Source organism: Ditibartonella apihabitans (assembly GCF_002007485.1).
Taxonomy (GTDB): domain Bacteria; phylum Pseudomonadota; class Alphaproteobacteria; order Rhizobiales; family Rhizobiaceae; genus Bartonella; species Bartonella apihabitans.
In genome coordinates this window covers 1,614,800-1,730,142 of record NZ_CP015820.1, presented here as the reverse complement: position 1 = coordinate 1,730,142, position 115,343 = coordinate 1,614,800, and the positions used below count along the sequence as shown (strand labels likewise).

The 115,343-nt window shown below is 45.0% G+C and carries 95 protein-coding genes, 1 tRNA gene, 2 other RNA genes and 3 pseudogenes (2 of these 101 running past the window's edge); 65 read left to right on the top strand and 36 right to left on the bottom strand.

Annotated elements, in window-relative coordinates; translation table 11 throughout:
• A protein-coding gene (locus BBC0178_RS07820) for a YrbL family protein (RefSeq protein WP_078039739.1) crosses the window boundary here: on the bottom strand, positions 1 to 391 show its 5' portion. It extends 242 nt beyond the left edge of the window; 391 of the gene's 633 nt are visible here — the first part of the coding sequence; the start codon lies at positions 389 to 391; its stop codon lies off the left edge, out of view.
• Positions 392 to 1,043: 652 nt separating this feature from the next.
• On the opposite strand from BBC0178_RS07820, the gene BBC0178_RS07815 reads away from it, so the two are divergent.
• Together BBC0178_RS07815 and BBC0178_RS07810 are read left to right on the top strand one after the other, a co-directional pair.
• Positions 1,044 to 2,486 (top strand): NAD-dependent succinate-semialdehyde dehydrogenase, encoded by a 1,443-nt coding sequence (locus BBC0178_RS07815; protein ID WP_078039738.1) that lies wholly within the window; start codon positions 1,044 to 1,046, stop codon positions 2,484 to 2,486.
• 112 nt (positions 2,487 to 2,598) lie between these two features.
• Entirely contained in the window at positions 2,599 to 3,753 is a 1,155-nt protein-coding gene (locus BBC0178_RS07810; protein WP_210187162.1) for an iron-containing alcohol dehydrogenase, read from the top strand.
• 914 nt (positions 3,754 to 4,667) lie between these two features.
• Here the strand turns inward: BBC0178_RS07810 and niaP are convergent.
• The 3 genes from niaP to BBC0178_RS07790 form a co-directional block, all read right to left on the bottom strand.
• The gene (gene niaP / locus BBC0178_RS07805) at positions 4,668 to 5,990 is read right to left on the bottom strand and encodes a niacin transporter NiaP (protein WP_078039736.1); all 1,323 of its coding nucleotides are present in this window, start codon (positions 5,988 to 5,990) and stop codon (positions 4,668 to 4,670) included.
• Positions 5,991 to 6,968: 978 nt separating this feature from the next.
• The gene (locus BBC0178_RS07800; RefSeq protein ID WP_225868299.1) at positions 6,969 to 7,736 is read right to left on the bottom strand and encodes a TonB family protein; all 768 of its coding nucleotides are present in this window, start codon (positions 7,734 to 7,736) and stop codon (positions 6,969 to 6,971) included.
• An 890-nt stretch (positions 7,737 to 8,626) separates the two neighbouring features.
• Entirely contained in the window at positions 8,627 to 9,607 is a 981-nt protein-coding gene (locus BBC0178_RS07790; protein ID WP_078039734.1) for a VOC family protein, read from the bottom strand.
• Between the two features lie 811 nt (positions 9,608 to 10,418).
• Between BBC0178_RS07790 and BBC0178_RS07785 the strand changes: the two genes are divergently transcribed.
• From BBC0178_RS07785 to BBC0178_RS07755, 7 genes are all read left to right on the top strand, one after another.
• Positions 10,419 to 12,047 carry a TIGR04028 family ABC transporter substrate-binding protein gene (locus BBC0178_RS07785; protein WP_078039733.1) on the top strand — a complete coding sequence of 543 codons (1,629 nt, stop codon included), beginning with the start codon at positions 10,419 to 10,421 and terminating at the stop codon, positions 12,045 to 12,047.
• 247 nt (positions 12,048 to 12,294) lie between these two features.
• Complete coding sequence (locus tag BBC0178_RS07780; RefSeq protein WP_078039732.1) at positions 12,295 to 13,239, top strand: ABC transporter permease; 945 nt, start codon at positions 12,295 to 12,297, stop codon at positions 13,237 to 13,239.
• Positions 13,236 to 14,093 (top strand): ABC transporter permease, encoded by an 858-nt coding sequence (locus BBC0178_RS07775; protein WP_078039731.1) that lies wholly within the window; start codon positions 13,236 to 13,238, stop codon positions 14,091 to 14,093. Before BBC0178_RS07780 ends, BBC0178_RS07775 begins: the two co-directional genes overlap by 4 nt.
• Positions 14,094 to 14,095: 2 nt before the next feature.
• Positions 14,096 to 15,712 (top strand): dipeptide ABC transporter ATP-binding protein, encoded by a 1,617-nt coding sequence (locus BBC0178_RS07770; RefSeq protein ID WP_078039730.1) that lies wholly within the window; start codon positions 14,096 to 14,098, stop codon positions 15,710 to 15,712.
• Between the two features lie 939 nt (positions 15,713 to 16,651).
• Positions 16,652 to 17,227, top strand: a complete 576-nt coding sequence (gene sodC, locus BBC0178_RS07765; protein WP_149867451.1) for a superoxide dismutase family protein — start codon at positions 16,652 to 16,654, stop codon at positions 17,225 to 17,227.
• 244 nt (positions 17,228 to 17,471) lie between these two features.
• Positions 17,472 to 17,672, top strand: a complete 201-nt coding sequence (locus BBC0178_RS07760) for a hypothetical protein (protein ID WP_078039729.1) — start codon at positions 17,472 to 17,474, stop codon at positions 17,670 to 17,672.
• A 276-nt stretch (positions 17,673 to 17,948) separates the two neighbouring features.
• The gene (locus BBC0178_RS07755) at positions 17,949 to 18,983 is read left to right on the top strand and encodes a S24 family peptidase (RefSeq protein WP_225868298.1); all 1,035 of its coding nucleotides are present in this window, start codon (positions 17,949 to 17,951) and stop codon (positions 18,981 to 18,983) included.
• Positions 18,984 to 19,997: 1,014 nt separating this feature from the next.
• Here the strand turns inward: BBC0178_RS07755 and BBC0178_RS07745 are convergent.
• Complete coding sequence (locus tag BBC0178_RS07745; RefSeq protein WP_472255907.1) at positions 19,998 to 20,597, bottom strand: DUF924 family protein; 600 nt, start codon at positions 20,595 to 20,597, stop codon at positions 19,998 to 20,000.
• 931 nt (positions 20,598 to 21,528) lie between these two features.
• Between BBC0178_RS07745 and BBC0178_RS07740 the strand changes: the two genes are divergently transcribed.
• The 3 genes from BBC0178_RS07740 (at position 21,529) to BBC0178_RS12180 (ending at position 22,915) form a co-directional block, all read left to right on the top strand.
• The gene (locus BBC0178_RS07740) at positions 21,529 to 21,831 is read left to right on the top strand and encodes a hypothetical protein (protein WP_078039727.1); all 303 of its coding nucleotides are present in this window, start codon (positions 21,529 to 21,531) and stop codon (positions 21,829 to 21,831) included.
• Positions 21,832 to 21,953: 122 nt separating this feature from the next.
• On the top strand, positions 21,954 to 22,808 hold the full coding sequence (locus tag BBC0178_RS07735) for a 2-dehydropantoate 2-reductase N-terminal domain-containing protein (RefSeq protein ID WP_250638109.1): 855 nt from the start codon (positions 21,954 to 21,956) through the stop codon (positions 22,806 to 22,808).
• The gene (locus BBC0178_RS12180; protein WP_250638108.1) at positions 22,745 to 22,915 is read left to right on the top strand and encodes a ketopantoate reductase C-terminal domain-containing protein; all 171 of its coding nucleotides are present in this window, start codon (positions 22,745 to 22,747) and stop codon (positions 22,913 to 22,915) included. The genes BBC0178_RS07735 and BBC0178_RS12180 overlap by 64 nt, the downstream gene beginning before the upstream one ends.
• 414 nt (positions 22,916 to 23,329) lie before the next feature.
• Here BBC0178_RS12180 and BBC0178_RS12175 read toward each other — a convergent pair whose 3' ends face one another.
• The 3 genes from BBC0178_RS12175 to BBC0178_RS07725 all read right to left on the bottom strand — a co-directional run bounded on the left by BBC0178_RS12175 (position 23,330) and on the right by BBC0178_RS07725 (position 24,550).
• Complete coding sequence (locus BBC0178_RS12175) at positions 23,330 to 23,494, bottom strand: DUF2218 domain-containing protein (RefSeq protein ID WP_250638107.1); 165 nt, start codon at positions 23,492 to 23,494, stop codon at positions 23,330 to 23,332.
• Entirely contained in the window at positions 23,491 to 23,631 is a 141-nt protein-coding gene (locus BBC0178_RS12170) for a DUF2218 domain-containing protein (RefSeq protein WP_250638106.1), read from the bottom strand. Before BBC0178_RS12170 ends, BBC0178_RS12175 begins: the two co-directional genes overlap by 4 nt.
• Positions 23,632 to 23,926: 295 nt before the next feature.
• Complete coding sequence (locus BBC0178_RS07725) at positions 23,927 to 24,550, bottom strand: YceI family protein (RefSeq protein ID WP_078039726.1); 624 nt, start codon at positions 24,548 to 24,550, stop codon at positions 23,927 to 23,929.
• Between the two features lie 775 nt (positions 24,551 to 25,325).
• On the opposite strand from BBC0178_RS07725, the gene BBC0178_RS07720 reads away from it, so the two are divergent.
• On the top strand, positions 25,326 to 26,384 hold the full coding sequence (locus BBC0178_RS07720) for a DUF475 domain-containing protein (RefSeq protein WP_078039725.1): 1,059 nt from the start codon (positions 25,326 to 25,328) through the stop codon (positions 26,382 to 26,384).
• Between the two features lie 53 nt (positions 26,385 to 26,437).
• Here the strand turns inward: BBC0178_RS07720 and BBC0178_RS07715 are convergent, their stop codons facing one another.
• Entirely contained in the window at positions 26,438 to 26,674 is a 237-nt protein-coding gene (locus BBC0178_RS07715; RefSeq protein ID WP_149867450.1) for a hypothetical protein, read from the bottom strand.
• A 64-nt stretch (positions 26,675 to 26,738) separates the two neighbouring features.
• Here BBC0178_RS07715 and BBC0178_RS07710 point away from each other — a divergent pair, with 64 nt between their 5' ends.
• The gene (locus tag BBC0178_RS07710) at positions 26,739 to 27,023 is read left to right on the top strand and encodes a hypothetical protein (RefSeq protein ID WP_078039723.1); all 285 of its coding nucleotides are present in this window, start codon (positions 26,739 to 26,741) and stop codon (positions 27,021 to 27,023) included.
• A gap of 585 nt (positions 27,024 to 27,608) precedes the next feature.
• Here the strand turns inward: BBC0178_RS07710 and BBC0178_RS07705 are convergent.
• Complete coding sequence (locus BBC0178_RS07705; protein ID WP_149867449.1) at positions 27,609 to 28,088, bottom strand: hypothetical protein; 480 nt, start codon at positions 28,086 to 28,088, stop codon at positions 27,609 to 27,611.
• Positions 28,089 to 29,061: 973 nt separating this feature from the next.
• Between BBC0178_RS07705 and BBC0178_RS07700 the strand changes: the two genes are divergently transcribed.
• Positions 29,062 to 29,793, top strand: a complete 732-nt coding sequence (locus BBC0178_RS07700; RefSeq protein WP_077972032.1) for a glycosyltransferase family 2 protein — start codon at positions 29,062 to 29,064, stop codon at positions 29,791 to 29,793.
• Positions 29,790 to 30,119: a lipid-A-disaccharide synthase N-terminal domain-containing protein gene (locus BBC0178_RS07695; protein ID WP_078039721.1), complete on the top strand. Its 330-nt coding sequence runs from the start codon at positions 29,790 to 29,792 to the stop codon at positions 30,117 to 30,119. Before BBC0178_RS07700 ends, BBC0178_RS07695 begins: the two co-directional genes overlap by 4 nt.
• A 209-nt stretch (positions 30,120 to 30,328) precedes the next feature.
• Here the strand turns inward: BBC0178_RS07695 and BBC0178_RS07690 are convergent, their stop codons facing one another.
• Both BBC0178_RS07690 and BBC0178_RS07685 read right to left on the bottom strand, forming a co-directional pair.
• Positions 30,329 to 31,801 carry an ArnT family glycosyltransferase gene (locus BBC0178_RS07690; RefSeq protein ID WP_188317713.1) on the bottom strand — a complete coding sequence of 491 codons (1,473 nt, stop codon included), beginning with the start codon at positions 31,799 to 31,801 and terminating at the stop codon, positions 30,329 to 30,331.
• 114 nt (positions 31,802 to 31,915) lie between these two features.
• Complete coding sequence (locus tag BBC0178_RS07685) at positions 31,916 to 33,214, bottom strand: UDP-glucose dehydrogenase family protein (RefSeq protein WP_078040412.1); 1,299 nt, start codon at positions 33,212 to 33,214, stop codon at positions 31,916 to 31,918.
• A gap of 90 nt (positions 33,215 to 33,304) precedes the next feature.
• Here BBC0178_RS07685 and pncA point away from each other — a divergent pair, with 90 nt between their 5' ends.
• Together pncA and BBC0178_RS07675 are read left to right on the top strand one after the other, a co-directional pair.
• Positions 33,305 to 33,916, top strand: coding sequence for a bifunctional nicotinamidase/pyrazinamidase (gene pncA / locus BBC0178_RS07680; protein WP_078039719.1), 612 nt, complete (start codon positions 33,305 to 33,307; stop codon positions 33,914 to 33,916).
• A gap of 433 nt (positions 33,917 to 34,349) precedes the next feature.
• Positions 34,350 to 34,982, top strand: coding sequence for a hypothetical protein (locus BBC0178_RS07675; RefSeq protein WP_078039718.1), 633 nt, complete (start codon positions 34,350 to 34,352; stop codon positions 34,980 to 34,982).
• 271 nt (positions 34,983 to 35,253) lie between these two features.
• Here the strand turns inward: BBC0178_RS07675 and BBC0178_RS07670 are convergent, their stop codons facing one another.
• On the bottom strand, positions 35,254 to 35,511 hold the full coding sequence (locus BBC0178_RS07670) for a hypothetical protein (protein WP_149867448.1): 258 nt from the start codon (positions 35,509 to 35,511) through the stop codon (positions 35,254 to 35,256).
• A gap of 199 nt (positions 35,512 to 35,710) precedes the next feature.
• Positions 35,711 to 36,163: a hypothetical protein gene (locus BBC0178_RS07665; RefSeq protein WP_149867447.1), complete on the bottom strand. Its 453-nt coding sequence runs from the start codon at positions 36,161 to 36,163 to the stop codon at positions 35,711 to 35,713.
• 713 nt (positions 36,164 to 36,876) lie between these two features.
• Between BBC0178_RS07665 and ettA the strand changes: the two genes are divergently transcribed.
• From ettA to BBC0178_RS07640, 4 genes are all read left to right on the top strand, one after another.
• Positions 36,877 to 38,526 (top strand): energy-dependent translational throttle protein EttA, encoded by a 1,650-nt coding sequence (gene ettA, locus BBC0178_RS07655; RefSeq protein WP_077972017.1) that lies wholly within the window; start codon positions 36,877 to 36,879, stop codon positions 38,524 to 38,526.
• A gap of 330 nt (positions 38,527 to 38,856) precedes the next feature.
• On the top strand, positions 38,857 to 39,114 hold the full coding sequence (locus BBC0178_RS07650) for a hypothetical protein (protein ID WP_078039714.1): 258 nt from the start codon (positions 38,857 to 38,859) through the stop codon (positions 39,112 to 39,114).
• Positions 39,115 to 39,131: 17 nt separating this feature from the next.
• Positions 39,132 to 39,896 carry a trans-aconitate 2-methyltransferase gene (tam, locus tag BBC0178_RS07645; protein WP_077972013.1) on the top strand — a complete coding sequence of 255 codons (765 nt, stop codon included), beginning with the start codon at positions 39,132 to 39,134 and terminating at the stop codon, positions 39,894 to 39,896.
• Between the two features lie 937 nt (positions 39,897 to 40,833).
• Positions 40,834 to 41,538, top strand: coding sequence for a L,D-transpeptidase (locus tag BBC0178_RS07640; protein ID WP_078039713.1), 705 nt, complete (start codon positions 40,834 to 40,836; stop codon positions 41,536 to 41,538).
• A 286-nt stretch (positions 41,539 to 41,824) separates the two neighbouring features.
• On the opposite strand, the gene BBC0178_RS07635 is transcribed toward BBC0178_RS07640, so the two are convergent.
• Positions 41,825 to 42,136 carry a DUF2293 domain-containing protein gene (locus BBC0178_RS07635; protein ID WP_078040410.1) on the bottom strand — a complete coding sequence of 104 codons (312 nt, stop codon included), beginning with the start codon at positions 42,134 to 42,136 and terminating at the stop codon, positions 41,825 to 41,827.
• Positions 42,137 to 42,699: 563 nt separating this feature from the next.
• Between BBC0178_RS07635 and BBC0178_RS07630 the strand changes: the two genes are divergently transcribed.
• Both BBC0178_RS07630 and metF read left to right on the top strand, forming a co-directional pair.
• The gene (locus BBC0178_RS07630) at positions 42,700 to 43,677 is read left to right on the top strand and encodes an ArsR/SmtB family transcription factor (protein WP_225868297.1); all 978 of its coding nucleotides are present in this window, start codon (positions 42,700 to 42,702) and stop codon (positions 43,675 to 43,677) included.
• 28 nt (positions 43,678 to 43,705) lie between these two features.
• Positions 43,706 to 44,626: a methylenetetrahydrofolate reductase [NAD(P)H] gene (metF, locus tag BBC0178_RS07625; RefSeq protein ID WP_078039712.1), complete on the top strand. Its 921-nt coding sequence runs from the start codon at positions 43,706 to 43,708 to the stop codon at positions 44,624 to 44,626.
• Between the two features lie 79 nt (positions 44,627 to 44,705).
• Here the strand turns inward: metF and BBC0178_RS07620 are convergent, their stop codons facing one another.
• The 3 genes from BBC0178_RS07620 to BBC0178_RS07605 form a co-directional block, all read right to left on the bottom strand.
• On the bottom strand, positions 44,706 to 45,011 hold the full coding sequence (locus tag BBC0178_RS07620; protein ID WP_149867446.1) for a hypothetical protein: 306 nt from the start codon (positions 45,009 to 45,011) through the stop codon (positions 44,706 to 44,708).
• Between the two features lie 915 nt (positions 45,012 to 45,926).
• Positions 45,927 to 47,171 (bottom strand): lytic murein transglycosylase, encoded by a 1,245-nt coding sequence (locus BBC0178_RS07610; protein ID WP_078039709.1) that lies wholly within the window; start codon positions 47,169 to 47,171, stop codon positions 45,927 to 45,929.
• Positions 47,172 to 47,295: 124 nt separating this feature from the next.
• Positions 47,296 to 48,099 (bottom strand): glycoside hydrolase family 25 protein, encoded by an 804-nt coding sequence (locus tag BBC0178_RS07605; RefSeq protein WP_077973578.1) that lies wholly within the window; start codon positions 48,097 to 48,099, stop codon positions 47,296 to 47,298.
• A gap of 116 nt (positions 48,100 to 48,215) precedes the next feature.
• On the opposite strand from BBC0178_RS07605, the gene BBC0178_RS07600 reads away from it, so the two are divergent.
• From BBC0178_RS07600 to BBC0178_RS07480, 25 genes and pseudogenes are all read left to right on the top strand, one after another.
• Positions 48,216 to 48,572, top strand: a complete 357-nt coding sequence (locus BBC0178_RS07600) for a hypothetical protein (RefSeq protein ID WP_078039708.1) — start codon at positions 48,216 to 48,218, stop codon at positions 48,570 to 48,572.
• 115 nt (positions 48,573 to 48,687) lie between these two features.
• A pseudogene (locus tag BBC0178_RS07595) lies at positions 48,688 to 49,401 on the top strand (TerB family tellurite resistance protein).
• Positions 49,402 to 49,403: 2 nt separating this feature from the next.
• Complete coding sequence (locus BBC0178_RS07590; RefSeq protein WP_188317789.1) at positions 49,404 to 50,165, top strand: N-acetylmuramoyl-L-alanine amidase; 762 nt, start codon at positions 49,404 to 49,406, stop codon at positions 50,163 to 50,165.
• Positions 50,166 to 50,823: 658 nt separating this feature from the next.
• Positions 50,824 to 51,218: RNase P RNA component class A (rnpB, locus tag BBC0178_RS07585), an RNA gene on the top strand.
• Between the two features lie 129 nt (positions 51,219 to 51,347).
• Entirely contained in the window at positions 51,348 to 52,661 is a 1,314-nt protein-coding gene (locus BBC0178_RS07580) for an Nramp family divalent metal transporter (RefSeq protein WP_075914211.1), read from the top strand.
• 124 nt (positions 52,662 to 52,785) lie between these two features.
• Positions 52,786 to 53,799 (top strand): 16S rRNA (cytosine(1402)-N(4))-methyltransferase RsmH, encoded by a 1,014-nt coding sequence (gene rsmH / locus BBC0178_RS07575; protein ID WP_078039707.1) that lies wholly within the window; start codon positions 52,786 to 52,788, stop codon positions 53,797 to 53,799.
• A complete protein-coding gene (gene ftsL / locus BBC0178_RS07570; RefSeq protein ID WP_075868720.1) occupies positions 53,796 to 54,203 on the top strand; it encodes a cell division protein FtsL in 408 nt (135 codons plus the stop codon). Before rsmH ends, ftsL begins: the two co-directional genes overlap by 4 nt.
• Positions 54,200 to 55,951: a peptidoglycan D,D-transpeptidase FtsI family protein gene (locus tag BBC0178_RS07565; RefSeq protein WP_078039706.1), complete on the top strand. Its 1,752-nt coding sequence runs from the start codon at positions 54,200 to 54,202 to the stop codon at positions 55,949 to 55,951. Before ftsL ends, BBC0178_RS07565 begins: the two co-directional genes overlap by 4 nt.
• Before the next feature lie 18 nt (positions 55,952 to 55,969).
• Entirely contained in the window at positions 55,970 to 57,421 is a 1,452-nt protein-coding gene (locus BBC0178_RS07560; protein WP_078039705.1) for a UDP-N-acetylmuramoyl-L-alanyl-D-glutamate--2,6-diaminopimelate ligase, read from the top strand.
• On the top strand, positions 57,418 to 58,836 hold the full coding sequence (locus BBC0178_RS07555; protein WP_078039704.1) for a UDP-N-acetylmuramoylalanyl-D-glutamyl-2,6-diaminopimelate--D-alanyl-D-alanine ligase: 1,419 nt from the start codon (positions 57,418 to 57,420) through the stop codon (positions 58,834 to 58,836). The genes BBC0178_RS07560 and BBC0178_RS07555 overlap by 4 nt, the downstream gene beginning before the upstream one ends.
• Before the next feature lie 22 nt (positions 58,837 to 58,858).
• Positions 58,859 to 59,929: a phospho-N-acetylmuramoyl-pentapeptide-transferase gene (gene mraY, locus BBC0178_RS07550; RefSeq protein WP_077971981.1), complete on the top strand. Its 1,071-nt coding sequence runs from the start codon at positions 58,859 to 58,861 to the stop codon at positions 59,927 to 59,929.
• Between the two features lie 5 nt (positions 59,930 to 59,934).
• Positions 59,935 to 61,326, top strand: a complete 1,392-nt coding sequence (gene murD, locus BBC0178_RS07545) for a UDP-N-acetylmuramoyl-L-alanine--D-glutamate ligase (protein WP_078039703.1) — start codon at positions 59,935 to 59,937, stop codon at positions 61,324 to 61,326.
• Positions 61,327 to 61,506: 180 nt separating this feature from the next.
• Positions 61,507 to 62,652 carry an FtsW/RodA/SpoVE family cell cycle protein gene (locus BBC0178_RS07540; protein WP_078039702.1) on the top strand — a complete coding sequence of 382 codons (1,146 nt, stop codon included), beginning with the start codon at positions 61,507 to 61,509 and terminating at the stop codon, positions 62,650 to 62,652.
• Between the two features lies 1 nt (position 62,653).
• Entirely contained in the window at positions 62,654 to 63,778 is a 1,125-nt protein-coding gene (gene murG, locus BBC0178_RS07535) for an undecaprenyldiphospho-muramoylpentapeptide beta-N-acetylglucosaminyltransferase (protein WP_078039701.1), read from the top strand.
• A complete protein-coding gene (gene murC, locus BBC0178_RS07530) occupies positions 63,775 to 65,184 on the top strand; it encodes a UDP-N-acetylmuramate--L-alanine ligase (RefSeq protein WP_077971967.1) in 1,410 nt (469 codons plus the stop codon). Before murG ends, murC begins: the two co-directional genes overlap by 4 nt.
• A gap of 11 nt (positions 65,185 to 65,195) precedes the next feature.
• A complete protein-coding gene (gene murB / locus BBC0178_RS07525) occupies positions 65,196 to 66,158 on the top strand; it encodes a UDP-N-acetylmuramate dehydrogenase (protein ID WP_078039700.1) in 963 nt (320 codons plus the stop codon).
• Positions 66,159 to 66,910: 752 nt separating this feature from the next.
• Entirely contained in the window at positions 66,911 to 67,831 is a 921-nt protein-coding gene (locus BBC0178_RS07520; RefSeq protein ID WP_077971963.1) for a D-alanine--D-alanine ligase, read from the top strand.
• Positions 67,819 to 68,727, top strand: a complete 909-nt coding sequence (locus BBC0178_RS07515) for a cell division protein FtsQ/DivIB (RefSeq protein WP_077971961.1) — start codon at positions 67,819 to 67,821, stop codon at positions 68,725 to 68,727. Before BBC0178_RS07520 ends, BBC0178_RS07515 begins: the two co-directional genes overlap by 13 nt.
• Positions 68,724 to 70,022, top strand: a complete 1,299-nt coding sequence (gene ftsA, locus BBC0178_RS07510) for a cell division protein FtsA (protein WP_077971960.1) — start codon at positions 68,724 to 68,726, stop codon at positions 70,020 to 70,022. Before BBC0178_RS07515 ends, ftsA begins: the two co-directional genes overlap by 4 nt.
• A 69-nt stretch (positions 70,023 to 70,091) precedes the next feature.
• Positions 70,092 to 71,870, top strand: coding sequence for a cell division protein FtsZ (gene ftsZ, locus BBC0178_RS07505; protein WP_077971959.1), 1,779 nt, complete (start codon positions 70,092 to 70,094; stop codon positions 71,868 to 71,870).
• Between the two features lie 914 nt (positions 71,871 to 72,784).
• The gene (gene lpxC / locus BBC0178_RS07500) at positions 72,785 to 73,678 is read left to right on the top strand and encodes a UDP-3-O-acyl-N-acetylglucosamine deacetylase (RefSeq protein ID WP_077971958.1); all 894 of its coding nucleotides are present in this window, start codon (positions 72,785 to 72,787) and stop codon (positions 73,676 to 73,678) included.
• A gap of 221 nt (positions 73,679 to 73,899) precedes the next feature.
• A complete protein-coding gene (locus BBC0178_RS07495; RefSeq protein WP_077971957.1) occupies positions 73,900 to 74,793 on the top strand; it encodes an outer membrane protein assembly factor BamD in 894 nt (297 codons plus the stop codon).
• A 6-nt stretch (positions 74,794 to 74,799) separates the two neighbouring features.
• Entirely contained in the window at positions 74,800 to 76,467 is a 1,668-nt protein-coding gene (recN, locus tag BBC0178_RS07490; protein WP_078039699.1) for a DNA repair protein RecN, read from the top strand.
• 622 nt (positions 76,468 to 77,089) lie between these two features.
• Positions 77,090 to 79,249, top strand: a complete 2,160-nt coding sequence (ligA, locus tag BBC0178_RS07485) for an NAD-dependent DNA ligase LigA (RefSeq protein WP_078040408.1) — start codon at positions 77,090 to 77,092, stop codon at positions 79,247 to 79,249.
• On the top strand, positions 79,242 to 80,171 hold the full coding sequence (locus BBC0178_RS07480) for a DMT family transporter (RefSeq protein WP_078039698.1): 930 nt from the start codon (positions 79,242 to 79,244) through the stop codon (positions 80,169 to 80,171). The genes ligA and BBC0178_RS07480 overlap by 8 nt, the downstream gene beginning before the upstream one ends.
• A 73-nt stretch (positions 80,172 to 80,244) precedes the next feature.
• Here the strand turns inward: BBC0178_RS07480 and BBC0178_RS07475 are convergent, their stop codons facing one another.
• The 3 genes from BBC0178_RS07475 to BBC0178_RS07465 form a co-directional block, all read right to left on the bottom strand.
• Positions 80,245 to 82,071, bottom strand: coding sequence for an aminopeptidase P family protein (locus tag BBC0178_RS07475; protein WP_078039697.1), 1,827 nt, complete (start codon positions 82,069 to 82,071; stop codon positions 80,245 to 80,247).
• A gap of 134 nt (positions 82,072 to 82,205) precedes the next feature.
• A complete protein-coding gene (locus BBC0178_RS07470) occupies positions 82,206 to 83,075 on the bottom strand; it encodes a 50S ribosomal protein L11 methyltransferase (RefSeq protein ID WP_149867445.1) in 870 nt (289 codons plus the stop codon).
• Positions 83,076 to 83,092: 17 nt separating this feature from the next.
• Positions 83,093 to 83,698 carry an SCO family protein gene (locus BBC0178_RS07465; RefSeq protein ID WP_077973576.1) on the bottom strand — a complete coding sequence of 202 codons (606 nt, stop codon included), beginning with the start codon at positions 83,696 to 83,698 and terminating at the stop codon, positions 83,093 to 83,095.
• Between the two features lie 212 nt (positions 83,699 to 83,910).
• On the opposite strand from BBC0178_RS07465, the gene BBC0178_RS07460 reads away from it, so the two are divergent.
• Together BBC0178_RS07460 and BBC0178_RS07455 are read left to right on the top strand one after the other, a co-directional pair.
• Positions 83,911 to 84,552 carry a DapH/DapD/GlmU-related protein gene (locus BBC0178_RS07460; protein WP_077973574.1) on the top strand — a complete coding sequence of 214 codons (642 nt, stop codon included), beginning with the start codon at positions 83,911 to 83,913 and terminating at the stop codon, positions 84,550 to 84,552.
• Positions 84,553 to 84,659: 107 nt separating this feature from the next.
• On the top strand, positions 84,660 to 86,375 hold the full coding sequence (locus BBC0178_RS07455) for a thiamine pyrophosphate-dependent enzyme (protein WP_078039695.1): 1,716 nt from the start codon (positions 84,660 to 84,662) through the stop codon (positions 86,373 to 86,375).
• Between the two features lie 113 nt (positions 86,376 to 86,488).
• Here the strand turns inward: BBC0178_RS07455 and BBC0178_RS07450 are convergent, their stop codons facing one another.
• The 6 genes from BBC0178_RS07450 to ssrA form a co-directional block, all read right to left on the bottom strand.
• Positions 86,489 to 88,969: an ATP-dependent helicase gene (locus tag BBC0178_RS07450; RefSeq protein WP_078040407.1), complete on the bottom strand. Its 2,481-nt coding sequence runs from the start codon at positions 88,967 to 88,969 to the stop codon at positions 86,489 to 86,491.
• 75 nt (positions 88,970 to 89,044) lie between these two features.
• Positions 89,045 to 90,151, bottom strand: a complete 1,107-nt coding sequence (locus tag BBC0178_RS07445; protein WP_078039694.1) for a serine/threonine protein kinase — start codon at positions 90,149 to 90,151, stop codon at positions 89,045 to 89,047.
• Positions 90,152 to 90,449: 298 nt separating this feature from the next.
• Positions 90,450 to 90,710 (bottom strand): ribbon-helix-helix domain-containing protein, encoded by a 261-nt coding sequence (locus tag BBC0178_RS07440; RefSeq protein WP_078039693.1) that lies wholly within the window; start codon positions 90,708 to 90,710, stop codon positions 90,450 to 90,452.
• Positions 90,700 to 90,891 (bottom strand): DUF4169 family protein, encoded by a 192-nt coding sequence (locus tag BBC0178_RS07435; RefSeq protein WP_077971934.1) that lies wholly within the window; start codon positions 90,889 to 90,891, stop codon positions 90,700 to 90,702. Before BBC0178_RS07435 ends, BBC0178_RS07440 begins: the two co-directional genes overlap by 11 nt.
• A gap of 11 nt (positions 90,892 to 90,902) precedes the next feature.
• Positions 90,903 to 91,484 carry an SspB family protein gene (locus BBC0178_RS07430; RefSeq protein WP_077971933.1) on the bottom strand — a complete coding sequence of 194 codons (582 nt, stop codon included), beginning with the start codon at positions 91,482 to 91,484 and terminating at the stop codon, positions 90,903 to 90,905.
• Between the two features lie 275 nt (positions 91,485 to 91,759).
• Positions 91,760 to 92,130, bottom strand: a transfer-messenger RNA (tmRNA) gene (gene ssrA, locus BBC0178_RS07425).
• A gap of 179 nt (positions 92,131 to 92,309) precedes the next feature.
• Between ssrA and BBC0178_RS07420 the strand changes: the two are divergent.
• A pseudogene (locus BBC0178_RS07420) lies at positions 92,310 to 92,536 on the top strand (DUF2853 family protein); the annotation flags it as partial.
• Between the two features lie 386 nt (positions 92,537 to 92,922).
• On the opposite strand, the gene BBC0178_RS07415 reads toward BBC0178_RS07420, so the two are convergent.
• Positions 92,923 to 94,266, bottom strand: coding sequence for a dicarboxylate/amino acid:cation symporter (locus BBC0178_RS07415; protein ID WP_078039692.1), 1,344 nt, complete (start codon positions 94,264 to 94,266; stop codon positions 92,923 to 92,925).
• 686 nt (positions 94,267 to 94,952) lie between these two features.
• Entirely contained in the window at positions 94,953 to 95,348 is a 396-nt protein-coding gene (locus tag BBC0178_RS07410) for a SpoIIAA family protein (protein ID WP_077971930.1), read from the bottom strand.
• An 89-nt stretch (positions 95,349 to 95,437) separates the two neighbouring features.
• Here BBC0178_RS07410 and BBC0178_RS07405 point away from each other — a divergent pair, with 89 nt between their 5' ends.
• The 4 genes from BBC0178_RS07405 (at position 95,438) to ilvC (ending at position 100,103) form a co-directional block, all read left to right on the top strand.
• Positions 95,438 to 96,190, top strand: a complete 753-nt coding sequence (locus BBC0178_RS07405) for a pyridoxine 5'-phosphate synthase (RefSeq protein ID WP_225868296.1) — start codon at positions 95,438 to 95,440, stop codon at positions 96,188 to 96,190.
• 101 nt (positions 96,191 to 96,291) lie between these two features.
• Positions 96,292 to 98,217 carry a potassium transporter Kup gene (locus BBC0178_RS07400; RefSeq protein ID WP_078039691.1) on the top strand — a complete coding sequence of 642 codons (1,926 nt, stop codon included), beginning with the start codon at positions 96,292 to 96,294 and terminating at the stop codon, positions 98,215 to 98,217.
• 195 nt (positions 98,218 to 98,412) lie between these two features.
• Complete coding sequence (locus tag BBC0178_RS07395) at positions 98,413 to 99,072, top strand: TetR/AcrR family transcriptional regulator (protein WP_077971923.1); 660 nt, start codon at positions 98,413 to 98,415, stop codon at positions 99,070 to 99,072.
• A gap of 11 nt (positions 99,073 to 99,083) precedes the next feature.
• Positions 99,084 to 100,103: a ketol-acid reductoisomerase gene (ilvC, locus tag BBC0178_RS07390; RefSeq protein WP_078039690.1), complete on the top strand. Its 1,020-nt coding sequence runs from the start codon at positions 99,084 to 99,086 to the stop codon at positions 100,101 to 100,103.
• Between the two features lie 541 nt (positions 100,104 to 100,644).
• Here the strand turns inward: ilvC and BBC0178_RS12275 are convergent.
• Positions 100,645 to 100,986: a BA14K family protein gene (locus tag BBC0178_RS12275; protein ID WP_078039689.1), complete on the bottom strand. Its 342-nt coding sequence runs from the start codon at positions 100,984 to 100,986 to the stop codon at positions 100,645 to 100,647.
• Positions 100,987 to 101,161: 175 nt separating this feature from the next.
• On the opposite strand from BBC0178_RS12275, the gene BBC0178_RS07380 reads away from it, so the two are divergent.
• Both BBC0178_RS07380 and BBC0178_RS07375 read left to right on the top strand, forming a co-directional pair.
• Complete coding sequence (locus BBC0178_RS07380; protein WP_078039688.1) at positions 101,162 to 101,656, top strand: DUF992 domain-containing protein; 495 nt, start codon at positions 101,162 to 101,164, stop codon at positions 101,654 to 101,656.
• Positions 101,657 to 101,865: 209 nt separating this feature from the next.
• Positions 101,866 to 102,789 carry a PhzF family phenazine biosynthesis protein gene (locus BBC0178_RS07375; protein ID WP_078040405.1) on the top strand — a complete coding sequence of 308 codons (924 nt, stop codon included), beginning with the start codon at positions 101,866 to 101,868 and terminating at the stop codon, positions 102,787 to 102,789.
• 750 nt (positions 102,790 to 103,539) lie between these two features.
• On the opposite strand, the gene BBC0178_RS07370 is transcribed toward BBC0178_RS07375, so the two are convergent.
• Positions 103,540 to 104,184 (bottom strand): hypothetical protein, encoded by a 645-nt coding sequence (locus BBC0178_RS07370; RefSeq protein WP_078039687.1) that lies wholly within the window; start codon positions 104,182 to 104,184, stop codon positions 103,540 to 103,542.
• Positions 104,185 to 104,333: 149 nt separating this feature from the next.
• Positions 104,334 to 104,677 (bottom strand): annotated as a pseudogene (locus BBC0178_RS07365) (integrase core domain-containing protein); the annotation flags it as partial.
• A gap of 171 nt (positions 104,678 to 104,848) precedes the next feature.
• On the opposite strand from BBC0178_RS07365, the gene BBC0178_RS12165 reads away from it, so the two are divergent.
• From BBC0178_RS12165 to BBC0178_RS07350, 4 genes are all read left to right on the top strand, one after another.
• Positions 104,849 to 105,238 carry a transporter substrate-binding domain-containing protein gene (locus tag BBC0178_RS12165; RefSeq protein WP_250638105.1) on the top strand — a complete coding sequence of 130 codons (390 nt, stop codon included), beginning with the start codon at positions 104,849 to 104,851 and terminating at the stop codon, positions 105,236 to 105,238.
• A gap of 23 nt (positions 105,239 to 105,261) precedes the next feature.
• Positions 105,262 to 105,657: a transporter substrate-binding domain-containing protein gene (locus tag BBC0178_RS12160; protein ID WP_250638104.1), complete on the top strand. Its 396-nt coding sequence runs from the start codon at positions 105,262 to 105,264 to the stop codon at positions 105,655 to 105,657.
• 103 nt (positions 105,658 to 105,760) lie between these two features.
• Positions 105,761 to 106,486 carry an amino acid ABC transporter permease gene (locus BBC0178_RS07355; protein WP_078039686.1) on the top strand — a complete coding sequence of 242 codons (726 nt, stop codon included), beginning with the start codon at positions 105,761 to 105,763 and terminating at the stop codon, positions 106,484 to 106,486.
• Positions 106,483 to 107,178: an amino acid ABC transporter permease gene (locus BBC0178_RS07350; protein WP_078039685.1), complete on the top strand. Its 696-nt coding sequence runs from the start codon at positions 106,483 to 106,485 to the stop codon at positions 107,176 to 107,178. The genes BBC0178_RS07355 and BBC0178_RS07350 overlap by 4 nt, the downstream gene beginning before the upstream one ends.
• A gap of 317 nt (positions 107,179 to 107,495) precedes the next feature.
• Here the strand turns inward: BBC0178_RS07350 and BBC0178_RS07345 are convergent.
• Positions 107,496 to 107,571, bottom strand: a tRNA-Lys gene (locus tag BBC0178_RS07345).
• Positions 107,572 to 108,030: 459 nt separating this feature from the next.
• On the opposite strand from BBC0178_RS07345, the gene BBC0178_RS07340 reads away from it, so the two are divergent.
• From BBC0178_RS07340 to BBC0178_RS07330, 3 genes are all read left to right on the top strand, one after another.
• A complete protein-coding gene (locus tag BBC0178_RS07340) occupies positions 108,031 to 109,593 on the top strand; it encodes a TerC family protein (protein ID WP_078039684.1) in 1,563 nt (520 codons plus the stop codon).
• A 99-nt stretch (positions 109,594 to 109,692) separates the two neighbouring features.
• Positions 109,693 to 110,265 (top strand): NADPH-dependent FMN reductase, encoded by a 573-nt coding sequence (locus BBC0178_RS07335; protein WP_077971906.1) that lies wholly within the window; start codon positions 109,693 to 109,695, stop codon positions 110,263 to 110,265.
• Positions 110,266 to 110,290: 25 nt separating this feature from the next.
• The gene (locus tag BBC0178_RS07330) at positions 110,291 to 111,310 is read left to right on the top strand and encodes a dihydroneopterin aldolase (protein ID WP_078039683.1); all 1,020 of its coding nucleotides are present in this window, start codon (positions 110,291 to 110,293) and stop codon (positions 111,308 to 111,310) included.
• Positions 111,311 to 111,341: 31 nt separating this feature from the next.
• On the opposite strand, the gene BBC0178_RS07325 is transcribed toward BBC0178_RS07330, so the two are convergent.
• The 3 genes from BBC0178_RS07325 to secD form a co-directional block, all read right to left on the bottom strand.
• The gene (locus BBC0178_RS07325) at positions 111,342 to 112,319 is read right to left on the bottom strand and encodes a lysylphosphatidylglycerol synthase transmembrane domain-containing protein (protein WP_077971902.1); all 978 of its coding nucleotides are present in this window, start codon (positions 112,317 to 112,319) and stop codon (positions 111,342 to 111,344) included.
• Between the two features lie 10 nt (positions 112,320 to 112,329).
• Positions 112,330 to 114,087, bottom strand: coding sequence for a cation:proton antiporter domain-containing protein (locus BBC0178_RS07320; RefSeq protein ID WP_078039682.1), 1,758 nt, complete (start codon positions 114,085 to 114,087; stop codon positions 112,330 to 112,332).
• 180 nt (positions 114,088 to 114,267) lie between these two features.
• On the bottom strand, positions 114,268 to 115,343 hold the final stretch of the coding sequence (gene secD / locus BBC0178_RS07315) for a protein translocase subunit SecD (protein ID WP_078040404.1). The gene runs 1,474 nt beyond the window's last position; the window shows 1,076 of its 2,550 coding nt (coding positions 1,475–2,550); its start codon lies beyond the right edge, outside the window; it ends in the stop codon at positions 114,268 to 114,270.

Genomic DNA, 115,343 nt, shown 5'->3' with positions numbered 1-115,343 from the left:
ACTCGCCTATATAATTGCTAATCTTGTCACCAATTTCATGAATGGTTTTTGCCGGTGAACCATCTTTGTCTTTTTCGATTTCGCAAACCATTCCCCAACCAAGATCGGTTCGTACGATTCCCGATGTTGTCAAAATATGCGGAGTTCTGAGATTGGTATCGAAGTTCAGCCGCATAGTTTCGAGAAATTCGAAGATGTTATAGACGTTTTCGCGTAACGGTTTGAAACGTTTTTTAAATGCGTTGTATTTTTCATATTTTTCGGCCCATCTGTGTCGAACAATTTTGATAATCAGATCGGGATTTTGCGGATGCTGAAAGATAACCCGGTGGCGACCATTGTCAAACAAGGGCGTGGTATTTTTCAGTTCGACAATGCCGGATATTTTCAATTATGTTCGCCTGTCTGCCAATTTGCCAATGGGGTTCAATGCTGATTAAGTTGGTCAAACTCAACGTTATAATATTTATCATTTTTAATAAATAGAAATACTTGTGCAGTTTCGTATTTATTTCGTTATTCGGCAAGTTTTATGAAAAACCGGAAACGGCGACGAACGACTGAAAAATCAAAGTAAATGCTGGAAAACCTGAAAAAGGGGTAGTTAGCCAAAAACCGGTCAAGGCAAGTTTTATGCTCTCAATAGAAGGTTATCTTTTAATTCGATATTCGTTCCGGTATTAATGTTGAGGAAACTCTGTGTGGTGGAGTTTATTTCAGAAGTGGAGCCGTTGGATTTTGTTTTTTACCGGACATCCGGTAGCAAGAAAATACAAGGAAAAAATCTTTTTTAAGTAGATCGGTTGTGCGGATAATTTGTTCTTCCGTTCCTCTTGAGGGGGCGGAAAAATCCGGTTGTTCCTTGATAGAAGGAGCGGTGACAAGACGAGTAATTTATTAATATGTAAACAATCTATTGAACGGTCCTGTCCTTGCTCTTTATAAAGAATACACCTACGTTAATTACGAAATAGCTTGTTTTCCCGTGGAAGCTTAAGGCCCGAGAAAACCGGAAGCGTGTTGGGTTCAGGAGGAATAGATAAATGAAACTTTCAGATAAAGAGCTGTTGAAAGACAAGTGCCTGATTGACGGCAAATGGCTTTCTGCAAAAAGCAATGAAACAATCGCCGTTACCAACCCGGCAGATGGCGCGGTGGTTGGTCATGTGCCTTCACTTTCCGCTGGCGAAGTTGAAAAAGTCATTGAGGCTTCAAATGCAGCACTCGAAAAATGGCGAATAAAAACAGCTTCCGAGCGGTCGCAAATCCTGCGCAAATGGTTTGACCTCATCATTGCAAACGCCGATGATCTGGCTATGATTATGACAAGCGAGCAAGGTAAACCTTTGAAAGAAGCACGCGGCGAAATTGTTTACGCTGCCTCCTTTGTCGAGTGGTTTGCTGAAGAAGCCAAGAGGACTTACGGAGATACCATTCCTTCGCCTCAGCACAAACAACGTATTACTGTCATCAAACAACCTGTCGGGGTAACGGCAGCGATTACACCGTGGAATTTTCCTGCTGCAATGATCACGCGCAAAGCCGCACCTGCACTTGCAGCAGGCTGTACGATGATTGTAAGGCCAGCCAGTCTAACACCGCTCACTGCTCTTGCCTTGGGCGAGCTTGCCAACCGCGCAGGAATACCGGCTGGTGTTTTACAGGTTATTACGGGTAAGTCGTCGACAATCGGTAAAGTGCTTACTGATAGCCATATTGTACGGAAACTGTCATTCACAGGTTCAACAGAAGTTGGGCGCACACTGATGGCCGAATGTGCACCGACGATCAAGCGTATTTCGCTTGAACTTGGCGGGAACGCACCTTTCATCGTGTTTGATGATGCAGATCTTGATGAAGCCGTTAAAGGTGCGATTGCATCGAAATATCGTAATGCCGGTCAAACCTGCGTTTGCGCCAACCGCCTTCTCGTTCAGGAAGGGGTTTATGATGCCTTTACCAAAAAACTCGAACAGGCAGTCAAGGCTTTGAAAATCGGCGATGGACTGAAACCCGGAACCGATATCGGGCCGATGATCGAAGAAAATGCATTGGAAAAGGTGGAAGAACATATCGCAGATGCGGTGAAGAAAGGCGGAAAGCTTGTTTATGGCGGTAAAAGACTAGGTGGTCTTTTTATTGAACCGGCGATTGTAACGGGTGTCACACAAGATATGCGTTTTGCGCATGAAGAAACATTCGGACCGGTTGCACCATTGTTTAAATTCAAAACAGAAGATGAAGCAATCCGCATGGCAAATGATACGATTTTCGGACTTGCAGCTTATTTTTATACGCGCGATTTCAGTCGTGCTGTCAGAGTGAGTGAAGCGCTTGAATATGGTATGGTCGGCCACAATACCGGTTTGATTTCCAATGAAGTTGCCCCGTTCGGAGGCGTTAAGCAATCCGGCCTCGGGCGCGAAGGTTCCAAATATGGAATAGAAGAATATATGGAAATCAAATATATATGCAGTGCTCTGTAAAAGTTGTTCTGCCCGGCACATAATTCAAGCATATGAAACGGGCTGCATTTGTTCTTATGTGGCTCGTTTAAAAAATGGTTGAATTTGCATTCCGGAAATGGAGGAGGAAAATATGCAGGAATTTTGTTTCGAGGCTGTGCCGTCAATTACTGTGAAGTGGGGTGGTGCAAACAAGCTCGGAGAATTTGTTGAACACTATTACGAAGAACGCAAAGTACTGATTGTCACTGATGGTAGTCTTCATAAGGCGGGTGTTCTTGAACAGCCAAAATTGTCATTGGAACGAGCCGGCTTCAAAGTTGCAGTTTTCGACAAAGTTGTTGCTGACCCGCCAGAAAATATTGTTCTTGAATGTGTGGAAAAAGCCAAAGCGGCCGGTATTAATATCGTCGTCGGCTTTGGCGGCGGCTCCTCCATGGATGTCGCCAAACTTTCTGCAGTGCTGATACGGTCGGAACAAAAATTGCAAGATCTTTATGGTATTGGAAAAGTAAAGGGCAAGCGGCTTCCTCTTATCCAGATACCGACAACAGCCGGAACCGGTTCGGAGTCTACCAATATTACAATTCTCACCACAGGTGAAACCACAAAGATGGGCGTTGTTGCCAATCAGCTCTATGCGGATAAAGTTCTCCTTGATGGTGAATTAACCGTCGGTTTGCCGAATCTGCAAACGGCTGCTACTGGTATCGACGCGATGGTTCATGCCATTGAGGCCTATACCGGAAAATTGAAAAAGAACCCGTTATCGGACGCCTTTGCTCGTGAAGCACTGAAGCTATTATCGGCAAATATTGTGACTGCTTGCAATGACGGGCATAATAAAGAAGCTCGTGAGGCAATGCTGCTGGGAGCTAATTTGGCGGGCCAAGCTTTTGCAAATTCGCCGGTTGGTGCGGTTCACGCTTTGGCTTATCCTTTGGGTGGTCATTATCATTTGCCGCATGGCCTTACCAATGCGCTTATGCTCGGGCCGGTTTTAAGGTTCAATATGAAAGCAGCGGCTCATCTTTATGCCGAACTGGGTGATGTTGTTGGGACGCACACAAAAGGCACCGAGATAGAGCGTTCAAAAGCCTTTGTCGAGTTTATGGAAAAATTGATGAGGGAAACCGGCGCACCACGCCATTTGAAGGAAGTCGGTGTTACAGATAACAGTTTGGCACTGCTTGCGAGCGATGCAATGAAGCAGACAAGGTTGCTTGTCAACAATCCGGTTGAAGTAACAGAAGCGGATGCTCTTGAACTTTATCGACAGGCGTTCTGATGAACGCTTTTTCATGAATTACATTGAAATGATCTCGTAATCCGTCAAAGGCGGATTATGGGATTTTTTTTACCCCTCGGATCGTCGTGGACGTTGAACCGGAAATGGACGTTTCGTTTTGATCTTTTTGAAGCGGGCATTCCAAATTAAACTCAAAATCATGAGAATTTAGCTTCACCAGCATTAAATATCTAAAACGCATTTCAAGTTTAACGATTGAAAAGACCTGTTTGAAACGCCGGTTCTAGTTTCCGGCGCCGGCTTCCCTTAAACAATCATTGCTGTTTTCGTTGTTCTTTATTGTTGCTTGGTGAAAAAAATATAGGACTTAAGGGAAAGGAAAATATAACGACTTTGGACAAGCGAAATATCGAACTTTGGAAAAGGGAAATATGATGGGGCATAGGAAGAGGGAAGGGGATGAAAAATAAGCTTTCAAGGTGATCCGAACAGGAAAGCCCGCGCTTGGAGAGAGCCAATGGCGATAAAGAGAGGCCGGAATAAACGGATGAGGTGGGAATAGACGAATGCATGAGTGCAGAAAAAGTAAATCCACGAATAAAATACAAGCAGAAATAACGTCAAGAAACCGATAAAGAGCTTGTAAATGATGCAGAGAATTTATGGGGAAACACGCACAGAGATGAGGGGCTAAAGAAATATTGAAGCGACATTAATCTTGTCCACGAAAGAAACCGAATTTTCAGGAAAATGAGCGGGCCAAAAAAACGGGACAGATGAAAACGGGCCAGATAAAAACGGATAAGAAAAAACGGGCAAACAAAGCGGAAGGGCGTTGTTCCGTTTATATGATTGCCCGTTTCCCGAACCGAATTGAAAAATGTTCTTAACCAGAAACAGCCGCACTATCTGGTTCGGTAACAGCTTGGCTAAAGGTTCCAGTAACAGCCGGATTACCGGCTGATGGATTCAAGTGTGCGGCCTCGCGTTTCTTCACCCAACACAATGATGACGATTGCAACCGCCAGAAGTACTCCGGTGAACATTATGAATACACTGGAAAACGCTTCTTTATCTACAGCCATCATATGGGTAACGACCATCGGGGCAACAATACCGCCAACCCGGCCGATAGCGGAAGCCCAACCGGAGCCGAAAGCGCGAATATTGGCTGGATATTGTTCGGGCGTATATGAATAAAGAACACCCCATGCGCCGAGATTGAAAAACGACAACAGGCAGCCCCACAAAATGATCATGCCATCCGATGACGCTTGCCCGAAGAAATAAGCGCATATTGCACAAGCAGCGATAAAGCCGGACAAAGTAGCCTTGCGACCGAGTATTTCAATCAACCAGGCTGCGGCCATATAGCCGGGAAGCTGGGCCAAAATAAGGATCAACGTGTATTTTGATGATTTGACAATGCTGAAGCCGTGCTGTTCCAATAGGCTCGGAAGCCAAGTGAAAATACCGTAATAGGAATAGACAATGCCGAACCATATGAGCCAAAGCATGATTGTGCGTCTGGCAAGACCGCTTGACCATAATTGTGTGAAAGAAACGTTGTGCTTTTCGGCAACAGGGGCAACTTCGATTTTTTCCACAACCGGAACACCAGCTTCTTTTTCAAGTTGGCATACGATTTTATGAGCTTCTTCAATGTGCCCGCGATTAATCAGATAGGGAATAGATTCAGGAATTTTACGCCAGATATGAAACACATAGAGTGCCGGTATTCCGCAAATGATGAAGGCTATCTGCCAACCGTAAGCCGGAATGACAAAAAAGGCGATAAGCGCAGCAAGAAGCCAGCCCACTCCCCAGAAACTTTCTAACAAAACGATGAAACGACCGCGTACCCGAGCCGGTACATATTCGCTGACGAGACTGACAGCAACCGGTAATTGTCCGCCGAGACCAAAACCGACAATGAACCGGAACACCAATAACCATTTCAGATCGGGGGCAATACCGCATAAGGCGGTGGCAATACTATAAACGACAAGTGTTGCCGCAAAAACTGTCTTTCTGCCAATTCTGTCGGCAATGCCGCCGGCCAATACGGCTCCGATAGCCATTCCGACAAATCCGATACTGACAACCGAGGCCTTTTCCGCAGCCGCCAGATGCCAACTTTCTGACAAACGCGGCATGATAAAAGCGATAAGACCAGTGTCCATAGCATCGAACATCCAGCCTAAACCGGTTACCAGCAATAATCGATAGTGAAACTTTCCGAGCGGCAGTCGTTGAACGCGCGAAATCAGATCCATTATACCCTCGTCCCAAATTGAAAACTCATGATGAATTTATGACTGGATCAACATTTCTAAATAATTATTAAATAATTTTCAAATATAAAAATATTTAAACACATTAAATACAATATAATCTAAAATTATAATAATTATAAAATTAAAATATATTTACCAGATCTCCATTTTTTAATGTATATATATTTTTGTTACCTGAAAAACAAGCAAATGTAACGCCCCATCAACCCAATGTTGAAACGGGAGACGCTAACCCCGCTGGCACCAGAAAAACGACGTTGTACTATAATTGAAAATAATTAGACCGAAAAGAAAATTCGATAAAAACTCCGGATTATTAAGTCAAAATCAGGTGATTAGTGATGAGACGATTGTTGAAGAAGAGCTGAAAAAGCAAAAAAGCGCGAGGAAAAATATCAGATTTGAAGCAACAGAAAAATGAAGTTAAAAATTGAAAATAGGCAAATAACCAAATCCGGAATTTGCCGTGAGCACGACTTAAGAACAAGACAAAAGCTTGGTGGCAAACTAGCTAAGCCTTTTAAGCCAATCGAAAAATATATGAAATGACCATTGTTGCCGGATATTGATCCGCATCAGAAGCATGTTTGTCTTCGAATTGATATGATCAAGCGACAATTTTTGTGGTGAGGCGCAGTGGCAGCAGGGATATATTGAAACTGATAAAACGGCACTCTTCCGTTTTATGTGCGAAGAGTTGGAAGGGGCCTAAGTGGAGGGGAAGCAACCAGAATGTCCCTAGGGGCATTTGTCTTGTTACCAAAATTACCAAAAATTTGTCAGCCCTGAAAAACAGGCACTGAAAAATTGTGACGGGGGAAAAGGTACCCGTTATAGAGAAACAAATTTTGATAGTGAAAAATGACAGAGCGGCTTTGGAAACGTTCCGTTTTCAATGTGACACTTCCAAAAACATATCAAAAGGCAAGGCGAGAAAGATCAAGGAAAGGTTAAATGCTAACGCACCTCGACCGGTACAGTGAGCGCGCTATTCCAGCCTTCCGGAGGGGTAGGAATAGGGCTTGATTTTTTGACGATTTGCAAGGCCAGATTATCAATTGCAGCATCGCCTGATGACCGTGAGGTTCGCGCGCTGGTTATGTTGCCTTTCTGGTCAAAATTGAAAGTGACATAGGTTGTCGAACGGCTCGATGCTCTTGGCTTTGTCGTACGTGAAGCAATGAGCGCGATGCGACGCTGAACTTTATTCTGCCACGATGAAACAAGCCGTCCGTCACCACCAAACACACGATTGGTCGTAGGAGCCGCATAGGTTGGCCCTTTCTTTGCAACAATTTCGGGACCGGATGCTTTTTGCGTTACATCGGCTTTTTTAACGTCTTTTTTCGGTTCGGCTTTACGCGTTTCTGGCTTCGGTTTTTTTACTTCCTTTTTCGGCTCGGGCTTTTTGACTTCTTCCACCATTTCGGATTTTTGTGGTTCAGGTTCAGGCTTTTCCGCTTCTTCCTTAGGTTCTTCTTTTTCCTCTTCCTTTTCCTGAACCGTTTCTTCTTTGATAACCTCGGAAATGTTTTCCACATCGGGAGCCATAGGTTCTTCGGCAAAGTCGAGCATAATCGCTTCCTGTCCGCCTCTTACAACATTGGGGTCTCCGCGCATGGCCATGGCCCAAGAGATCAACCCCGCATAGATAGCGAGAACGATAATAGTAACTCCTGTCCAAAGCAGAAAGTTATTCGATTCATGTGTATCATAATTCATCATTTAAATGCTGTGCCTGAAACTATACGCTTTACCCGAAAGCTCGAAGTCAAACCGCTTCCAGCCCAAATCTTATGTAACCCGAACAACAAAATCGTTATTCGACAATTTGAATATTGTCATTCTCGAATTGCCAAGTTGCCCGATTTTTCATCATTTTATAACCTCGCCACAGTTCAACAACCTGTTTTCGACATGACCCGCAGTCCGGCTTGATCAACACACTCATGCTCGCCTCTTACTCTTTTGAAACGAACTCAAAAAACGGCTCCGGATAGTTCCAGACATTGATCTTGCTTTGCTTCAAGCAGTTTCATTTTCCGAGTTTGCTTCAGACAGTTGAAGAGAAGTCATGCTCATTCCTGATTTTTCCATTTTCCCATCTGCCGATAGTTCAAAAAACCGGACATTTGGAAAAAATGCAAAAATACATGATATTTTTATCAACTTAAATATTTTGTAACCCTTGTCAAGAGACTTTGTCTTCGATGCTTTGAGTGTTCATAGGAAAAAGCACGGGGAAAAAATACGGGGAAAAAGCACGGGGGAGAAAGCGCGGGGGGAAAAGCGCGACCAGTTTGATTTTTCCTGCATTGATATGAAAAACCGGCAATTTTTCCCAGTAAATTGTGGCGTGGTGGTGCGAGCCTCCCGCTTACACCTTGAAAAACGCTTCGGTAATGCCGGCAAGTGTCAAACATATCGCATTCAGATTTGAGCAAGCACAACCGGTGACCGGAGAACCGGATTTGAAAAAAAGCGATATTCATCCGAGCTTGTTTAAAAGTGATAAAAAATTCGGTATTGAAAACAAATCATCGTCCGGAACGGATTTTTATTGATAAAGCAAGGCGTTCCGAACGCGATATGTGTTTGACGAGCTTGAGAAGTTATTATTTTTCAGTAAATTCAATGATTGCCCCCGAAGCAAATCGGGGAGGAATGACAATCGTTTTTTCGTTTCGATCTGCAAATATAACGCCATTTTTCTTGAGAACAGTCTTTGTCTCATCCAGATTTTTTACAAAAATGCCAAGACCTGCATAAGCATGGTTTGCTATTTTTCCAATTTCGAAACCGGAAGAGAGGCGGCTGTCGGCCTCTTTCGGAATGACACGGATGATTGCCGAATTTGTTCCTGTCGATACAATGATCTCTCCGTCATTTTCAGCTATTTTCCCGTCTTTGAAAAGACGTGCATAGCGTTTTGCAGTTTTTTCCGGCTCGGATGATAGAAGAATAACGGATTGAAGCGCAATGGCGCCATTTTCGTGGGTCATCAATTCAGAGCGCCAAACCATATCGCGGGTTTTCTGTTCACACATAAAAACCTGACCGTTTGGAACTTCATTTTTCTTGAATGCGACAGTTGAAAATGCCGCTACGCCCTGTTTTCCGCCCGCAAGATCAACCGGTCTTGAAAAATTCTGAACCTCTGTGACACCAAACCCCAATTCGGTGAGGTTTTGAGCAGCCTGTAGTGCATTGTCGATGCGTCCGGCAATGGCATAAAGGCCTTCGCCATAATTTTCGAGATCCTGTTTTTTCTGCCGATTGGCTGCGGTTTCTTCAACAATTCCCAAAAGTTCGAAATAATCATTTTGGAACATAACTGTATAATTTGCTGTTCCTTGTGCTTTACTGTGCAGACCACGTGGCGACAAAGTAAAGCCCAATTGGCGAAAACTATCCGCGCTTTTTCCAAGATTATTTACCAGAATAAAAACATGGTCGATCCCTTTTACGGGGTGAACAACCTTACCCCTCGATGCTCTTTCACCAGATAATGCCGCTTCGGCCTGTTTCCCGTTTTTTTCAAACTTGGTCTTTTTTTCAGCGATGCCGGTTTTTTGAGCTTTGGCGGAGTGAGACATTAATTTACCCTGTGTTGTTTTTTTGAAAAACTAGCGTGTTGTGTTTTGAAAAACTAGCATATTGCCGCCTGCGCCGCCGAGCCAAGTTTACACTGAATACTGTTATTTTTGGATAAAATTTCCTCACTCTTAAAGGGTTTTTAAAAAATATTGGCTGATCTTTCGGCGTTATCGGATTGAAACTTCGAAAACAACGTAAGGCTCCGGAGCTTCAAAAAAACGGCAACGCACATGAACTTAAAAAAGAATGCGAGATTATGAGGGGCGACAAATCAAGCGATCAATTTTTTAAAACTTGGATTGCCGGTAATAAAGACCTATCCGTCCGATAAACGTCAAAAAAATATAGAGAAAAATCGGCTTGCCATCGTTAACGGCTTCTATTCGGCAAGTACTGACTGATTTTTAAAAAAGGCAGGAAAATTATTCAGACAGAACAATTGGAAATGGAATTTTTAAATTCTCATAAGCGTGAATTTTTACGAGTATTAATTTCCAATCATTTACTGAAAATAAGAATTATTTTTTAAGTTTTTGAAAAGTTCAAAAGTCGCATCCGTTCAAAAAATCAATTGAAGCTTTATTCTTGCGGGAAGTGAATTTTCGCTATCTGGCTGCGTGAATAAGCGCCTGAAAAGGACAAATTCGGTTTATGTGAAACCGATTTTTCAGGTGAAAGGGTAAGCTGACCGGCTAGAAGAAAACAAACGACAAGAAAACCAGTAATGAGTGATGACGAGCAAAGTCGAAAATTACTGATTGCGGAAGTCGGGAATATAAAAGGCGCAACAAACCGAAGGACTGCACCGAAATGAAAAATTTGATAAAAAAATTGCTTATTGCTTCATCTGTTGTTTCTGTCCTTTCTGTCGGCATGTCGGCGCTTAAAGCAGAAGAACCGGTAAAAGGCGGAACACTGATTTATCTCGACAAGCAGGTCCATACCAATCTTTATTCACCTCTTGCCGGTACCTACACAAATGGCGGAATTTTAAACCAGATCACCGATCGGTTGACCTATCAGAACCCGCAAACGCTTGAAATCGAACCATGGCTTGCCAAATCATGGTCGTTCAATGACGACAAAACGGTTTATGAATTCAAGTTGCGCGAAGGCGTTACCTTTTCTGACGGTACTCCGCTTGATGCTGCAATTGTTGCCAAAAACTTCGATACCTATGGCCTAGGCAATAAAGATTTGCATCAACCGGTTTCGGAAGTGGTCAACAATTATGATCATAGTGAAGTTGTTGATCCTTTGACTGTGCGCTTCTATTTCAAGCGTCCTTCACCGGGATTTCTACAGGCAACTTCAACAATCAATTCCGGAATTGTCTCACCGAAAACATTGGCTCTTTCCTTTGATGCTATGGGAAATGCAACCAAAATTATCGGCACGGGTCCATACTATGTTGAAAGTGAAACACTCGGCAAAGAAATCATTCTGAAAGTTCGCAAGGATTATAACTGGGCACCGGAAAAATCGGCGCATCAGGGGCGCGCTTATCTTGACGAATTGAAATATCTGACTGTTCCGGAAGACAGTGTGCGTATTGGTGCTTTGATCGCCGGACAAGCCAATTTTATCCGGCAGTTGCAGGCCTATGACGAAGAGCGTGTGAAAAAGTCGGGAAACATCGTCTATTCGGTGGGCACACGCGGCATCAACAATTCTATTATGTTCCGCCCCGATAACGAGCTTGTCAGCGATTTGAAGGTAAGACAGGCGCTCCGTTATGCCACCAACAGGCCGGAAATTCTCAAAACGCTTTATTCTTCGAATTATCCTTTAGCGACGTCGATTATGGCGCATAACGCGTTCGGTTACTCGTACCAAAGCGCAAAACTTCAATTCGATCAGGCCAAAGCCGAGGCGCTTCTTGACGAAGCCGGTTTCAAAAAGGGGCCGGACGGCATTCGTGAAAAAGACGGCAAAAAGCTTGTTCTTGGAGCATATGAAGCCGTCCAGCAGCCACAAAGTAAAGCTATGCTGCAATTGATTGCCCAGCAATGGAAGCGCGTCGGCGTTATTTTGAATGTCAAAGCCTATGACGGAACCAATGCTGTGATTGACAATCTCGACCCGCAAAAAACACCGGTTATACCGCATATGGTCGGACGCGCCGACCCCGATGTCTTGAAAAGCCTGTTTTATCCCAAAAATCGTGATGCACTCTTACAAAAAGGTGGTCTGAGCGACAAAGTGGTTAGCTTCGTTGATGATAAGCTGAACAAGCAACTGGAAGATATCTCGGCTGAGACCGATCCGGTCAAACGCAATGCGGAACTCATTGCAGCAACCGATTATATTCTTGATCAGGCTTATGCCATTCCGATTTTTGAAGAACCGCAAGTTTATGGTGGCTCGCCGAAAGTCAAGGGTGTCGGTTTTGAATCTGTTGGTCGTCCGAGCTTCTATAACACCTGGATAGAAAAATAGCGGAATAATGAACAATAGGGCATTTCCGGATAGTTTTTCTAATGGAAAAGCAAAGCACTAGCTGATCATTTTGCCGAAGTCGCAGTTTCAAACAAAACCTTCGGCAAAATGGCAATGTCGGCATCTTTGGTCGGAAATCTATTGTTCAGTCTGTTCTTTTTAAAAATCGGGTGTGTTTTTTCAAAAGACTTTCGCCGAAAATAAAAAGGCGAAAGCACGGGATCAGAAAAACCTGAAGGGTTTGATAATGCTCAAAATCGGTTTTTATCGTCTGTTACAAGCCATTGTTGTGCTCTGGGCGGCATTCACTGCGACTTTTATTTTGTTGCAAATTCTTCCCGGTGACGCAATTCTAATCAAGTTTCTCAATCCGGAATATGGGCTGAATGCCAGCGAAATTGCCAATCTGCGCACGAATTACGGTATTGATGAACCCAAAATTATTCAATATTTCAAAACAATAGGAAATTTTCTAACCGGTGATCTGGGCTTTTCGGTACAAGCGGGTGTTCCAGTTTCCGATCTCATTAAAACAAATCTTCCTGCCACGCTGAAACTAGCCGGCTTGGGATTTTTGGTGGCACTTATTCTGGCTTTTTTGATTGCTTTATTGTTCAGTTTCTCACCGTTCCAAGGCTTAAGAAATTTGTTTTTCGCGCTTCCTGGTCTTTTCCTTGCTATTCCATTGTTCTGGCTTGGCATTGTATTTGTGCAAATATTTTCTTTTTATCTGGGGTGGATCTCTGTCATTGTTCCCGGCCCCATTGAAGCGATGATATTGCCGGTTGTGGCTTTAGCCATTCCGATTTCAGCGCCACTTGCACAAATTCTGATGCGCTCGCTTGATGAAATCGAGTTGAGCCCGTTTATTATGGTATTGAAATCCAAAGGTGCTTCGCATTTCCGTATTCTGGTTTGTCATTGCCTGCGCAATAGTGCACTTCCGGTTTTAACAATAGCAGGATTGCTGTTCGGCGAATTGATAAGCGGAGCGGTGGTGACTGAAACAGTCTTCGGTTTGAATGGCATCGGCAAAATAACCGAACAGGCTGTCCGTTCGCAGGATGTCAGCGTTCTTCAGGCCATTGTTGTGGTCTCGTCGGCCGCTTTCGTATTTATAAATCTCGTCATTGATCTGTTTTTCCCGCTGATCGACCCGAGACTGAGACAAAGAACCGGAGGCGATAGATGAGCAATAACACATTGACTGGCGTGTCGCATTTTCCGGAAAAGCCGAGGAGGCTTAAAATGGCATCGATAAAGCCCGGACTTGTTATCGCTTTCGCTATTCTTATTATCGCGTTTCTGTTTGTCATCATGCCTTCGGTCTTTACCTCCTATAGTCCGATCGAAGAGGTGGGTGACCATCTGAGCGCCCCGAGTTTTGCTCATATTTTCGGGACGGATGAACTGGGACGCGATCTTTATGCGCGCGTTGTTTATGGTTCCGTCCATTCTTTAAGCGGAGCTCTGGCTGCGGTGCTTTTCGGCTTCGTTGTCGGTGGATTTTTAGGCCTTGTTTCGGGAAGTATCGGTGGCCTTGTTGACACGATTATCATGCGTGTTGTCGACGTGCTCTTATCTATACCATCTCTCCTTTTATCGTTGAGCGTCATTACCCTGACAGGTTTCGGGAGTTTACAGGTTGCTGTGGCTGTCGGTGTCACATCTGTGGCAGGATTTGCAAGGCTTATGCGGGCCGAGGTGTCGCGCATTAAAAGCCTTGATTATATCGAGGCGGCTTATGGTTCAGGGGCAACATTTTTTGCTGTTATCCGCCGGCATATTCTGCCCAATGCTTTTTATACTGTTGTCAGTTACGCGGCATTACAGTTTGGTCATGCCATATTACAAATTGCGACATTGGGATTTCTCGGCTACGGGGTCGAGCCGCCCACTCCCGAATGGGGACTTATTATCGCCGAAGGGCGCAATTATATCGCAACCGGTTGGTGGTTGACGACAATTCCCGGGCTTGTCACCATTGCTCTGGTTTTGAGTTTCAACCGCATCAGCCGCTTGTTCAGTGCGAAGGGCAGGTGGTGAAAATGCCGCTTCTTGATGTTCAAAATCTTTCTGTTTCCTATTTTGATAAGGGACGCTGGAACGAAGTCACGCATAATGTCTCTTTCCAGCTCGAAAGTGGCGAGGCCTTGGCTCTTGTTGGCGAGTCCGGTTCCGGAAAAACGACAACCGCGCAAGCAATACTCGGACTTCTGCAACAAAATGCACGTATCGAGAATGGAAAAATTTTGCTGAATGGAGAAGATCTCGGGCGTTTTTCAAAATCTCGCCTCGAGGCTTTGCGCGGTAAAGTCATGAGTCTTATTCCGCAAGACCCGTCTTCTTCTCTTGATCCGCTTATGAAAATCGGTAACCAGATCGGCGAAATTTTTCGCATTCATAAAGCTTGTCCGCCGCGTCAAATTAAACCCCGTGTGATTGAACTGTTACGCGAAGTAGGGCTTGATGAACCGGAATTGCGAGCCGAACAATATCCGCATGAATTGTCGGGCGGAATGCGCCAACGTGTTCTGATTGCCATAGCAATTGCACTAAAACCCCAACTCATTATTGCAGATGAGCCTACTTCGGCACTTGATGTAACAGTGCAGAAGCGCATTCTCGATCTTATTGACGATATCCGATTGAATTCCGGAGCGTCGCTCCTCATGGTCACGCATGATCTTGGTGTTGCATCCGACAGGGCTGACAAGATTATTGTCATGAATAAAGGGCGTGTTGAAGAGGCGGGAGAAAGCCAGATTGTTCTATCATCTCCTCAGCAGGACTATACCAAAAAACTGGTCGCCAATGATCCGTCTTTAACACTTGTTTCGCCACGCCCCAAGAGATCGGGTGACGGAAAAACAATTGTCGAGGTGAAAAACCTTGTCATTGATTATGCAGGAAAGCAATCATTTCGCGCCGTTGAGAACCTTTCCTTCAAGGTCAATCGTGGAACAACCCATGCAATTGTGGGAGAATCCGGCTCCGGAAAAACAAGCACTATCCGCGCACTCTGCGGTTTTATCAGACCTGGCGGTGGAACAATTACGATAGACGGTAGCGATATGATTCACCTCAAGGGCGAAGAGTTGCGCCATTTCCGCCGCCGTATCCAGCTTGTCTCGCAAAACCCGTTCGGCTCGCTTGATCCGCATTATACGATTGGTAAAATCATTGAAGAACCTTTGCTGAATTACCCCCATGAGAACAAAGAGGCAAGACGCGCGCGCGTTCTGGAGCTTCTCGATCAGGTGGAATTGCCAAAGACTGTGTTTGACCGGCTGCCGCGAGGGCTTTCAGGTGGTCAACGCCAACGTGTGGCTATTGCCCGTGCTTTGGTTCTCAATCCGGAAATCGTTGTTCTGGATGAAGCAGTCTCGGCACTTGACGTTACCGTTCAGGCGCAAATATTGGCGCTACTCGAGCGTTTACAAAACGACTATAATCTTACCTATATTTTTGTCAGCCACGATTTGTCTGTCGTTCGCCAGATATCCGATAGTGTAACAGTGCTCAAACATGGTCACGAGGTGGAAAGCGGCAAGGTTGAAGAAATATTCACTCATCCGCGCGAAACTTATACAAGAGAACTGATTGCTGCTATTCCGGGTAAGAAAAATGCACTTCACCAATCGCTTTTGGGAGCACAATTATAATTTGGTCCAACGAATAGATGTTTTCCGTTTTGGTAAAAGATTAAACTCGAAATTGATTAAACTTGCGATTGATTAAACCGGCAATTGATTAAAAATGTGATCGGGAAATAGAAAACGGACTTTTCAAAAAACCGTCCTTATCAAATCTTGTCAGGTTGCAATGTGTTTTGCAAGTTTTCTGAAACCTGCAAATTTGCTGCCCAAAAAAGTATGTCAATCAACGAAACTTTAAGAAATGACATAAATTCATAAGAATTTGGTGGCTTAACTGTAACGTGAAATGCAGCAAAAATCATTTCATTTCTATTGAGAATTGCTGAATGTCATGAATAGCCGGAGTTGTTATATAGTGGTCAACGCTGGACCTGATGGCCTATCGGTTATTTTTCTTTTCGACCGTTTTTAAAAAACCAAGATAAATATTTCATATTGATATGAAATTTTCGCCATTCTAACATTTTTGTGAAAGCCTGTCGCCCGAATGGGCCGGAAGAAAAATCGAAAAAACAAATAAAATAATTACCTAAAATACTGATTTTTATGTAATTTTCTGTAAAAAGGGAGAACAGGAAAATGTTTGTTTTGCCAGGATTTTACCGAAATATTAAGATTTTTATTTCAAGAAATCCCGTAAAATGCGTGCTTGAGATAATTATTTTTCTCCTTTTTAGAATAAAAATTTAAAATTTTTGTTAAAAATTCGCAGATGTGAACGATCCCCTATTTGAAACATGGGAGGTAAGGCGCTATAACAAATCGTCTGCAAACGGCATGGGCATAATGCGTTATCCGTTATGCGGATAGAAAGTAATATAGCTAAAACGCTGTGTAAAATTGCTGCGCCGGGGGTGGTTTGGTCGCGCACCCTTTGCCGCGTTGAAGGTATTTTGCAAAATTTTCATTACCTTCGGGTATCTAGTTGTCTAAGGAAGTTTTTCAATGAAAAGATGTATGTCTGTCTTGGCTCTTTCTCTGCCACTGACGGCCTTCGCGCTATCACCTGCTGCGTTTGCTGCAAGTGGTGAAAAGACCTCTTCGCAATCTCCTCAATCTTTGTCGGTCGAGATATATCGGGCAACAGAGAATGGGCTGGGACATCAAATGGGGAATGTTACTATTACCGAAAGTCCGTACGGTCTCGTCTTTACGCCGGATTTAAAAGAATTGAAGCCGGGTCTTTACGGATTTCATGTTCACACAAATCCAGACTGTGGCTTGATTAGTAGAAATGGCAAATTCGAGATTGCCGGTCGTGCCGGTGGACATCTTGACCCCAAGGAGACAAACCAACATTCCACACCATGGGATGACAACGGGCATCTCGGTGACTTGCCGCCTCTTTATGTAGATGAAAATGGCAATGCCACTCTTCCGGTTCTGGCACCTAAGTTGAAAAAGCTTTCCGACGTACGTGGGCATTCGCTTATGGTCCATGCCGGACATGACAATTACTCCGATCATCCGGAACCGTTTGGCGGCGGTGGAGCACGCTTCGGTTGTGGCGTTATCCGTTAAATTAGCTCTTTAAAAGAAAGGCTCCGAAATGAGGGAGCCTTTTTTAATTGGTTGTTCCAATAGAACCACTTAATAATGAGTTCGGCTCTATCGGATATTGCCTGAGCGAACCGGCTTAACATGACCGATCCGGCTCTATTAATAATGAGTTTTTTCAATCAGTGGTTTTTTGCGCTCTTACTCTTTTCACTTTTACTCTTTGCATCGGCAGGATGAGCTCTTTTAGCCGGTTGTTTCTATCTATGTGAAAGAAATTCTCCAACTGTTATTTTTGAAAGCAGGCATGGAAGTTAAAATTATGTTTTCCCGCATTTCTCCGTTAAATCCACGCGGGTTTTCTTCAAAAGGCTTTTATGCCCGATTGGATATTGCCGTTGACGAACCGGTATTTCTTACTGTCACCAAAGTTTCTTACAGTCATACGTATGAACGTACCGGGGCATGAACGCACCAGCCTATGTTAAAAATTGTATCGGCTTTCTAGCTCAATTTCCGTGAAGCTTTCAAATGATTTGCTTTCGAATAAGGCTTAGAGAGAGGAGCCTTATAATAAACTCTTTTGGAACATAGTTGCGCTCATCCCGTTTCAATACAGCAATCGAAAAGAAAACCGGAACGGCTCGAATTATGCGGGACTGGGCACTTAAAGCTTTGGCAGACAACAAAGCCTCAACGAAGACACTTATTTTCGATAAAAGAAAGGAAAACGATGGGCGTTTACATGGGACGTGACTTATTTTCTGCGCCCACGCAAATGCGTGAATTGCGTGAACGTGCAGGCTTGTCCATGGAAGAAATGGCAAAAAGTCTGGGCGTTGATGGCAAAGCTACGATTGAACTTTATGAAGATGAAGAAAAATTTTCACGAGATTATTTCCCGATTGCCCTCACAGAAAAATTAGCTCGTATATTGATCGGTTTGGGCAAGCCATCAATTCGCTCGGACGAGGTTTGGGCATTGGCATTGCCTGATGCGCGTACAAGACTTCTTGTTAATCGCAGGGAAGCCCATAATGAAAGCGTCACGGTACGGATACCGCCGGAAATGGTCACAGGCCAATTGGCGGCCAATATCATGCAGATGTCCGAACATGAGAAAACAGAAAAGAGCAAAGCCGAGCCAGTGAAACAATCGCCAGAGCAGGCTGCAAAAAAAGCTGATAACAGGGTCCGTTGCGAAAAAGTTGAAGCGATAGATAAAAATGAGGAACACGCTATAAAACATTCAAGAGAAAATGCCATGAAAACACAATATCAACCGGTTCTTATAGATGAACCATTTGAAGCATATGAGGAAAATCGTTTCGCCAGTGTGGAAGATAGCCTCGTAGATTTCGAACAAAATCGGCTGCTACCGGTTTATGGGCAAGAGGTTGCCGGTGAGCATGGTGAATTCGACCTTGATGGAAACATATTGTTTGAAGTCGGTTGTCCGCCACAACTCAATCAATCGATCAATGCTTATGCGCTGGAAGTATCAGGCGAAACCATGTGGCCACGTTATCAAGATGGAGAAATTGTCTTTTGTGACCCGTTGCGGCGTGTCAAAAAGGGCGACTTTGTTGTTGCACAAGTGCTTGAAGACGACAGTTCAAAGGCACCGAAAGCATTTGTCAAAATGTTTTCCCATCACAACGATAAAGAATTGGTTCTTGAACAGTTCAATCCGCCACAAAAACTGGTTTTCCCTCATGATAAGGTGCTGTCGGTTCACAAAATTACTTTTTCCGGATCATCTTCCGGAGAAGCACTTTAACAACTTGATATTTCCGGTTCGAAATACGTCTGAAAACAAGGCTGAAGGTCAGTCGAGACCTTCAGCCTTTCTATCATCCACAATCTTTCAAAGAGCCATTGCTCAATGTTTTTATTCCTTTTTCCCGTCAGATATCAAGGCACTAACAAGCGATAGCTAAAGTGAAAGGTTTTTCATTACTCTACACATGATATGGTATTGAAACAAAAATCATTTTTAACTAATTGAAATTAAAAGGTATTTTAAAGTTAATAAAAAATAAACAATGAGTTGACAAAATGATTCAACAATAAAGCGCTTCTCTTTGTTTAAACACGTAAATTTATGCTCAAGCGTTGATTGCCGGAATTTCGGAAAAGAACGCTGATCTATTGAAAATATTCCCCGTAAAAGCTGACCACATTTGGTAGTGAAAAACAGCCGGATCTTGTCTTTCCGATATGGGCGGGATTTTGTATCTGCTCTGATTGAAGGGGGTTTATATCCGAACACTTTTCGTAAAGGACGTGGATTTTGCCGGTTATCGTTCCGGTGAATTCGACCAATCGGCCGGTAAATATTTTTACGCATTAGTCTTCACCATACATAATCAAGTTTTGGAATTTTTGTGCAGTGAGCCGAACTCCGGTTTGAAACAGGGTAATGCATGAAAAATCTGACAAATTTAGAGACAGTAGATTTAAAGACAACAGAACCATCACAACCATGTTCGAAATTTATGGCAGCCAATGTTGAAAACGATGGCATCATATCGGCAGATTCTCATCTAAATATTCTGTCGAAAAATTTTATTTTGAAATGCCAATTTTAAAGAGTGACCATATTTTTATAGCGGAAACTCTGCCAAGTCGTTCGGGACTCTAGAATTTTATTACTGTAAAGCTGCAACCAGATTTATTGATAATTTCAGAGTTAAATTCAGCGTCGAGCATAAGCGTGATGCGCCGAATAGCCCGATGGGAGACGCCGTGTGACAATGGGCAAAGGTCTTTGACTGCCATGAAAATAGTTCATTCATTTTCTGATTGGTAGTCTTTTACGTTTTGGCCGAAAGCTGCTAATTCCGGTTATTATTATTATTTTTATCAAGAAAAATCTGTTCGTCAGGGCTGGTCTTGCGGCCAACAATTTTGTTGCGTTGAGGAAAGCGACCGAATTGCCTGATGATGTCGCAATGAATTTCGGCACTCTGCAACAAGGTTTCATTTTTAGTGCGGTAAACAGTTCTATACTTTTTTCCTGATCGGCAATTTTTTCCGAATGTTCAAAAGGCATGTAAAGAAAGCCGCGCAATTCGGGAGCGATTCTTTGATCGGTCCGTTTTTCAAGAGCAAGCTGTGCGATTTTACGGGCATCATTATCGCTACAATAAGCCCTGGGGTCGCCACGGAACATGTAGCGGGGAAATTGATCCAATATGATCGTTAGAGCCAGAAGGCCTTCATCGCTTTCCAGCCAATGTTTCAAGCGTCCCGAAAGAGCAACACGCCAAAGTGTCAGAAAATTCTCGCGTATGAGCGCGTCAAATTGTTCATCCTGGCCAAACCATTTATCTTTCCCGGCATCGAGCCAAAAGGAAATAATCTCACCCGGTGTAATTTGTAGTTTACCCATTGACGCGCCCCCGAACGTTGGGTCTTCTGAAATACTACATTGCCAATCCCTGTATTATGCATCCAATTTTCTTAAATTAAAAGACGATAAAACAGGTTTTATTATGGTATTTGTTGTTTATGGCTCGTAATTAACAATTTATAATAATTATAGACGGATTCATACAGCTTATCGTTTGCTTGTAGACTTATGAAAACAACAATTTGAGGCTATGACTCCAAATCAGATTCCTTTTTTCATGAACGGGTTGAATATCGATAAAGAGGCGTTGAATTATTGATTTCAGATTTTGCTATTAAATCCTGCCAGAGCACATGAGTTTCATAAGCCTTTTGCTTTCCGATTATAATAAATGCGATCAAATCGATATTTTTCCTAATTTCGTACTTTGATTTTTCCATGTGTTTACAATGAAATGCTATGATTATTCACGCCTTCACATGAGAGATCTTGATAAAATCCTCCCGAACGGGTTTTACCAAATTGAAAGACGCGGCTTGCGTTAGAAAAAGAATTTTTCAAGCGAAAACTGCGCTTAAAGCTTGAAGGTGACGAAGCGCCTATGGGTTATCCGGCTTGAGATTAAAAAACCGAAAGATTGGAAAATGTTTTGAAATGAGTCCCGATTTTTTTAACAGGGGAAAAAACCTGAAAGGGAAAAAGCGTGAGAGAAAAAACATAAGCGAAAGAAATGTCGGACGATTATTATAATGCATGTTTTTTAATATTTAACAGTTTGAAAAATAAGGGTTTTTAATTATCTATCACGGTTTCGTGATCACCCCACAGAGATGTGACTGGCATCATTGTCCAAGCGTTCTTAACTCAACTTCATAAAAAGGGGTTTCGAAAGATAGTCGAAACAATCCCGAAATCGGAAACCTGTTTTCAGATGGCAGTTTTCCGAAAAAAATAAGAAGGAGAGTTTATTATGAAAAGATTAATGCTTGTTGCTGCTGCTTTGTTATTAGGTGCTAGCAGTGCTTTCGCTGGTAACGGTTTTGGCGATGGTAGCCGGGTTAACCACTATGTCATCGGTCATTCTGGCAATGTTGAGGGTGACCAATTCAAAGGTAATAGTAAAGAAAAAGCCTACTTCTATCGTGGCGATGGTTCGGTTGAGGACTCCTACTATCCGGGGCGTCATCTGAACTCTCCTGTTTCCCGGCATGGTGTGAGTGATCAGGAAATGCATAACTTTGGTGATGGTTCGCCAGTAAATCATAATATGTAATTTCATCATCGTTACGATTTTTGAAAACCCGGAGGGAACCCCTCCGGGTTTTTGTTTGCGGTTTTTTTATTTGGCCGTTACAACATACCAAATTATTGAAAAACGAATGGGAGATCTACAAAATGCCGAAAGTTCTGATATTGGGTGCAGGTGGTATCGGCGGCTATTTTGGTGGTCGTCTGGTAGAGGCGGGAAAAGACGTTACTTTTCTGGTTCGCCCGAAAAGGCAACATATACTTGCCGAGCATGGCTTGCGTATTGAAAGTCCGGCCGGTAACGTAACCGAGCAAGTCAATACCGTTACGGATGAAGAACTTTCCGTCCAAATTGCACAAGGCAAAGTTTACGACTATGTTTTTCTCACGGCAAAAGCCTATGATCTTGAGAGTGCAATCAACTCGATACGCCCTGCAATGGGCAAAAACACCGTTCTTATACCAGCCTTGAATGGCATGGCCCATATTGATCGTCTGAATAATGAATTCGATCATAATAATGTCATGGCGGGTTCGGTTATCATTCAATCAACACTCACAGCAGATGGGGTTGTGTTGCACTTGAATGACGATGCATTTGGCGTTTTCGGTCCCCAACAAGGTGGAGAAGATCAACGTGCCGCGCTTTTTGCAAGCCTGTTCGACAAAGCCAAAGGGGTGGACGTGCGCGCGGTACCGAACGCCATGCAGCGCATGTGGGACAAGTGGGTCCGTCTTGCTACGCTTGCCGGAATGACGTGTTTGATGCGAGCCAATGTCGGTGAAATCAATCGTGCTCCGGGCGGACAAGAAGCTATGATGGATTTTCTGAACAAAAATAGCCAGATAGCAAAGGCTGCCGGCTTTCCTCTTCACGAGGGGGCAAGCAACAATATTGGTATTTTTTCAAAGATACCCATTCTTTGGCAACCGCATCCATGTTGCGCGATATTGAAGGAGGCCACCCGACAGAAGGTGATCACATTTTGGGCGATTTATTAAATCGCGCAAAACGTTTCGGTATTCCGCATCCTCTTCTTTCTCTGGCTTATACCAATGTCAAAGCCTATGAAGAGCGGCGTTTATCGGGGCGTGACCAAAAAAAATAGCAAATATGAAAGTCACCTAAAATACAAGCTGAAGATTGGTGGCGTTTCTATTCAGGACAAAAAGTCCGAAAATTGTTGTCGACTTTTGCAATGCCAAAGGCGATTGCTTTTTGCCGACCACCCAAATCTCTATTCCGGTTCACGAAGACTGCTTCAATTCGAAATTGCTTGAATTCGAAAATATCGGATAGGGTAGGGTTTTAACCGGTGGCAAGATTATCGACCGGAAGGATGCTCTTTCAAAGTGCGAAAACGCCGCTATGCGAAACTCAAAAATGACATCGGAAAAAACGTGAAAGTCACTATGTCGGCGAAAGAAAAGTGGAAATCCGGACACAGAAACCCGTGCAGGGCAGCAAAAAAGGAGCGGCTAAGAAATCGCTACCCCTTTTAACTTCAATCTGTTGTCAAATATTAGGGCAAGGTTTCACGATGCCAGTCGATTGATAGTTGCTCTTTGAATGCAAAGCGTAAAATATGTTGGTCAAAAATACCTTCGATCTTGATTGCTTCAAATTCGTTAGGTGTTGTGATCTGCACTACCAGCGATGCTTTTTCAGCAAACATATCAACAGTCACATCATCCGAAAAAGGAATATGGGCTTCCTTTTCCGAAATGTCGAATCGGGAAATTTATGACTCCAATGTTTTGCAAGTTGTTGGAGATATTTGCTGGCATTCTCGGTTTCGATAATAGCACGGGAGCGGATTGTCATTGTGTGGTCCTTCAATTTCGCTTGTCGGTAATGATGCATAGATAGGAATTCTAACCGGATTGAGCTATAGGCTTTCTCAAAAAAACAACCGTATCACTATCAATCCTCTTGGCTGCTGTCCGGCCTGACTTGCCTGATGTTGATGGGAAAGAAATAGACACAGGCATTTGTTCTTATCTTAATAACACAAAGAAAAGTCGAAAAACAAAACCGGCTTCAAGGCATAGCACCTCTTGCCGGTTTTGAAAGACAAATGTGCTCCCTTTGGTCTGCACCCGTTTAAGTAATAAACAGTTTATTCGGCAGGCTTGAATTCTGCTTCAATAATCAGATTGACATCGTCGCTCAACGGTCCTTCAAGCTCGCTTACGCCGAATTCGCTACGCTTGATGACTGTTTTTGCCGAAAAGCCGAGGGCCGGTTTTTTTGTTATCGGATGGGAAGCGATGGTACCGTTTAACGTGACATCAAGTACAACGGGCTTGGTCACACCGTGAAACGTCAGATTGCCGGTAACCTGACCGGTTTTTTCGCCTGTCAATTTGATTGCTGTAGATTGGAAAGTAATAGTGGAGAATTTTTCTGCATCAAAAAACATCTCGCCAGCAATCTCTTCGTTAAAATCATTGGGCGTTTTGGGATAATTTGTATCAACCGATTTCGGATCGATCGTAACGTGCAAAACCGATTTTTCGACATCGTTGGCATCAAGATCGAGTTTTGCTTCGATTTTGTCAAAACGACCATAATAATTGGAAAGGCCGAAATGTTTGATGCTCCACAACAGATTTGTGTGGCCAGCATCCGATACATAAGCACCCGTCGGAATATCAAGCTTTGCTGCCTCAGCTCCAAAATTTCCGAAAAAAACACTTGGAACTGTCATCATAACAGCAATGATTGTTTTCTTGATAAACATAGTCTCGTCTCCGTAAATGTGAAATGTCTTATTCCAGATATTCAAATATTCAGATATTCTAGCGTTTTTGAAATAAGTGGGAAGTGTCGACAACAAAGACAGAATGTTAACAGATCATTGACAACATGAATACCTTATCAGCATATTTATTTTCGCTTCGGATTATAATCATAAATCAGAAAAAATAATGTAGTGAAATAAAATTCGTCTTGAATTGTATTTATTATAAATAATCTCATAACGGAGATATTTTTTTGAGTGGTGAAAAAGAAAAAAAGAGATAATAAAAAATTTATAAAAATAATTGAATTGTTAAGTTAAAATTGATTTATCATTTGAATTATGAAAAAATTTTTGTAAATTTTTCATTGAAAAGAAAATTGATGTCAGGCTATATTTTAGTTTGAGATCCGCTTTCCCGATATCATTTGTAACAATGTCCTATGTTGGAAAAAATGCCGCGCTTGACGAGGTCGTTAAGCATGAAAAGCCCATGCCATACGGGGAAGTGATTTTTTGGTAAACAATTTTCTCCGCTTAAGCGATGAAAGAAATCATGCAGGCACCATTGGGGCTGTCGTTTTATTCTTCAGGAAATTTAACAGATAAAGGAAATTATCTTTTCAAGAGAAGCTGTTAACCTTTTCCGGATTGTCGGTAAAAGCCCCTTGCGTTTTCACTCTTATGTTTCCATATAGGATTTGTTTGAGGACTATTAGTCCTGAACCGGTAAACGCCAAGAGCCTTTTCAAGGCTGCTTAAAAGAGGAAATAGAATGAGCGTTTTACGCTATTTTACCGGCGCTTTTATTTTTACAGTTGTCGGTCTGAGCCTCGGCATGTGGCTCGGCTATGTCGAAACAGGTTCGACAAGTGGCATATTCGAATATCTGTTTATTTGTTGTGTGCTTGGCGTTTTGGAAATTTCGCTTTCATTTGACAATTCCATTATCAATGCGCGTATCTTGCGTGATATGAGCCCGGTTTGGGAACATCGCTTTCTTACCTGGGGCATTGTCATTGCGGTTTTCGGAATGCGGGTGATCTTTCCATTGACTGTGGTGGCTTTTGCCGCGTGGATCAGCCCCTTGCAGGCACTGAAACTGGCCATCTGGGAGCCGCAACATTACGCTGATATCATGACAGACGCGCATGTCGGCATTGCCGCATTTGGTGGTACTTTTCTTTTTATGGTGGGGCTTAAATATTTTTTTGATCCGGAAAAAGATACGCACTGGATTTTATTTCTTGAAGGGCGCGCCAAAAAATATGCGTCAATCCACGGTATCCAGATTGCCATTACACTTGTTCTTGTGCTTATTTTTTCCAGCCTCGTAAAACCGGAAGATGACCATACTTTTCTGGTTTCGGCAATTTATGGCTTGCTTGCATTCATCGCAGTCGAAGGCTTGGGCGTTTTGATGGATGCACGAAAACACACAATGGAAAATGTGTACAAGGGAGGTGTTGGCGCCTTTGTCTATCTTGAAGTGTTGGATGCGAGTTTTTCGTTCGATGGTGTGATCGGCGCTTTTGCGCTTTCCACCAATCTTTTTGTTATTGCAATCGGTCTCGGGATTGGTGCCTTCTATGTTCGTTCGATGACAATTCTTCTTGTCGATAAAGGGACACTTGCACAATATCGCTATCTGGAACACGGCGCTTTTTATGCCATTCTGGTGTTGGCTTTTATCATGTATTTGCAGACCATTATTCACATACCGGAAGTTGTTACCGGTGTTATCGGAATGGTGTTCATTCTGACCGCTCTTTATTCTTCTATCCGGTTCAATCGTAATCATCCCGATTGGCATTTGAATATTCCGAAAGATTAAATACGCCGGAAAGTTTGTGCGAATTTGTACCACTGCCAAACTGCTTTTGACAATCAAAGAGAGGTCATTTGGCTTTCGTTTGGGGCAAGCGCTTCATATAAATCTGTTCCGTTTCGCTTAAGACATCGTCCCAGTCTTTTTCCACTCATCCAGACATTTAATGATTCCGGCGGAGTTAACCCGTCTTCAAGACGGTCGTCAGGTCGAAAGCTGCCGACAATTGTCGTGACCGGAATAACACCGGCCCAAATCCGGTTGGCATAATCTTCCTCGTTATCGTGAGGTTCCAACGGGCAGCATTTCCGCCATTCAAACAAGATCGTCAAAAAGAACAGGAATGCTCAGAAAAATAGGGTGGAAAGCGGAGAAGCGGCAAGTCTCATGCATCTCAACCCGCCACGACAAGGACTTCATTTAGCTCTCATACTTGACAAAAATATCAACGATGTAGCATTGGAGCCCAAATTGCATAAAGCCGGTTTTGCCGTTCGCGCAATCTCGCACTATTGCCGGAATAGTCGCGAGAACGGCCTGATTATGGGATATTGCGGCTTTTCGCCCGAACTTTATGAACAAGCAGGCGGGACCATTTCTCATATAGTTGCCAATGAAGTAAAATATAATATTTATAATAAATAACAAAATTGTATCTATATTTGATTATTATTTAAAAAAATAATAATAGTTATATTCAATATTAAAATAATATTTATATTTATGGCAATGAAGGAAATAATGACGATTTTTAAATTTCCTTAAAAATGATATTTCGAAAAGTTTAAAGCGAAAGATCAATTGAACATTTAAAAAATAAAATAAATTCAATGAGAGAGTATTCTAACCTCGACATTAGGGTGTTCGTTTTAGATCGGTTTTTGCCCAAAAGCGGATAATTTATTTTTTGCTTGTCCTATAACTACATGAAATGAATTTTCGTCTCGTCGAACAATATTGGTTAAGGGCATTTTCCTACGCTCAAATAACAAAACGGAAGAGTGGGAGAATAAAAATTTGAAAAAAGAAAATTCAGTATCATTCAAAGAATAAAGCCAATCGAATAAATTGAAGGTTATTTCATTCGATTACTCAAAAAATAGAAAGAATATGCTTATTCAAACGACGTTTGATAAATCAGCAAAATTCTCATTTTTCCCGTTTTATATTTAAAAGTAGAGAAAACGTCTTGTCATAACTATAAAAATTAATTTCAAAATTATTGCACTTTCATAGCTTGTTTGTCGGCGGCAAATCATCTTTCATTGTTGTAACAAACTCTCTTTGTGGAACGGGCTCGGCCTCAGGCGTCGGCGAGGGATTTTCCGGTATGAAAGAAGGGGGAACCTCTGGTAGCGGCGCGGGATGTTGAGCGGGAGCGGGATTACGAGGGGCAGTGGGCAAAGGCTTATTATCGGGTAAATGCGTATCCGGAGATGATGGTGTGATGGTCTCTTCCTGCGCAAAACAATAAAATTCACGACCAATAATGATGAATATCAGGCCGGTAAACAGCAGAAATACTAAAATCATATAAATCCACGTGAAATCGGGGATGTGCCTATCAAAAAACAGCGCCTCTGCAAGGGCCTCAGAACTGCTGGTGATAACGAATGAACCTGCGACAGGCGCTAAAAGCACCATAATAACGCCGATTCCTCCTAAAACAGTAAATTTTTGCCGTATCAATGTTCCAGTCAGCTTGTACATTTCAACTTTACGCCGTTTTTTGTTTTTTCGAAGGTGAACGAGTTAAAAAGATATAAAGTAAATAAACAAGATAATCGACGAATGCTAACAGGAAGAAAAAAACCAGAAAATGTATTGGAAACACTTAGAATTTCTCCCTAAAAAGCTTTATAGAACAAGATATATTATACTTTTTGATTATGTCCAGATTACCGTCGAATATCGATAAATAAAATTGGTAAACATGCAAATTGGCGATAAGGGGGGCACAGGTTTTTGTGTTCTATCACATAACCAAAACCGGAGTTAGCTTTCAACAAGCGAAAACTCTGTTGGCAAGCAGGCTTTAGCAAATTTGAAAACCGCCAATCAAGAGCTCTAAAATGACAGTTATAAGAACAATGTTGTGTTGTTAAAATCATGCATCGGGAAATCCGATATTATCGCGGGTGAGACTATAATGGCTTTAGAAGAATTTGTTTTCTCAAGATTTTCGTACAAAACCGGGCGGCAGAAAAGCAGATAAATAGTCGGATAGATTGCTCTCAATATTAGATGCCAGCGGAAATTCATATCAAGTTGAACAAGAAAAAAGGGGAGCAAAAGAAAGGCAATGAGCCTCTTTGTTTTTCAAGCTTTTAACTTCTCCGAATTCAAATTTCTCTATTCGAATTTTTCTCCGAATTACGCGAATTCCGCTTTTGTACGGCGTTCCAAATGAAACTTTTTGATTGATAGGATTGATCAAGTGGCTTTCAGAACTTCACCATGAAAGAAAATCAAAAAAACAAAAAAGCAGGTTGTTTCAATTCCAAAATAGTAAAAAGACGTTTGGCTCCGGAAAAACTCGAAAACAGTGATTGCTATGGAAATGCGAAAGGTAAGCTCGATAAGGTTTTTAACAGTTTCAGCCACATGTAACCATGCGCTTCATGGACACTTGCGGTTTTCAATGCTATTCAGTTGCGCGTAGTATCGGAACAAAGTTATATAAATGAAACTATCTGTCGTTATTCCCTGTCGTAATGAAGCTGAAAATCTGGCCTTTTTGCTTGATGAAGTCGATAATGCCATGCAAGGCCGCGATTACGAGATTCTGGTTGTGGACGATGGTTCGAGTGATGATACACCTCAGGTTTTATATAAACGCATGAGTGAAGGTAAGCCCTTGCGCCATATCCGGCATGACCGTTCAGCTGGACAAAGTGCTGCGGTGCGTTCGGGTGTTTTTGCCGCCACCGGCGATATTGTTCTGACAATTGATGGAGATGGACAAAACAATCCGGTCTATTTACCGAAGCTTGCCGACGCGCTTATTGCAGCAGGGCCGGAATATGGTCTTGCAGCGGGGCAACGTTTGAAACGTACCGATACGAAATTGAAACAGCTTTCCTCGAAACTTGCCAATAAATTGCGGCAGGCAATTTTGAAAGACAATACGCGTGATTCAGGATGCGGGTTGAAAGCAATTCGCACCGATCTATTTCGACAATTGCCATTCTTTGATGGTTGGCATCGTTATCTTCCGGCGCTGGTTCTGCGGGAAGGTTACAAAACCGCGCATATTGATGTGATTGATCGCCAGCGTGCCCATGGGCATTCCAATTACGGCATTCTTGATCGCGGGCTTCGGGGAATATTGGATCTTTATGGTGTCTGGTGGCTGCGCCGCAGGCGCAAAGTTGTTCCCAAGGTAACAGAAATAAGTGCCAGGAGCGAAAAATGAGCGATTTATTCTCACAATTTGCCCAATGGCTCCATGATGTCTTTGTTGCCCAGTGGGATGGCTGGATTGTGCTGGGTTTTGTCGCGCAGGCGCTTTTTATGATGCGTTTCGTTGTGCAGTGGCTTGCCTCGGAAAAAGCAAAGAAAAGCGTTATGCCGGTTGCTTTCTGGTTTTTCTCGCTCGGCGGTGGAGTCCTTTTATTCATTTATGCAATTCGCCAGAAGGATCCGGTATTTATTGCCGGTCAGGGATTGGGCCTGATTGTTTATATTCGCAATCTTTCCTTGATCTATCGCGAAAAGAAACACAAACATATGGCGGAATGATTTGAACTTCAGTACCAAAAGCTGAAAGTTTTTAATGCGCCTTTTCCGTGAAACGTAAAAAACTTCTTATGATAAGCAGGTGAGCGGCCTTTATTCTTTTTGCCCTTTATTCTTTTTACAAAGTGCGGACAGCAGCCCCTTCTAGAGTGGAAAACACTGTTTGTGGTGTCGGGCGCAAGTCAAGTAAGACAAGACAAGCGAAATATAAGTCAGGGGAGATACAGGTAGGAAACGATACGTTTGACGTCGCTTCCGCCAATAAACCCGATTTTCACTTCGCCGGTTTTGCCGACGACAGGTAAACCGGCTTCAATGAGAGCGTCGCGCAAATCTTCAGGCAATTTTCCATTGCCGGGCCACAAAACCATAAGTGGCGTTACGAGTTTTTCGCTAATAAATGGAGAACCGACGTGAACGGTTTTGAGCGTCGGGTCAATCAAACGTAGGTTTCCCGGTAATTGGGGATGGCGCGCAAAGACCATTTTGAACGGGCCTTCCGTGCGAAGTGCCCGATCAAGTTTTTTATAATCAAAGAGCTGTTCGGGCGGGTCAAAACGATTATAGGCAGTCGCTATGTTGATATAGAGAATAAAAGGTACAACCAATGCTGCGATCGCTCCTATCAGACCGAAAGCGCGCACATATTTTAAAGAATAACACAGTCGCGAGAGGACGAGTGTGAAATAGGCAGGCGCAAGGAAAAGCAGAGGTTGCAGCCAACGATCTTTAACATTGGTAATACCGAGCACGAGAACAAGTGCAAGAACGAGCAAAATTCCGAAAAGCAGGATATGATAAATAAGATGTTCGGCCCTGTTTTCTTCTCTCGTTGTCAATTGTGATACTTTTGAATTGGAGAAGCTGTGTAAGCCGGCAAGGATGAGGGCAAGAATAAGGGCAACGGAAACAAAACCCAATGAGGCAACAAAGAAGTCGGCCAATCCGCTCAGACGATCGGAAAAAAAGTTTCCTGTTTTGCCCATAGCAAGCTTATTGGCGCGCGCAACAACACTGGCAGGATGGGCAAACATATAGATGAAGGCAGGCGCGATTGCCGCACAAGTGGTGACAATGGCTAAAGGGAAATAGCGATTTTTCAAAGCGTAACGAAATTCGCGCGTTAGAGCCGTGCCGCAGAAAAGTGCTACGAGAAAAAGTGTGCCATTGTATTTCCCTAAAATTGCAGTAGCAGAGGCAAGTCCGAGAATAATTGCCCTGAAAAAAGACGGTTTACGTATAAAAAAACAAAATGCGGCAAATGAATAAGCAGATCCTGCCGTGCCCATGATGGAGTGGGTGAGGGCGCGTTGTGATTCCCATCCAATCTGCGGAAGCAGAAACATTGCAAGCATGGATGCTCCGGCAACAACTGGGCGGACATCAAGGAGTCTGAGGCCAAGATAAACACCAAGAAAAGTTGTGGCAAGCAGACCGAATTTGATCACTTGTAACAAGTAGAAATGAAGTCCGAAGACTTGCTCGACTCCATAAGCAATCCATGTATAGAGTGGTGGTTGGGAGCCGCCATAGCCCCAATTCCAGAAACTGATATTGGAGGCAAGCTCGGCATCATCAAGTCCGGCGCCTTGTGAAAAAACAGTGACAAAGAATGTTTCGAACGCAAAATAGAGTATGATGAAGCAAACAGCAGCACTGCCGTAATCCGGTTTATATTTTGCCATTAGCCCCATCCTTATATTCTACAATTCAACAGACAGTCTTCTTATAAAACTTCAACTATAATTGCCTGACCGGACACGCAATAGGGCCGGTTATGGATAACAACAGAAACCTGATCAACGGCCAATGGATATATAGTCCAGATCTATATTTTGAAATTCTTCCTTTTTATAGATATTGCGCAAATCTATAATTTTCCCCTGTGGCATAAGTTCGGCGAGTTTTTTCAGATTAAGTGCGCGATAGGCATTCCATTCCGTAATAATTGTGAGTACGCCGGCGCCTTTTGCAGCTTCATAGGGAGAGGAACACCAGACAATATTATCAAGAACTTTTTTGGCCTGTTCTTCCCCTTCCGGATCATGCGCACGTACCGTCAAGCCCGCCTCCTGCAAAACTTTGATAATGCTCAAAGCAGGAGATTCCCGTATGTCATCGGTATTGGGTTTGAACGTTACACCAAGAACGGCAACTGTATCGGTGTTTCTTTCTTTCGCGGCTTTGATAATGCGTTCACCCATTTTTATCTTACGTTCTTCGTTGATTGAAATAACTGTTTCAATCAATTGTTGGGGGGCATTGTAATGAAGGCCTGTCGCTGCAAAGGCGCGTGTATCTTTGGGAAAACACGAGCCACCAAAACCGGGACCGGCATGTAAAAATTTGGAACCGATACGTTTATCCATGCCGATTGCCTGAGCGACTTCCTGAATATTGCCGCCGGTTTTTTCGCATAAATCGGCAACCTGATTGATAAAAGTGACCTTCATTGCAAGGAAGGCATTGGCCGCATATTTTATCAGTTCGGCATTTTCGAGCGAGGTAATGACCAGTGGCGTTTCCCTTAGGTAAAGCGGCCGATAAAGCCTGCGCATTGTTTCGCGTCCGCGTTCGTCTTCGACACCCACAACAACCCGGTCAGGGCGCATAAAGTCTTCAATAGCCGAGCCTTCACGTAAAAATTCGGGGTTGGAAACCATTGAAAAATGAATATCCGGACGCAATTTTTCTATACGTTTACGAATGCGCGAATTGGTGCCCACAACAACAGTCGATTTAATGACGATAACGGCACCATCCTTCATAGCATGTGCTACTTGATCGGCAGCCTGTTCTATAAAGTGTAAATCTGCTTCACCATCGCCCCGACGCGATGGCGTGCCAACGGCCAGAAAAATGACGTCAGCTTCTTTGACGCTATTTTCAAGATCGATTGAAAATGACAGACGTTGTTCTTTGATGTTTCTGACCATCATCTCGTCCAGTCCGGGTTCAAAAATAGTCGCTTCCCCTTTGTTCAATCGGGCAATAATATCAGGATTGGCGTCAACACAGGTCACATCAAATCCGAATTCGGCGAAACAAACACCTGAAACCAGCCCGACATAACCGCTACCGATCATGGTAATTTTCATCAAAGTCTTCCTTGCAAAATATTGTTCTTGTTTGATATGACTGTTTTCCTGTGACTGCAACTGTCACTTGGGGAATTAAGGGGAGAAAAAATGGCTACCGAGGCACTTATTGTTGTTGATGTACAAAATGATTTTTTACCCGGTGGTGCACTCGCTGTTCCCGACGGTGATCTTATCCTTCCAACTGTTTACGCGCTTATGATGCGCTTCGACCATGTTATCCTTACTCAGGATTGGCATCCGCAAAACCATCAAAGTTTTGCGTCGAACCATTCGGGTTTTTCTGCCTATGACACAATAACAGTCGATTATGGCCCGCAAACACTTTGGCCGGATCATTGCGTCCAAGGGTCGGAAGGTGCAGCGCTTCACGGGTCTTTGCCTGTGGATAAGGCAGAAATGATCATTCGCAAGGGGATGGATCCGAAAATTGACAGTTATTCGGCTTTTTTTGAAAATGATCGTAAAACCCCGACAGGGTTGCGCGGCTATCTGAAGGAACGTGGCATTAACAAGCTTACATTCTGCGGCCTTGCAACCGATTTTTGTGTGGCTTATTCAGCGCTGGACGCCAAAAATTGTGGCTTTGAAGTGTCGGTAGCGCTTGCTGCCTGTGCCGGTATTGATCTCAACGGTTCACTTGATCTTATGCTGAAAACCATGAATGATTCCGGTGTCGAACTGTTAATGGGCGCTCTTTAAGAAAAATTCCGGATAAATTCTTCCGGCCTTTATTCCATTTTAGGGTTCGTTCCGGTCGGGGCAAAATGGAAATGTTTTTGCTCTGAAACAAGTTATCGTTTAGGCGCAATTTTACTGGTGAGCTACACAATGTGGCTTCACATATGATTTTCCAATCATCTCACTGGTTTAAAAAAGTCACCTCGTTGCAATCGGGTGCTGATGCATCTAGTCAAGTTCTTTAGCAATATTCGTGTCTAAAGGTCTTGGAAAAATGAAGAAGATTTATGATAGATATATGTATGTCTTGCATTTATTGAAATCATAAAAAGACGAATGCCATAAAATTGCTAATAATCATAATTCATGATATAGTAATAATTGCATTTATGAAAAATGCTATCGGGCAGTTGGCTGATATGATGACAGTACATGCCAATTCAAGGTTTGTAACATGATAAATACTTCATATACAAAATATACAAATATTTCACTCCGACAGATAACCGAAGGAAAATCTCAAACGTCAACTTTAACGAAAGCTGATGCGTCCGGGCAAAAAGAAGAAGCTAAACCCGTAAAATTTAATTTGACCTCTGATCCGAAGTCGTTTGAAGGTCTTTCACGAGAGGATTTAGCCTCTATTCTTCTCAATGAAGATGGATTGTATAATGAGGAAGATAAAGCGAATGCTACCTTCTTTCTTGAGAAGCAAACGCTTGATGCTTTTTGGGCTGAATATAATAAATCAGGTGATTATGCTGCTGCACAAGAAGCCAGTATAAAGTCATTAGATAAGGCAGGGGTGAAGGAAAAGCAGACATTCCTTTGGAATGATAAACGAGCGCACATCGTGTCTGATTATGAAGCTTCAGCCAGACGCAACGGAGTTGCGGCAAAGAATTTCGATATTGATAGTGAACTCTATAATTTGCTTAAAAATGTCCATGACCGGATCAACGAGGAATCACGACTGGCATACACGAATGGCAAAGACTTCCCGAACTATCTTGAAGATCATGACTATTTAGCAATTAAACAACAATATGAGAGAGAAATGAAAACGGGGTTTTCCTTTAAAGTCTAACCCCGTTTCCGGTTATCAATTCAAACTGTAGGTCATATCTGCGCTGAAATTGCCCGTTCAATGAGAATCGGCGGAAGAAATGCGGCCTGAACACTGACTGGAACGACCGTTCATGAAAACAACGGTTGGTACGTTCTATCGCTTGCCTTGTCCTGTGAAATGTCCTTGGCTTCAAGTCTGTTTGTTTTCATCTCAGGAAAAGAGCGAAATGAAGATAACGGTGACGAGCTTAGATATTTCCGTTCATTCGGAAAATGATCATGCAGTTTTCTTAACTTCTCGGAAGTCTCCTTTCGCAACGCTTCAAGATCGTTTGCTCGAAATTTCCGGCGGCATCAATCCGTTCACGATTGGTCGAAAACTGCTTTTCCTCATAGGCAAGCTCGACGATTTTTCTGAAAACCGGATCAAGAATCTTCTGATCTTCGGCCGATCTTTCCTTTAATCCGTTAAGAACAAGAGTTGTTGCTTTATCAATAGGAACACCGCTTTGGCGAACCATCATGACCGTACGACCTAATCCCGCCAAATCGCTACATTTTACGTTCGTTTCCTGAGCGAACAGATTTGTTTGAAAAAAACAATTATGATGAGTGCAGCAATAAAGCGCATCAAATTCTCCTCATTTATATCTAGCGAGCTTAACATTTGCGATACCGCAATAAAGCCCGCTCGTCCAACACAAAGTTGACAATTAAAAGCTGCCCGATTTTAAAACTTGTCCGAGTTTAAAAGGGGGGCGAGTTGACAAAATCACAAATTTCACGAGGGGACGTTTTGTCGGTGAGCCAAAAAATATTCTTCGATAATCCGAAAAGTTGCGGTGGTAACTTGTCCGGAAAAGAGAGCCAATCACCGATTGTGAGAGCGTAATAATCGGCAACCGATAAAATGTCCCGTAAGAGCCGCATCATAAGAGGGCTAAAAACATCTGACCCCATGCGTCGCTTTTCATTCTTTAACATTAGTCGCAATAGTAACAAACGCCAGTAACTATAACTCTTCTGTTTATCAAGAACGAGTCTTATCGAATGTCCGCGAGTGAATGTGTGAATTGCCCATAAGCCCAATGGAAAGGGGGCATAGATCACTATGTTTCTGTCTTCCGGAGCATTTTGCAGCTTCAATTTACGGTTAATCCGATAAACTGTTTTATCTACTGTGGCGAGTGAAGCGGACATTTCAAACAAACAATCGGGTACAAGCAAGGTGTTTTTTGCTTCGAAAAAAACGTTTGTGTTACCGTCCCGGTCAAAAATGACCGGTTTTTTTCGCGGCTGTGACTGGCTTTTCTGTAAGGATTTTTCAGCCATTGGTTTAAAACTGGAAGGGTCTCCCGTTGCTTGGTGTTTTTACTTGCGTCAGTGAGTAAAATAAAGCAATATTGTTTCATGTTAATATCAAAAATATAAAAAGTTGGTATAATTTGCCAAGTTTTAAATCAATACGGGGAGCAAACGCTTGAAAAGCGTTTTGCTTATTGCCAGAGGGGAAGCCGAGTGACGAAAAAATTCGCACTCGGCTTTAATCATTCCGGAATGCGAGATCATCGCCACCGCCAGTTCAAAAGCTCTGTTTGCCAATTTGAAGCCGTGCATCATGGGCATATCAGGTGAACAGGTCGCGCATGATGTGATGAGCATAATCATAAAACAGAACTTGGAAACAAGTTTTGGCTTTTAAAATTGTTTGCTTCTTTAATTTTGTTTTACTTTTTTAATTTCGTTCTGCCAGGGCTAAAGATTGCTGCTGCTAAAGATTGCAGCGGCTAAAGATTGCCGAGATCAACTCTTTCGGTTAAAAGATCAGAAAAGAATTTGTTTTGAACGCATTTCCGTAGGAAATGTCGATGAAGGCGTTTCATGAAGCGCAGTAATCAAGGAATGGAAAATATATGGCGCGGCAATTTATCTATCACATGGCTGGTCTGAGCAAATCCTATGGCAATAAAAAGATTTTGGACAATATCAATCTGTCTTTTTATCCGGATGCAAAAATAGGTATTCTGGGGCCGAATGGTGCCGGTAAGTCGACAATTTTGCGGATTATGGCAGGCATTGACAAGGAATTCACCGGTGAAGCCTGGCTTGCAGAGGGAGCAACCTGCGGATATTTGCCGCAAGAGCCGGCGCTTGATCTGTCAAAAGATGTGCGCGGCAATGTGATGGAAGGTGTTGCCGATAAAAAGGCAATTCTTGACCGCTATAATGAATTGATGATGAATTATTCTGATGAAACCGCTGATGAAGGTGCAAAACTTCAGGACATCATCGATAGTCAAAACCTTTGGGATCTCGATTCGCAGGTAGAAATGGCAATGGATGCATTGCGCTGCCCGCCTGCAGATGCCGATGTTTCAAAATTGTCGGGTGGTGAAAAACGCCGTGTCGCTTTATGTAAATTGCTGCTGCAACAGCCTGATCTACTTTTGCTTGACGAGCCGACCAACCATCTTGATGCCGAAACGACAGCATGGCTTGAAAAGCATTTGCGCGAATATCCGGGGGCTGTTCTCATCATCACCCACGACCGTTATTTCCTAGATCACGTCACCGGCTGGATTCTGGAGCTTGATCGTGGACATGGCATACCTTACGAGGGCAACTATTCGGCTTATCTGGAAGCCAAAGCCAAGCGCCTTGCACAGGAAGGCCGTGAAGAAGCTGCCCGCCAGAAAGCTTTGACGCGTGAACAGGAATGGATTGCATCAAGCCCGAAGGCCCGTCAGGCAAAGTCGAAAGCGCGTATCAAGGCTTATGATGAATTGGTCAAGGCGGCCAATGATCGTCGCCCCGGTGAAGCGCAAATTATTATTCCGGTTGGCGAAAGACTGGGGCAGGTTGTTATTGAAGTAGAACATTTGACCAAAGGGTTCGGCGAACATGTATTGATTGACGATCTTTCTTTCAAATTGCCGGCTGGTGGTATTGTCGGGGTGATCGGCCCCAACGGTGCCGGTAAAACAACTTTGTTCAAAATGCTAACCGGTCAGGAAAAACCGGATTCGGGAACAATTCGTATCGGTGACACAGTGAAAATGAGCTATGTTGACCAAAGCCGTGACGCACTTGATCCGGATAAAACAGTCTGGGAAGAAATTTCCGGCGGTAACGACATCATCAAACTCGGCAAATACGAGATGAACAGCCGTGCCTATTGCGGTGCGTTCAACTTCAAGGGAAGCGACCAGCAACAAAAGGTTGGCAATCTTTCGGGCGGTCAGAGAAATCGCGTGCATCTTGCAAAACTTCTGAAAGAAGGCGGCAATGTATTGTTGCTCGATGAACCGACCAATGATCTGGACACCGAAACGCTGGCAGCACTTGAAGAGGCGCTCGAAAATTTTGCCGGTTGCGCCGTTGTTATCAGTCACGATCGTATGTTTCTTGACCGTCTGGCAACGCATATGTTGGCTTTCGAGGGAGATAGCCATGTTGAATGGTTTGAAGGCAATTTTGAAGATTACGAGGCCGATAAGATACGCCGTCTTGGACCTGAATCGGTCAATCCGAAACGGGTTACCTATAAACGTTTAACGCGTTAACTTGACCGTTCCGGTTAAAATACCGTGGCGAGAAACCTGTTTTCCAATTTGAAATTACTAAAAAGCGGAGCTGACCTCCGCTTTTTTATGAAGTTAAAATTTTTTATAAAATATCATCTCATGATTGCTTAAGAGGGGGCATTGCTTCAGGCCGTATTCACGACAATGGTCATGGGAAGGGGAAATAACCGCTAGATCTAACAACGGATTGTAATTGGTAATGAGCACCGCACTTAACCAGCGAGCTTGTCTGATTGTAATATCCTTGCTTTGTCAGATGGATGAGAAGGCGCAAAAATCTTCAAAGAACAGACGGAGCACAACGTTCGAGTGGCAAGTCAATTAGGCAATTGGTCAAATAACGTCCATGGCAATGACCGGAAAGCGGTGTTTTTAAAGGCGGGTAGCACATTCAGCCGCGATGGCATAGCGCTCGAACCGGATAGGCCTTACAGCCTTACAAAGATTGACGACATGAAAAGACTATGTGAAAAATCATATAAGCGGGATGACAGGATAGAAAGAATTTTTGACTTTATGGGTGTCTTGAACCCGAAAAGTGATAAACTTATCTCACTGCACAGATGAGACAATGGAGAATACCGATGCAAGATTGGTCAGCAAAAGAATATTTGAAATTCGAGGATGAACGTTTGAGGCCGGTACATGACCTCGCTAATGCTGTCCCTCTGAAAGAGGTTAAAAACATTGTCGATCTCGGTTGTGGTCCCGGTACCTCTACCGAAGTTTTGTGTGAACATTGGCCAAAGGCCAAAATAACCGGTTTTGACTCTTCTCCGGAAATGATTGCCAATGCCAAGAAACGTTTGCCGAAGATCGAATTTACGGTTCAGGATATCGAGAAATGGTCGCCGGATGCAGATGTTGACCTGTTGTTTTCCAATGCCGTCTTCCAATGGTTGCCTGATCATATCGAACAGATGAAGCGCCTCGTATCATCTATGAAAAACGGTGCGGCGCTTGCTGTACAAATGCCGGACAACTTGTTCGAGCCGCTTCACCGTGCAATGATTCACGTGGCGGAAGACAAAAGGTGGAATGATCGCATCGGTTCGGTGGCACGCGAAAAATTGCCGAATGTCTCGGTCTATTATGACGCATTAAAACCGCTCGTGCATTATATCGATCTCTGGCAGACAATCTATAACCCGATTATGGAAAATCACGAAGCAATTGTTGACTGGGTTAAAGGTGCAGCTTTACGGCCATTTCTGGCACCACTTAACGAGCAAGAAAAACAGGATTATCTGGCACTTTATCTGGAACGCATCAAAAAACTCTATCCGACGCAATATGACGGCAAAGTGCTGTTACGCTTTCCCCGCCTGTTTTTGGTTTTGGTCAAGTAAAGGTCAAGATCAAAATCTGCGTGTTGCTATCATGAATCGAATTGAAAGAGCCATATATGTTATGGCTCTTTTTATTTTCCGGTTTTCCGGACAAGCTCACATCGGGATGGGATTAAATAATTTTTCGGATTAAAACCGTTTCACGAGATTTGTCGCGCAGATTTCCCATGGGGGTCTGCCACATCTGTTCAAATCAATATAGATGATAGTGAAGAGGCTCGCTATTCGTCGGCGAAAACCAGTTAAAAACAACTATGCTCAATCATATTCCAATTGTGTCACCTTAATCTAATAGGAGAACACAATGCCCGATTAAAGATGCAATCAATGGAAAATTTCTTTTAATCTCGACCGTTAACCCGCTTTATCAACAAAGAGAGCTTATCTTTTATAGCTTAATAGTTTTTTATATTCTAAAAATATTTTATTATTAAATATATATCAATTAAAGAATATTTTATGTGATTAATATTATAATGTATATTGTTAATAGTTTTATATAAACGTAATTTATCTATTAATATAATATATTTTTTATACATTTTAATGGAGTTAATTTGATAAATCGAGCTATGAAATAATGAAATAGCAAATCAAAAATCGGATTTGGGGCGGACGTGGAGGCAATTGCCATAATAAACGGGAAGACGATTTTTAACGGTGTTTTTAACCGCCAATTGATTCGTCTTGACCGCGTTAGTGTTTTTGAAGTTTTCGGGGTTGAAATTTGCTCACTAAAAGCGGCGCACCACTTCATTTACTGTTGCATAATTGTCTTTCTACGCGGAAAAGTTGTCTTTAAAGAGCTTAAATAGCTTTAAAAATGGTGGTTATAATCTGAAAATACTTTTTATTATGTTAACTATCTATTAACCACGTTGTACGAAAAAATACGCACATTATGGCGTTTCGCAATCACGAGGTTTCTAGACTGAAAATGAAATATTTCTGGCAGCAAAAATTAGGGCTTGCAGCAATTCTGGGTGTTTTGGGAGTAGGTCTTGTCGGATGTGCGACAACGCCACCACCGACGGTTTCATCAAATAGCAGTGTCAAAGCCGCGCCTTCAAAACCGGTCGTGACCTCAACTTTGCTTGGTACGCAATCGGTTTATGACCGGTATGAGCAAACTCCTGACGAACCATTCAAGATTCCGCCGGTCACGGTCAAGATACCGGAACAATTCGAACGCACAGTTGTGTCTTATCCGAGTGACGAGATACCGGGTACGATTATCGTAGAACCGGAAAACCATTATCTCTATCTTATTACCGGTAACGGACAGGCGATCCGTTATGGCGTTGGTGTCGGTGCTGCCGGTCTCGGTTTTCAAGGTGAGGCGAAAATACGCTTCAAGCGTAAATGGCCGCGCTGGATTCCGACAGCCGATATGGTGCAGCGCAAGCCGCAGCAATATAAACGCTTTGCTGACGGGGTACCGGGAGGATTACACAGCCCGTTGGGTGCCCGTGCGCTCTATCTCTTCCAAGGAAACAACGACACCTATTTCCGTATCCATGGGACGACGCAACCATCAAGCATTGGCAAAAATGTTTCGGCAGGATGTATCCGCATGCTGAATAAAGATGTTGTCGATCTTTTTGAGCGTGTCGATGTCGGTTCGAAAGTGATTGTCCGTTAATTTTTAACGATAAGTAGTTCATTTGAAAGGGCGGCTTTACCGCCCTTTTTCTTTTCCGGCCTCGGTTGTCTTTTGAAACGCGCGCAATCGGTCCGAAAGCTGATATTTTTCATCAGTGAAACCATGAGGGCGGATTCTCAAGCTTTAATAGCCTCGCTTATTATCTTAGATAGCATATTCAACAATCACGATGCGATCAGGAAAGGAGTGATGAACCCGCATTATCGTGTGATACACGCATCCCCCATGAAAGTTGCTCATATCGCTTAAATCGCTCAGGTAGTTCTTATAATTTTTCATCCACGTCGACGAAACGCGTTGCCCGCCATTCGGTCAGTTTTTCATTAATATCGTCGATTACAAAAAAACGCGCCGAATCCTTGTCATAACCGTCATCACGCAATTTATCATAATCGGTATAGGTATGGCGGATATAGGCAACGATCGAGAGCCACACAGCAATGGAGGGAGGAAGATGTCTCAAATGTGCACTTAAAGCGGCAGACCGGATAGGTTCGCTATCAGCATAGGGAGCTTGCGGGACCAGCAGGGTCAATTCCTTTAAAACAGCACGTTGTCTCTTTGTTGTCATGGACAAATAAAAAATTGAAACCCGTTTTTTTGTCAAACAGATTTTTATTGTTCTTAAGGTTATAAGCTTGGATGTGAAAATGTAAAAACAATTGGACTATGAAAGGCGTGTGCGGCTTTTCATCAAAGAAAAGGGGAGATTTGCCCTTCTGCATATTGGTTCAATAGCAAATTCTTTTCCTTTAAAATAATAGTCCGCTTCTTTTAAAAAATAATGATGAAGTGGCAACCGCCCTTACGGCTGTCAAACGGGATTTGCCACATTAAAGTCTCCGGTTAGATCGGCGGGCGGTTCTTGAAATCAGACAAGAAAATTTATTATCGCAAAAACTCGAAAACTTCGTTTTATTGTCGGTCAAAGTTTTCCAGCCCATCCGGCTCTGTTCACGTCACAGAGAGATATTCCGGTTAGAGGCCAAGGTCCGGTTCGACATCAGACATGTCCAAACGCTTGAATATATGCGTTGAAGGGGGAATTTTTAGGTGTTTGTGGGCATAAGTCATCTCTCTGCTTGACATTTGCAAAATATATAAAGATATCTTTATATCTATAAGAGTGGAGACACGGTTATGGTGCGCCAATTGGCATTGAACGAAATGGTAGACGTATTGAAGGCGGTTGCTGAAACAACGCGTTTGCGCATTTTGTTTTTATTGGACAAGGGCGATTTGACAGTTTCCGATCTTACCAAAATTCTAGGGCAATCCCAGCCACGCGTTTCCCGACATTTGCGTCTGTTAACGGAGGCCAACCTGATTGAGCGTTATCAGGAAGGCGCATGGGCCTATTTTTCATTGTCTTCCTGTTCATTACGGCGGGAAATGTTAAACACGGTGCTTGAGCATATTGATCGTCGGGACAATTTTATCGAAGGCGATATGGCAAGACTTGATGAAGTCAAAAAAGAAAGAAGCCGCGCTGCGGCTGCCTATTTTTCCAAAAATGCGCATGACTGGGATAAACTCAGATTGCTTCATGTACCCGACAACACTGTCGAACAAACCATGGTTGAACTGGTGGGAACAACGCCATTCCAGTCCATGCTTGATATCGGCACCGGTACGGGTTCGTTATTGAAATTATTTTCTCCCCTTTATACGCGTGCCATCGGAATTGATAACAATCGTGATATGTTGGCTGTGGCACGCGTAAATCTGGATAAAGCCGGTATCTCGAATGCGCAGGTTAGACTAGGTGATGTGGCTAACTTGCCGGTCGAGAACGAAACGTTCAATCTCGTCACGATTTATCAGGTACTTCATTTCCTGTCGGACCCTGAAAGTGCAATTTTTGAAGCCGCGCGTGTCATGCGCCCCGGTGCGCGGCTCATTATTGTCGACTATGCTCCGCATGAACTTGAATATTTACGTGAAAAATATGCCCATATACGTATGGGATTTTCTGATTCCCAAATGGAAGATTGGCTTGATAAAGCCGGTTTGATATTGGAAAAAACTTTGAGTTTTCAACCACAACAAAATGGCAATACAAAAGGCCTCACGATCAAGCTTTGGCTCGCCCGTGACACGCGTTTGTTGATAGCCTGAAAAACAATAGCTTAACGGAGACCGATTAATGTCTGCCCCATCACTATCACGCCGCCCCGATCTGGGCGACAAGCTGAAGGTTTCTTTCGAATTTTTCCCGCCAAAAACGGAGAAAATGGAAGAAATGCTTTGGCAAACGGTCAAGCGTCTTGCACCGTTAAAGCCAGAATTTGTTTCAGTAACTTACGGGGCAGGCGGCTCGACGCGCGAGAGAACTGGACGGACGGTTGAACGTATCATCAAGGAAACACACCTTAATGCGGCCGCCCATTTGACATGTGTTGATGCAACACGTGAAGAAGTCGACGGTGTGGCACGTCAATTCGCCTCTATGGGCATTCATCATTTTGTTGCGTTGCGCGGTGATCCAAGCAACGGAGCGGGCGGGCGTTATCATCCCACTCCGGGAGGTTATGCCAATGCGGTTGAGCTCGTTGCGGGTTTAAAAGCAATTAATCCGGATTTTGAAATTACTGTTTCGGCTTATCCGGAAAAACATCCCGAAAGTCCCGATTTTGCAACCGATATTGATCTTTTGAAACGCAAAATAGACAATGGTGCAACAAAAGCCATTACCCAATGTTTTTTCGATAACCATTTTTATGAAGATTATATAGAAAGGGTGCGCAAAGCGGGCATTTATATTCCGATTTTGCCCGGCATTTTGCCAATTCATAATTTTTGGCAGGTTAAAAATTTCTGTGCACGCAACGGCACCCATATTCCCGATTGGCTGGCACAACGTTTTGAAGGATTGGAAGAAGACCAGAAAACGCATGATCTTGTAGCGGCCGCAGTTGCTGCCGAACAGGTGCTTGATCTTGTCGAACATGGTGTTGAAGATTTTCACTTCTATACACTTAATCGGGCCGATCTCGTCTATGCCATATGTTACCTTATTGGTATCAGACCTAAAAAAGAAACGGCAGAATTGTCGACTGGTGACTAGACATAGAATGACAGGGGTCAAAGGCTTGCTCGTTGAGAAATAGTCACGATGGGCGAAAGACCGATTGTGCCCGTTTTCCTTAGCGCACTTCTTTGTTAATGAAGATGTTCACAATATTTCCGTGAGCGGCAAGCATGATCTTGTCCGGTAAGGCTTGTAGGGCGGAAAACAACAGGTTCTTCGGGCGCCGATTCTTCGCATTTTGTGTTTTTCTGTCATTGTAAAGACAAAAGAGGGCAATGGCGAAGGAAGGCCAAAGACCAAGAAGAACATAAGTGAAGGAGGCGGCCACCCACGAGCGAAACTCCATCTCCCTCCGGTAACCAAGCAAGTTTTGCGGCTGCGATTCGAATTGCCCGAAATGCCGGGTTAATTTTCTATGCAATATCTATTTTTCGTTATTATATGCTCCAATATAAGACAAAATCGACATGTTTTTATCATATTGAGTAAAATTATAGCAAAAAATTCTTATTTTCATTCCGGTTTTTCAGCCCTTGTCTTGTGATCGTCGTGATGATCGTTCATATCAGGGAGGCATCGTTATCGAGATGCAACAAATTGGTTAACAACCAGGGAGACCGAGACCCCCCGCAACGGATTTCCCTTGGTTGAGGCCCGATCGGAGCTTGCTCCGGTCGGGTTTTATTTTTTGAATTCTGTTTGGATAAATTTATCCTTTTGGCTTTTTGAATTATCCTTTGACGCTTTGAAAACTCCTCCCGCTTCTTGGAATTTGCTTTTGCCATATTTTGTTGCGTTCCATTATCGCCGCCAAGGTTCTTGAGATAGAACGACGTTTTTCCTTTTCTTGTGCATTTTTTCAGTAAAATATTGGATGGTTTATGGGTGTCAGTCATGCGTACTTCAAAAACTGATTTTAAAAGGTTTTTTCGAGCTGCCGGAATCATGACCCGTCGAAAATGCGACTTTGTTAAAGTCTTTTTGCTATGACAATGGATAAATGCTTTTTGTCAGACCGAAACAATGAAGCTTAAAAAATAAAAGGGCATAAGAGAATTTGTCGTAAATTACCGTGCGGCCGGCGAAAACGCATAATGCATCTATTCAAGAACGATAGAAATGACGGGGCTCGGCGAATACGCTTTCATGATGAAGCAAGAAGACGCTCAAAATTCCGGAAATGAACAGATGAAGACTTCAACTGGTGATCGGATAAATCTCATTTCATCTGGAAAATGTTATTCCTAAAACAGCGAACGACATAACAAAAACGGGCAGAGATGCCCGTTTTGCTATGAGTTGAATGTGTTATTTTTTGACCGCGTGGAATATGGCTTCAAAGCCGGTCAAGCAATTCTTTTGTCGGCCATGAATCGGCCGGAAGTCCCAAACGGAGCTGTTCGGTCCGCACGGCGTCGCGTGTCAATATACCGTAAACACCATCCACTTTGCCCATATCATAACCACGGTCTGCAAGCTTTTGTTGCAATTGCTTCATCTCTTCGGTGCTTAACCCCGGTTCGGGATGGCCTATATCAAAAGCCGGAGCACCGGCGAGACGTGAAGCGAAATAGGCAACGGTTGTTGCATAGACAATCGATTTATTCCATTCGACAAAAATATCGAAATTGTCATAGGCTAAAAATGCCGGTCCCTTTCGGCCCATTGGCAACATAAGCGAAGCATCCCCGTTATCGGGTCCTAACGGGTCATTGAGGCCGGTAACACCCCAACTGGTCCATTGTGAATGGGGTTTGCGATTTTGCCTGATTGCTTCTTGCCATGGCAAATCATCGCGCGTTAGGCGCACCTCTTCAAGCCACGGTTCACCGCGCCGCCATCCGAGATCGCTCAACATATGGGCAGCTGTCATGACGGCATCGGCAACAGACCCCTTAAGGTCGATTTTACCATCACCATCGCCATCAACACCGCGTTCGAGATAATCCTTCGGCAAAAGTTGCATTTGACCGATTTCGCCAGCCCATGCGCCGGTTGTTTCAGCATTGACGACGCCCTGATCGAACAGTTTCAAAAGCGCGATCAATTGCGGACGGAAGAGTTCCGGCCGCCTGCAATCATGGGAGAGGGTGAAAAGGGCATTCAACGTATCGAAATTGCCTTGCACTGCACCATAATCGGTTTCAAGCCCCCAAAAGGCTGCGATCACCGGTCCCGGAACCCCGTATTTTTCTTCCGCTTTTGCAAAAACATCGGAATATTTCTGCAAGTTTTCCTTGCCCTTTTTCAAACGCGCTTCAGGGATGACGCGTTTTGAAAATTCCGCAAATGTGAGATTGAAAATGGCCTGCTTGTTATCACGCTCAATAACCTTTTGGTCTATCGTTGCTTTTTTGAGTTCGTCGATAGCGTGTTCGCTCACACCCGCTTTGCGGGCTTCATCGGCCACATTCTCTCTGAATGTTTCGATTGGCGTGCTGCAGGCCTCGCGTGCTACTTTGGTTGCGACATCATCTGTCTGGGGTGCCGCATCGGGTTCTTCAGCTTGTGAAAGCGGGCAGAAAACTGTCGCAAACAAGAATGTCGAAGCTGCCAGAATTGCCTGTCTTGTCTTGAACATTTATTCTCATTCCTGCACTTTATGATGTTTAAAATGTCTTGTACCATTTTTTAACAGAAATAAAGAGGCATGCGCATCTCATTTGTAAGTCAAAACAATAATTGCCTATTGTCTGACTGTTTTTTTATTTTCCGGAAACATATTTTTGCCATTCGTCGCGGCTGCCGTAAAAGACATTGATGTCGGCATCCCCCTTGATACCGGGAACACGCCCCGTTCCGGTATATTGCCAGAATGTCCACGGATGGGTGCCATATTTTTCTTGCGGATGACCGGCGACCGACCTCAGCCAGAACGAATAACCTTTTATTTGCGACAGGCCGTTCCGATCAAAGAAATCAACTGTCGTATAAATAATGGGTTTCTTGCCATAATATTTTTCAACAATAGATAGGAAGACCTTCATTTCACTACGAACAGTCTCTGCCGGCGGCCGGATTTTGCATGTCGGTGAAGAATCATTCCACTCCATATCAAGAACGGGCGGCAGGGCAGTCGGGTCCTTCGGTACATTTCTGATGTACCATTTGGCTTGTTCGGAAGCCGGACGACAATAATAGAAGAAGTGATAGGCGCCGCGTGGCATGCCGATTTCTTTTGTCCCATCCCAGTTGTGGAGAAAATTGTCGTCTACACGGTCGCCACCCTCTGTTGCTTTGATAAATGCAAAAGAAATGCCGCTATGTTTGACCGCTGCCCAGTCAACAGCCTGTTGATATTTCGAAACATCGGTCCCGTGAATCGGGTAATGCCACGGGGTAAGCTCGGTCCAGTCATGAGGCTTGCGATCATCAAAGCGGGGGGCATTGATTGGTCCCTTGGGCGCTGTGCCGGATGGTGGCACAATATCACCAAGATCATAAGACAAGGTGGTGCAGCTTGTTAGCAACAGAGCCGAAGCAATTGACGTGAATAAAGTGCGCGCCATTTTTTTAAAATTATCTTTGAACAACAATTCAACACCTATCGGGCTCTAAAATCACTGTTCACCATTGCTAAAAATAGTAAAAGAATGGCATATAAATAAAAACTTTTGGAAAAAATATGAAAAAACTTCGTTGGCGTCGCATCATTGGTCTTTTTATTCTCCTCATTCTCGTCATTGCCGGTTTGTGGTGGGGATATTCATATTTTTTCAGTAATTCCGGTGAAATAAACGGGGAAAAGAGCCTTCCTGAAGGTTCAGCCATAAGTTTGCCAAAAGTGCCGCTTACACCATCGGATATGACGGAGGCACAAAAACAGGATGTCATCAATAAATTGATGGAAGATGCAAAAGCATCTGCATTGCAAAGTGGCCAGAGTGAAGAACAGGCAGAAAATTTTGCGCGTGAAGCGGGGGAGGTTGCGCGTCAGGCGATGAATCGTCCTTCCACAGTTGACGGGGATAAAGCACAGTAACGATCAATTTCATTCTTATCGTTTTGAGATATCAGTAATCGACCTTGGCAAATTATCTGTTAATGTGACCGATCAAATAGAACAGGCTTATTAAATTCAAATTCAGGAAAACCGGATGCCTTCATTATGGACACGCATTGGCGAGCTTATTAACAACGTTGCTGGCGACGTGTTGAATGCTATTGTCGAACGTGTGCGTAACTTCTTTGAAGGTGATCCTGAAACACGCAGACAAGTTGCTTTTTCTGTTTCCATGATTGCTTTATCGGCAAAAATGGCAAAAGCCGATGGCGTTGTAAGTGACGCCGAGGTCAAAGCATTTTATGAAATTTTTTCGGTTCCCGACCACGAGTTTCATAATGTCGAACGCCTGTATAATCTCGCCAAACAGGACATTGCCGGCTTTGATGTTTATGCGCGGCGGCTGTTCCGGCTCTGTCAGGAATCCGATTGTCAGGGACAATTATTGGAAGATGTTCTGGAAGGGCTTTTTTATATTGCCAAATCGGATGGCGTAATCCATCAGGACGAACTCGTTTTTTAGCGTGAGGTTTCCGACATTTTCGGTTTTTCTCGCGAGCAGTTCAGGGCAATCAGTGCGCGCCACGCTGTTATCGGTGAAAGTGACCCGTGGCTGGTTTTGGGCCTCAAAAAAGGTATAAGCTTCGAGGAAGCACGTAAACGCTACCATGATCTTGTGCGCGAACACCACCCCGACAGGGTTATGGCACGTGGTTTACCAAAGGAATTTCTGGCTATTGCCAATGAGCGTCTGGCGGCTATTAATAACGCATGGGCTATCGTGCGTGAGGAGTTTGTTACGGCATGACAATGCAACAGTTCAAAGCTGATTATCAGGGAGCAATTGTGCGCCCTTCACCCAACTTTGAGGAGCGTAAAGACGGCGCCAAACCGCAATTTCTTATTCTCCATTACACAGGCATGGAAAACGCAGAAAGTGCCGAACAACTTTTATGTTCACCGGAAGCAAAAGTTTCAGCCCATTATGTTGTGGAAGAAGACGGGAAAGTCGTGCAACTGGTTCAAGAGGCTTATCGCGCGTGGCATGCCGGTGAAAGTTTCTGGCGCGGTATCACAGATGTTAATTCCTATTCAATCGGCATTGAAATTGTCAATGGCGGGCCTTTGTTGAACTTTCCCGATTATCCGGAAAAGCAGATTGAGTCGGTCATCAAACTTTGCAAGTCGATCATTGAAAAATATTCGATTGAACAGAGGAATGTACTTGCCCATTCCGATATTGCCCCGCATCGCAAAACCGATCCGGGTGAAAAATTTCCTTGGGAAACACTTTTTAAGGCCGGTATTGGCCATTTCGTGCGTCCGGCCGCAATTTCCGGTGGGCGATTCATGACCAATGGCGAAAGTGGCAGACCGGTTGAAGCCTATCAATCAATGCTTGCTCTTTACGGTTACGGCATTGATATCACCGGCTCTTTTGACGAACGCACGCAACTGGTGACCAAAGCCTTTCAACGCCATTTCAGACCGCAAAAGGTTGATGGTGTTGCGGATGTCTCAACCATCGACACACTTCATCGCCTGCTTGGCACGTTGAAAAGCCTCACCTGAAACGTAAAGTTTTTAAAAATATAATCGAAACAATTGAATGGCTATGCTTCAAGGGAGGTAGCCTGACTATATTTTTTAAAAATGGAGCGCTTTTTACTCATGTGTTTTTTATTTGTTTATGATCTTGGCTGTGCAAATTGCGGTTTTTTCTCATAGAAAATAGATTTGTCCTGATTGTTCCAGAAAGGCGCCATTTACGGAAAATTTTTAAAGTTTTGTACTTCTAAGATTTTTATATGGGCGAGATTCGTCCGGTGACGGCTCTCCGGACTTTATCTTGGTTGCGCAATTGCCCGATAAACGATCAATGGTTTGTTTGCTTTCAGCCAATCTTTCTTGGTTGATTTAAAAAACAGCTTAACCGATATTCAGGCCCAATTTTAAAATATGTAATGGACATTCAAGGGGCGGCACGGTTGGCTTTTGTAATGTCATAAATTATGATTTTGCGTTGGAATCCTGTGTTATGGCATTTGTCCGTTATGCAATCGAGTGACCGGAACGACTGTTATTGCATACTGTTTTTCGGGATTTTTGTTTTTGCAGGCTTTTTTCAAAATGGCCCGGTTTTCTTTTCCGGAGCGGCTCGGGGAAGGGGGCGTCAATGAAGCAATTTTAATGGTTTGCAGGCGTTTGTTTTTGTTTTATAAGCAGCCCGTCAGTTGGTCGGGCAGCCGCGCCTTCTCAATACCGAAAGGTGAAAGGTGAGGAAAGTCCGGGCTCCATGGAATAACGGTGCCGGATAACGTCCGGCGAGGGTAACCTCAGGGAAAGTGCCACAGAAATATACCGCCTGTTCATGCAGGTAAGGGTGAAAAGGCGGGGTAAGAGCCCACCGCGCATCCAGTAATGGATGTGGCAAGGTAAACCCCACCGGGAGCAAGACCGAATAGGAATGACACGCAAGCTTTGCTTGCAGCCGATTTCCGGGCCTGTCATTCGGGTAGGTTGCACGAGACGGGTGGTAACATCCGTACCAGATGAATGGCTGTCACGCGGAATTTTTAATCAAATTTCGCCATACAGAACCCGGCTTATAGACCAACTGACATTTTCCTTTTGCGTTTTTTACCTTTATAGAAATCACAAATATAGAATTCACAAATATTTTTATATGACCCCGATTGACGGATAGATCGTTAGAGCTAATGCAAAGCATTCGCAATTAGAAAGTTTTGTTGCATGTCTCTTCAAGATGATAAATTCTCCCGTAAGTCCTCGCTCACCGAACGGACGTCGGAAGGCATTTCTGCAATGCTTGCCGGCAAGCGAAAGGGCGGACGTACATTTCTTCTCATGGTTGGGCCTGCCGTTATCGCCTCAATCGCCTATATGGATCCCGGTAATTTTGCGACCAATATTCAGGCCGGATCGGGCTATGGCTATACGTTGTTGTGGGTTGTGTTGCTTGCCAATCTTATTGCCATGCTGTTTCAGGCACTGTCGGCTAAAGTTGGCATTGTAACCGGCCGCAACCTTGCTGAACTCTGCCGCGACAATCTGTCAAAACCTGTTGTTGTGGCAATGTGGATTATCAGCGAAATCGCTGCAATGGCAACCGACCTTGCCGAATTTCTCGGTGGTGCTATCGGTCTTGCCTTGCTGTTCAATTTGCCGCTTATCGTCGGTATGATTATTACCGCGATTGTTACTTATGCGCTTCTGATGATTGATAGCCGCGGTTTCCGCCCGACAGAAATTCTGATCGGTATTCTGGTTTCGATTATCGGCCTTTGTTATCTTATTGAAATGGTGATCGCGCCGGTTGATTGGGAAGCTGCAGGTTTGCACCTTTTCACACCGGAAATGCCTGATGCCAACGCCTTGCTTATTTCCGTCGGTATTATCGGTGCTACCGTTATGCCGCATGCGCTTTACCTCCACTCCGGCCTGACGCAGGCACGTGCCAAAGTCCAGAGTGACAAGGATCGTCGCCAGCTTGTTCGTTACTCAAACCGCGAAGTTATCGTTGCTCTTGCTATTGCGGGCATGGTCAATATGGCCATGGTCATTATGGCAGCAAGTACATTCCATGGTGCGCATAACGACATTGCTGAAATCGATCAGGCCTATTACACATTGACACCGCTTCTCGGTATCGGTGCGGCAGGTGTTTTCCTTGTTTCGTTGATTGTTTCGGGTATTTCAAGTTCGGTTGTCGGCACTATGGCCGGACAAATGGTTATGCAAGGATTTGTCGGCTTCTATATACCGATATGGGTTCGCCGTTTGGTTACGATGATACCTGCCTTTATCGTTGTGGCACTCGGTGTCAACTCGACCGAAGCGCTGGTTGTCAGTCAGGTTATTCTTTCAATCTCGCTGCCTGTCCCCATGATTGCGCTTCTCTATTTTAGTGGTCGCAAATCCATTATGGGGCAATTTTCCAACGGAATTGTTACCCAGATTGTTGCCATTCTTTCGGCAATTGTTGTTTTGATACTGAATTTTGTCCTGCTCTTCATGACATTCGGTTTAATACCGGAAATTTCGTGAATGAGGGTTCAATCCTAACACTTCGTTAAGCATAACTGTGCGATAAAGAAGATTGACGCATTTTGACCGATTGAAAGGTCAGGATGCGCCAATCGATTTTTAAACGTACTGTTAAAAGATAACGATGCCAACTGTTAAGGATACCGATTTTAAACGTCATATCCCTGTTTTACTTGAACCTGTTCTTGCGGGAATGGATGCTTGCGCCGGTAAAACAATTATCGACGGTACCTTTGGTGCGGGGGGCTATTCGCGTGCACTCCTTGATAAAGGAGCCAATGTCATTGCACTTGATCGGGATCCTGAAGCGATCCGTGACGGCGAAGCTCTGGTTGAAGAATATCGTCCACGATTGAAACTCGTTCATACAGAATTTTCCAATCTCGGCCACGTGACAGACGATAAAGTTGACGGCGTTATTCTCGACATCGGCGTTTCCTCCATGCAGATTGACGAGGCAGAGCGCGGTTTCTCGTTCCAGAAAGACGGGCCGCTTGACATGCGTATGTCGGAAAAAGGTTTCAGTGCAGCCGATGTCGTGAACACCATGAAGGTAAATGACCTTACGCGCATTTTCGGTCTTCTCGGGGAAGAACGCCATGCGGCCCGTATTGCCCGAATGATTGTCGAAAGACGCGAGAAAAAACCGTTTTTGCGTACCTCTGATCTTGCAGATGCTGTCGAGACATTGGTGGGGCGCAAACCCGGCGAGCATATCCATCCGGCAACAAGAATTTTTCAGGCCTTGCGCATTTACGTTAATGACGAGCTTCAGGAATTGGCCAAAGCGCTTGAAGCTGGCGAAGCGGTTTTGAAACCCGGCGGGCGGCTTGGTGTTGTAACCTTCCATTCACTTGAAGACCGCATGGTCAAAAAGTTTTTCGCTCTCCGGTCAAAAGCGCGCGCGCAATCGCGCTATTTGCCGGTTCAAGAAACAGAAAAGCCGACATTCACTCTTAAAGTCAAAAGCGGAATTACCGCAGATGAAGCGGAGCTTGAAACCAATCCCCGTTCACGCTCTGCGCGTTTCCGTTTTGGTATTCGCACGGATGCCGACATAGCACCTCTTGATAAATCAATATTCGGTCTTCCTGAACTAGCCCGATTTGATGCCCGAAATGATGGTAATAGAAAATGACAGTTTTTCGTACATTTGATATGATTTTGGTGGCCATTATGATTTGTGCAGCCGGTATCACCTACAAGGTGAAGTACGACGCGCTGAAACGCATTGGCGAAGTCCAGCGTATCGAACGACAAATTGTTGCCGAAAAAAATACCATCAATTTGCTACATGCCGAATGGGCAATGATGATAGAGCCAGAACGTATGCAGGTATTGGCCACCCGTTATCAGGACCAACTCGGATTGCAGGTAACCGAACCCCGCCAGATTATCAAGTTGCAGGATATACCGGAACGGCTGCCAGACCAGATCGAAAATCTCATTAAGGATGACGAGCTTGAAGAAAAAAATTCGCTACTTGCCCGCAACGGCAACGCGAATATCGATAATATCGCAACAGGAAGTGTCCGGCCATGAAGTTTATTCCGTTTTTGAAGCGTAAACCGAAGGCACCTCTCAATCGTTATGAAGAGTTGCAAAAGGCCGAATATCGTTCACGCAGAACCCGCCGCCGCCTCATGGTGGTGGTGAGCTGTTTCTTATGCGTTTATGCGGTGATTTTTGCCCGGCTTATCTATTTTGGTATCAAAGGCGGCGAGATTGAAGAAGCCTCCGGCCCTGCAGTCGAGCAATCGGCAGCCCGTCCAGATATTCTTGACCGTAACGGGCGGCTTCTTGCAACCGATTTGAAAACCTATTCGCTTTTTGCCGAACCGCGCCGCATCATTGATGTGGATGAAACAATCGAATTGATTTCAACGGTTCTACCCAATCTCGATTGGCAGGAAACCTATAAAAAACTTAAAAAGAAAACCGGTTTTGCGTGGATTCAGCGCGGGCTCACGCCAAGTCAGAAAGAGCAGATTATGGCTCTTGGTATTCCCGGTGTCGGGTTTCGCACAGAGGTGCGCCGCTTCTATCCCGGTGGGCCAACAGCTTCCCATATTCTCGGCATGGTCAATGTCGACAATCAGGGCACGGCAGGAATGGAAAAATATATCGACAATGCGGGTTTAAGCGATTTGCGTGCAGCCGGACTTGCCGACGAAACGTCACTTGAACCGGTAAAACTTTCAATCGATATCCGTGTTCAGGCCATTATGCGTGATGTATTGGCAGACGCTATGCAAAGATATCAGGCAATTGCCGCCGGTGCGGTGGTTATCAATATCCACACCGGTGAAGTGCTAGCCATGGCTTCCATGCCCGATTTCGATCCCAACAATCCGGTCGATGCACTTAAAAAAGATCGCCTCAACCGGATGACAGCCGGTACTTTCGAAATGGGGTCGACAATTAAAAGTTTTACCACCGCAATGGCGCTCGATTCGGGAAAATTCCAGTTGAATAGCGTGATTGACGCGTCAAAGCCGCTTGCTGCCGGACGTGGACATTTCATCCGTGACTTCCACGGTAAATATCGTCCGTTAACAGCTTGGGAAATTTTCATCTTTTCTTCCAATATCGGTTCGGCAAAAGAAGCACTGACAATCGGCATTGACGGGCACCGCGAATTTTTAAAAAGAATGGGGCTTCTTGACCGTATGACGACAGAACTTCCCGAAGTTGCCCGTCCGGTTGAGCCGAGACGTTGGAAAACTGTCAATTCCATGACCATTGCTTTTGGCCACGGCATGATGACAACGCCATTGCAAACCGCGGTCGGCGCAAGCGCCTTGATGAATGGCGGCAAGCTTATCGAACCGACATTTTTAAAACGCACAGCCGAGGAGGCGGAAGAACACTCCAAACAGGTTGTTTCACCGGAAACGAGCCGTGACATGCGTTATCTTTATAAATTGAATGGAGATATCGGTTCGGGGCGCAGAGCCAAGGTTGAAGGTTATCGTGTTGGTGGAAAAACCGGTACTGCCGAAAAAGTCGAAAACGGCAAATATTCAAAAACCAAACGGTTTAACGCCTTCCTTGCGTCTTTCCCGATTGACGACCCGCAATATGTTGTTTTGACAATTATTGACGAACCCAAGGCGGAAGAAGGAAAGTTCGGCGCGACTGCCGGTTTTAACGCAGCCCCGATGGTTGAAAAGATCATTCACCGGTCTGCAACTTTCCTTGGTGTAAGGCCGGACTTTAAAGAAGAATATGCTCCTGTACTTGCGTCTTCCGGCAATCAGAAATTGCCTGAAACGTCGTTCAATGACTAGTGGAAAAGGGGATAGCGCATGAAACTTGATCAACTGATAAGCGGTGTTCACCAGAAAACAATAGTGCCCTCTGTTGAAATTAAGGGCGTGACCGCCGATTCCAGAAAAGTTATGCCCGGTTTCCTTTTTGTCGCTCTCAAAGGGAATAAAGGCGATGGCGGCGTTTATGCCGAAGACGCAGCAAAACGGGGCGCCGTTGCTATTCTCACCGACCATGATTTTAAATTGACGAACAGCAATGTATCAATTTTACGTGTAGCGGATGCACGTCACCAATTGGCGCTCATTGCAGCGCGTTTCTTCGGAAAACAACCCGAGACTGTTGTGGCCGTTACCGGCACAAGTGGCAAAACATCTGTCGCTTCATTTACGCGTCAGATATGGAAAGATGCCGGTTTTGCTGCTGCAACAATTGGAACAATCGGCGTCATTACACCAGTGAAAAACGAATATGGTTCTTTGACCACGCCTGATCCAGTGAGGTTACAACAGATAATGGCCGAACTTGTTGATGAGGGTGTGACCCATGTTGCCATGGAAGCTTCCTCTCACGGTATAGATCAGCGCCGCCTCGATGGTGTCCATCTTGCTGCCGCCGCTTTTACGAATCTCGGGCGCGACCATATGGATTATCATCCGACTGTCGAAGATTATTTCAGAGCCAAAATGCGTCTCTTCGACACGCTTTTGCCGAAAGAAGCACCGGCCGTCATTTTCGCCGATGACAAGTTTTCGGAAGCGGCAATTGAACATGTCAAACGTTCAAAACGGCAGGTTTTAACGGTCGGGCGCAAGGGTGATTTTATCAAATTGCGCCATATCGAGCACCAACGCTCGCGCCAATTTGTTGATTGCATTGTCGATAACGAGGTTTTCGAGTTCACGCTACCGCTCGCCGGCGACTTTCAGGTTTCCAATGCGCTGGTTGCAGCCGGTCTCACACTTGCAACCGGTGTGTCGGCTGCTGCTGTTTTTCGTGCACTTGAACGTCTGCAAGGAGCACCGGGGCGTCTTGAACTTGTGGGGACAACAAAAGATAAAGCGGCAATTTATGTCGATTACGCACATAAACCGGAAGCGCTGGAACAGGTTCTACTTGCTGTCAAAGCATTCACCACCGGAAGAGTGGTTGTCGTCTTCGGCTGTGGTGGTGACCGTGACAAGGGTAAACGCCCGATTATGGGGAAAATCGCTACCAAATATGCCGATATTGTTATTGTCACCGATGATAATCCGCGCACCGAAAATGCCGCCGAAATCCGCAAAGAAATTATGGCAGCCGCAAGCGGCGCCAAGGAGATCGGGGATAGAAGAGAAGCCATCCGTTATGCCATTTCTCTGCTTCAAAGCGGCGATACATTGGTTGTTGCCGGAAAAGGACACGAAAAGGGCCAGATTATCGGAACCGAAGTTCATCCTTTTTCTGACCATCAGGAAATAACGGAGGCCTTGGAAGGACAGCATAAATGATGCCATTATGGACGAAAGCCGAGCTTAAAAAAGCAATTGATGGCGAGATCATCGGCAATTTGCCGGATGAATTATCGGGCGTTTCGATTGATAGCCGCACCGTAAAGCGGGGCGAAATCTTTTTCTGTATCAAGGGCGAAAAACTGGATGGACATGATTTTGCGGCGAAAGCTGCCGAGGCCAGAGCAGGCTTGTTGATTATCGAAAAAGCCCACAAAGCAGACATTCAAAAACTCGGTGTGCCGATGATTGCAGTTAATGATGCACTGAAAGCTCTTGATGAGCTTGCAGTCGCAGCAAGGGCGAGATCAGGCGCAAAAATTATTGCTGTGACCGGATCTGTCGGCAAAACGACGACGAAAGAAGCACTGCGCCACTGTCTTGGAGCTGTCGGAAAAGTTCACGCCAATCCTGCGTCGTTCAATAATCAATGGGGAGTGCCGCTAACCCTTGCCCGTATGCCGGCCGATACAGATTATGGTGTGTTTGAAATCGGCATGAACCATTCTGGTGAAATCCGCCCATTGGTAAAAATGGTGCGGCCTCATTTAGCCATTATTACCAAGGTTGCGGCGGTGCATCTGGGGTTCTTCTCGAGTGTCGAGGAAATTGCCACAGCGAAAGCTGAAATTTTCGAAGGTGTCGAAAAAGGCGGGACAGCACTTCTTAATGCCGATGATGATTTTTTCCACTTTCTTTCCGATAAGGCCAAAGCGTGCGGGATTGAAAATATATTGAGTTTCGGCGAAGCAAAAGGTGCCGACTATCGCTTGGAAAAACTCCATATGTTGGCCGACTGTTCAAGTATGAGTGTGAAGATTGGCGACACTGAAGCCATGGTGAAGGTTGCAGCACCCGGACGCCATATTGTGCAGGACTGTCTGGCCGTGCTCGGTGCGTGTGATTGTGTTGGTGCCGATATGGCACATATTGTTATGGCCATGGCAACATTTAGCGCCGAAAACGGGCGCGGCGCACGTTATCATCTGGAATTGCCAGCGGGCGGGACATTCACGCTGATTGACGAAAGTTATAATGCCAATCCGGCTTCCATGCGGGCAAGTCTTGAACTTTTGAAGCAAGCCAAAACTGGCGCACGCGGGCGGCGCATTGCGGTGCTTGGCGATATGCTCGAACTTGGAAAATATAGCGAAAAACTTCACCGCGAACTTGCCGAACCGGTTTTTGCCTCGGGTGCCAATCCGGTTTATCTCATTGGACGCGAAATCAAACCTTTGGAACAAGAGCTTGCAAAAAAGCTCAAAGTTTATTTGAAAGAAAATGTCGAAGAGGTTATCCCTCTCATTCTCAAAGACATTCATGATGGTGATGTCATCATGGTCAAATCATCGAATTCCATTCGCTCTTCGCGTGTTGTGTCGGCTTTGCTTGAACGTTATAAGAAAGCCGATTGAAAGTTAAAAAGGCCAAGCTTCCATGTTGATGTATTTTTCATCACTGACCGATATTCTGCCCGGTGTCGGGGTGTTCCGCTATATTACGTTCCGCACCGGTGCGGCTTTGCTAACGTCGGGACTGATTGTTTTTCTGTTCGGACCAAGCATTATCGCCTCGTTGAAAGTGCGTCAGGGCAAAGGCCAGCCAATCCGTGCCGACGGTCCGCAAACCCACTTCAAAAAAGCCGGTACCCCGACCATGGGCGGTTTGATGATTTTGAGCGGTACGGTGGTTTCTGCACTTCTATGGTGTAATCTTTCCAATATCTATTTTTGGGTTGTACTTCTCGTTATGTTGGCCTTCGGCGCAATCGGCTTTTATGATGATTATCTCAAAGTCACCAAACAAAGCGAAAAAGGCTTTTCCGGAAAGGCTCGTCTGACATTGGAATTTATCATTGCCATTGTCGCCTCCGGCGTCATTATGCATTTCGAATCAACGGGCCTCGCACTTCCTTTTGTGAAAGATTATTTGCTCAATCTCGGCTGGTTTTTTATTCCCTTTGCTGCTTTTGTCATGGTGGGAGCGGGTAACGCGGTCAATTTTACTGATGGTCTTGACGGCCTTGCCATTGTTCCGGTCATGGTGGCCGCTTCGTCATTCGCGCTCATTGCCTATTTGTCCGGCAATATCAATTTTGCCGATTATCTTCAGATCCACTATGTCGCGGGTTCAGGCGAACTGACAGTGCTTCTCGGTGCAGTTGTCGGAGCGGGACTTGGCTTTTTGTGGTTTAATGCGCCGCCTGCCGCAATTTTTATGGGTGACACCGGCTCGCTTGCACTTGGCGGAATGTTGGGTGCTGTTGCGGTTGCAACAAAACATGAAATCGTTCTTGCTGTCATCGGCGGGCTCTTCGTTATGGAAGCACTCTCCGTTATTATTCAGGTTTTCTGGTTCAAATTGACAGGAAAACGCGTTTTCCTCATGGCGCCGATCCACCACCATTTCGAGAAAAAAGGCTGGACGGAAAGTCAGGTCGTTATACGTTTCTGGATTATCTCGATTGTGCTTGCCCTGATCGGTCTTTCAACTCTTAAATTAAGATAAGCAAAATGATTATAATCAATTCTTTCAAGAATAAAAAAGTTGCACTCTTTGGACTTGGTGGTTCGGGTGTTGCCACAGCAAAATCGCTTCTTGCCGGTGGTGCGGACGTTCTCGCATGGGATGACAAAATGGAAACCGTCGAAAAAACGCGTGCTGAGAATATTCCGGTGAGCGATCTTCATAATGTTGATTGGTCAACAATCTCGGCTCTCGTTCTAGCTCCCGGTGTGCCGCTCACCAATCCCGAACCCCACTGGACAGTCAAACTCGCAAAAGCTGCCGGTGTTGAAATTATCGGCGACATTGAATTGTTCATTCGCGAGCGCAATGCTTATCTCAAACACAATAAACTTTCCGACGCGGATATGCCCTTCATTGCAATTACCGGCACCAATGGCAAATCCACCACAACAGCACTCATCAATCATCTTCTGAACGAGAGTGGAAAATTGTCGGAAATGGGTGGCAATATCGGTACCGCTATTTTGTCGCTCGAGCCGTTTGAAAAAAATCGCTTTTACGTAATTGAATGCTCATCTTTCCAGATTGATCTGACGCCGTCCATCAACCCGACGGTTGGCATTCTTCTTAATATTTCACCCGATCATATCGACCGGCACGGGACATTTGCCCATTATTGCGAAATCAAAAAACGGCTGGTAAATGGCGCGAAAACGGCATTGGTTGCCGTTGATGATGAAAATTCGACAAAAATCTATGAAGAGCTTTTACATGACCATCATAAAGTTTATCCCGTTTCAAAAGACAAGGTTTTGAAGAGCGGATATTATGCTGTCAAAGACGAGCTTTTCAGTGTGGAGAACGGCAAAGCGGAAGCACGTTTGTCGCTTTCGGGAATAGACTCGCTTCGCGGCAGTCATAATGCCCAGAATGCTTTGATGGCACTCGGCACCCTTGATATTTTGAAAATCAAACCGGTTGAATTGCAACGTATTTTTGCCTCTTATGTCGGGCTGCCGCACCGTATGCAGCAAGTCAGAAAAATCGGCAATGCTCTTTATGTCGATGATAGCAAGGCAACCAATGCCGAGGCAAGTGCACCGGCGCTCGCCACCTTTGATCATATTTACTGGATTATTGGCGGTCTTGCAAAAGAAGGCGGCATTACCGCTTTGAAAGATTATTTCCCGAAAATCCGCAAAGCCTACCTCATCGGTGATGCTGCGGAAGATTTTGCCCGCACTATCAACGGAGCATTTCCGATTTCGATGTCGGGAACACTGGAAAAAGCTGTTCAGGAAGCCCATCAGGATGCGGGGGCAGACAAAGCCGAAGAAGTGGCCGTTCTGCTTTCGCCTGCTTGTGCAAGCTATGACCAGTTCAAAAATTATGGCGCTCGTGGTGATGCCTTCAAAGCTTTTGTAAAAGCGTTGTAATCTCCATTTTTGTTTCTCCTATATTTCATGGCTTCGGCTTGAGACGGTCGAAGCCATTTTTTTGTCCATAATTAAAAAGTTGAGTGCGCGTTAACCAACCGGAATCCTTTTCGGCGTAATTTCTACTGATAAATGAGCAAAAATTGTTCTTGAACGGACATTAGTAACAAAGGGGTTGAAATGGTTTCTCGTGCAGACCGTGGACCGATAGCCAATTGGTGGTGGACAATAGACCGGCCAATTCTGGCAGCCTGTCTCATGTTAATGGGGCTTGGCATTATGCTTTCCTTTGCTGCAAGTCCTACCGTTGCAAGCAAAATCGGTATTGCCGACAGTTTCTATTTTGTGCGTTGGCACATTATTTTCAGCTTTCCCGCACTTTTTACGATGATTTTTGTTTCCTTCTTTACCCCGCGCAATATTCGCCGGTTTTGCGCGCTACTATTGCTGGTAACACTTGTTCTACTGGTCGCAACCTTGTTGTTTGGCGCCGAAGTCAAGGGGTCGAGACGGTGGATTTCGGTCCTCGGCGTATCTGTGCAGGCATCCGAATTCATGAAACCGGCTTTCGTCGTTATGTCGGCATGGCTGTTTTCCGATCAGACCAGAAAAAACGGCATTCCGGGCTTTTTGCTTGCCATTATTCTTTATGGAACATGTGCTTGCCTTCTGGTGCTTGAACCCGATATCGGGCAGACAATGCTTATCAGCGCCACTTGGGGCGGCCTGTTCTTCCTTGCCGGTGTGCCGATTTTCATCATCATTCTGTTCATCGGGCTTGCGATTGTTGGCGGTTTTGGCGCCTATCTTTTCGTTCACCACGTTCAGGAACGCGTCAACGGGTTTTTGACCGGCGAAGGCGATACATTTCAGGTGGATGTCGGGCGTGAGGCTATTTTGCATGGCGGCTGGTTCGGGCAGGGGCCGGGCGAGGGGACAGTCAAACGGATTGTTCCAGACAGTCACACAGACTTTGTATTTTCGGTTGCGGCGGAAGAATATGGCATTGTTCTTTGCCTGCTGATTGTTGCACTTTTCGCCTTCATCGTTATCAGATCCATGAAAATAGCTATGAATGAACGGGATTCGTTTACCCGCTTTGCTATTGCAGGCATGGCTATTCTGTTCGGTTGCCAATCCATGATCAATATGGCAGTTAACCTGCATTTAATGCCGCCAAAAGGCATGACTTTGCCATTTATCTCTTATGGTGGTTCGTCTATGGTGGCAATTGCAATTTCCATGGGAATCTTGTTGAGCTTGACGCGTAGACGCCCCGAAGCAAGGCTTTCAGCGTCGTTACCGACTATTCTGCCAGCGGTGTGAGATGACTGATAAAAAAATAATTGTTCTGGTTGCGGGTGGCACCGGTGGCCATCTTTTTCCTGCCGAAGCTTTAAGAGGCGAACTTGTCCGGCGGGGCTATGATGTACATTTGATTACCGATGACAGGGCAAGACGCTTTGTGCGCACATTTGACGATGATCATGTGCATGTTATTCCCTCGGCAACTATAACGAGCAAAAATCCTTTTGCGGTGGCGAAAACTCTCTGGCAGCTTTTGAAAGGTGTTCGGGCATCACGACGGTTATTTAAGAAATTGCGACCCGTACTTGTTGCAGGATTTGGCGGCTATCCCACATTGCCGCCGCTTTATGCGGCAAAGTCGATTGGTTTGCGCGCCTTTATTCACGAGCAGAATGCGGTGATGGGGCGTGCCAATAAGGCTTTGGCTGAACGGGTTGATGCCATTGCCGGCGGCTTTCTTGAAGATGAAGGGCCGTATAAAGACAAAATTGTTGTAACCGGCAATCCGGTTCGTGATGCGGTGATCGAAGCCTCGGAACAACCCTACCGCCCGTCTGATGGAACTGATGCTTTCAATCTTTTGATTTTCGGCGGCAGTCAGGGAGCTTCCTTTTTCAATGAAATTGTACCGGCAGCGGTAAAACTGCTTGGCGATGATGTAAAAAAACGGTTGCATATTGTCCAGCAGGTCAGGGGTGACCAAAACGAACTCGTCGAAACCTATCGGAATCTTCAAGTCGAAGCCGAAGTTAAAGAATTTTTCGAGGATATGCCGAAGCGTATTGCCAATGCCCAATTCATTATTGCACGATCGGGCGCTTCTACAGTGTCTGAAATTGCAGCAATCGGCAGACCCGCTTTGCTTGTTCCATACCCTTATGCACTCGATCACGATCAGGCAGCCAATGCAGCAAGGCTCGCTGCGACCGGTGCCGTTAAAGTGATGCAGCAGAAAGAACTTGATAGTCACGAGCTTGCAAAAATGATTGATGCGGTTGCCAAAAACAGCGCTCTTCTTATTACACAGGCAAAAGTTGCCAAAACTGCAGGTCATAGAGATGCCACAAAAAAATTGGCAGATCTTGCAGAAGCATTGGTTGCGGGCAAAACAGTAAAAGAATTTAAAGAAGGAGAAACTTCATGAAAATGCCCTTGAGTATTGGCCTTATCCACTTTGTGGGAATTGGGGGTATAGGCATGAGCGGTATTGCCGAAGTGCTCCATAATCTGGGCTATAAAGTTCAAGGTTCCGATCAGGCGGATAATGCCAATGTCGAGCGTTTGCGCTCCCACGGAATAAAAATTCATGTCGGCCACAGTGCCGATAATCTGGGGCAGGCCGAAGTTGTCGTTGTTTCAACGGCTATTCATAAAAATAATCCGGAATATATTGCCGCCAAAGAACGTCATCTACCGATTGTGAGACGGGCTGAAATGCTTGCCGAATTGATGCGTTTCAAGCAGGCTGTCGCTATTGGCGGTACGCACGGAAAAACCACAACCACTTCATTGATCGGCACGCTTCTCGAAGCCGGTAATCTTGACCCGACTGTGATCAATGGCGGTATTGTCAACGCTTATGGTACCAATGCACGTATGGGTGAAGGCGATTGGATGGTGGTCGAAGCCGACGAAAGCGATGGTACATTTTTAAAACTTCCCGCCGATGTCGCAGTTGTTACCAATATTGATCCTGAACATCTTGATCATTACGGGACTTTCGAAGCAGAACGCGAAGCTTACTTGCAATTTGTCGAGAATGTTCCTTTCTACGGTTTTGGCGTCATGTGTCTTGATCATCCGGAAGTGCAAGCATTGGTGAGCCGCATTGATGACCGTCGCGTCATCACTTACGGCTCCAACCCGCAGGCAGATGTGCGCTTTCTGAACCACCATATGGAAGGGCCGAAATCGCATTTTGATGTCGTCATACGCTCGCGTAAAACCGGTGCGGTTATCGAGATGAAAAATCTGGTTTTGCCAATGCCTGGTCGTCATAATGTGCTGAATGCCACGGCAGCCATTGCAGTTGCTCACGAACTTGGCGTTTCCGATGACGCCATTATCAAAGGATTGGCGGGCTTTGGCGGTGTCAAACGCCGCTTTACCCATACCGGTAGCTGGAACGGTGTCGAAATTTTTGATGACTATGGACACCATCCGGTTGAAATCAAAGCTGTGCTCAAAGCTGCTCGTGAAAGTGTAAAAGGTCGTGTCATTGCTATTGCCCAGCCGCACCGTTATACGCGCCTTCATAACCTTTTTGATGAATTTGCAACCTGTTTCAATGATGCCGACACAATTCTTGTCGCTCCGGTTTATCCGGCCGGAGAAGACCCGATTGAAGGTGTCAACTCGAAAGCTCTGGTTGACCGGATTAAAACTGCCGGCCATCGTGATGCGCGATATATTGCCGACCCGAAGGAAATCGCCCCGATTGTGAGAAAAATTGCAAAGCCTGGTGATTATGTTGTCTTCCTCGGGGCTGGCAATATTACCCAATGGGCTTATGCTCTACCCAATGAATTGGCAGATCTCGATAAAAAATAAGTTTTGGTCAGATGATAGATGGCGAAGCACTTTTAAAGCGGTTGCAACCTTCTCTTGAAGGCATAAGAGGACGAATTCACCCAAATGTGGATATGAGCAAAGTCACCTGGTTTCGCGCCGGTGGCCTTGCCGAAGTCTTCTATCAACCGGCAGATGAAGCCGATCTTGCAGCTTTTTTACAAAAATTGCCGCGTGATATACCGATAACAATTGTCGGTATCGGTTCCAATTTGCTGATACGTGATGGCGGCATTGCCGGTGTAACAATCCGTCTTTCGGCCAAAGGTTTTGGTGAAACCCAGCAAGTTTCGCAGACGCGCATTTTTGCCGGTGCCGCAACCACCGATAAAAGGCTTGCTTCTGTCGCACTGGAAGCCGGAATTTCAGGCTTTCATTTTTATTGCGGAATACCGGGAGGTCTCGGCGGCGCATTGAAGATGAATGGCGGAGCCAATGGCGGCGAGACAGCACAACATGTTGTTGAAGTCTATGCACTCGACCGCGAGGGAAAACGCCATATCCTCAATCTTTCGGATATGCACTATTCCTATCGTCAATCAAAGGTCGATGATGATTTGATCTTTGTCGGTGCTTTGCTTGAAGGGCCAAAAGGCAACAAGGAAGACATTAAAAAAGCCATGGACGAGGCCATTCGCCACCGCGAAGAAGTTCAACCCATTCGTGAAAAAACCGGCGGTTCAACCTTCCGTAACCCGGAGGGTACATCGGCATGGAAAGTCATTGATGAAGCGGGCTGTCGCGGCTTGACAATCGGTGGAGCCGAGATGAGCACCATGCATTGTAATTTCATGATCAATAAAGGTAATGCAACCGCCTATGATCTCGAGCTTTTAGGCGAAACAGTAAGGAAGCGGGTATTTGAAAAAACCGGAATTGTGCTTCATTGGGAAATTAAACGCATCGGCCAATTTTTGCCCGATAGAATTGTAGAACCTTTTATAGCTCCCCATTGAAACGGGTAAAAATAAAGAGGCGCAAGCAAATCTTTGCGCCTTTTCAATTCAGGTCCATTTCCAAGACTTGTAATTTTATAATTTTAATACCCTGAAAGATAAAAACATTTATAAAAATGAATTTGATTATTTATAATCTTGTGTATAATTACACTGTAATAAATATAAAATAAAATTTAGCTGGTTTATGAACTAATAAATTTTATTCATTGTCCGATTTTTTGAACAATGGAAAAACTTACGGATGATTTCCGGAAAATACTGATATTTCCGGAACGGAAATCTGTCGGGTTATAAAGCCGGTTATCTTTTTTATTGATTACGTTGTTTTGCGTAAAACTCGGGCTTCTGACCGGAGCTTTCATCAAAGCCGTTAAAAGTCAGTCTGTGTATCGCGTATTTTTGTTCGTTTTCAAAATTGTAAGACAGGAATTAGCAAAACCACTCGGTGTGCGAGGGGGCCTGCAATTGCCGTTTTTCGAAAGAACGGATTATGCCCACGGATAAAATGACAGATAATGAAAAAAAACTGAAAAAAATCTATGAGTCATTTCAAAGGGATGAAAGGAATTTCGCCTTTCGAATCAGCATCTTGCATGATGCGGGGGTTGTCAGAATGGGATGATTCTGATTCATTATGGTTAATGCTAGTCCATTGATTCGCAAGGATGATTTGGATTTTCAGACGACCGATAGTATCGGTTGTTTAGATGGGGTCTATATTTAGTGGTTTCTGAGGGAGTTTTTTCGTAATGGCGAAAAAGCATGTTGCCGTATTGATGGGTGGTTTTTCTTCCGAGCGCCCGATAAGTCTGTCTTCGGGAACGGCATGTGCAGAGGCCATTGAAAATCTCGGTTATAAAGTCACAAAAGTTGATGTCGGGCGCGATGTTGCGTCCAGACTGTCGGAATTAAAGCCTGATATTGCGTTCAATGCTTTACATGGTATTTTTGGTGAAGATGGCCGTATTCAGGGCATATTGGAATTTTTGCAAATTCCTTACACCCATTCGGGTGTTTTGGCGTCCGCTCTTGCTATGGATAAGGGGCGGGCAAAAATCGTTGCGGCAGCAAATGGTGTAAAGGTTGCGCCGTCGCGCGTGATGAACCGTTTCGAGATTGGAAAAATCCATCCGATCGAGCCTCCTTATGTTATCAAGCCGGTTTATGAAGGGTCGAGCTTTGGCGTGGTTATCGTCAAGGCCGGTCAAAATACACCGCCATCCGAAATTACCGGATCATCCTGGCACTATGGCGATGATGTCATCGTAGAAAAATATGTTGCGGGAAGGGAGCTGACCTGCGCTGTTTTGGGTGGAGAAGCGTTGGAAGTTTGCGAGATTGTGCCGGACAAAGAATTTCAATTTTACGATTTTCAATCAAAATATAAGCCGGGCGGATCAAAACACGTTTGTCCTGCACCACTTTCACCAAATATTTACCAAAATGTGCAAAGGATGTCTGTGGCAGCACATCAGGCACTCGGGTGCAGAGGTGTTAGCCGCTCGGATTTTCGTTTTGACGAGGAGAAAGGTGAGTTGGTCTGGTTGGAAATCAACACACAACCGGGTATGACACCCACCTCTCTTGTACCGGACATGGCGAAAGTGGCGGGTCGCTCGTTTGGCGATCTTGTAAAGTGGATGTTGGAGGACGCGTCGTGTATGCGTTGAACGGTCAACAAGAGGACGGTTTTTCGACACTTGCGATGTCGATATTGCCCCGCCTTTACCGGCGGTTGCGGCGTACTGTCTCTCAAATTGTTCAGGCTGACATCGAGCTGCCACGCCATTTTGGCGCGTTTGCAGTCGTCCTCTTTTTTGGTGCAGCAGCTTGCTATGGCATTTCGGCAGGTGGCCACACCGATGATGTTGTAAAAGCCACAACATCGACATTCGGTTTTGCAGTCGAAGATGTAGAAATTGCCGGTAATAACCGCATGTCGGAACTTGATGTTCTTTCGGCTCTCGGTCTTGATGGCGAAACCTCGATGATCGGTTTTGATGCAGTCAAAGCGCGTGAGGCGCTTGCACAACTTCCATGGATACAATCGGTCGACGTTCAAAAGATCTATCCGGATCGTGTTCGTGTTTCGCTTGTCGAGCGGCAGCCTTATGCAGTTTGGCAGCATGGCGATAATCTTGATATTATTGATGACGCAGGGCGGGTGATCGTGCCGTTCAAACCGGGCCTTGCGGGTGATTTGCCGCTTGTTGTCGGTATCGGTGCCGATAAAAAGGCATCCGATTTTGTGCATGAAGTAGCCGCTTTTCCGGAAATTAAAGAACATGTACGGGCTTATGTACGTGTGGGTGACCGGCGTTGGGATGTTCTGCTTGATAATGGCGTTCGTATCAAATTGCCGGAAACGGATGCTATTGCGAGACTTGCGGATGCAGTCAAGGCCGATAAAGAGCAAGGGCTTTTTAGTCGCGACGTTTTGAGTGTTGATTTACGGCTTCCTGATCGTATTACTGTTGCATTGTCGGATGAGGCATTGGAGCGGCGTAATAACGTTGTTAAAGAAGAAGAGCGTCATTTGAAGGCTCGGAAGGCAGGTCACGCATGAATCTGCTCGGCTCAGGACATAACGGATTGCGTAAGACCCGTCTGTTGACAGTGCTTGATATGGGTTCAAGCAAAGTTGTTTGCGTCATTGCGCGTTTGCGTCCTTTTGATCATATGCAATATTTGCCCGGTCGTACGCACCATATTGAAATTTTGGGCTTTGGTGTGCAACGTTCCCGCGGGATCAAATCCGGCGTTGTTATGGATATGGCGGCGGCAGAACAATCTGTTCGCCTCGCAGTCGATGCAGCAGAAAAAATGGCAGGTTTGATTGTCGATTCATTAATCGTCAATTTTTCGTCTGCCCGCTTGAGAAGTGTTGTTGTTCATGGCGAATATGATGTGAGCGGGCGTGAAGTCTCTTCACGTGATGTTCGCTCGGTTCTTGCCAGTGCATCAAGAAAAGCATTTGCACTTGATCGCCACATTGTCCATTCCGTCCCGCTCAGCTATTCGCTTGATAGTGAAAAGGGGATTTCGGATCCAATAGGAATGACAGGTAATCTGCTTGGTGTGGATGTTCATGTTTTAACGGCAGAAACTGTACCATTGCGAAATCTTGAAGCCTGTATCAATCGCGCTCATATCAGTGTGGAAGCAATGGTTGCAACACCATTTGCAAGCGGTCTTGCAGTGCTTGTCGATGATGAAGCGCGTTTGGGAGCTGCCTGCATCGATATTGGCGGCGGCACAACTACATTTTCGGTTTTTTCCGATAATCATTTTGTTCATGCTGATGCTATTCCTGTTGGTGGCAACCATGTCACGCTTGATATAGCACGTGGTTTTTCGATGCCTCTGGAAGACGCCGAAAGACTGAAAGTTATGCATGGGTCAACACTCCCCGGTGGCGTCGATGATAGACATATGATCAGCATTTCACCGATCGCGGACGAGCGAAGCGAAATGCAATATCCACGTGCTGTTTTGACACGCATTATTCAGGCACGTGTGGAAGAAATTCTTGAAATGGTACGTGACAGGCTCAATCGTTCCGGATTTGGCCATGTTATCGGAAAACGTATTGTGCTGACAGGTGGAGGGAGCCAGCTTACCGGCTTGCCCGAGACAGCACGCAAGATATTGGGACGTAATGTAAGGGTCGGTCGCCCGCTTGGAGTTTCGGGGTTGCCAACTCTGGCTAAGGGAGCGGCGTTTTCTGCGGTTGTCGGTTTGATGATCTATCCGCAGACGGCGAGTTTCGAAGAGAAAATCGTTCATACGATCGGTCAACTCAAGACTGGTACGGGGGGACGTTTTCAACGCGTAGGCCAATGGCTGCGCGAGAGTTTTTGAGTTGTTGAGTGATATTTCTAATTCTACCGCTAAGGGCTTTGCGGTGTACTTATTGAGAAGGAAAAGACAATGACAATCAATCTGCACGGGCCAGATATTACAGAATTGAAGCCACGCATCACTGTTTTCGGTGTGGGCGGTGGCGGCGGTAACGCTGTCAATAATATGATCAATGCCGGCTTACAGGGCGTTGATTTTGTTGTCGCGAATACGGACGCCCAGGCATTGACTATGTCGAAGGCAGATCGTGTTATCCAACTTGGTGCGGCCGTGACCGAAGGTCTTGGTGCCGGCGCACTTCCCGAAGTCGGGCAGGCTGCAGCAGAAGAATGCCTTGATGAAATTGTCGATCATCTCGGTAACTCCCACATGGTTTTCATTACCTGTGGTATGGGGGGCGGTACCGGTACCGGTGCTGCACCAGTGGTTGCCCGTGCAGCCAGAGAAAAAGGTATTTTGACGGTCGGTGTTGTTACCAAGCCCTTCCATTTCGAAGGTGCACGCCGCATGAAAACAGCCGAAGCCGGTATTGAAGAATTGCAAAAATGCGTTGATACGCTGATTGTTATTCCTAACCAGAACCTGTTCCGCATTGCCAATGAACAAACCACTTTTGCCGATGCGTTCATGATGGCCGATCAGGTGCTTTATTCCGGTGTTGCCTCGATCACCGATCTGATGATCAAAGAAGGCCTTATCAATCTTGATTTTGCCGATGTGCGTTCGGTTATGCATGAAATGGGCCGCGCCATGATGGGAACCGGCGAAGCTTCCGGTGAAAACCGTGCTCTTGCAGCTGCAGAAGCAGCGATCGCCAATCCGCTACTTGACGAAACGTCAATGCGCGGTGCTCGCGGCTTGTTGATTTCGATCACCGGTGGACGTGACCTCACATTGTTCGAGGTTGACGAAGCAGCCAATCGTATCCGTGAAGAAGTCGATGCCGATGCAAATGTGATCTTCGGTGCGATTGATGACGAATCGCTTGAAGGTGTCATCCGTGTTTCGGTTGTTGCAACCGGTATCGACCGTGCAAGCGTCGAAGGCGCTGATACAGACGGGCAGGGAAATCAGGTGTCAGGCCCTGCTCGCAAGCTCGAGAATAATGCAATTCCACAGGCTGGCCCGAAAGCTCAACTTTCGGAAGCAAAACCGCAGCCGATGGTCGAGGTTATGGAAGCTTTGGAACTGGAAATGAACAGGCCTGTCGAGGAACCATTCCGTCCTCAGAGCGAAATTTTTAAAGTTCCTTCCTCGAGCGCTGGTGTTATTCCGCAACGCGCCAATCCGCAAATTCAGGCTGCGCCAACGGTTCATGCACAGGCACAGCAAATGCCGCAAACACCGCGTATGCAGGCTCCGCGTATGTCTCAACCGCGTGAGCAAGCTCCGGTAAATATGGAAGCAACAGCCCGCGTACTTGACGAGATGACCGAAGTACCGGCAATGCGCGAAAAACAGGCAGCACCCCAACAGCGTCCGGCACCGGTCAGAATGCCTGAACTGCGTGATTTTCCGTCTGTTGCCCGCGAAAAAGCCAATGCAGCCGCTCATCACCAACAAGCTCAGCAGGGACCACGCAGTCTTTGGCAAAAATTGACGCAGAGTTTGATTCACCGCGATGAGGAGCCGACAGCCCGTTTAGAGCCTGCCCATAAACAAAATCGCGAGCCGGTTCTGCCAAATCAGGAACCACGCCGTCAATTGTCATCCGATGCTGCAGTTTATGCTCCTCGGCGGCAACCGTCTGCTGAACCTCAACCACGTCAGCAACCACAACAACGCCAGCCGGTCAGCGAAGAAGACCAGTTGGAGATTCCGGCTTTCCTTCGCCGTCAGGCAAACTGAATCCGAAGGTAACAATAAGTCGGCTCCTGTTCGAGAGGCCGACACTATAAAAGCCCCAAAAACCTTCTCAAAACTGCCGCTGTTTTTTAAAACAGCGGCTTTTTTGTATATGCGGTTTGCTTCTTGCACCACAATCCGGCTCTGCGAAAATGAAAACGGCGAAAGTGGCGTAACGAGGGATGTCATTTTTGCCTACGAACGTCAAAAGCCTATGAACGAGCTGTGGGCAATTTGCGCTCAAGGAGAGTGAGTGATCGGCGTTGAAGAAGTTTGTGCAATTGGCTTTTGAAGAAGAGTGGGCAATTGGCGTTGCAGAAATCTGGGTGATTGGCGCTGCATATGGCTAAAACAATTGCTATTCCCATTGCGGAGCGCGGTAAAAACTTAAAACCAAGACTGAATTTTTCTGATCTGTTTTATAAATCTGAGCACGTTTGAAAAAGCGGCTTGTGTTTTTGGTGAAAAACAATGTTCAAGGCGCCCTTTTGTGAAAAAGAATGAAAACAAGAGAGGGACTTCCGTCTACTTCCAATATCTTATGTCGGTTCGAAAACTGCGAACACTAAAATCTTGCCATGATGCGAAGTTGAGGAACAGCGAAATAGCGGCTCGATAAAACTATTTTTGTGAAAATATTGATAACGAACAATATTGAACGGGAAATAAATTCCGGAGGCTTCTTCGGGCAGGAGTGAGTGACAAGCAAAATTTGATCGAAGACGAGACGTGAAGACGGTTATGATGTTAAAGAAAATCGTGTATGACATTTGGGAAATTAACCGTCAAAGTTAGAAATTGCGAGCAATGGTGGTTTGCTTCAACGGAATTGATAAAATTCCTTGTCGAAGATTATCGTTATTAGTGCTATGTGAAGAAAAGTTTTTTAAAATTGAGGAAGGGAAATTCTTTCAACTATGGTTGGTAAACATTCAAAGTCCGGTCCTGACCATCATTTCCAATCAACATTGGCAAAAGCGGTCACATTAAGCGGGTATGGTGTTCACAGTGGTCTCCCTTCAACCCTCACGATCAACCCTGCAGAAGCAGGAACGGGGATCGTATTTGTAAGAGTTTTACCCTCGGGCGAAAAAAAGCGCTTCCGTGCTGTTTCTGAAGAAACCGGTAAAACCGACCTTTCGACAACTTTGGGTACGGGAGCAGTCCGTGTCGAGACGATCGAACATTTGATGGCTGCAATCAATGCTTATAATCTTGATAACCTTGTCATTGAAGTTTCAAATAACGAATTACCCATACTTGATGGCGGTTCATGGACATATTGCGAGGCTTTCGATAAAGCGGGAATTGTTAATCAAAACGTTAAACGCAAATTTATCCTCATCAAGAAAAAGGTCAGGGTCGAATCGAAAAACGGTTTTGCCGAGTTCGAGCCGTTTGATGGTAGGCGATTTGACGTTTCGATAGAATTTTCAAGCCCGATTATCGGCAAAAGTTCAATTGTTTTTGATTGCAAACCGGAAGAATTCAAAAAAGAAATTTCCAGAGCGCGCACCTTTGGCTTCCTGAAGGATGTTGAAACACTTTGGGCCGCCGGTATGGCTCTCGGCTCGTCTTTGGAAAATTCGATTGTGATCGGTTTTGATGACAATGTCGTTAATCCGGACGGTCTTCATTATGAAAATGAATTTGTCCGCCATAAATTATTGGATGCGATTGGTGATACAGCAATGACCGGTTCGCCTGTTATCGGCCTTTTCAGGTCATTTCGTGGTGGACATGCCTTGAATGCAAGGCTTGTAAAAGCACTTCTTGAAGACAAAACTGCATTCGATACAAAAGAATTTTAATAAATTCGATTGTAATAACTGTTCTTTTCAGGGATTTGTCATAATTCAGTCTATAAGGAATGATTGACCGATTGAGTAAAAATCGGCTAATTCAATATTAATGTTATAGGTTGATAATGCCGATAATAACCTCCCATGACTTCTATTCGGTCTTGATCAAGCGCTGGGTGATGTCTTTAGGGTTTCGATAAACAAGGGTATGCCGGAAGGCCGGAGAGAGCATGACGAAGTTGAATTCGTGTTTTATGGATGCTGGAGCAAAAAAATCCACTATCTTGCGTAAAGTCATTATCGGGCTGATGCTTGGCAGCGTATGCCTGACAGCCGGTTGTTCGAAAAAAGACAAGGATGTCGATCTGACATCCTATGTCGATAAAATCGACCCGCCGGACGTTCTTTATAATCAGGCTCTGGCTAATCTGGATGCCGGTCGTTTAAGCGAAGCTGCCAAAAAATTCGAGGCGGTTGATCGTCAGCATCCTTACACCGAATGGGCACGCAAGTCTCTTGTTATGGGAGCTTTCACCAATTACCGCAAGGGCAATTACGACGAAGCGGTCAATATGGCCAAGCGCTATATTGCTCTTTATCCGACATCCGAGGAAGCCGCTTACGCTTATTACATTATCGGCCTTTCATATTTCCGGCAGATTCCCGATATTACGCGTGACCAGAAAGATACCAAACGCGCAATTGCTGCTATGCAGGAAGTTGTCGACCGCTATCCTAATTCGGAATATGTCGATGATGCCAAAACCAAGATACGTTTCGGGCGTGAACAACTTGCCGGTAAAGAAATGCAGATCGGCCGTTATTATCAGGAACGCAAACAATATCTTTCGGCTATCAAGCGTTATCGCACCGTTGTTGAAGAATATTCCAATACCAACCAGATCGAGGAAGCACTCTATCGTTTGACAGAAGCAAACTATGCTTTGGGTCTGACCTCGGAAGCGCAAACGGCGGCAGCTGTTCTTGGGCAAAACTATCCGGAAAGCAAATGGTATAAGGACGCTTTCAACCTGCTGCAAAAGGGTGGGGTAGCACCTCAAGAAAACAAAGCCTCGTGGATATCCCGTGCGTTGAATAAAACCGGGCTGAAAAAAGGTTCCTGATCATAGATGCTTGTACAGCTTTCGATCCGCGACATAGTTCTGATCGAAAGGCTCGATATCAACTTTGACGCGGGCCTGTCGGTGCTTACCGGTGAAACCGGTGCTGGCAAGTCTATTCTGCTTGACTCTTTGTCTTTGGCGCTCGGGGGGCGCGGGGACGCTTCCCTCGTGCGTCATGGGGCCGAAAGCGGGCAGGTGACGGCCGTTTTTGATGTGCCGATCGACCATCCGGCCAGAAAACTTATCAAAGTAAATGGCCTTGATGACGAAGGCGATATCATCCTTCGTCGCATCCAGTCCTCCGATGGTCGTTCGCGAGTCTTCATTAATGATCAGGCGGCAAGTGTCTCTTTGATGCGTGAAGTTGGTCATGAGCTTGTCGAAATTCATGGACAACATGCCGATCGGGCGCTTGTCGATATTGCCTCCCATCGTGATCTTCTTGATGCCTATGGACGTGTGGATGAAGACCTCAAGGCGGTGAGCGAGAGTTATCGCCACTGGCATAATCTCGAAACAACGTTGAAGAAACATCGCGAAAAAGTTGCGGAAGCTTTGCGCGAGGCAGACTATTTGCGTTCCTCTGTTGAAGAACTGGATAAGCTCGGCCCCGAGGCAGGCGAAGAAGAGAGCTTGGCAATCCGGCGTACCGATATGATGAAAGCCGAAAAAATTGCAGGCGACATCAATGAGGCCGGAGATATGTTGAACGGGGCACAATCACCGATTCCGGTTTTGGCTAATCTTGTCCGGCGGCTCGAACGAAAAATTTCTGAAGCGGAAGAGCTTGTCAAACCGATCGTCGATTCAATCGATAATGCGCTTGAAGCTTTGGGACTTGCACAGGATAGCGTTGATGCGGCCATGCGTGCGCTTGATTTTGACCCGCAAGAATTAAGCAATGTCGAAGAACGCCTGTTTGCTTTGCGTGCCGCTGCACGGAAATATAATGTTCCTGCTGACAACCTGTCGGAGTTGCGCGACAAGATGGATCAGGATTTGAAAGATCTTGATGAGAGCGAGGAAACCGTCGGAAAACTTGAAAAAGAAGTTGCTGCAGCCCTTGAAGATTATGATAAGGCGGCCGAACAACTTTCGCAAAAACGGCATGAACGGGCGAAAGAATTGACAAAAGCCGTCATGGCCGAGTTGCCAGCCCTGAAGCTTGAACGGGCGGAATTTATTGTCAATATCGAAAGCAACAAAGAAGAACGTACGCCGGAAGGAATAGACAGGGTTGAATATTGGGTGCGCACAAATCCCGGAACACGTGCTGGCCCGATGATGAAAGTGGCCTCGGGCGGTGAATTGTCGCGTTTTCTTTTGGCTTTGAAAGTGGCTCTTGCCGATCGCGGTTCTGCTCCGACACTGGTTTTTGATGAAATCGATACAGGTGTTGGCGGTGCAGTTGCCGATGCTATCGGGCAGAGGCTATCCAGACTTGCCAAAGGTGTACAAGTGCTTTCTGTAACGCACGCACCACAAGTGGCTGCCCGTGCCGACAGCCACTTCCTGATATCCAAATCTGAACATGGGGATGGTGACCGCCTGATTACGCGTGTTCATAAACTCGATATCAATGAGCGCGCCGAGGAAATTGCACGCATGCTTGCAGGCGAACATATTACTGACGAGGCTCGTGCGGCGGCATTAAAACTGCTGAACGCAAAATAGTGAAATGGGATCTAAAAGCAACGGCGTAACAAGCCTGAAAAATCTCGAAAACTATTTTCGAAAAACCGTTCAATCAGTCACAATCAAGCGGCTATATCCTCTTGAAAAATAAAGTTGCAGCATCGGTTCGGAAAAGCCGAAATATCGATTGGCACGATTGCGTGTGCTGATGAAAACCGGGAAAACCGCAATGCCATTCAAGAGATGGGATCTCCGTTGATTATTCGACAATATTCGCCCTTGTTAAGAATAATCACTTTTGTGGGACGTGTGGTTTTATGAAATACTTCAATTCAGGATATGAATAAAAAGGGCTTGTTTCCGGAGACAATTTTATGTCCTGAAGTTGTTTTATTTTAAACAGCAAAGCGGCTTATTCACCCAGCCGTAGAGTGAAATAAATCGGAAAAAGTAGCTATCGTGTAGAAAACGTGAAGCAGAGTTGTGAATTATAAAATAAAAGTGTCTGACCGGCGCTTGGCTGTGGTTCTTTCCTGTTTTATCAGCTAAATATATGGTCACTTATTAAAAATGAGCCATATTCAATGTTTGTTTTCACGGAATAGAAAACAGATAACGATCATATTGTCAGGCTCACTTTTAAGAATTCTGGAAACCGATGATGCAAGATATTTCAGTTGATGATCTCACGGCCGAACAGGCAAAACAGGAATTGGAACGGCTGGCAAAAGAAATTGCCCACCATGACTATCTCTACAATACCAAAGATCAGCCGGAAATATCGGATGGCGAATATGATGCGCTCCGCCGGCGCAACAATGCCATTGAACAGCGTTTTCCGGAATTGATCAGGCCGGATTCGCCTTCCCGCAAAGTTGGCGCCACAGTTTCCGAAAAATTTGAAAAAGTGCGTCATCGCATCCCGATGCTTTCGCTTGATAATGCTTTTTCCGATCAGGATGTCTATGATTTTGTTGACCGTATTCGGCGGTTTTTACGGCTGAAAGATAATGACGAGCTTGATATCAGCGCCGAGCCGAAGATTGACGGCTTGTCCTTGTCTTTACGATATGAAAACGGGAAACTCGTAACAGCAGCAACCCGCGGGGATGGAACAGTGGGTGAAAATGTTACCGCCAATGCGTTGACGATTTCCGATATTCCACATGTTTTGAAAGGCAATTATCCTGATCTTATCGAGGTTAGGGGCGAATGTTATATGGCGCACGCCGATTTTCAGGCACTAAACGAGCGCCATGAAGCTGAACACAAGCAGGTTTTTGCCAATCCCAGAAATGCTGCTGCGGGGTCGCTCCGCCAACTTGATGCCAGCATTACCGCGCGGCGTAAACTCAAATATTTTGCCTATGCCTGGGGCGAAGTCAGCCGCATGCCAGCCGATACGCAATTGGGTATGATGGATGTTTTCCGCTCTTATGGCTTTACGGTCAATCCGTTGACAAAGCTCTTTCATTCGGCTGAAGGACTGCTCAAACATTTTCATGCAATCGAAGAACAACGCGCTGATCTTGATTATGATATTGATGGCGTTGTCTATAAGGTTAACGATCTTGCGCTCCAGCAGCGGCTCGGCTTTATCTCGCGTTCGCCAAGATGGGCAATTGCCCATAAATTTCCGGCCGAGCGCGCTATGACCATTCTTAGAGCAATCGATATTCAGGTGGGGCGCACGGGTGCCTTGACACCGGTTGCCCGCCTTGAACCGATTACTGTTGGCGGTGTGGTCATTACCAATGCTACACTCCATAATGAGGACTATATCAAAGGCATTGGCAATAAAGGGGAAACCATTCGTGACGGAAAGGATATTCGTGTTGGTGACACGGTTGTCATCCAGCGCGCCGGTGACGTTATTCCGCAAATTGTAGACATTGTCGAGGAACGCCGTCCGAAGACGGCCGAGCCATTTATTTTTCCCCATATTTGTCCGGCTTGCGGAAGCCATGCAGTGCGGGAAGAGGGGGAAGCGGTTCGTCGCTGCACGGGTGGTCTCATCTGTCCGGCGCAAGCAATGGAACGTATCCGCCATTTTGTTTCCCGCAATGCCTTTGACATAGAGGGACTTGGTGAAAAACAGGTGGAATTTTTCTTCGATGCCAAAGACGAAAATTTGGCAATCCGCAGCCCCGTTGACATATTTACTCTTGAAGCACGCCAGAAGGGAGCTTTGAGCAAGCTCGAAAATATTGAAGGTTTCGGGCGTACGTCGGTTCATAAACTTTATGATGCAATCAATGCCCGCAGGCAAATACCGCTAAGCCGGTTTTTATTTGCGCTCGGTATTCGCCATGTTGGCGAAGTCAATGCAAGAAGACTTGCGCGCGCTTACAAAAACTATAAAGCTTTCGAAGAGGTAGCTTTGGCGGCACGTTATCCGGAAGAAAATAGCGGTGAAAGCGGAAATGATGCATGGAATGAGCTCACCAATATTGAAGGCATAGGTTTTATTGTTGCCGAAGCTGTTGTCGATTTTTATGGTGAGGAGCATAATCGCAATATTTTGCAAGCTTTGCTTGCCGAGGTAACACCTTTGGATGAAGTCTTGCCGGTTACAGACGGGTCGCCGGTACAGGGCAAAACAATTGTGTTTACCGGTTCGCTGGAGCGCATGTCCCGTGACGAAGCAAAGGCAATGGCAGAAAGATTAGGGGCAAAAACTGCGGCATCTGTCTCGAAAAAGACAGATCTTGTCGTGGCTGGCCCCGGAGCAGGATCAAAATTGACAAAAGCACAGGAGTTGGGAGTGCAAATTATTGACGAAGATCAGTGGTTCAAACTGATTGGTGAGGAAAATGCGTAAAGCGGCGCCACCGGAATTTCATGCAAAAATGCCGCCATCGGCAGAGCCTCGTTACTTTTTGGGAATTAGCCTTGCACTTGCTGCAACGGTTATTTTTGCCTGTCAGGATGCCATGACCAAAACGCTGGTTCATAGCTATCCGGCTACTTTTATTGTTATGGTTCGCTATTGGGTGTTTTTCCTTGCTGGTGTCTATATGGCAAAAACGGCAAGTGGCGGCCTTATTGCCAATATTAAAAGCAAGCGCCCGATTGTCCAGTGTTTGCGTGGTTTGTTGCTTCTTCTGGAACTCATTGCCATTGCCTTGGCTTTTCGTGTCATGGGACTTGCCGAAGCGACATCCATTTTCCAGTCCTATCCGCTTTTCGGTACGGTCATAGCGGTATTTCTATTGAAGGAAAAAGTTGGCTGGAGAAGAGTGAGTGCGCTGGTTATCGGTTTTGTCGGCATATTAATTATGCTGCGACCGGGAAGTGGGGTGTTGTCTGTCGGTGCAATCTGGGCACTCGTTGCGGCGTTGTTTTTCGCCCTTTACATGGCATTGACACGCCTTGTTGGTGGTATTGACAAGCCACAAACATCGTTTTTCTATGTCGGGCTTGTCGGCCTTGTCGTTATGAATCTGGGACTTCCGTTCTTCTGGGTTCATATGGATAGCCACTATGTATGGATACTTGTGGCTTTGTGCTTTACCTCTGTTGTCGGGCATTTTTTAATGATCAAAGCGCTAAGCCTTGCACCGCTTACAGTGGTTCAACCGTTCAACTATTTGCAGCTCGTATGGTCGGTGATCATCGGCTATATTGTCTTTGGTGATATGCCGGATATATTGACGCTGGTTGGTGCTGCTCTGGTTGTGGGAAGCGGTTTGTTTGTGTTCTTCCGCGAACAGGTAAAGGCTGCAAAAATCGTTGTGAAATGACAAACTAAAAGCAAAGTTTCCACTTGAAGAAACGCGAAAGATTTTTCTTTCGCGTTTTTCTTTTTCTTTTTGTTTAAAGCGGTTGCGTTACTGCCTCAAGCCATTTGCGATCAACCTCATCAAGGTGCGGTGCATTTTCTTTCATGACACGGGCATGATAGGCGTTTAGCCATTCGCGTTCCTCATTTGTCAGCATTTCAACTGCAATAAGGTTGCGATCAATCGGGCAGAGAGTGAGAGTTTCGAAACCGAGCATATCACTATCGCCACCCTTGACCGGTTCGGCCGGTTTGACAACAAGCAGGTTTTCAATGCGGATGCCGAATGCGCCTTCGCGATAATAGCCCGGTTCGTTGGAAACAATCATTCCGGGTAAAAGTTCTTGTGCGCCACGTTTCGAAATGGTTTGTGGGCCTTCATGAACAGCAAGATAGGAACCGACGCCGTGGCCCGTGCCATGGGCAAAATCCAACCCTGCCTTCCATAAAGCGATGCGCGCCAGAACATCAAGGTCCTGCCCGCGCGTACCTTTCGGAAAACGCGCCGAGGCAAGATCGATCATTCCTTTAAGAACGAGTGTGAAACACCGTTTTTCTTGCCCACCTGCGTGGCCGATTGCAACAGTGCGGGTGACATCGGTTGTGCCATCGCGATATTGTGCACCGGAATCGACGAGATAAAGCTCGCCTTCGTTAAGAGGCCGATTAGTTGCGGTGTTAACCCGATAATGGATGATAGCACCATCGCTGCCACTTCCCGAAATTGTATCAAATGACAGATCTTCAAGTTTTGAACCCATCTTCAAGGCAGTATCGGCACGGAAGCTCTCAAGTTTCGTTGCTGCCGAAATTTCGTCCACTGTGGCGGGTTTCTGCCGTGAAAGCCACGAGAAAAAGCGGCAGAGAGCCACACCATCACGCGCATGGGCCTGACGGCTTCCTTTAAGTTCCGCCTCGTTCTTGATTGCACGCGGCAAACGTGCCGGATCGCGCAAATCTTTAATTGTACCGCCATGATCGACAATCACCTGACGCAATTTCTCGGCCGAAAGTTGCCCATCAAGTGAAAAACAGGATTTTTCCCCCGCTTCTTTGATAACTTCCGGTATCAATGCGGAAGGTTCGAAAATGTCGACATAACGGGCAAGATATTTCTTTTCGTTTTCTCCAAGTTTGCGCTGGTCGATAAATAAAGATGGCCGGCTTTCAGCCCGAAGAATAGCAAAAGACAAGGAAAAAGGTGTATTGGAAACGTCATTGCCGCGAATATTGAAAACCCATGCGATCGACGAGGGGTCTGTCAATAATACCAGATCGCACCCGTCTTTTTTCAAGCTCTCTGCCATCAATTCAAGCTTTTTATCGGCAGGAACACCGGCATAGTCGAGAGGCTGGATTGTGACCGGCGTCAGCGGCGGTTCCGGTTGGTCATGCCAGATGAGATCGACGAGATTTTTTTCCGTACCGACAAGTTTGCCATGAGCCTTTTCCTCGACTGCTTGCTTCAGGGCCTTGACGCCATTGACAGTATGAAGCCATGGATCAAAACCGATATTCAAACCTTTGGTGTTTTGTTCAAGCCAAAGCGAAGGCGGGCAGGAAACAAGATCGGCATAAGTGAATATTTTTCCGTCTGTCTGGTTGCGCACCTGCAAAGTGTAACGCCCGTCAACGAAAATAACTGCTTTATCTTTCAAAATCAGTGCAACGCCGGCCGAGCCGGTAAAACCTGTGAGCCATTGCAGCCGCTGCGCGTGGGGAGGTACATATTCCCCCTGATGTTCGTCCGCTCTTGGCACCAGATAGCCATCAAGCCCGAGTTTTTCCATTTCCTTGCGTAACGCCGCAACACGAGCCTTTGCGTTATCGGGATTTGTTGCAATTTCAAATGATTGAAACATAAAATCGCCTCTGATTGTCTAATCGGTGAAAGAATTATGATCGCTATGATCGGGCAATTCGATCACCTGTTATTTTTGTGAAATGGCCAAATGTCCGATCGTTTATTGGCCACCTATTTTATTTGATCGTCACCCTATTTCAAATGAATGGCAACCCAGCCTTCATGATGCAAGGTTTTGATGTATTTTGCGCCTTCCGCCTCGAAAGCTTTGACCACACGATCATGCTGTTCTTCCAGAATGCCGGAAAGCACAATGGAACCGCCTTTTTTAAGTGCAGGAACCATTTGTGGCGCAAGTTCGATCAAGGGATTTGCGAGAATATTTGCAACAATGAGATCAAAGGGGACACGCTTTTTAATCTCTTCATCATCAAGGCCGGTAGCCGTGATGGCTGTTATTGTTTTGGCCACACCGTTCAGAGCAAAATTTTCTTTTGCAACTTTGATCGCAATCGGGTCAATATCTGTTGCCAGAATTCTGATCGGCTCAATCAGAGCAATACCGATCGCCAGAATTCCGCTCCCCGTTCCAAGATCAAGTGCATTTTGTGGTTTTTCATGTTCCATAACGTCGGCGATAAGTTCAAGGCAGCCGACTGTCGTTCCATGGTGGCCGGTACCGAAAGCCTGACCGGCATCGATTTCGATTGCAAGATCACCCGGTTTCACCTTGTCGCGGTCATGACTGCCATGAACAAAGAAACGTCCTGCGCGCACGGGTCCGAGTCCTTCAAGACTATGGCTTACCCAGTCAATATCCGGAAGTATTTCAATTTCTATTTTGTTTTCATTGACGCCTAAAACTTGCGTAAAGCGGGGAAGTACCGAATTCTTTTCAGCTTCATCCACATAGAGTGAAACTTCATAAATGCCATTGGCTTCATCTATTTCTGTTATCGCAAGGGGAAAGGCATCATCTTCGAAGGCGTGATCGAGAAGTTCATATTGTTTTTCGGCTTCGCGTTTCGGCGATTTATAATGTAGGCGGATCTGTCCCAAAATTTTTATCCTTATGTCTTTTATTGTTTTGCCAGACTCTTGAGACGCTCTATAGCAATCTGGTCTTTCAATTCATTTCTGTTTTCTTCCACGCTATAAGGGATGACGCCGGCAAATTGGCCGCCTTTTTTGGTAAGAAGTATTGCCGCTGTGTGGTCGTAAGTATAATCGCCATTCTCACCGGGTACTTTTTCAGCCGCAATATTGAAAGAAGATACCAGTTTGTGAACTTTTGCAGGATCACCACTTATGCCGACAACCTTGTCGGTAAAATTCGATAAATAATCATGGAGAACTTCCGGAGTATCCCGTTCGGGATCCACCGTGATGAACCAGATATTGATTTTATCCGCATCCGGTCCGAGTTCCTTGATCCAATTTGTCATACTCATCAATGTTGTCGGGCAAATATCCGGACACATTGTATAACCGAAAAATATCGCAGACGGCTTTTCGCGAAGTTCAACCTGCGTAACGGTTTTTCCATTGGAATCGGTAAGGCTGAAATCCTCACCCAGTGGCGGACTGACGAAGGTTTGCCAACCAAATATGAAGGCCATAAAAACCGCAACCAATAAAACAATGTAAAAAACACTTGAAACAGTACTTTTGGTTTCACTCGTCATTGCCAAAATCCCTTGAGCTTGATGCATCGTCATAAAAGCCACTCGCGTGACCCCTGAAGATGATATTTCAAAATATATCGGTATGAAAACGATACTGCAATGAAAAGCGGAATTTAAATAATATTTGTCGACAAGCTTGGGGAGAATAGTCGGGATTGCACTTCTAGTCTATGCGTTTTATGGTAACGCAGTATTCAATATACCAGATTATCATGAGCATATCGCCAACAGATCAACGCTTTCAGGATAGTGAACCGCGCATCCATTCAACAGCCAAACTCCACGGTTGTAAACTTGGCCGTTTTTCCGAAATCGGCGAACGGGTTCTCTTACGTGATGTGACGGTTGGAGATTTCAGCTATTTCGAGCGCAATGGTGAAGCAATATATACCGATGTCGGCCGTTTTTGTTCGATTGCTTCGAATGTCCGGCTCAATGCTCTTGAACATCCGATGGAACGGGTAAGCATGCATAAAATGACTTACCGTCCGAATGAATATTTTCGTTTCATGACACTGGATAGTGCTTTTCGCGAGCGGAGACATAATAAACGCGTGACATTGGGTCATGATGTCTGGATCGGGCACGGAGCAGTGGTGATGCCGGGGATTACCATCGGCCATGGTGCGGTGATCGGTGCCAATGCGGTTGTTACCAAAGATGTTATTCCTTACGAGATTGTCGGCGGTGTTCCGGCAAAGCGAATAAGAATGAGATTTCCCGACTACATTATTCAGGCGCTTCTCGACCTTTGCTGGTGGAATTGGCCGCTAAACACACTTTATGAAGCTATACCCGATATGCAACAACTCTCGGCTGAAGAATTTATTGCAAAGTGGAAAAAGCTGGTCTGAGATTAAAAAAATCATCAAAGACAGGTGATAACACGAATTTTATTTTCAATTTCTCGTTGTTTCTCTCAATAGTTATTTTGTACTTCAATTTTGAAAGGAAATTGAAAATGTCTTCTAAACGTGTTGGCGAGATTATCGTGGAAACACTGCAAAACGCAGGTGTGAAACATTGTTACGGCATTGTCGGTGATACACTCAACTATATCACCGATGCGATATATCGCTCGAAAATCGAGTGGGTCCATACACGCCACGAAGAAGCTGCTGCTTTGGCAGCAGGAGGAGAAGCTTATTTGACTGGCGAATTGAGTGCATGCGCAGGCTCGTGCGGGCCGGGGAGCTTGCATCTTATCAACGGAATTTATGAATCAAATCGCAATCGCGCTCCGGTTGTGGCTATAGCAAGCCAGCTTTCAACCGAGGTTATCGGCAGTGAATGGCCGCAGGAAGTCGATTTTCCCGCACTTTATTCACATTGCTCGGTATTTTGCGAGCAAATTTTGAACCCGGAGGAAGCCCAACGCATAACCGTCGAAGCATGTCAGGCAGCACTGACAAAAAGAGGTGTTGCTGTCATTGTTCTGCCGGTTAATGTTTCCATGCAAACGGTAAGCCATGTTACGCAATATAGCGTTCATCGGCCGAATCCGGTTATTCGCCCTTCCGATAGCGAACTTGAACAAGTTGCATCCCATTTGAACAAGGGCAAAAAAGTTGCAATCTATGTCGGTTCGGGTGTCAAGGGGGCTCATGACGAAGTAGTCGCTTTGGCTGCCAAATTGAAAGCACCAATCGGGCATTCATCAAAATCGAAAGATTTCATCGAATATGACAACCCGTATAATATGGGAATGAATGGCATGTTGGGTGGAAAGCCCGGTTTTGACATGGTTGAACATTGCGATACTTTGCTTCTGCTTGGTACCGATTTCGCTTATACTCAATTTTATCCGGACAAAGCGACGATTATTCAGGTGGATGAGGATGGAACCCATCTGGGGCGCCGTCATCCCGTCAATATGGGGTTGATCGGGGATGTCAAATCGACAGCGGCAGCACTTTTGAAATATGTTGACGAAAAGAAAGATACCGGTTTTCTCGACCAGTGTTTGAAAACCAAAGTCGAGGCCGAAAAAGCCGAAGCGAAGGAAACCTCTGTTTCAAAATCGATTATTCATCCGCAATATCTCGTTTCGCTTATCAATCAATATGCCGATGATGATGCGCTGGTTACAGGTGACTGCGGTTCGCCAATGGTCTGGTTGCTTCGCCATTTCAAAACAAATGGCAAGAGAAGAACCCTTGCAAGTCTTTCCCATGGAACCATGGCAAATGCTTTGCCGCAGGCTATCGGTTTCAAAAAAGCCTATAAAGACAGACAAGTTATCTCTCTTTCGGGCGATGGTGGCCTTGCCATGTTGATGGGCGAGCTTTTGACTGTTGTTCAGGAAAAGGTTGACATCAAGATTGTGGTTTTCAACAATTCTTCACTCAACTTTGTTGAACTTGAACAAAAGGTTGAAGGACTGGTTGATCATTATACCGATCTGCAAAATCCGGATTTTGCAAAACTCGCCGAATCCATTGGCATAAAAGGTTGGAAGGTTGACAAGCCGGAAGAACTCGAAGGCGCTGTCAAAGCCTTTTTGAGTGCCAAAGGTCCGGCACTTCTTGATGTCAAAACCAGCGGATATGAACTGGTTATGCCGCCAAAGGTAACGGCCGGTGAAGTTTCCGGAATGGCACTTTATGGTACCAAGGCGATTATGCAGGGACGTGTGAAAGATGTAACCGATCTGCTCATTCACAATTTCATCAAATAATCACTTGAGTAATTTGATAAAATAAAAGGCAGAACATTGATTTATTTTCTGCCTTTTTTAAATTTTATGGATGTTGCAGCAAAATCAGATGATAGCGGCCAGCCAAAAGATGCTCAGACTTTTTTGACAAAACTGTCGAGCACGCGTTTTTCACCTGCTTTGTCAAAAGCAATGGTGAGTTTGTTTCCGTCAATTGCTGCGACATTGCCATTTCCGAATTTGATATGAAAAACCCTGTCGCCCACGCTGAATTCGGACGGTTTGTCGGAAACGGATTTGGCGATGAGTTCGCCTTCTATGGTTTTCGAACGCGCTGCCCGTCCTGCACCATAGCCGGAATCGACTTCCCCATAACCGATGCGTTCAACATTGGCGCCCGAGCGGTTACCCCAATTGGTGCGCGTTGCTTCGGTTGCATTCTTTTTGGCTCTCTGCCAGCCAGGTGTTGAATAATTGTTCTGGAACGGCTCCTGTCGATCAAAGCGCGATTGCCCATAACCGCCATAGGATGTTTCTACTTCTGCAACTTCAACATGTTCATTAGGCAGTTCATCAAGAAAACGCGACGGAATGGTTGATTGCCACAACCCGTGAATGCGCCGGTTCGAGACAAACCAGATATGCAGATTTTCCTTTGCACGGGTAAGCCCGACATAAGCGAGGCGCCGCTCTTCTTCAAGTCCCGCACGCCCGCCTTCATCAAGTGAACGTTGATGGGGAAACAGCCCTTCTTCCCAACCGGGCAAGAATACGGTGTTGAATTCCAGCCCCTTGGCCGAATGCAGTGTCATGATATTGACCGCATCCATATCTTCGTTCTTTTCTGTATCCATAACCAGCGAAACATGTTCAAGAAAACTTCTCAAACTCTCGAAATCTTCCATGGAATGGATAAGCTCTTTCAGGTTTTCAAGACGCCCCGGAGCTTCGGCAGAACGATCAGCCTGCCACATGGCGGTATAGCCGGATTCATCCAGAATAATTTCTGCAAGTTCGGTATGGGGAGTATTATCAAGCATATTCTGCCAACGGCGGAAATCTTCGACGAGTTTTCTCAAAGAACTTCTGGCCTTGGGCTTCAATTCGTCGGTTTCTACCATTTCCTGAGAGGCTTTGAGCATAGGCTCATTGCGGGCACGAGCTGTATCATGAATTTGACGAACGGTTGCTTCGCCAAGGCCACGTTTGGGCGTGTTGATAATACGCTCGAATGCAAGATCATCGGCGGGTTGTGTAACAACACGGAAATAGGCGAGCGCGTCGCGAATTTCTTGCCGCTCATAAAAACGCGGGCCACCGATAACGCGATAATTAAGCCCTAATGTGACAAACCGGTCTTCAAATTCACGCATCTGGAAGGAGGCGCGAACAAGAATGGCAATGTCGTTCAAAGCTAGGCCATGATGTTGTAATTGCTCGATTTCTTCACCAATAGCGCGCGCTTCTTCTTCCGAATCCCAGGCAGCATGGACTTTGACCTTCTGGTCATTTTCCGTTTTGCTATCGGTAAAAAGCGTTTTACCCAACCGGCCTTCATTATGGGCAATGAGATAGGATGCAGCTCCCAGAATATGCGAAGTCGAGCGGTAATTGCGTTCAAGACGAATGACAGTGGCACCGGGAAAATCTTTTTCAAAACGCAAAATATTATCAATTTCGGCACCGCGCCAGCCGTAAATTGACTGGTCGTCATCACCCACGCAACAAAGATTGACAGTTTGTCCGACGGGGCGCTGTGCCAATAGCCTCAGCCATAAATATTGTGCTGTATTGGTATCCTGATATTCGTCGACCAGAATATAGCGGAATTTTTTATGATATTCGCGCAAAACATCGGCGTTTTTCTGAAAAATATGGATGGGATGCATCAACAAATCGCCAAAATCACAGGCATTCAGCGTTTGTAAACGTTCCTGATAGGCACGATAAAGCTCGCGCCCTTTGCCATTGCCAAATGAGCGGGCATCACCTTCCGGTATCTGGTCGGGTGCAAGGCCATGGTTTTTCCACCCGTCAATCATATTGGCAAAAGTGCGCGCCGGCCATCTTTTGTCGTCAAGCCCTTCAGCCTGAATGAGCTGTTTGATAAGCCTTATTACATCATCTGTATCAAGAATGGTGAAATTGCTGTTGAGCCCCACAAGCTCCGCGTGACGACGAAGAATCTTGACACCGATCGCGTGGAAAGTGCCAAGCCACGGCATACCTTCAACCGCGCCGCCGACCAGTTCACCAATACGGTTTTTCATTTCACGCGCGGCTTTATTGGTGAATGTGACTGCCAGAATCTGGCTCGGATAAGCAAGGCCAAGCCGCAAAATATGGGCAATGCGTGTGGTCAGAACCCGCGTCTTTCCCGTGCCTGCACCGGCCAGAACCAGAACCGGACCTTCCGTTGTTGTTACAGCAAGGCGTTGTTCGGGGTTGAGTTTTTTAAGATAATCGGCGTCAGCATCGGCATTACGGCGCGCAGCCATGGCGCGTTCTGCCAAACCAGTTTGACCATTACGAGCTTCATCGTGCGCAGAAGATTGCGGCGTCGGCTTTTTCGGCTCATCATCAAAAAACGGTATATCGTCAGGAAAATCGGTCATCATCACCAATCTAATGGTTCAAGATATTTTCTGCTAGGCTAGACTTGACGCTTTTACACGAAAATGAACGGAAAATCACTTTTTTTTGCGCTGTGCTTCATATTGATAGACACGCCGGTCAGTCAAATTTTTCCGGTTGTCTATGATTGGCGCAACAATCGGTTTCAAATTCGGCTCGCGTCTGATCAAGGCGACAAGATCATTGAGTTCGTTCATGGCAACGAGTTTTATAATGTCATCACGAATGGAGCCGTCTTCGCGCTTGGGCAGTTGATGCACAACTTGTAGAGACTCGATTTTCTGTCCTTTCAGAAGGTCGCGAACGGCTTTTTCGTCAAGTTTGTCGGATTCGACAAAAACATAAAGCCCTACACCCTTCGCCGGAAGCGAATAGGTTGCGATGGCAATATCGCCAATATCGGGATTGTCTTTCAAAAGATTGCGAATGACCGGTCCCTGATGTTGGACGCGGTCACCTGTTCCATCTCCATCCGACCATTTGAACATGTCTTTGGTAATAAAATTATAGACACGTTTTCCGGTCGCTAACCATAGACGTGACGGCCAGGAGCGGTTTTGCAATATCCGCTTTTCTGTCGGTGTCAGTAATTCGGGTGCAAAACTTCTTTTTTGTTTTATGAGATGGCGGAAATCTTCATAAGCAAAATAGCGATAGAGAGCACCTCGGCGTTTATGCACGCTTGCCAACTGGAAATCAATGATCGAAGCTTTCCCGTCGCTTGTCATCAGCCAGTTTTGCGGCTTTGCAAGATCGTTATGGGTAATGCCCATGCGGCGCAAATTACGAAGTATTTTGAATGCACTCAAATAAAATTCGGGTTTGTTCGGGCGCGCCAGATGTAATGGCGTTCCTTCACTCCACGAGCGATAAAGCCCGTCTTTATCAACCGCAATAAGCTGTGGCACGCCGTCAAGCCCGCGCACCTTCTTTAATGCCCGTATTTCTCTTCGTGCCAATATCCAGGCAAGCGGGCGAGACCATTTTGGCGCAGCCGTAACAATGCGGCGGATAACGCGTTTATGCGGATCATCAGCAAAATAGCCAACCCGCGTTTCCGAAAAAACATCGCGTTTCAAAACCATCAAGGCCACAAATTCTGTTAAAAATTGTGGGTCTTTCAAAGGTGGCAAAGCGCTGTCTGAATCGGCAAAATGTTCCATAGTGTTGAGTTAGACGGTTGGCTCTCTTCTATCAAGTCCGTTTGTTCAAATCGGGTAAAATTATAAAGGAGAAAAGAGAGGAAATAACTATTATTTTCAATTTTTTACAGAAAATTGCATTCTTTGCCATTTGTTCATGAGACACTTGTGTCAAATCGGAGGCAGATTATCCAAAGATGGACAAAGATAATATCCCGATTGACCTTCTTTTATTGACGAGCATTACTGGCACATAAAGGCGTGATCCGGTTTATCAATTCAAATAATGATAGCCCGATATGAGGCGGGGTTATCACGCTTAGGAATGCTGTGCCAATTCGAGTGCAAAAAGGCGTAACGAGGCTGAAAGGTTGACTCCTGCCGGTCTTGCCTCATCAACACATGTAACAAGGCTGGCAAAGGATAGACCCTGAGCTTCCGCTTCGCGCAACAAAATGTTGATATAGGCTTCTTCGAGCGAAATACTTGTTGCATGACCGTCAATGCGTACCGAAATCTTTTTCGATTGTGCTTTTTGCCAGTCTAGTGCAGCGATTGAAGACAGAATTTCATCCTTCATCTTCGTCGTGCCGAATTTTTCTCAAATCAAGAAAACTTACGGTTTTTTTCTTTTGCTTCTCTTCGAAATTGCGCTCGACTTTAGTGCGGCCGAAAATGACTCGGTTTTCGCTCGCTTTTGTTTCGTCATTCTGACGTTTTTTCTGTTTGCGAAATTGCCTTAAATTGACCAGATCAGCCATGAAAAAACGCCTTATTTCTTGCGAAAAGCATCAAGCGAGACAACATCTGCCGACGGTTTCTTTTCTTTTGGCGTTTGTTGACCGTCTTTTTCGGTTTCTGTCTTTGAATGTGACTTCAATTTTACAGCAGATTTTTTCTTGTCTTTCTTGTCTGCAAGAATGGTAAGCTCGCCACCCTCGGTCTCTTTTGCAAGTGTCTTCACGTCCGGACTGTCATTATCGCTTTTGGGAAGATCGGAGGCGAGATCGAAAGCCGCTTCGAAAGCAGCCGTAGGATCATAGAATACCTGAACAGCAGAAAACGGTATAACCAGACGTTCGGGAACATCGCCGAAAGAAAGACTGACTTCAAAGCCGCTTTCGGAAACGTTCAAATCCCAAAACTGGTGTTGCAAAACAATTGTCATTTGATCGGGATAACGTTCTTTGAGACGTGAGGAGATTTTCACGCCCGGAGCGTTCGTCAGAAACGTAATAAAAAAATGATGGTCACCCGGAAGGCCGGCTTTTGCTACTTCAGACAAAACTTTGCGAATAACACTCCGTAAAGCGTCCTGAACGAGAATGTCATAACGGATCTGATCATGAACCATTGAAAACCTGTTCCTTCTCCGATGTATTTTATCCAAACTTGGCAATCATCTCTAATGCAATGTAGACGGTCTTTATGCAATGAGGCAATCAAAATCTCCTCAAAAATTTTATTGAATTTCTGTATGACAATATCTTCCGGGTCTTCCGGCTTTGTTTTTTACTAAAACAAGAATCGTCAGGAATGGCTCCCCGCTCCAATTCAAGGTTCACGAGAGAAAAATGAACAATGAACTTTTACCAATAAAACTAATAGAGAGAACGCTTACAGACAGATAGTGAAGGCTTCTGTTGCCAGGTGCCTCCGAACCCCGCTTGGACCGGCGAAGGTCCAAGACTTAATTTGAAGCGTTCGCGCCGCAATTAAGCAGCGAGACGAGCTTCCGCATAGTTGTCATTTGCAACTACTTAAGTAGCCCGATAACGGTGGTACAATGCCGGGTAAAAGAGCAATCTTTACGCCCTTGTCGATCCTGTTTCGCCCCCTTCATAACAAAAACAGCTACAATAGCGTGAGCCGTTTTGGTTGTGGTGGAGGCGCCGGGTACCGCCCCCGGGTCCAATGGGTTTATTACACTGTCCATTTATTACCATAGCTGGCAAGCCAGCAAGCCCAATATAGGTAAATCAGGGTAAAGAGAAAAGGGGGGTTGTTTAACTTTTTCGCGCTCTATTTTCTACTTGGTAGAGATCAAAAAATACCGGACCTGTCCGGCTCTGACACTGATTTTCTCGGGGGCATAAAGTCCGAAACGGGTTTAACAGAAGATCATTAACCGGTCATTTTAAAAAATATCACCAATTTTTCCGATAGGAGACTGAAAGCAATGAAAAACCATTTGGAGCAAATAAAAAAATATGACGCAAATCCCGACGAGGATGCGGTTAAACGGCTAGAGAACCGTTTGTCACTTACTTTGCAAAAACGCGATGCTGCCGAGGTTGCTGTAAGCGATCAGAAAGAGCTTCAACGGGTAGAAAATGGGCCGAAGAAAAGCTCGGTGCAGATGTCGAACAGAGTAAACGTGCAGTGAAAAAGACCGCCGAATTACTGAAAACGGAACATATGAAGAATCGGGTGACATTTTATTATTTTGTTGCCAAAGAATTGGGGCTTTTGGGCAAGATTTGACAAACGCGAGCCAAAACTGGACAAGCCCTAGCCAAAAAGTCGGAGTGAGAAAGTCCGGTTAGGTCGAATAGATAGCCCGCTTGCCCGAGCGTTTATAGAATTTTTCAGAATAGAGAAGCACATATGCTTTGTTTGGTTTGATCGGGCGCTTTGTGTGGTTTGATCGGGATGTGGCTTGATCGGCGCATGGGGTATCTCGTTCATGGCCGTAATCTGGGCGTGGGTTTATTGGAGATTGCCCAAAATAAAAGCCCCGAAAAGAGGGGCTTTTAATCGGCATAGTGTCTTTCCTGATAAACCAAACAGTGTTATTTGGCTTCTTCACTTTTCTGTTCCTCAACATGGTGATGACCATGTTGATGTTCATGCCCGCCTAGAACCTTGTGAAGTTGGACTGTGTCTAGCTCGTTTTCCCAACGGGCAACCACAATACAGGCAACCGCATTACCAACAAGATTGGTCAATGCACGACATTCCGACATGAAACGGTCGATACCGAGAATAATTGCCATACCGGCAACAGGAATAGCCGGAACGGCGCCAAGTGTAGCAGCAAGCGTAATAAAACCGGCACCGGTCACACCGGCAGCACCTTTTGAGGAGATCATCGCCACAACAAGAATAAGGATTTGATGCTCGAGGGTGAGATTAATATCCAATGCTTGTGCGATGAACAAAGTTGCCAATGTCATATAAATGTTGGTACCGTCGAGGTTGAATGAATAGCCTGTCGGAATAACCAGACCAACGACCGATTTTTTTGCTCCCGCATTTTCCATCTTTTCCATCAAGGTCGGTAAAGCGGCTTCGGAAGAGGAAGTACCGAGAACCAGTAGCAATTCATCTTTGATATAGCGAACCACTCTGAAGATCGAAATGCCGTTATACCAGCAGACAGCCCCGAGAATGACGACAACAAACAAAATCGACGTGATATAGAAGGTTGCGACAAGGAAGAACAGGTTGATGACCGAACCAATACCGTATTTGCCGATTGTGAAAGCCATTGCACCGAAAGCGCCGATAGGAGCTGCTTTCATGAGAATGGCTACCAATTTGAAAATCGGTGTGGAAAGAGCATGGATGAAATCCAGAATAGGACGGCCACGTTCGCCAACTGATCCCAAAGCAATACCGAACAATATGGAAAAGAACAGTACCTGAAGGATATCTCCTTCGGCGAAAGCGGAAACCACTGTCGAAGGAATGATGTTCATCAGGAATTTGACGATTGATGCATCATGGGCTTTTTCAGCGTAAACTTTGACCGCAGCGGTGTCGAGTGAAGCCGGATCGATGTGCATTCCAGCACCCGGTTGCAAGACATTTCCGATGATCAAACCGACAATCAAAGCCAGAGTTGAAAAGGTGATAAAATAAAGCATGCATTTACCGGCGACCCGTCCGACTTTTTTCAAGTCGCTCATACCGGCAATACCGCTTACAATGGTCAAAAAGATAACCGGTGCGATAATCATCTTGACCAATTTGATGAAGGCATCGCCAAGCGGCTTCAATGATGCACCGACATCAGGATAAAAATATCCGAGCAAAATACCACAGATGATCGCGAATATTACCTGTACATAAAGTACTTTATAGAGCGCACGACGATGATGTGGTTGTTTCATTTGTTCAATTTTGTAAGCCATGAAGCCTCCCTCTGATCGACCGTGCTATTACTCATGTTGCATCGGCGGCTCCTCGGCCACCGCCCGGTCGACTTCTACAATAAAGTCTCGCAAGTCATATGCCAAGAGACTATTGGTCTGCAAGTTTATTTGAACGGAAAATAACCTTAAATATTGATAATTTTGATAAAAACGCACAGAAATTGTCGGAAAAAACCGTTCTTTTTTTGAGCTTATCAACAACCGATTTAAAAAACGGGGCGTGCCGTAGCGCAGCTATTCTATTTGGCCATTCTTTGTAGCGGCAAAAGTTTCAATCGGACGAAACACTTCAAGCTCCGGTTTTAACCGGATTCGAATATCGGCAAACATGGTTATAAAACGACGCTATCCAACTCCGTTAAAGCCGGGTTTGTAAAAAACAGGAACCACCGGTTATTTTAAATGATGAGACAGCTTTGCTTCGGCTATAAAACATCGGGGAGAATAACAATTCTGTCATCTGTTGTCTTTAGACAAATGCCGGTTCTTTTGAAGCTATATCCGGTTGGCTATTGATATTGATCCGGTTGAGTCTTTTGCCGTGTTTCTCGCTGATAATATTAGAAATCCGGTTTGGGAAAGCATGTTGCGGTTGCATTTTGTCATGGACAAAGCTTTTTATACTGCCCGTTAAAAACAATGTGAAAGTTGAATAGTTGATATGATCAAACAGGTTTTGCCCCGATATAGTCCCAGGCTTTATCAATATTTTCGGAAGCAAACCATTTTGTTTCGATACGTCCGAAAGGCCGGAAAAACTCAATCGCAAGATTGAGCCAGGAGGGGCCGCCGACAATGGCATAACGCCTCAGTTTTTTGAAAGCTTCTGCTCTGATCCTGGCTGTATCTTCGTTAAAGAGACTTTCCCAATCAATTCCGTCATATTCTTTAAAAATGACAATCATATCAATATGATTTTGCCCTTCCGCTTCTGCTTCAAAAAGTCCATAGAGATTTTCCACATCGGAAGAAGCAAGCACACCGTTAACGGAAAAACCGATTGCACCGGCGCGGTTGGTTTTGATCTTGGAGATCACCGGTATTGTATCTTCGGGTAACATGCTTTTGCCCTTTCTTGTGGCTGAATTAAGTTATATGTAGAACTTTGTATAACGTTTGGAGTTTTCAATACTACAGATTTTAAGCGGACTTGATAGGTGCTGTCGATGACAATAAACTTTCGGTTAATCTTAACGCCATCGCGGTGTTGCGCAACCGCCGGAATTTGCCTTGGCCAAATGTTGTCGGGATGGGACGCATAGCGCTTGATGCCGGTGCTGACGGCATTACTGTCCATCCCCGTCCTGACCAGCGCCATATCAGATTCACAGATCTTCCCGATATACGTCGTTTGATTGACGATGAATTTCCAAATCAGGAATTCAATATTGAAGGATATCCTGACGACGCCTTTCTCGATTTGGCTGAAACTTATGCCAACCAGATAACATTGGTGCCCGACTCTCCCGACCAGTCGACTTCCGATCACGGCTGGAATTTTGTAAAGGATAGTGCGTTTTTGAAACCGGTTATCAAACGGCTGAAAGACCGCTCGATCCGCGTCATTTTATTTGTAAATCCGGTGGTCGACGGCCTTGATCAAGCAAAAGCGCTGGGCGCCGACGGTATCGAGATTTATACCGGTCCTTATGGTGATGCCTATGACAGTGATAAAAAACAGTTGCTCGCACTCGAAGCGGTGACACTTGTTGCTGAAAAGGCAAAACAATTGGGGCTTCTTGTCAATGCGGGGCATGATTTGACGGTGCCCAACCTCGCCCCCCTTGTCAAAAACGTGCCATGGCTTTATGAAGTTTCGATCGGCCATGGACTTATTGCAGATGCTTTGGAACATGGAATGAGGGAAACCGTTCTAAGGTTCAAAAGGGCGTTGGCCATTTAACTGCCCGATCGGGTGTCAACTGAATTAAATAGTTCGGGTAATCTTTTGCCCGTTTTTGATCTCTTTAACACAATTAAAATTTCGGCTGAAAGGATTGCGCTATGGCGGAGCCTCAAGATATTGACGCTGTGAGCGACGATCTCACGACAGCTGATGAAAATAATGACCATTCGAAAGAGAGTTTTTTACTCCTTTTGATTGGCGCTATCGGTGTTGTCTATGGCGATATCGGTACCAGTCCGATTTATGCTTTCCGCGAAGCCTTACGCGCCGGTGCAGGAAACCATGACATTTTGAAATATGACGTTTATGGCGTAATTTCCCTGATATTCTGGGCTTTATTGCTTATTGTTACAATCAAATATGTTGTGTTTGTTTTGCGCGCCGACAATAACGGGGAAGGCGGCATTCTCTCCCTTATGGCGCTCGCGCGCTCGACCTTTCGTAGAAAAGGTGGTTGGGCATTGGGAATCGGGATTCTCGGCGCATCTCTGTTTTTCGGTGATGCCGTTATTACACCCGCTGTCTCAGTGTTGTCTGCAGTTGAAGGTATGGAGGTTGTCGCTCCCGATCTTGAGCCTTTTATTGTGCCGCTCACACTTATTATTCTGGTGGCACTTTTTGCCGTGCAACGATTTGGCACGGGCAAGGTCGCAATTGTTTTCGGGCCGATAACGCTGGTCTGGTTTCTTGCTTTAGGCGGTTTCGGACTTTTCCATATATTTGATGATCTGACGATTCTGAAATCATTATTTCCCTGGTATGCCATCTCCTATATTGTCAGCAATCCGGCGACATCCTTTGCGGCAGTTGGAGCGGTATTTCTGGCGGTGACCGGCGCTGAAGCACTTTATGCCGATCTTGGCCATTTCGGACGCCGGCCAATCGTTGCCGCCTGGCTGTGGATAGTATTTCCATGCCTTGTCCTCAATTATTTGGGGCAGGGGGCCTTTATTCTTTCTCACGGGCGCAACACAATTAATCCGTTTTATCAAATGTTGCCGGAATGGTCGCTCATTCCGATGATTGTGCTCGCCACGATGGCAACCGTGATCGCTTCCCAAGCTGTTATAACAGGTGCTTTTTCCATGGCACGTCAGGCCGTCCAGCTTAACATTTTGCCGCGACTTGAAATTTTGCACACTTCGGAAAAGAATCTCGGACAAATCTATATGCCGCGGGTTAATCTGCTTCTTGCCGTGATTGTTATTTGTCTAGTGATCGGCTTTGAAAAATCGTCCAATCTGGCAGCCGCTTATGGCATTTCGGTTACCGGCAACATGATTGTGACAACATCTTTGCTTTTCATTGTCATGAAACGTATCTGGAAGTGGAGCCTTGCTTTATGTCTTGTGCCGACACTCGCCTTTCTGTGTCTTGATCTTCTGTTCTTCAGCGCCAATCTCGTTAAAATCCATGATGGCGGCTGGGTGTCGGTGGGACTTGCCGCAAGTGTTGTGCTCATCATGTGGACATGGGTTCGGGGCAGCCGGCATTTGTTCAAGAAAACCCGCAAGGCCGAAGTACCGCTTGATCTGATTGTTAATAAAATGGCGGAAAAGCCGCCAATTATTGTACCGGGCACAGCCGTCTTTTTGACAAGCGATCCGAAAAGCGCACCCAGTGCTTTGATGCACAGCCTCAAACATTATAAAGTTTTGCATGAAAACAATGTGATCTTGACGGTGAATACGGCTTCAACACCACGAGTACCTTCGGTGGATCGCGCCCGTGTTTCTCAATTCAATGAACGTTTCATGCAAGTGACTTTGACGTTCGGTTACATGGAACAGCCAAACATTCCGAAGGCTTTGGCAATATGTCGAAAACTCGGCTGGAAATTCGATATCATGACGACATCGTTTTTTGTGTCCCGTCGTTCGATCAAACCTGCGGCCAAATCCGATATGCCGATGTGGCAAGATAAATTCTATATTTTCCTTGCCAGAACCGCCGCCGATGCAACCGAATATTTCCAGATTCCAACCGGTCGGGTTGTAGAAATCGGCACCCAGATTACCGTTTGAAAGACAAAATTTGCTGTTTTCTGCCGGCTTTGTTCACGACCCGAAACGTGACAAAGCCGGTAAAATTATCCTGACAAATCTCATTCAAAACAAAAAAGAAATTTTTACTGAAAATAATACTTGATATTGCCGATTTCTCGTAGCATGGTTACGAACCGTACGGTACGGTACGCAAACGAAATGAAAACAGCGAACATGCAACAGTCGACAAATGCTCTGGTCAATAATTTGACAGATCGTCAGAAAGACGTTCTGGACGCGGCATTACAATTGCTTGTCAAAGACCATCTGGCATTAACAATGTCGAAAGTCGCAAAGGCGGCGAGTTGCTCGAAAGAAACGCTTTACAAGTGGTTCGGCGATCGCAATACATTTCTTGAAGCAATGGTCGAGTGGCAGGCGTCAAGGGTTCGCGCAGTACCGATCAGCCGCGAAGCGGTTGATGAACAAACACTTTTTAACAGTCTTGAACATTTTGCGCGCGATTGGTTGATGGTTTTGACCTCGCCAACTTCGATTGCGCTTAACCGGCTTGCAGTCAGTCAGGCCGGTACGGACAAAAACAATCTCGGTAATATTGTGCTTTATCGTGGGCCTTACGCAATGGCGCGTCGCCTGAAACCGATTTTGGAAATCGGTCGCGATTGCGGGCTTTTGCAAGTGGACAATCTCGATAATGCATTCCGGACCTTTTTCGGACTCGTTGTTCGTGATGTCCAGATACGTAAATTGCTGGGTGACGATTTTCACATGGATGATGAAGAAATCATTCGCGAAGCGCGCACAGCGACAAGGCAATTTTTTGCCCTTTTCGGGCATAAAAATATGAATAAAACAGATGAAACGCAAATTTAAGGGAGTTTTCTATGCGTGTTTATTATGATCGTGATGCAGATGTAAACCTGATAAAATCCAAAAAAGTCGGTGTTATCGGCTATGGCTCGCAAGGCCGCGCCCATGCATTAAACCTGAAAGATTCCGGTGTGAAGGAAATCAAAATTGCTCTTCGTCCGGGCTCTGCAACAGCTAAAAAAGCTCAGGCAGACGGATTCGAAGTTGTGACCGTTGCCGAAGCAGCCAAGTGGGCTGACCTCATTATGATGGTTACCCCCGACGAATTGCAGGCCGACATTTTTAAAGAACAGATTGCCAACAATTTGCGCGACGGCGCAGCAATTGCATTTGCTCATGGTCTGAACATTCACTTCGGTTTGATCGAACCGAAAAAGACAGTGGATGTCATTATGATTGCTCCTAAAGGTCCCGGTCATACAGTGCGCAGCGAATATCAGCGTGGCGGCGGTGTTCCAAGCCTTATTGCTGTTGGTCACGACGCTACAGGCAATGCACATGATCTGGCTCTCTCTTACGCTTGCGGAATTGGTGCAGGTCGCTCCGGTGTTATTGAAACAACATTCAAGGAAGAAACCGAAACCGATCTTTTCGGTGAACAGGTTGTTCTTTGCGGTGGTTTGGTCAACCTTATCCGTTCGGGTTTCGAAACTCTGGTTGAAGCCGGTTATGCTCCGGAAATGGCCTATTTCGAATGCTGCCACGAGATGAAGCTCATTGTTGACCTCATCTATGAAGGTGGCATTGCCAATATGAACTATTCAATTTCCAACACCGCCGAATGGGGTGAATATGTCAGTGGTCCGCGCATCATCAACGATGAAGTCAAGGCTAATATGAAGCGTGTTCTGAAAGACATTCAGGACGGTACATTCTGCTCCAACTGGATGCAGGAATATAAATCCGGTGCTGTTCGCTTCAAAGCTATCCGCCGGATTAATGACGGACATCAGCTTGAACAAATCGGTGGCAAATTGCGCGATATGATGCCGTGGATAAAATCGAACGCATTGGTCGATAAAACACGCAACTAATCACGCGTTTTTGTAGTTCAAATTCTGAAAAAGGGCTGACAATGTCAGCCCTTTTTCTTTTAATATCATATAGAAAATCAACAATTGCGATAACCGGCTTGCAACTTACGATCAACGCGCAGGGCTGAAGCGCTGCAGCGTCATATTTATTTTCGAACCATTCCGTGTTTCATTATCGGCTTCAAGAAATTCCGGTTATAATTTTGTAAGGCCGGAAAAAGATTATCCGGTTTGATCACATAAAAACCTTCAATAATGTTTAACGGCCTTTTTTTACTCGATATAACCGACAAGCCAATGGTTGGAGCAAAGCCCCGAAAAGCGCGGTTGACTGCGACGAAAGATTTTTCCGATTACTATCTAAAAGAGGGGTAAGTGCAGACAACATAGCGCATATCATTTGCAACTGCCGTTTAGTCGAACTGTGCAGACGAAAAAAACATCATTGATTATGATAACCATTATCTTATCCGGTTGGCAGATTAAAGACCGACCGCCGGATAGATTGCACATAAAAGCGCGTCCCGATTATAAAAATGATTTATTTCGGAAAAGGTGACTTGCAAGTCTGGCGAACGCCGCCCCTATCTATATAGGTATCATCCGACGAACGATAGCTTTTATAACGATCGCTGCACCATTGCTGATGATTTATATCAGGGCCGGTATCCAGTTTATATGTGGGGCCGGAAGGATGTGTCAACTCCGGTTTATAATTACGGTTAGGTTTTGGAACTCCATAATTCGAGTGAGGAAGCGGGGCATTTTGCGGGCGGGTTATGGGAGCCAATGGACTGTTTAATTCTACTGCACCGGCGTTTATTGCGAGTGTTGTGGATAAGAACAAAGGTATAACAAATAATTTAGCTAACCGAAAAATCATGGCCTTCCTCGTTAAAACCTTAAAGAATTCTGAATAAATTGAATCATAACGATCACGTTTCGTATCGTAAGTTATAAGAATTCAATGATACTCTTCAAAACTTCTCTTCAGGCAACTTGTAATTTTTTTAATATACGCCAAATTTGGAATGGTTAGTAGAGAAGGATCAAATATAATGTCACATTTTTTGAGAAATATTGTTATTGCCGGGGTCGTGGTCGGGAGCGCTTGTTTGAGCGCCTCCGGAGCATTTGCAGATGACAAAGTCACAATCGGAGTGCTTGTCTGTACTGGGCAGGGCGCCGAGGGACATATATTCAAAGCGACAGAAAAGCTCACCTGTGTTTTCCAGCCGAATGATAAAGGCGCCGATACAGACAAATATGTCGGCAAAATCGAACAGCTCGGCATCGATATTGGTAAAGCAGGTGCCGGACAATTGTCGTGGATGGTCATGGCGGCAAGTAAAGACGCATACAAGTCCGGAATTCTCGTGGGTAAATATGAGGGGGTCAGTGTCGACGCTGCTGCCGGTGTTGGTGGTGGAGCCAACATACTTGTTGGCGATAACAAAGCGTTTTCTTTGCAACCAGTGAGTGTAGAAGCTCATGAGGGAGCCAATATTGCTATTGGCGTTTCGAAATTGACTTTGAGCGCCGATAACAAATAATTTTTGAAAACGTCATATCTGGCGAAAAGAATAAAACTTTTCGACACAATTGTTTGTTGAGAGACGAGACGTTTTAACAGAAAGGATGCAGCCTCAAGGCTGTGTCCTTTTATTTTTAGCATAATGAAACTTTACATATCGGCTTGTTTCATCATAAGCATAGAGAGGAAAAAGTTTATATTATAAATGAGCTTTATTGCAAAAGGGGAATTGCTACCGTGGCGTATCATGGCCGTTTTTTTGAAGTTTACGACGTATTCAGTGACACGGTTCTCTCGGGCAATCCTGTAGCAATTGTGCATGAGTCAGACGGTTTGACCGATCAGCAAATGCAGTCTATCGCGCGTGAATTCAATTTGTCGGAAACTGTTTTCGTCAATCCTCCGAAAGATGAAAAACATGTCGCCAATTTGCGAATTTTCAAACCGGATGGAGAAATGTCATTTGCCGGTCATCCGACTGTCGGCGCCGCCATATCCCTCGCACGGAAAAATATAAAAAACAATTGCCGTAATGATTCACTTATTATTCTTGAGGAGAAAGTCGGAATTATCCGTGCGGTGGTTGATTTGAGTGAAAAAGTCGCTTTTGCCGAATTCGATCTGCCAAAACTCCCCGAACAACTTCCGATGGATACACCGAAAGAAATTTTTGCAGCAGCATTCGGGCTTGAAAGCAAGGAAATAGGCTTTGAAAATCATGTTCCCTCGCTTTGGACAGCGGGTGTTCCATTCTTTTTTGTGCCCTTGCGTAATCTCAAAACTGTTGCCAGTGCATCGCCTGATCCCGTTTATATTATGGAGAACTTCGACAAGCTTAACGTAAAGACACCGTCATTTTACCTCTATAGCAGGGAAACGCAGTTGTTCCAGAGTGCTTTTCATGTTCGTATGTTCCGTCCGGATGGTTCGGAAGATGCCGCAACCGGCTCGGCAGCATCTGCATTTTGTGGTGTTGTCCAGCATTTTGATCATCCATTGGATGGCAAGAAAGACATTTGGCTCGAGCAGGGAATGGAGATGAATCGTGTGTCGAAAATCCGTCTCGAATGGTATGTCGAAAACGGAAAATTGATTTCGGCACGCATTGGCGGCAAGGCAGTCAAATATGCCGAAGGCCATATATTCCCTTGAACATTTTCAGGCTTTCCTGCCCTTATAATAGCGAGCGAGGAAACATTCTTTCGCTTGAAGACTGGTTAAAGGTTTTCTGAATTTCGAAAAGCTGTTTTCAAAAGCCGTTATTTTCAGTTAATTAAAATCCTTTGCAATGTATGGTTTTAATATCCCGCTTTGGTTTTCGATGGTAGAATGATCATAAAAAAATATAATATCTCACCACACTGTTGGTGAACTATCTTGTAAATTTATCTCGAAAACCATGAAATGATAAACCAATGTTTTCTGACCTTCGCAAAGTTCGAGAAGTATTCTGCCAACATTTGTAGAAAAGCATGTTTGGCAACTTAATAAGTACCTTGAAAAGCTGATCATGAACAAGTGATGAAAAAGCCACTCATTCCAACTCGAGCTTGAAGGGAAGGTAAAAAACACAAGTTGGTTTCAGCCAGCATTGGTGGCAATGCCGTCAACCAAGCCGCGCGGCGTATTTTTCTCTAAAAGTAAACCGCGTTGAATCTCAGATGATCAGCGGTATATGAAGTTTAACACCCCGCGGCGCAAAGACTTAATTCAAGCAATTTAATCCAGAAGGTCGCTCCTCCCGGCGGGCAATCACTATGGAAGTCGCCTTTCACAGTGAAACCGCAGAGGACCAATCGCCCGATATAACGCATCTGAAAAAGCACAAACAGCAGTTAATGCACGAAAAGCGATAAGTAGTTTTTCATATTTCCCTCCGATAATATGTTAGGTCAGAATAGATTATTTAAAAATAATCCCGAAGCGCATTGGTCCGATTCCAGATTCAATGACGCGTTTACCAGAAGCATGAAAAGCATTGATTGCCTCATTATCAGCCTCTGATCTCCAAGCTTTATCACTGATAAAGCCATATCCATCCCCGACAACTTTAAAACTACCTTGTTTAAATATCGGGTTACCAGTCATATCGCCTTCAAGGACAATTTCAAATTTACCGGATTGGATAGCTTCGACTAACCCGGACTCAGTAATTTTACCTTGAGCAATATGGCTTTTCATAACTTGAGTGAATAATTCCTTCAATTCATCATCGCTCATGTTGGGATTTGCTGTAATTGTTCCATCCGCAGAGACAGACGATCCATTCCTTAAAGATTCAGCAATGCTTGCCATGGTATCATGATAAACAGAACCAGTCTGAACAGCATTAACATCGATTTTGCCTGCGATAAGTTCTTGAATTCTGGATATTGCATCAGATGAAGACGCAGAAAGAGGAGTGTTGCCAGAAGCGGCAACGGTCGGTGATATACCTCTTGAACCTTTAGTGTCGCTATTGAATTGATTGGTCTCATTGGACTTCAGCAAATGTAGAGCCGTTTCTGCACCTGACATACGGCCATTATTAAATACAGAATTAATCATAGCTGTACTCCATAAATTGAAGGCAACTTAAGCCGTCATGTCTTAATACACCTAAAATACAGTATTCCTCATGAATACAAGATAATTATATAATATAATTGGTTATAGGACAACTGATGTACTGTCCCCCGTTTGAGCGGACACATGATCTATTGATTTAGTGCCCTTCTGAACATCCTTGGAGAGTTCATATCGAGCGCGGAATGCGGATGGATTTCATATAATCCTTGATCCATCCATTGATCTGCCGAAGAGCTGATTTGGAATCCGGAAAATTGGCTATTTTGATATAATCACGTTTAAGCGTTTTGACAAAAGCTTCCGAAATACCGTTTGATTGCGGGCTTTTGACCGGCGTAAAGGAGGGCTTGAGATTAAGCGCTACTGCAAACTGCCTCGTTTCCAATGCAGTGTAGCATGAGCCATTGTCTGGTAAATGCTCAATGAGGTGTGGCGCCCTTGCGGTTGCAAAATGCTTTTCAATCGCTTCCAGATTTTGCAAAAATAACAGTCGTAATCCGGTCAGGTTTGCATAACCTAAAAACATTCATTTTCTAAAATCTTTTTCTAATTGTAATAAAGATTTTAGCAATATATTTCTTATCTTACCGCTAAAAATGGAGAAAATGAAAACCTCATTCCAACTATCATGAAGAGGATCATCATGAAGCGTTATTTTTCCACATTATTGGCTGCAGTTCTTGTGCTTTTTGCCAGCGCCGCATATGCTGATCGTCTTGACGACATAAAAAAAGCTGGCGTTCTAAAAGTTGCATCTTTTGATAGCAATCCGCCATTTGGTTTTGTTGATGAAAAAACAAAACAGATCACCGGGCTTGATGTTGATTTTGCTCAAGCTGTTGCTGACAAAATTGGCGTTAAATTGGAAGTTCATCCAACCAATCCGGCAAACCGCATACCTCTTTTGACTTCAGGTCAGGTGGATTTGGTTGTGGCGAATTTTACGGTCACACCAGAGCGCGCCGAGCAGGTTGATTTTTCCATTCCCTATTTTGCTTCAGGTCAACAATTTATTGCCAAAAAGGGTTTTTAAAATCAGCTGACCAACTGGCAAATTTGCGCATCGGAGCAGATAAAGGCACAACCAATGAAATCAATCTGAAAAATTTGTACCCGACAGCAACAATCATTACTTACGATGACACGCCATTTGCCTTTGCTGCGTTGCGAAACGGCAATGTGCAAGCCATCACACAAGATGGTCCGAAGCTTGTTGGTTTATTGGCAAATGTCCCGGACAAAGATCAATATGAGGTGCCAGCATTCACCATTTCCAATGATTACATGGCAGCAGCCGCACCCAAGGGCGAAACTGCGCTTGTTAATGTTGTCAATGAAACTCTGCTGGATTTGGAAAAGACAGGAAAAGCGGAAAAAATTTACAATAAATGGTTTGGCCCCGATAGCAAAACTCCGCTTCCCAGATTGTTCAAGATTGGCGATAAACAATAATTCGCTTCATCCGACATAAAACTTTTCGAAGGAGCCGGCACAATCGGCTCTTTTGTCTGTTCCAGGAACAAAAATTTATACGCAAGACTTTTGAGTAAAGCACATGCTGTCACACGAGTATTTAGGTTGGATATGGAACGGTTATCAGGTAACCATTGTCCTTACTATTCTTTCATGTATCGCCGCCTCATTACTTGGTGCCGTCTTATGCAGCATGCGCATAAGCCCGTTTTGGCCCCTCAATATTTTTTCCAAAGCTTACATAGCGATTTTCCGAAATACACCATTGTTGGTTCAACTTTTCTTTTGGTACTTCGGGGTCAGCCGTTTTGTACCGGACAACATCAGATTTTGGTTACTGGATGCACATCAATGGGTTTTCGGCCCAGTTACTTTAAATTGGCCGTCATACGAGTTTATATACGGATTTATTGGTTTGGCACTCTATACAGCCGCCTATATCGCAGAAGAATTGCGCGCTGGTATAAAGACTGTACCGATAAATCAGGAATCTGCTGCTTATGCCCTTGGTTTTACGCGAAGCCAGGCATTCCGTTTTATAATTTTACCGCAAGCGGTACGCAACGCGCTTTCACCACTGCTCGGCCAATATATGATGGCTTTAAAAAACTCTTCTCTAACAGCCTCAATAGGCGTTGCCGAACTTTTCTATGTCGCAAGCCAAATTGAAACGCGTTCACTTTTGGCTTTTCCTGTCTATCTTATTTTGACAGTGTTATATTTAATAACAATTGCGCTTATCGAGATAGTCGGGCGCATTATCGAAACACGTCGGCTTAAAAGCACTGGTCGGAGGGTTCAGGCATGAACTTCTCGTTTGTTTTCGATAATTTCGAATATTTGATGATTGGTGCTTGGCCAAACGGGCCGGCAGGCGGCTTGGCTTTAACATTGCTATTGTGTGTTTTTTCAGCTGTCCTATCAGCTTTGTTCGGTCTTTTATCCGGTATCCTGCTTGTGATGTCGGGTCCGAAATGGCAGTTGGTTTTGGTTGCTATTCTTGGATTTTTCCGGGCCATCCCGATTTTGATGTTAATTTTCTGGATCTATTTTTTGCTTCCCATGATGCTTGGCATATCTGCGCCAAAAGTACAGACTATTGTTTTGGCCTTATCCTTGGTTGGCGGGGCTTATCTTGGTCATTCTGTTGCAGCAGGTCTGCGCAGCGTTGGCGACGACCAATGGGCAGCCGGACTAGCACTAGGATTTAATAGGTGGAAAGTTCTATGGTTTTTGATTTTGCCACAAGCACTGCCACGCATGGCACCATCATTTATCAACCAATGTATCTCGCTTACGAAAGATACGTCGTTGGCATATATCATTGGTACACAAGAATTTCTGACCTTGGCGCGGCAAATTGACGGTCGTTTGACAGGCGCTTATTCAACAGAAATCTATCTATTTGTCGGGATTGTTTACTTCGTGCTCTGTATGACATTGAATTTTTTTGCAGAATGCATCAACAAACACTATTCAAAAGAAAGACAGTTTGTCTGAAAGGCATTGCAGATTAAGTTTGTGTTTTGGTTCTGCTGCAATAATTTTAGAAAAACAAGCGAGATCCGTTTAACTATTTTCAAATATTGTCCGAAAATATAGGCATGGCAATGCGTTGGGACAAAAGGCAATCGAAAAAGCGCGGCACTATTCACGGTCTGCTGACAAGAGCAAAAAGGTAGAAGTGGCGGTTGTCAGACTGGGTGCTAGAATGAACAAAAACAGTACATAAATTGTCAAACTTTTCAAAAAAGTGTCAAACTTTGTTATCGCTAAATTTTTTGTCTAAAAAAACACTTATAAATCAGAGACTTAAATGGTGGGTGATACAGGGATCGAACCTGTGACCCGCTGATTAAGAGTCAGCTGCTCTACCAACTGAGCTAATCACCCAACGGCGTTGTTGATCAACGATAGCGGTTCTATAGCGTTCCTAAGGATTGATGTCCATAGAAAATTTTCGTTTTTTTGTCATTTCATTCATTGTTGAAGCGGGAAGTATAAAGATTGCGAAAATATCTTGATCTTCATACGAAATAGCCTCATTATACAACTTTCGTAAGCATGTGTGACTTTGATTGTTACCGGTAAAGAGAGGACGATCGAGCGTAATGCCCGACCAAAATTCATCAGAAGACCCTTCTTGTAGTAGCGAGCGGTATAGGCCGTTTCGGGGATTTTTTCATTACCATTGTGTTGATTTGGCGTTCCGGCGTGCTTTTAGAGCCGGAATAACAGGATCGGTTGTGTTCGCTGTTTTGCAAATGGCGACCTCGAGGATTAAAAATGGTTGACTATATTTTTCCTCGACTATTTTCCTTTGTTTGGCACTTTTTTCGGAATTGATGGATTATGGAATGGATAGCAAATCCCCACGCATGGATGGGGCTTGTAACACTTATATTTCTGGAAATTGTCCTAGGTATTGATAACCTTGTCTTTATCGCAATTTTGGCTACAAAATTGCCTCCTAAAGTAAGGAACCGTGCCCGTTTGACAGGCTTGAGCTGTGCATTGGTCATGCGCTTGATACTGCTGACGGCAATGGGTTGGGTCATGACACTTGACCAACCTCTTTTTTCACTCGGTAATTTCAATTTCAGTTGGCACAGCATCATCCTGATAATAGGCGGAGCTTTTCTCCTTGCAAAAGGGACACTCGAACTCCATGAAAGGTTGGAGGGCGAGGTTCAGGAAAACTCGACTTCGGTTGTCCATGCGGTGTTTTGGCAAGTTATTGTCCAGATTGTTGTGCTCGATGCCGTCTTTTCCTTGGACAGTATTATTACGGCGACAGGTATGATCCCAAAAGATCAGATGATAGTGATGTACCTTGCAGTCATTATCGCTATGGGCGTGATGATGTGGGGCTCTGGCCCCTTGATGGTATTTGTTAACCGCCATCCAACAGTTGTCATCCTGTGTCTCGGATTTTTGATGATGATCGGCTTTAGCCTCATTGTTGAAGGTTTCGGTTTTCATATTCCGAAGGGCTATCTTTACGCGGCTATCGGCTTTTCTGTTCTCATCGAAGCGTTCAATCAGATCGGCCGGCATAACAGAGAGAAACTTATTTCAACCAATGATTTGCGCGAAAGGACAGCCGGTGCAGTGCTGCGTCTTCTGGGCGGCGGTAAAAAAGAGGGGAGTCTCGGTGAAACAGTTGATCTTATTGCTGAACAGGCTGCCGCCTCGGAAATATTCAGGCCGGAAGAAAAGCAGATGATTCGTGGTGTACTTGATCTCGCTGACCGGCCTGTCCGGTCGATCATGTCCCCGCGAAACGAGATAGAATGGCTTGACCTTGATACTAATGAAGAGGAAATGCGCAACGAACTCGAGCAATTCAAACACAGCCGTCTTGTGCTTGCCCGCGAGAAAGTTGACGAATTTGTCGGCGTAGCATTGACGAAAGATTTGCTGCTTGATCTTGCCGAAGGCAAGAATATCGACTGGCAGAAAGCCATGCGTCAGCCCCTCGTCGTTCATGAAAATACCAGTGTTTTGCGACTGATGGAAAAATTGCGTCGTTCAGCAATTCAACTTGCCATAGTGGTCGATGAACATGGTTCGTTTGAAGGCGTCGCAACCCCGACTGATATATTGGAAGCTATTGCCGGCGATTTTCCGGATGAAGATGACGAACCGGTTATTGCCGAACAGTTGAAAGATGGCAGCTTTATGGTTGAAGGCTATGCCGATATTCGTCGATTGAGCGGTTATCTTGATAAAGATTTGGTGGATGAGAATGATCGTTATACCACTCTTGCCGGTTTTATGTTATGGCATTTCGGACATTTGCCGGTGACGGGCGAGAGTTTTGAAGCTGAAGGCTTTAATTTCAAGGTCGTTGAAATGGACCGACGGAATATAGCAAAAGTGTTGATATCGCCGGTAAAAAAGCAAGATCAATAATTTGTCAATAAAAAATAGTCAGTTATTTGTTAAAGACGCTTAACTTATCTACGAGAATTTGTAAGATAAAGAATAGTTCTCATTTGGAGGGAATTGGATATGGAACCACGTTTGCAGATCATCGTTACGCCTACGCGCGCTGGTCGTGTCGGTAAAAAGCTAGGCGATTGGTTGTGTTCATATGCGGACAGTCACTCGAACTTTGATGTTGAATTGATCGATCTGGCAACAATCAATCTGCCATTATTCGATGAGCCGAAGCATCCGCGTCTTCATCAATATGAACATTCCCATACAAAAGAGTGGAGCAAGCTCATCGCCAAGGGAGATTGTTATATTTTCGTCATTCCCGAATATGACCATCTGCCACCCTCATCTTTTGTTAATGCTGTGACTTATCTTGCACATGAATGGAGTTATAAAGCCGTATCATTTTTGAGCTATGGCGGCATTTCCGGAGGCTTGAGAGCTGTAGAAACGGCACGGTTGATGGTTAACGCCGTAAGAATGGTACCGATTCTTGAAACTTTGCCAATTCCCCAATATACCCAGTATATAGACGACAATGGTAATTTCAGACCAAGCGCCGCTATTGAAGGTGGGGCACAGGCAGTTTTTGATGAATTGTTCAAAATGAATAACGGTTTGAAAAATATCCGCCCGAAATTTTGACATGTTTTAGCCTTCGGACAAGGTGATGACTAAATTATTAGTCGTTCTTGAAGATCAGGACGATGCGCGGGTCGCTTATAGCGTCCGCGCTGACATTGTTTTAGTGTCCGGCACATTGCAAAAAATGCAAAAACTATGTTCGGCACTGAAAAATATGGCGGGCTATTCGCCGCAAATATGGTTGCGGACTTCCGATCCCCATTTGTTGACTTCCAGAGTGATGGAGCGGTGCGGCGCGCAAAGGATTGTTGTTTCGGCTTTGCCGGAAGAGCTTCCGGCTTTTGTGAAAACGCTGTTAAATCAATGTAATGATTATCCTCTGGTGGCATTGATAGAAGCGGAAAATTCGCCAGATAATTCTTTGATCACGATTATCGGCGCTTTGGGCTTTAGTGGTATTCTGCTTCAGCCACGTAATCTTGACCAGACAATTTTGAGCCAGATAAAGGTAGGAAATATCGGTCAATTCATGACAAAATCCCGTGCCAATAATTTGGAAGCGGGTGTTATCGGGATGATCGAGGCACCCGACATTCCACGTTTGCTACCTTATTCACCTGATTGGCTGGGATTTATTATTAAACATCCGGTCAAATCGGGCCAGTTTGGCGATAATGCAACCAATTTATTGATGCGTGCTCTTTTACCCGTAGATAGCGGGCAGGAACAACTTCCCGAAGGTTCAGGGCTCGGTACGGATCGTATTATTATTGAAGATTTTATTTTGCCGATGGAAATCGGTGCCTATAAACGTGAATACGGGCATAAACAAAAAGTTCGCTTCAACATCAAGGCCGATGTCGAACGTTTGTCTTCCAATCCGGAAGATATGCGTCATATTTTTTCCTATGATCTTATTCTTGATGGTATCAAAAATCTTGTTTCGCTGGGTCATGTCGAACTTGTTGAAACATTGGCCGAACGGATAGCTGCACTCATCCTTGCTTACCCGAGGGTTCAAAAAGTTATCGTCCGCGTGGATAAGCTCGAGTTGGGGCCTGCTGCAGTTGGTGTGGAAATCGAGCGGCAAAAAAAGAAAGCTTGAAGAACGTCGTCTCTTCAAGCTTCTTTGAATTTTATTTCGTATCCGGTTTTTTCGCTGCGTTATTGGCAATATTTGCATTGCGCTGGCGGTATTGGCTTATTTCAAAAGCGGCAACGAAGAATAGCGAGATAACAAGCGGTATAATGAGATAAAGCAGGCGGAATACAATGAGAGCCGAAATGACATCTGCCGCATTCATATTCGGCATACCGGCCATAAACAGGGCTTCCAACACACCGACACCGCCAGCAGGCGCATTCGATAAAAGTGTTACCGTAAAGGACGCAAGGAATACACCCAAAACCGCAATAAAACCGGGGTTTCCTATATCGGGCAGGGTGGCATAAATAACGCCTGCCGCGCCGATCAATTCCAAAGGTCCAATAATCAATTGTTGAACGACAATACTGAAATGAGGATAGGAAATCTGGAATGACTTGCCGATTTTTAACGGTCGTAATTGCAAAAGGCTGCCCAAAATATAAAGAGCAACAAATGTCAACATTCCTATACCGATGGTAACGGCAAGCCATGTGGGAATACCTTCATGGACAAGCGTAATGAGATCCGGTCGTATCACGAGTACCAGTCCGGAAAGCAGGATTGTACCAAGAGCAAAGGTAAAGGAACAAAAAGCCACGAGAACGGCAATTTCCACACCACTCAAGCCCTTTTTGCTATAGGCACGATAACGCACTACGGCACCTGAAAAAACCGATGCACCGATATTATGGGAAAGCGCATATGTTGTGAAGGAGCAAATGGCAATATAATGAAGCGGTATTTTTTTGCCTAAATGTTGCAAGGCAATACGGTCGTAACCGGCAAGAGCAGCATAAGCAATCAATGCAAAAAAAGCGGCAAGTACCCAGTGATGCGGGCTTAATGCGCCAAGCCTGCCGGTAATGTCACTAAATGAAATCGCCGATAATTTGTGGTAAAGAATATAGATGGACACCACCATTGCGACGATGCCGATAAGCGGCCAAATATATTTCTTCAGTTTCATACGTATCCACTCACATTTTCCGGCGTTCCCCATTATTTAACGGGGAAGTTTTGTCATCCGAACATGCCTGTTCATCCGCTTCGGGATAACTCAAATGTTTTAATATACCTTTAGCGATTTCTTCGTCATCCGTCACTATCGTATTCGCCCCCATATCTTTTAGATAAGAGGTTTCCACACCCGTGACAGCGTGGGCAATGATATTGATCCGGTCATTTGCCTTGCGAGCCTCGGCAACAATTTTAGCCGCATCAATTGCGCTTTTTGTTGATATAACCAATTGACGGGCTTTTTCGATATTGGCTCGCTCAAGTATAGTCACATTGGCCGCATTGCCCAGAATTGCTTCATTTTTTTGCTCCTCGGCGCTTTTGACAGCCTGCCCGTTATGATCAATGACGATGAAATCTGTGTGAGAGCTTTGGAGAGCATTGGCAATTTTTTCGCCGATATCGCCAAAGCCAACCAGAATTGTATGGTTGGTTTTATCGATTTTTCCCAAATCATCATCATCATTCGCACTGACATCTATAACCGTGGTTTCGCCATTTTTCGTCTCAAGACGGGAACGAATTTTTTCGGCGGCAAAACAGACCAGCGGATTTAAAAGAATGGAAAGAATGGCGCCTCCCACAATAAGATCCCGCGCTTCGTCATTGATAATTCCCAACGAAGTTCCAAGCCCTGCAAGAATAAAAGAAAATTCACCTATCTGGGCAAGGCCGGCACCAATTGTGAGCGCAGTTGCATAAGGACGATCAAAGAGCCGGACGATTGCGTAAGCAGCAAGAGATTTGCCGCCAATAATAATGACGAGTGTTACAATCAGAGGCAAAAAAGCTGTCAACAATTTGGATGGGTCAAAAAGCATTCCGACGGAAACGAAAAACAGAACGGCAAAAGCATCACGAAGCGGCAATGTTTCTTCTGTTGCTCTTTGGCTGAGCTCCGAACCACTCATAATCATACCGGCAAAAAAAGCACCCAATGCAATAGAAACGCCAAAAAGATGAGCTGAAAAAAATGCGACACCAAGAGCAATTGCAAGAACACTCAAGCGAAAAAGTTCTCTCGAACCGGATTGGGCAGAAATTTTCAAAAGCCAGGGGATAACACGTTGGCCAACGATCACCATCAAAATGACAAACAGTACAACTTTTGCAATTGTCAGAAGGATTGTCCCGAAGAGTCCCAATTGCATCCATTGGGCAAGAGGATCGGCTTCACCGGTTATTCTTCCTCCCAATGAAGTGGACAGGGCAGGGATGAGCACCAGGGCCAGAACCATTGCCAGATCTTCGACAATAAGCCACCCTACAGCAATGCGTCCACGGTCTGTTTCAATGAGATTGCGTTCCTGCAACGAGCGCAAAAGCACAACGGTACTGGCTGTAGAAAGCGCAAGCCCAAAGACCAAGCCGCCACCCATTCCCCATCCCATGATAAGACCGAAACCTAGCCCCAATGCTGTGGCGACAGTCATTTGGACAATAGCACCGGGGATAGCGATTGCTTTGACCGAAAGAAGATCTTTAAAAGAAAAATGCAGGCCGACACCGAACATCAACAGGATAATACCGATTTCGGCAAGCTGATTGATCAAAACCGAGTCAACACGAAAACCACCGGTATGGGGCCCTACAATGACACCGGCCAGAAGGTAACCGACAAGTGGCGAGATTCGTAAACGATTGGCGAGGACACCGAACAGAAATGCAAGGCACAACCCCACAACAATAGTTGTTACCAATGGTGTATCCTGTATCATCTGCGGCTGGAATTTCCTCCCTGTTTTTAATTAGACCCCGTCAATATGCCACGAACATAAACATCATTTGTGTTAAGCTTATGACAAAATTTTCCGATTTGTTTTGTTAAAATCGGGCGATTACCCCCCCAAAAAAAAGCCGGTATGACATGACCTCGTCACACCGGCTTTTGGAAAAAATTATTTTGCGTTCACTGAATTCGGATGAGGCTTGTCTTCGATGAGATCGCGCCCCTCATGGTGATGATGCCACCAATTGCCAAGAAAGAGCAGAATTGGTGCAGCAATGAAAATTGACGAGGATGTCGCAATAATTACCCCGACAACCATTGGAACGGCAAAATTATGAACTGCGCTACCGCCCCAGATCGCCATCGGGAGCATCGCAAGAACAGTGGTTGTTGACGTGAAAATACAACGGATAAGCACCTGATTGATCGACATGTCGACCAATTGTCGCAAGGCCATCTTTTTATAGAGCCTCATATTTTCACGCATACGGTCATAAACCACCACTTTATCGTTGACCGAATAGCCGACAATTGTGAGAAGTGCGGCAATAGCTGTCAAATTGAAATCTAGCTGGAATAGTGCAAAGAAACCGACCATTTTGGTGGTGTCGAGGACAATGGTGACAATGGCACCGACAGCAAAGAACCACTCGAAACGCCACCAGATATAAAACATCATGGCAATGGCCGCGAGAACGACAGCAGTAAAGCCGGCTGTAGCAAGTTCACCGGAAACTTTCGGACCGACAACTTCGATCTGGTCAAAAGTGACATCGGGGTAGATTGTCTTGACGGCAGTTTTCAGTTTTTCAATGGCTGCAGTTTGTTGGGCTTCACCACCATCCTGTTGCTGAACTCTGATGAGCACCGTGTTCTGGTTGGAAACATTTTGCAATGCAATTTCGCCTAATCCTAATTGTCCCAATGTCGAGCGCAATGTAGCAAGATCGGCAGGGGCCTTGGTGGTAATAGCCATCTGGCTACCGCCCATAAAATCAATACCGAAATTAAGGCCCGGCTTGAAGAACAGCACGATTGACGCAATTGACAGGAAAATGGAAACCCCGATGCCGATGAAACGTGCATTCATGAAGTGAAAATTGGTGTGTTGGGGAATGAATTTGAAAAATGAATGGATGTGTAATTTGGTAATTTTCCATTCACGCACAACCCACGACATAATGATACGCACGATGGTGACATCGGTAAACAATGAAATGATGATGCCAAGAAGCATTGTGACAG

Coding starts and splice junctions, on each gene's coding strand:
- BBC0178_RS07815 (WP_078039738.1), top strand. CDS start 1,044: ATGAAACTTTCAGATAAAGAGCTGTTGAAAGACAAGTGCCTGATTGAC.
- BBC0178_RS07810 (WP_210187162.1), top strand. CDS start 2,599: ATGCAGGAATTTTGTTTCGAGGCTGTGCCGTCAATTACTGTGAAGTGG.
- niaP (WP_078039736.1), bottom strand. CDS start 5,990: ATGGATCTGATTTCGCGCGTTCAACGACTGCCGCTCGGAAAGTTTCAC.
- BBC0178_RS07800 (WP_225868299.1), bottom strand. CDS start 7,736: ATGATGAATTATGATACACATGAATCGAATAACTTTCTGCTTTGGACA.
- BBC0178_RS07790 (WP_078039734.1), bottom strand. CDS start 9,607: ATGTCTCACTCCGCCAAAGCTCAAAAAACCGGCATCGCTGAAAAAAAG.
- BBC0178_RS07785 (WP_078039733.1), top strand. CDS start 10,419: ATGAAAAATTTGATAAAAAAATTGCTTATTGCTTCATCTGTTGTTTCT.
- BBC0178_RS07780 (WP_078039732.1), top strand. CDS start 12,295: ATGCTCAAAATCGGTTTTTATCGTCTGTTACAAGCCATTGTTGTGCTC.
- BBC0178_RS07775 (WP_078039731.1), top strand. CDS start 13,236: ATGAGCAATAACACATTGACTGGCGTGTCGCATTTTCCGGAAAAGCCG.
- BBC0178_RS07770 (WP_078039730.1), top strand. CDS start 14,096: ATGCCGCTTCTTGATGTTCAAAATCTTTCTGTTTCCTATTTTGATAAG.
- sodC (WP_149867451.1), top strand. CDS start 16,652: ATGAAAAGATGTATGTCTGTCTTGGCTCTTTCTCTGCCACTGACGGCC.
- BBC0178_RS07755 (WP_225868298.1), top strand. CDS start 17,949: ATGGGACGTGACTTATTTTCTGCGCCCACGCAAATGCGTGAATTGCGT.
- BBC0178_RS07745 (WP_472255907.1), bottom strand. CDS start 20,597: ATGGGTAAACTACAAATTACACCGGGTGAGATTATTTCCTTTTGGCTC.
- BBC0178_RS07740 (WP_078039727.1), top strand. CDS start 21,529: ATGAAAAGATTAATGCTTGTTGCTGCTGCTTTGTTATTAGGTGCTAGC.
- BBC0178_RS07735 (WP_250638109.1), top strand. CDS start 21,954: ATGCCGAAAGTTCTGATATTGGGTGCAGGTGGTATCGGCGGCTATTTT.
- BBC0178_RS12180 (WP_250638108.1), top strand. CDS start 22,745: ATGTTGCGCGATATTGAAGGAGGCCACCCGACAGAAGGTGATCACATT.
- BBC0178_RS12170 (WP_250638106.1), bottom strand. CDS start 23,631: ATGACAATCCGCTCCCGTGCTATTATCGAAACCGAGAATGCCAGCAAA.
- BBC0178_RS07725 (WP_078039726.1), bottom strand. CDS start 24,550: ATGTTTATCAAGAAAACAATCATTGCTGTTATGATGACAGTTCCAAGT.
- BBC0178_RS07720 (WP_078039725.1), top strand. CDS start 25,326: ATGAGCGTTTTACGCTATTTTACCGGCGCTTTTATTTTTACAGTTGTC.
- BBC0178_RS07705 (WP_149867449.1), bottom strand. CDS start 28,088: ATGTACAAGCTGACTGGAACATTGATACGGCAAAAATTTACTGTTTTA.
- BBC0178_RS07700 (WP_077972032.1), top strand. CDS start 29,062: ATGAAACTATCTGTCGTTATTCCCTGTCGTAATGAAGCTGAAAATCTG.
- BBC0178_RS07695 (WP_078039721.1), top strand. CDS start 29,790: ATGAGCGATTTATTCTCACAATTTGCCCAATGGCTCCATGATGTCTTT.
- BBC0178_RS07690 (WP_188317713.1), bottom strand. CDS start 31,801: ATGGCAAAATATAAACCGGATTACGGCAGTGCTGCTGTTTGCTTCATC.
- BBC0178_RS07685 (WP_078040412.1), bottom strand. CDS start 33,214: ATGAAAATTACCATGATCGGTAGCGGTTATGTCGGGCTGGTTTCAGGT.
- pncA (WP_078039719.1), top strand. CDS start 33,305: ATGGCTACCGAGGCACTTATTGTTGTTGATGTACAAAATGATTTTTTA.
- BBC0178_RS07675 (WP_078039718.1), top strand. CDS start 34,350: ATGATAAATACTTCATATACAAAATATACAAATATTTCACTCCGACAG.
- BBC0178_RS07665 (WP_149867447.1), bottom strand. CDS start 36,163: ATGTCCGCTTCACTCGCCACAGTAGATAAAACAGTTTATCGGATTAAC.
- ettA (WP_077972017.1), top strand. CDS start 36,877: ATGGCGCGGCAATTTATCTATCACATGGCTGGTCTGAGCAAATCCTAT.
- tam (WP_077972013.1), top strand. CDS start 39,132: ATGCAAGATTGGTCAGCAAAAGAATATTTGAAATTCGAGGATGAACGT.
- BBC0178_RS07640 (WP_078039713.1), top strand. CDS start 40,834: ATGAAATATTTCTGGCAGCAAAAATTAGGGCTTGCAGCAATTCTGGGT.
- BBC0178_RS07630 (WP_225868297.1), top strand. CDS start 42,700: ATGGTGCGCCAATTGGCATTGAACGAAATGGTAGACGTATTGAAGGCG.
- metF (WP_078039712.1), top strand. CDS start 43,706: ATGTCTGCCCCATCACTATCACGCCGCCCCGATCTGGGCGACAAGCTG.
- BBC0178_RS07610 (WP_078039709.1), bottom strand. CDS start 47,171: ATGTTCAAGACAAGACAGGCAATTCTGGCAGCTTCGACATTCTTGTTT.
- BBC0178_RS07605 (WP_077973578.1), bottom strand. CDS start 48,099: ATGGCGCGCACTTTATTCACGTCAATTGCTTCGGCTCTGTTGCTAACA.
- BBC0178_RS07600 (WP_078039708.1), top strand. CDS start 48,216: ATGAAAAAACTTCGTTGGCGTCGCATCATTGGTCTTTTTATTCTCCTC.
- BBC0178_RS07590 (WP_188317789.1), top strand. CDS start 49,404: ATGCAACAGTTCAAAGCTGATTATCAGGGAGCAATTGTGCGCCCTTCA.
- BBC0178_RS07580 (WP_075914211.1), top strand. CDS start 51,348: ATGTCTCTTCAAGATGATAAATTCTCCCGTAAGTCCTCGCTCACCGAA.
- rsmH (WP_078039707.1), top strand. CDS start 52,786: ATGCCAACTGTTAAGGATACCGATTTTAAACGTCATATCCCTGTTTTA.
- ftsL (WP_075868720.1), top strand. CDS start 53,796: ATGACAGTTTTTCGTACATTTGATATGATTTTGGTGGCCATTATGATT.
- BBC0178_RS07565 (WP_078039706.1), top strand. CDS start 54,200: ATGAAGTTTATTCCGTTTTTGAAGCGTAAACCGAAGGCACCTCTCAAT.
- BBC0178_RS07560 (WP_078039705.1), top strand. CDS start 55,970: ATGAAACTTGATCAACTGATAAGCGGTGTTCACCAGAAAACAATAGTG.
- BBC0178_RS07555 (WP_078039704.1), top strand. CDS start 57,418: ATGATGCCATTATGGACGAAAGCCGAGCTTAAAAAAGCAATTGATGGC.
- mraY (WP_077971981.1), top strand. CDS start 58,859: ATGTTGATGTATTTTTCATCACTGACCGATATTCTGCCCGGTGTCGGG.
- murD (WP_078039703.1), top strand. CDS start 59,935: ATGATTATAATCAATTCTTTCAAGAATAAAAAAGTTGCACTCTTTGGA.
- BBC0178_RS07540 (WP_078039702.1), top strand. CDS start 61,507: ATGGTTTCTCGTGCAGACCGTGGACCGATAGCCAATTGGTGGTGGACA.
- murG (WP_078039701.1), top strand. CDS start 62,654: ATGACTGATAAAAAAATAATTGTTCTGGTTGCGGGTGGCACCGGTGGC.
- murC (WP_077971967.1), top strand. CDS start 63,775: ATGAAAATGCCCTTGAGTATTGGCCTTATCCACTTTGTGGGAATTGGG.
- murB (WP_078039700.1), top strand. CDS start 65,196: ATGATAGATGGCGAAGCACTTTTAAAGCGGTTGCAACCTTCTCTTGAA.
- BBC0178_RS07520 (WP_077971963.1), top strand. CDS start 66,911: ATGGCGAAAAAGCATGTTGCCGTATTGATGGGTGGTTTTTCTTCCGAG.
- ftsA (WP_077971960.1), top strand. CDS start 68,724: ATGAATCTGCTCGGCTCAGGACATAACGGATTGCGTAAGACCCGTCTG.
- ftsZ (WP_077971959.1), top strand. CDS start 70,092: ATGACAATCAATCTGCACGGGCCAGATATTACAGAATTGAAGCCACGC.
- lpxC (WP_077971958.1), top strand. CDS start 72,785: ATGGTTGGTAAACATTCAAAGTCCGGTCCTGACCATCATTTCCAATCA.
- BBC0178_RS07495 (WP_077971957.1), top strand. CDS start 73,900: ATGACGAAGTTGAATTCGTGTTTTATGGATGCTGGAGCAAAAAAATCC.
- recN (WP_078039699.1), top strand. CDS start 74,800: ATGCTTGTACAGCTTTCGATCCGCGACATAGTTCTGATCGAAAGGCTC.
- ligA (WP_078040408.1), top strand. CDS start 77,090: ATGCAAGATATTTCAGTTGATGATCTCACGGCCGAACAGGCAAAACAG.
- BBC0178_RS07480 (WP_078039698.1), top strand. CDS start 79,242: ATGCGTAAAGCGGCGCCACCGGAATTTCATGCAAAAATGCCGCCATCG.
- BBC0178_RS07475 (WP_078039697.1), bottom strand. CDS start 82,071: ATGTTTCAATCATTTGAAATTGCAACAAATCCCGATAACGCAAAGGCT.
- BBC0178_RS07465 (WP_077973576.1), bottom strand. CDS start 83,698: ATGACGAGTGAAACCAAAAGTACTGTTTCAAGTGTTTTTTACATTGTT.
- BBC0178_RS07460 (WP_077973574.1), top strand. CDS start 83,911: ATGAGCATATCGCCAACAGATCAACGCTTTCAGGATAGTGAACCGCGC.
- BBC0178_RS07455 (WP_078039695.1), top strand. CDS start 84,660: ATGTCTTCTAAACGTGTTGGCGAGATTATCGTGGAAACACTGCAAAAC.
- BBC0178_RS07450 (WP_078040407.1), bottom strand. CDS start 88,969: ATGACCGATTTTCCTGACGATATACCGTTTTTTGATGATGAGCCGAAA.
- BBC0178_RS07445 (WP_078039694.1), bottom strand. CDS start 90,151: ATGGAACATTTTGCCGATTCAGACAGCGCTTTGCCACCTTTGAAAGAC.
- BBC0178_RS07440 (WP_078039693.1), bottom strand. CDS start 90,710: ATGAAGGATGAAATTCTGTCTTCAATCGCTGCACTAGACTGGCAAAAA.
- BBC0178_RS07435 (WP_077971934.1), bottom strand. CDS start 90,891: ATGGCTGATCTGGTCAATTTAAGGCAATTTCGCAAACAGAAAAAACGT.
- BBC0178_RS07430 (WP_077971933.1), bottom strand. CDS start 91,484: ATGGTTCATGATCAGATCCGTTATGACATTCTCGTTCAGGACGCTTTA.
- BBC0178_RS07415 (WP_078039692.1), bottom strand. CDS start 94,266: ATGGCTTACAAAATTGAACAAATGAAACAACCACATCATCGTCGTGCG.
- BBC0178_RS07410 (WP_077971930.1), bottom strand. CDS start 95,348: ATGTTACCCGAAGATACAATACCGGTGATCTCCAAGATCAAAACCAAC.
- BBC0178_RS07400 (WP_078039691.1), top strand. CDS start 96,292: ATGGCGGAGCCTCAAGATATTGACGCTGTGAGCGACGATCTCACGACA.
- BBC0178_RS07395 (WP_077971923.1), top strand. CDS start 98,413: ATGCAACAGTCGACAAATGCTCTGGTCAATAATTTGACAGATCGTCAG.
- ilvC (WP_078039690.1), top strand. CDS start 99,084: ATGCGTGTTTATTATGATCGTGATGCAGATGTAAACCTGATAAAATCC.
- BBC0178_RS12275 (WP_078039689.1), bottom strand. CDS start 100,986: ATGATTTTTCGGTTAGCTAAATTATTTGTTATACCTTTGTTCTTATCC.
- BBC0178_RS07380 (WP_078039688.1), top strand. CDS start 101,162: ATGTCACATTTTTTGAGAAATATTGTTATTGCCGGGGTCGTGGTCGGG.
- BBC0178_RS07370 (WP_078039687.1), bottom strand. CDS start 104,184: ATGATTAATTCTGTATTTAATAATGGCCGTATGTCAGGTGCAGAAACG.
- BBC0178_RS12165 (WP_250638105.1), top strand. CDS start 104,849: ATGAAGCGTTATTTTTCCACATTATTGGCTGCAGTTCTTGTGCTTTTT.
- BBC0178_RS07355 (WP_078039686.1), top strand. CDS start 105,761: ATGCTGTCACACGAGTATTTAGGTTGGATATGGAACGGTTATCAGGTA.
- BBC0178_RS07350 (WP_078039685.1), top strand. CDS start 106,483: ATGAACTTCTCGTTTGTTTTCGATAATTTCGAATATTTGATGATTGGT.
- BBC0178_RS07340 (WP_078039684.1), top strand. CDS start 108,031: ATGGAATGGATAGCAAATCCCCACGCATGGATGGGGCTTGTAACACTT.
- BBC0178_RS07335 (WP_077971906.1), top strand. CDS start 109,693: ATGGAACCACGTTTGCAGATCATCGTTACGCCTACGCGCGCTGGTCGT.
- BBC0178_RS07330 (WP_078039683.1), top strand. CDS start 110,291: ATGACTAAATTATTAGTCGTTCTTGAAGATCAGGACGATGCGCGGGTC.
- BBC0178_RS07325 (WP_077971902.1), bottom strand. CDS start 112,319: ATGAAACTGAAGAAATATATTTGGCCGCTTATCGGCATCGTCGCAATG.
- BBC0178_RS07320 (WP_078039682.1), bottom strand. CDS start 114,087: ATGATACAGGATACACCATTGGTAACAACTATTGTTGTGGGGTTGTGC.